A 115,343-nucleotide genomic window follows, 5' to 3' on the forward strand; every position below is an offset into this window, starting at 1 on the left:
GTAAGCTAGAACTCCTAGCTGCTCGAGTAGACTCCTTTTTTCATATAGGGAGTCAGTGCGTAGTAGTCCTAATTGCACGAACAGGAAGAACGATCTTCCATAAATCACCCAAGAAATCCCAGAGTACATGCAGTAGTAGAATTCTTATCCTGAAAATTCTATCATTCCTATTAATTATTCCTTTAATATTTGTCCTGATCTTCAAATGTGTAATCCGATTGATTCTTTACTTTAAATATTCTTTTAAAGAAATACATCCATTCGTTAGCAGTGTAAAATCAATACTAGACGAGCCTCAAACTCAAGAAAGTAAAGAGAAAAGCAAAGAAGAGATATTACCCATATTAAGCGACTTGGTCTATGAAAATATGAAGCCAGTGATGGGCAATTTGGAAGACCGACCAGCAGCACGCGAACAAGTAAATGAAGTGGTTGGCAAAGCGGGGGGATTATTAAGTGACTTTATTGTTAATAGTGCGGGTGCAATAAAACAGGGCGGACCAAAAGGAAAAGAGGCAGTACAACAACTCTTTAGCAATTTAGGATTAGCATTAAGCGACTTTCTCGTTAACGGTGAATCTGAAAGTAGTGTAGGGTCAGGTGATATAGAGTTAGACTAAAGAACTCAATTCATATCAAACTCTATAGGTCGGAGAGTTTAAGAAAAAGTAGGAGTCCAAACTTTCTATAAGAGAGGGTTTCCAGATAATGTTAAAAAAACTGGAACCCTCTCTTATTTTTTAACTTTATTATCAAAGGTATAGGCAAGCATAAAAAGACCTATTCTTGTATTAATTATTTTATTTCTTAGATTATAGCTTTCCCTATGCTCTGAATAAGCTCATGTTCTTCTAACATTAAGTTATTTTACGTTATAGAAAGAAGTAACGTTTATTTAAAATATTGCGCTGATTAAAGTAATAATAATTATATGGATTACGAGTGCTTGTATTCAAAACAACATGGGTTGAAATCGAATGATCTATAGACAGTTAAAAGTATTGTTCTAGTATTACATTCCTTTAATCTAAATTCGGGGTAGCAACAAGAGCTTACTTAGAGTTAACTATCTAAGAGAAGTTTTTTCTATCGCGGATATATCCTTGCTGCGACAATATTGTCCCAGGAAAGCCTTCCCACAAGAGTATAGGAACTCCCTCATAAGAAATCTTTTCCAAAAAAGACACGCCAAGCTTTTCTAGTTCTACGAGGATAAACATGCCGAAATTTCTTTTGATTGCTTCTAATTTTGATTTTTTGGATAACGTACCCTCTTCCCTGGGGAAAAAGACATGAGCCCAGACAAAGTTAGGATCCGTGCTTGTTGCGTGGCCTTTGTCTTTGAAGTAGGTGCCTCTTCCCAAGGATACATTTGGAAAATCTGTTAATCCATGAATGAAGATGTAATCTAACATAAAACGAAGCAGTTGTCTTTTGCCTTCCTCGCTTACCAGTATATCTTTTTCTTGCTCTTGCATACGTTTAAAAAATGCCTCTTCTTCGGGGCTTGAGAACAGTAGGAGAGGAGTTGTAATACGTCTAGTTGGCAGCTCAAACTCTTTTACTGAGATGTCTTTTTCTAATAAATCAAGATTAATGGCAAAAGTAATTTTTGGTGGCTTACTTTCACGACATTCGATTTTTATCTGTTGATATTTTGGTGGCATATGGAAGAAAGCGGTTGCTTTGATGGCTGCTTTTTTGATTGCTTCTGGATTTGCTGCAAGGATGAGTTCTTCTTCTTTAGAAACTGGTGTCGGTATGTAAAAACATTTTCCAAAGAACAATGTTTTATGTAGAAGATAGCGTATTGCAAAAGCAATTAAGACCAGGGGTAGGAGAATAAAGGATAGGATCTTTACAATCTTCTCGATAAGAGAAATATCTTTTTCCTTTTGAGCGGCTAGTTTAAAACCATTTGAGGTTGTAGCTATTATGTGGCTGTAATTACCTCCAAAGAAAAAATATCGATCTAATTTTTCTAATAAAGACGCAGTCCAGTTTTTCTGAAAGCCAGAAGAAAAAATATATGTATCCATAAAACTAAAGGATTTAAGATAATTTCCTGTGAAATTATATCTTTTTGCAAGATTTCTTTGAAAAAAAGATTATAAAGTAATTTTTACTTATAAGTAAATAAAAAGACTGTAAAGATTATTTGTTTTTAGAACTACTTACTTTGAGGCAGCCTGTAGTTCATATTCTTCCGAGGGTTCCATTCCTGTGGAGAGCAGAGAAAATACGGGGATAGCATCAAGAAGTTCTTGTGTGATTATATGTTCTGGATTAGAAAAAATTTTTTCTCTGTAAGCATGTTCAACAAGATTTCCTTTGTCCATCACAGCAATAGTGTCAGCAATATAGTAAGCTGCTGACATATCATGGGTGATGAAAAGGAGGGTATTTTGGTATTCTTTTTTTATTGTTTGAAAAAGATCTAAGATTAAGGATTGATTGAGAGTATCTAGTGAAGAAAGGGGCTCATCGCAGATGAGGAGCTCGGGTTTTGATACAAGAGCTTTCGCAATCGCTATGCGTTGTTTTTGTCCCCCGCTGAGTTTATAGGGCTTAAGGTCAAGAACGGATTTAGGAAGGTTAACAAGGTCAAGAACATTATAAATTTTTTTATTTTGTTCAGCTTTAGAATAAGTTCCGATGATATTTAAAGGCTCGGCAATAATTGCTTTTATAGACATGCAGGGATTTAAACTAGAATCAATATCTTGCCAGATCACTTGGGCTTTACGTACTCTAGGAATGTTAGGATTCATATGGAAAGTGATTGTCCCCGTAGTTGGTTTTAGAAGATCCAGAATAGTAAGCGCTAAGGAAGATTTTCCTGAGCCACTAGGTCCTACAATCGTTAAGCAGCTTCCTTTGGTTAGTTTGAGGTTAATTTGATTAAGAATTTTCTTTCCTCTGATCACTAGGGAAAGATCCTCAATACTCATTAGGGTTGTCATAAACCACCTTGTATACTCATTAGAGATCGGAACTTGTTTTTAAGGATGGGAGAGGTGTTTTTTTTAATAGGAATTTTAGAAACAGCATTGAGAAGCTCTCGAGTGTAGGGGTGTTTAGGAGATAGGAAAATCTCTTCTACGGTTCCTGTTTCTATAAGTTTGCCATCTTTGATAATACAAATATCATCACAGAGTTCTTTGACTAGAGATAGGTTATGGGTAACAAGAAGAATTGTAGCTTGTCGTTGCTTTTGAATATTATAAAGAATTCTAAGAATCTGAGCTTGTGACATAGAATCTAGAGCTGTTGTAGGTTCGTCAGCAAGAATGAGCTTGGGTTGGCTTGCTAGCGCTATGGCGATAACTACGCGTTGGCGCATCCCGCCGCTCAATTCAAAAGGGTATTGTGAGAAGCTATGCTTTGGATTAGGGATGCAAACATCTGTAAGGAGTTCCATAGTTTTATCATAGGCTTCGCCCTTATTTATTTTATGGTGCTGCCTTAAGGTTTCTATGATCTGCGTTCCTATACGCATTGAGGGGGTTAGAGAACCCATAGCGTTTTGTAGTATCGTGGCAATCTTCTGACCACGGATCCTATGGAGTTCTTTAGGTGAGAGTTTAGTAATATCTATGTCTTCAAATAAAATGCTGCCGTTTTTGACCAAACAATTTTCTGGAAGAAAACCTAGGATAGCTTTGGTAATCGTAGTTTTTCCTGAGCCACTCTCTCCGACTAGAGCAAGACTACGATTCTCTCTAAGCTGCAGCGATAGATTTTCAATAAGAGTTTTATTGGGATTCGTAGAAGCTACTATAAGATCCTTGATATTTAGTAAGAAATTATCCATGAGATCCCTCTTCAACACATAATGCTTTAGCTCCTTCCCCGATCAAATTAAAGCTTATAGAGAGGGCAATCATAATTAAAGAAGGGAAAAAAAAGAGCCATGAGTAATAGTCTATGGCATTGATTCCCTCTTTAACTAGGGTTCCGAGGCTTGCTTGAGGAGGTTGTATCCCTAGGCCAAGGAAGCTAATAAAGGCTTCAGTATAGATAGCTCCAGGAATGGTAAAAATCAATGTAGATATGATTGGAGCTAGGGTATTGGGAAGAAGATGTTTCTTTAGAATGTGAAACGTAGATGCGTGCATAGCTTTTGCAGAAAGGACAAAGGGTTTATTTTTCAAGAGTAGAAACTGTCCATAGATAATTCGGGATATAGGAATCCATCCTGTAATTGTCATCGCAAGAATTAGAGGAAGGAGTCCGTGATGAAATATGATTAGGAAAAGAATAATGATCGGGATTCTAGGTAGAGAAAAGAGAATCTCTGTTGTTCGCATCATTAAGAAGTCTATTTTTTTTCCTCCAGATATAGCAACTGTGGCCCACAAAAGTCCCACACAAACGTCAATAAGGGTAGCAACTATTGCTACGAGCAACGAGAGCCGTAAGCCTCTCAGAGTACGAGCGAACATACATCTTCCTAAAGTGTCTGTGCCAAAAGGAAAGCGGGAGCACGGAGAAACAAGAATGTCGTTTAATGAAGTTTGTTCATAATCTTGATAGAACGACGGCAAAAGGATTGCTCCAAGAATTAGAGTACTGAGAATAGTGAAACCCGTAACAAGCATTTTATTTTGGATTATAGATTTCCAAATGTTACGTGGTGGAACTAAGGATAGGTTTTCCATAAGTTTATGTTTTTTCTCTTCTGATTGTTTTTATTTTCTTTTTTTTCCTTTTCCATGGGCATAGCGGATTTGAGGGTCTATGATGGATTGAATCAGGTCAGAAAGTAAGGAAGAGAGCATAAATAAAGTTCCATAAAATACGGATAAGCCAAGGGCTACTGGGTAGTCTCGCTGTTTGATACTACAGATAAACCATTTGCCTAGTCCAGGAATACAGAAGATATTTTCGATAGCAAAGGTTCCTGTAATGACTGTAGTAATTAAGAATGCGGAATAAGAAATAGTTGGGAATATAGCATAGGGTAAAATATGTTTTATAATGACCTTAAGTGGGGAGAGTCCTTTTGCATAGGCTAATAAGACATAGTCTTCGTTTAAGGCCGAAGCAACTGAAGAGTAGGTAAGTTGTATGATGAAGGCCATGGGGGTTACAGCAAGTGCGATAGTCGGGAGTATAGTATGGGCAAAGCTTCCCCAACAAGCAATGGGAAGAAGAGGAATTTTTACAGCGAAGACATGCTGCAAGAGTGTCGCAAATATAAACGCTGGGATCGAAATTTGTAGTATAGAAGCTCCTAGGATATAGCGTCTTTGTTTCTTTTTTTTTAATGCGGCTATGGTGCCAAGAGCAGTACCTCCTCCTATTGAGAGAAGAAGACTTTGCAATCCTAGAATTGCAGATATGGGGAAGGCTGTGGAAATAATATTTATAACTTTGCGATCTTTATAAACTAAGGAGTTTCCAAAATCTAATTTAGCAATTGAATGAAGATATTTTGTGTATTGTTTATAGAGGGGTTTATCTAAACCGTAGCGAGCTTTTAGGGTTTGTAAGACTTCTTCAGAAAGAACATTACAGCCTTCGTCATTGAAAGGATCTCCAGGGATTGTTTTCATAACGAGGAACGTGAGCGTTACAACAATCCAGAGAGAAAGCAAGTTAAAAAGAATACGATTTTTTATGTACGAGAACACGAGAGACAACCCCATTAAGAATTTCTACCTTGAAGTAGACGTCAGCCCTAAAATGTTTAAGTCATTATACTTTCGTTTTTAGTCATCTTCAATACAAAAAATGCATTGGGTGGGAAGACTTATATTTTCTGTATTTTTCGATAAACCAGTTATTTTTTAAACAATTGGGTTTAACATGGATTCAGTAATTGGAGGTAGTCTTATTCTTAGGGGACTTTCAATTTTAATTGTAGTTTAAAATAAAAAAATCTTTAGTTTTTTCCTTTCAGGATTATCTTTGAAAATTTTTAGTTTTTCAACTACTAATCTAACTTAAGATTTCGACATTTTTGAGATCCATATGGCCTAGAAGAGAGCCAAATGTATTTTGAATCTTAGGGTTTATAGCATAAATATGCTTACCATGATACAGAGGAATAATAGGGGTTTCTTCTTCTATCATCATTTCTGCACGTTTTAAATTGTCTTTGTAGGCTTGAGTGAGACGGATTTTGGCTAGAGTCTCTTCATAATCACAGTTTTTCCATTTTGTGAGGTCTTTAGGGTTGCCTAGGATAGATAAAAAGGACATGGGGCTTAAGTATTCCGCAATCCATCCTCCTGTTGCTATGAAGAAATCTCCTTGACGTCGTTTCTTTAGAAAACAGTGGTATTCTGTTCCGTAGATCTTGATTTTCAATCCCAAGACATCTTTAAGCTGTCTTTGAATTTCTTGAACTATAATGGAAGAATTATATGAGTCCACAGGATAGAGGATGCTGAGCTCAACAAGTTCTTTTTCTGAGAGTGTTTGTTTAGCTTCTTGAAAATAAGCTTTGGCTTTTTTAAGACGTTCTTCTGTTGTTATCTCTTCTTCAATGTGGATTTCTGAGAGATCTGGGGGAACTAGAGTTAGGGCTTCTTCTGTTGAAGGCACGAGTCTTGAGATCGCTTTTTTATCAACGGCATAGGCAATCGCTTTGCGTAGCGCTTTATTTTGTATTAGAGGTTTTTGCAGGTTATAGATAAGAAGGGTTGTACTTAATACTGGGTAGGTATGAATCTTTTCTTTAGCCAAGATTTTTTGATCTTCATTAGGTAGGGGAGAGCTCCAGGGTGAGCCAATCCAGTCTATAGACTTATTTTTAAAAAGCTTGCTTGCTGTGGACTGGTCTGGGATAATTTTTAGAGTCACTAAGTTTAAGTGTACCGATCCATGGTCATAGTAGTAAGGATTTTTTTCTAAAATTACGTAGTTTTGGTGTTCACGTTTTTTTAAGATAAAAGGTCCGTTTGAAATATATGTGGATGGGGGTGTTCTCGTCTTATAGTAGTCTCTAAAAGACTTATGAACAGGAGAAAATACTGGGCAAGCCATAAGTGCAAGAAAATACGGGAAAGGTTGTTCTAGAGTGATTTCTAAAGTAAGATCATCTTTTGCATTTATACCAAGAGTTTCCCTAGATTTTTGACCGCTGTTGATTGCTAAAGAGTTTTTAATCACACTTAGTAAGGTGTGTACCGAAGTTGAAACTTCTTCGGAATGGAGTTGTTTCAAAGATTCTTCAAAATCATACGCAGTGAGAGGGGTTCCGTCACTCCATAAAGAAGGTCTAAGTTTGAAAGAATAGACTCTCTGATCTTCAGATAAGGTATAACTTTCTGCAAGAGCCAGTTTGATTCCTTCATGAGTTTCTCTTGTAAGCCCTTCATAAAGTGCTTTTGCCAAGGAAATGTCTCTGCTTAAATAGGCATTGCGAGGATCTAGATCGGCGAGATCATGGCTCATGGCAATGATAAGATTTTTTTCTGAGATTTCTTGTTTTGAGCAACTTAAAAGAGTGGGACATAAGAAGAAAAGAGTAAGGACAAGACTTTTTAAGAGATGTTTAAGTCTGTGTATCTTCATGTGTTACTCGATTTGAGACTTTGACACTTAGTGTTACGTTTATGAGGATTAACCGCATTGAAAAAGTTAAAAATTGCGGTCCATGGGCTGGGGTATTTAGTAAGTGAAAAACTAGCTTCTTTTATTTTTGACGATAGAAAACTTTGGGAGGGGTTATCCTAACATATTTCTATCATTTACTTTTTCTCCATACGAATTTAGACAGAAGAAACTTTTTATAAAGATAGAACCAGTATAGTTGGGAAGAAACGTCTCTTCAATAAAAAAATATTCGATTGCGATAATGAAATTCTTCTTCTGACTAGGGAAAATAGGTGTATTTGAGATCTACAGCTCCAGAGGCATTATGGATTACCCCCTCTATAGGATCTTGAGTGAGGTAATCATAACTCATATAGTAAAGCGGGATAATCTCAAAGTTTTGCAGGAGTTTAGCTTCTTCAGAAATTAGACTAGCTCCTGGGTAGTAAGCAACTCCAGTTTGCGTTGCTATCGAGTAATCTTGGATTTTTCGTTTGTTAACAAAGAGATGATATTCGAGTCCTTCCAGGATTAAATCTATCCCAGCAGCTTTCCATTGTTCTTTCAAAATTTCTGCAATCCGTTGACATCTTAAAATATCCGATGGGTAGGTTAAAACTAGTTTTTCTTGGGGAGTCAGGGGCTTTTGTTTTTTGTATTGATTAGGTTGTGGAGCTCCTCGAGAAAGTGTTTCTGCAGGTTGTTGAACTCCTTGAAGGGCTTCTCGAATGATAGATTGCTTATCAATAGAAGTTGCGAGTCGGTGTCTATTCTGAAGACTATTTAGGTGCTCGGATTTTGGATTTAGACAGAGCCAAAAGGCACCTTCTACAGGATACATGTAGTAGTGATACTGAGTTTGTCCCTGGATTTCCCAAGGAATACCTTGATGCCAAGGTTGCCCTACCCAATCGACTTTTCCTCTATTTAAGAGATGAATGGCTGTATATATATCAGGAATAATGAGGAGTGTTATTGAGTTTATCGAAACACAGTGGTAATCATAATAGTTGGGATTTTTCTTTAAATAAATGTTGTGCCCTGGAAAGTATTCTACAAGAGTATAGGGACCACTAAAGATTTTAGGATTTTTTGGTTTGAAGATAGCAAATGCAGGAAAGGCAAGAAGCTTAGGAAAATCAGGATGCGGTGATTCTAGGGTAACAGTAATAGCATTGGGTGAGGGGGTATAGAAGTTTAGTCCTTGGAAAACTTCCATATGGGGAGAATGTTTTTGGGCATATTCCCACGCATTGCGGATATCTTCAGAGGTGATGGGTGTTCCGTCACTCCATAAGGCACTATCTTTAATAAAGAAGGTATAAGAGCAAAAATCTTCAGAGACTGTATACTGACTCGCAATGGCCAGTTCCAGATCATTCAATCCATTACGAGTTTCCCTAGTCAGACCATCAAAAAGAAGCTGTGCAATGGAAAGGTCCATAGCTCGCTTTGCTTGTTCAGGAGAAAAAGCTATAGGATCGTCGTGAATAGCGATAACTAAAGATTGTTTTTGTCTTGAAGAGTAGTAGGAACATCCAGTAAGGCTTGTGAAAAATAAAGCTAGGGCAATCCATCGTAAAAACATTATAAAAACATATTACTTTATTAAATTTACTATCGAACTTTAACTCTAAACTTTTTCTCCTATAGTTCTTCTATAAAACGAAAGTCCGATGTCCTTCGAGCAAGAAAGTTAAAGTTTTTAATATTTTTATTCAAAGCAATTCGAAGATTCGGATGACACAGTGGTTCAAGAAAATGCAGGTTTTCTAAGTAGTCAAGGGCTTCGATGACAAACTGATCTCGGGGTTTTTTTTTATGTTCTTGTGTGATTTTTGTAAGGAGAGTTTGAAAATACAGGTCTTCGAGAACATAAGGGGAGATTCCTCCCGGATAGGCAAAGATCATAAGATAAGACATCGGATCAATAAATGATCCCGTCCATTGATTTACTGTCAAGGAATAGTTCCCTTCTAGGAGGTTCTTATGTATCATGAAGAACTCTTGGCCTACTATAGGAATAGTAAATCCTAAGACCTTTTTCCATTGTTCTCTTAGGATTTGGCAAATCCTTCCATAAGAAAAAGAAAAGGTTGAAAAAGCTAAGGTTTCTTTTTCTAAATCTTCACGTGTGATTTGGAGTTCGCTCAGAGCTTCTTCAAAAAGTTCTTTAGCTTCAATACTTCTTTTGCTTTGGGTTGCCCGTTGAGGATACGTGCCTGGATACAGTCTTTTATTGAGTATATGATCGGTGGGTTCAGCAAGGCCTTGGTAGACAACTTTGGTTAGGATATCTTTATCTATGGCAAGGCTGAGCGCCTTGCGTAATTTAGAATTGTTCCAGGGACTTTTTTGTATATTAAAGATTAGCCATGTAGTAGAGGTGCCTGGAAGAGCAAAAAGCTGGTCATCTTGATGTAGAGAAGCTGAGATTTCTGGAGGAATGGGTTCTCCCCAAGGAGGGCCTTGCCAATCTAATTTCTTGTGTTTAAATAGAATCGCTGCAGTATTAGGGTCTGAGATAAATTGTATAATAATTTTGTTTAGCCTAACACAGCTTTTATTATGGTACATTGAGTTCTTCTCTAGATAGAGTCGACGACCGTGTTCTAGAGATACAGGACGGAAAACACCACAGGTAATAGCCATCTCTTGAAAAGAGGTACTACGATTTCGAAAAGTTTCATGAACAGGAAAGAAAATCGGGAGGGTCAAAAGATATAGAAAATGAGCACAAGGAGCTTCCAACTGAATTTCAAGATGACGATCGTCTAAAGCTCGGACTCCTAGGTTTTCTGGCAACTCGTTATGATTGAAAATTGCTCTAGCATTTTTGATAGGTAGAAAAGCGTAGGTATATATAGAGGAGATATCTTCCTTGAGAATTTCTTTCCAAGAGGAGACGAAATCTTGAGCTGTTAGAGTGTCGCCGTTACTCCAAAATATATTTTTGATTTTAAATGTGTATAAAGTGCGGTTTTCAGAAATAGTATAACTTTCTGCAAGAGCAGTTTTTATCTCCCCACTTTCAGAGTGTTCTTCGACCAGTCCCTCATATATATGACGGATTAGGGTTTGATCTGCAATGAGACGAGTTTTTCTAGGATCAAAGGAACGTGGCATTTCCTTCATATTTACCACAAAAGTTCCTTTAGAGCGTTGAGATGAAGAGCATCCTAAGGAAACTAGCGAAAGAGCGGTTATATATAAGATCAGAAAGCGGAACATAATAGAAGACCTTTCTTTAGACTGCGATTGCAATTTCAGGAATGCGGTTTCAGGATTTAAAGAAATCATTCCTTAGGGGATGGGCGGAAAAAGGGTGCTAACAAGGGCACCAAGTTTAGTATAAGATTCAGTTCTTGACAAGCTTGCGAAATTTAAGGAGGTATTAATTTTCCTTAGCATAACGGAAATCCACTACTCCTGTTGGTGAAACCCCTAGATTAGAAAGTTTTTTATTCATAGCAAATTGAAATGCATCGTGATAAATGGGTTCAATAATATGAAAGGTTTCTAGATAGAGAGAGGCCTCTGATACTAATTTCGAACGTTTTTGGGGATCTTGCTCATGCTCTATATTTTGCAGAATTTCAAGAAAGTCTTTTTGGTTAATCGCATAGGGAGGAACTCCTGATGGATAAGCAAAAATAGTTAGAAATGCCATAGGGTCTGCAAAATCTGCGAACCACCCTCCTGTGGCTAGTGAGAAGTTCCCTGAGGCTAGGTCCGCTTGAAGAAATGCAAATTCCTTTCCAATAATAGGAATAGAGAATCCTAGAGTTTCTTTCCATTGTTCTCGCACAAGTTGGACTAGCAAAGAACTTGCAGATGAAGAAACCGGAAAAATAAGATTCAGATGCTCTAGGTCTTTAGCGGTAATTTGGAGTTCTTCGAGAGCTTCTTTGAAGAGCTTTTTAGCATAAGCTTTGCAATTTAGTATCTTTTGTTGCTGGGATTCAGGATAGCTATGAATGTTTGTGGGTAGGAGATGATTTGCAGTTTTTGCGCGGCCTAAGAATAAAGTAGAAACCAGAGCTTCTTTATCCAGAGCACATGCCAAGGCTTCCCTAAGTTTCATATTGTTTAGAGGGAATTTATGGATATTGAAGGTAAGCCATGAAGTTCCTGCGACATCAAAAGAGTGTAGATGTCCCTTAGACTCTAAGTTAGATAGGGTTTCTTGGGGAATACGTTCTCCCCAAGGAGGTCCTTGCCAATTGAGCTTTCCCTGATTAAATAGTTTTGCTGCTGTGTTAGCATCAGGAATGAAGTGAATGGTAATCGTTTCCGTTTCAACCTTGCTCTGATTATAGTAGTAAGGGTTTTTTGAAAGTCTTATCCATTGCTTTTGCTTGATTTTTTTTGGATAGAAGGCCCCGCTTGCTACGGGTAGAGATTTGGAAGAAAGGCTTCTTTGAGATTTGTGAACGGGGAAAAAGACAGGAAGAGCTAAAAGTTTTAAGAAATGTGAAGTTGGAGATTCTAGGGTAATGATAAGCGTAGATTCGTTAGGAGCACTGACTCCAAGATGGTCGATCGAGAGTTGTTTTTCTTGAATCTTCCTTAAATTTTTAATCGGATTGAAGGCAAAAGCATAGATTCCTGAGACTTCTTGGGTAGCTACTTGTTTCCAAGATTCTATAAAGTCTTCGGCTTTGAGGGGATCGCCATTGCTCCAAAAAGCTGGTTTCAGTTTAAAAATATAGGTTAGTCCATCTTCAGAAAGAGAGTAGCTTTCTGCAAGAGCGGGCTCTATGTTTCCTGAAAGGATATTTTCTTGAACCAATCCTTCGTATATATGCTTAACAAGGCTGATTTCCGAAAGGAGTCGTACTTGTCTTGGATCTAAAGAACGGGGTTCATCTCTTATATTAATAGCGAGTTCCCCTCGAGATATGGGGGGGCGCCTGAACTCTTTGCAGCTTTGGAGGCCGAGGGAGAGGGTACAGAACAGGGCGATACAGATTCCCATTGACATCTTGCGCATATACGAATTTCCAGAAGATTAGAATTTTTTTGAAAGGATTCTCCTCCAAGACCCGCAATCATAGCGGCATTATCAGAGCATAACTTAGCAGGAGGGAAGTATAAGGGTAGATCACACGCAGCTTGTATTGCCGATCTAAAATATGCATTAATGGCTACGCCCCCTCCAATAAGTACAGATTGGCACGAAAATTCTTTTATAATAGCGGGAAGTTTTTCTGCAATAGTAGTACAGGCAGCTTTTTGAAATGAAGCCGCAATATCTCTTTGTTTTTCTAAAGATATCTTTGGAATAGGAGAGCGGGGGCTGCTATTTTTCCCTTTGATTGCGTAGAGAACAGCCGTTTTAAGACCGCTGAAGGAGAAGTCGTAGTTGGGGACTTTAGCTGGGCTAAAAAGATACCCATTTTCAAACCCTTCTAAGGCAAGTTTTTCAACTAGGGGGCCTCCAGGATACGGCAATCCTAGAAAACGTCCTACTTTATCAAAAGTTTCTCCTATGGCATCATCTCGAGTTTTTCCTATAAGTTTATAGGATGTAGGATTTTCTATAAGAAAGGCTGCAGTATGAGCCCCAGAGGCAACAAGACCGAGAGCAGGGAATTGTACATTTTGCGCTGCCATATAGGCAGCATAAAGATGGGCTTCGACGTGATTGACTCCAATCAAAGGTTTTTTTGCACCTATGGCAATGCCTTTACCAAAATGTACTCCTACTGATAGAGAACCTAGTAACCCTGGAGTTTGTGTCACTGCAATCAGGTCCATATCCTTGATCGAGAGATTTGCCTGTTCTAAGGCTTTATTTATAACTTTTGGAAAGGTAGCGAGATGGGCTCTTGAAGCAAGTTCAGGGACTACACCACCATAGGATGCGTGGATATCTTGAGATGCAATAATATTTGCTAATATCTGCTTATCACCATTAACTATAGCGCAAGCAGTCTCATCGCAAGAGCTTTCTAAGCCTAGGGTAAGCATAATAAACCAAGAAAAGAAAACGTTGCCTTTTATACTATGGGGGACTTCTCAATATGAGCAAGTAAAAGTTACACGGGGTTTTTATGAAAAAAAAAGTAACTATAGATAAAGCTTTAAAAGAAATTTTATCTCTTGAAGGGGCCGCAACTCAAGAAGAGTTGTGTGCAAAACTTTTAGCTCAAGGTTTTGCTACGACCCAGTCTTCGGTATCTCGATGGTTGCGCAAGATTCAGGCTGTAAAAATTCCTGGGGAGCATGGAGCCCGTTATTCTTTGTCGTCCCCCAAAGAGAAAATAAATACCCGCGATTTGGTGCTTTCTATTCGCCATAACGCCTATCTTATTGTTATTCGTACTGTCCCGGGTTCTGCTTCCTGGATCGCAGGGCTATTAGATCAAGGACTTAAGGATGAAATTCTTGGAACTTTGGCAGGAGACGATACCATTTTTGTAACTCCTGTTGAGGAGAGACGACTTCTATTTTTGATGAGTGCGATTGCGAATCTGCTGCAAGTTTGCTTGGATTAATTGCATAAATATGATTTATTATAAATAAATATGCATAAGAGGTCAGAGTGGATCATTGGCTAGCTATAGCAAGACTATTGTTCAGAGGATGCGGCTATACCCTATTTGTTAGCGGGATAGGCATTCTTCTTGGTTCTATTTTAGGACTTTTGATTGGCACGGCGACTTCTCTATACTTTCCTTACAGGTTAACCAAATTTTTAGCTAATAGTTATGTGACTATTATCCGCGGGACTCCTTTATTTATTCAAATCTTGATTGTATATTTTGGTTTGCCAGGCGTTGTCCCGATAGAACCCACACCCTTAGTTGCAGGAATCATTGCCTTAAGTATGAACTCTGCAGCATATCTTGCAGAAAATATCCGAGGAGGAATCAACTCTCTTTCTATAGGACAGTGGGAATCTGCAATGGTCTTAGGGTATAAGAGGTATCAAATTTTTATTTATATTATTTATCCTCAGGTTTTTAAAAATATTTTACCTTCGTTAACAAATGAATTTGTCTCTTTGATTAAGGAAAGTAGTATCTTGATGGTTGTGGGTGTTCCTGAGTTAACTAAAGTAACTAAGGATATCGTTTCAAGGGAGTTAAATCCTATGGAAATGTATCTTATTTGTGCTGGTTTATATTTCTTAATGACAACAGCATTTTCCTGTGTCTCCAGGTTATCGGAAAAGAGGAGAAATTATGACAATTAGAGTCCAAAATCTTGCCTACTCTGTAAATAAAAAGAAGATTTTAGATGGTGTAACTTTTTCTTTGGATCGAGGACACATTACACTGTTTGTTGGGAAAAGTGGTTCAGGAAAAACAACGATCTTACGTGCTTTGGTAGGCTTAGTCCATCCCATCCAGGGAGATATTTTCATCGAAGGGGAGGTTCCAGCCTTGGTTTTTCAACAACCTGAGTTATTTTCTCATATGACAGTATTAGGAAATTGTACACATCCGCAAATTCATATCAAGGGATGTAGCACCGAAGAGGCTAGAGAGAGGGCTTACGATCTTTTGCGTTTGTTAGATATTGAAGAAGTTGCTAAGAGTTATCCTGACCAAATCTCTGGGGGACAAAAACAACGTGTAGCAATTGTACGTTCTTTATGTATGGATAAACATACACTACTTTTTGATGAACCTACATCAGCTTTAGATCCTTTTGCTACGGCATCGTTCAGACATCTTTTAGAAACACTCCGAGACCAGGAGTTAACTATAGGTGTGACCACTCATGATATGCAATTCGTTCACAGTTGTTTGGATCGTATCTATCTTATAGACCAAGGAACTATTACAGGGGTGTATGACAAGCGTGACGGAGATCTCGATTCCGATCATCCGTTATCAAAATATATGCACTCTGCAGAACAGTGACTACAGCTGCTTTAGCAGCTGTAGTGAGGATTTAGAATTCTGACCAGTGACAGGAATGAGCAGCGCGGACAACATAAAAATCCACCGGGGAGTTTTCAAACTGCTCTGTATTTTTCAATTGTAAAGAGAATTGAGAACAGTTAGGGCTAATGATTAGAGTCTTGTTGGTTTGATGTGGCGTGAGCTCTAAAATATCATATTTTTGTCCTGCAAGCATCGTTTGTCCTAGTATAGCCAGTGGTATTGTAACGGGCTCGGATATATTAAAGATATTATCGATAGGAATCCAGTCTTCATAGTAATAGACAACTGAGAGTTGGATCTTTGGATTTTGGATTTGAAAGATAGAAGGAACCAAAGCTTTTAAAGATAACGACCAGGTATAGACTCCTGTTTGATTTCCTGAAAGTGTTGTTGAGGTCATCTGGAAACACTCTGTAGCGGACTCCGTTTCCCTATGTCTTAGAGCGTTGAAGGGGAAGCTTCCATCACTAGATTTGCCTATACTTTTCCAAGTAAATCCAGAGATTCTAGAAGTAAGCAGCCCTAAGGGTAAGGGACTTTCTAGTTTAGGATTAATTCCCTGAGAATAGAGACATTTCCCTTTACTTGTTTTTGGAAGAGGCTTTTCTTCAATTTTTTCTACAGAGAGCTGCGAACTTACATAACGTTCTAAATAATCTTTAGACACAGCATCTTCTTTATTTTTAGGATCTCCTAATCCTAAAATGCGATATCCGTTCATATCAATATGACCACGGAATTTTCCTCCTGCTACTGACATCATATGAAATTCCAATGAAGAAATATTGGTATCATGAAGGGAGACTTTCTCATAGGCCTCTCCGATTCTCTTATTGAGTGGTTCGAGTAGAGCCTGTACGTACCCTATAGAAGCCGCTTCTGATTTTTGAGGATTTTCTTGCGGTGCGAGTCCTTGAATTGTGTTCTGGTTCATATCAAGATTTCCAGAAAGAGTTCCTCCTAAGGAGGGGAGAAACTTGTCTGAGATTTCAATAAGTACAGATTGAATCAGTTGATCCTGTTGCGCTAAGGATTCTTCGATACTTTCTTCTACGAGACGTTTAAGAGAAGCAAGTTCTTCTATAAAACTTCCTATCGAAAGCTTGAGTGATGCTGTAGTATTTTCAAGATTAAAGAGTGTTTCTTGAGAGCAGTATGTTTCTAAAAGGCCTAGTTTTTCTGCTTGTTTTGATAACTTTTGTTTAATTTCTTTGATTTCTTGTAAAATTTCTTCAGTTTCCGATCTAGGGATTTCTAAGTCTAAAGAGGGTTCTGTTGTTTCCATAATCCTGATAATTTTTTGGATAGCTTTAGCAATAGCTTCTTTTTTTGTAGAAGTTTGGTCGCAGGAATGACGTTTTCTCATGAGTTGTAATCCTAATAAATTAATTATTTTTTAATGTTTATAAAAGTAATTAATTAAAAAGAACTACTATTTTTATATGCATTCTATTTATTTTCTATAGAATTAAAATTAGATTTTTCCCATGGGAAGGGATATATTGTGGGTGGAGGTGTGGAGTCGCCAAGAGAAGAAAAGAGCTTATCGGCAAGACTACTAAAAGGATTCCCAAGACTATAGCTTTTTAGTAGGGCAATTCTAGCATAGGCCGAAGACCAGTCTACTTCAGGTGATAAGATGGATCCTCGAATTTTTATCAGAAAGAAATTTTTAGTTTTTAAAGAAGTATTGTGGAAGTACTTCTTGATAACCTCAGGATCGATACCTAAGGTCATAAAAAGACGGTCATTAGCAATATCTGTTTTCCCCCATAGAGCAAGGCGTATTCTATGATCGATAAGGGCATCAAAGCGCTTGCAAATGATAGAGCCTTTTTGTACCGAGAAAAAGATTGGAGTGAACCAAGATTCTACAAATTTTTTCTGCTCAGTAATGTCAAGGAACTGAAAAAGAGCATACATAGTTCCTGTATTTGCTATCGAGATTTTCCCCATATCTAGGGTTGCTGATTGGACATGAAATTCTTCAAAAGAGTACGGACGTATAGGGAGATAGAAGTTCTCCTTGTTGATCTCTAAAGTTACTGGATGTTGCGAATAGGCTCCCCCTGCCAAGAGCGGGTTAAACTCTTGTAGAAAGGCTTTGTTTACATCTTCATTTATGCTGAGATGTGCTTTTAGATTATCTCTAAGTAAGATGGACTTTTCGTTTAGGATCAGCGGAATTTGAGCTTGAAGATTTTCAGAGTCGACGATAATGTCAACAGGTCCTTCACCAACTCGAAGTTCGTTTTTAATTGATACATTCATTCTAGGACCTGCAAGAGAGGATACCTGAGCTTTCAATCCCGGTGACATGGGGATGATTCCAGCAATGAAAGAAGACGGAATACGAATCCAATTTGCAGTTTGTTTAAATTCTCTAGACTCTGGAGAGAATAGACGATTGACCTGTCCTTCTAACGAAAATTCCGCAAGAGTTTTAGAGTCTTGTCTAGGAGTTAGGCAAGAGCCTTTAACATTGTATTCTATTTTAGAATCTAAATTGTTAGCTCGCAAAGAACCTTTAAAGTCATTAATAATAAAGGTCTCCTTAGATACATGATCATAGAAGATTAGTGGTGTTGCTTCTAGAGAACCTTCAAGTCCTCCTGCGGCAAGAAGTGTTAGGCAAGAAAGACCTTTTTTTTCATCTGGGCATGAGAGCTTTGAGATATCCAAGCGTATGCTTGCAGTTCTATGAAGCAAGCAGGTCGGGGAACACGATGCGTTTTTAAAGAAACTTGCGTAACGTTCGGGGCTAACTTCCCATTGGAAAATTCCTTCAGTTCCTAAAGAAAGCTTCATAGAAGAGTCCATGACCAGCTTCAGTTCTCCTAGGAGCGCATCCGACTTGAAGTTGGAAAATAAGGTAAACCTATCCTGATCTTTAGGATTGTAGTTTATTCTAAAGTTCAAATCTCCACAGGAACCAAAATAAGGAGAAAGGAGAACTTTTTTCTCATATATCTTAGTAATAGAGTCCAAAGACAAAGAAAAGATCTCTCCAGAACATTGGATTTTTAGATCTTGTAAACAAGGCGAGGAGGAGGATTCGTCAGGAATAAGGAGAATATCTGGGATTAAGATACGTGTGTCATTCAGGTTGGGGTAGTCTGGATTGTTAATAAGAGCTTGAAGGTTCCCTTTGGTTAGAAACTTCCCTCCATCGGTGTGGAAGGAGAAGTTCAATTTTTTCAGCTGAAAGGGAGAAAGGTGGGGGGAAATTAGGCTGAGGGGAAGAGAAGAAAATTGTCCGTGAATTAGTATGGAAGTAGTTTCAGGCTTGATAGGTTCATGAGGGGAGCCAAATTTTGCATGGATGAAAAGCTCATTTTCTCCTGCAGTAATTTTTCCAGAAAATTTAGGGAAAAAAAGGTTGGCCTCTGTAATTTGTGCTCTTCCTGAGAATCCAGTTTCAGCATAAGAAAGGTGGGGGGAGAGAATCCCTTGCCACTTTTTATTAAAATGGTACGTTCCTTCTCCTTTAAAGAGAAAATTCTTCCATGCTCCAGAGACGGAGCATGACAATTTTAATAAGGGGTTGTCCAGGATAGCATCTGCCTCTAAATGACAGTTTTTGTATGTCCCATCGATATTTAATGAGTAATAAGAAACATCTAGAGGAATATTTATAACGAAAGGCTGAGGAAAAATTGCTCTTAGATAGGTATGGGGTAGTTGTGCTTGCTGTAGACGAAATTTAGTGAGATGCTTTTTATTGTCTACACGTATTAAGCCATTGAGATGAGAAGGAGAAGCTCCCCCTAAAACTGTAGATGCGGAGTAGCGAATGTCTGAAAACTTCTCAGTCTTTTTAATTCCTAGCTGCGTGTCACGTAGCTGTAGTGCTAAGTTGGGGTCTTTGGGATGTATTGTGACTTCAGGTAGTTGTGCTTGAGAGGTAATTTCAATATGTTTCCATTTAGTAATATCTAAGGGAATTTTAGCATACGAGACAGTAGCATGAATCTGTTTACTGGTGATTGGTGTGGATAACGGAATCACTAGGTTACAAAGAGCTGAGGCAAGCTCAGGTTTAAGTTCTATGAACGAAGAACTCCCTTCTATAATATAGAATATAGATTTATGGATGTGACCTTGGAGCTTCATTTGGATTTGATTTCCCTCACCAAAGGCTATCATAGAGATCTTACCATCATTAGTATGTTTTGCTTCTGCAGACAGATTGATTATATCTTCATAAGAAAAAAGGTCGTCCCAGAAGGGGGAGGTTATAAAAATTTTAAAAAATGCAACGGGAACTGAAGAAAACTGTGCGGAGATACTTACAATAGGAGAAAATATACTCTCTATAAAAATGTTCCCAGATTGCTGATCTTCAGTGACTACACATTTAGTTATGAACTTTTCTGATGATTTCTCTAAGTAAAACCCTGATACAGATAATAAAGAGCCTGATCCTGTTTTCATAGTGATAGATCCGTGCTCAGAAATGATCTTGCTGGTATTTAGGTAAGAAAGTAAAGATCCTGGATCTAAGTGACTACTAGCAGAAGGGTGGTCTATAGAGCCAGACTCATTAATTTTTAGAGACCATCCCGATAAAGTAATCCCCTTAGGCTTTTTATAGATCAGAAGACGCAATAAAGATCCGTCGAGTTGAAGTTTTTCTGCAAAAAAGACTTCGTTATCATTTTCTCCCATAAGTTTTATTTTTTTAGCGGTTTGCGGTCCAAACCACGAAATCTTGAGTTCCTCAGCGGAACAGAAGAGGCCTGATTCTTTATGAATTAGGGAAAACATAAGATATTTCCCAGATTCTGTTGAAAGTAATTTGGGGAGGGATATTAACAATCCTAAGACAATGCTAATGCCTAAACAGATTCCTGAAATTTTAAACCATGATCTTTGTTTCATTTGATTCGACTAGCAATCTCGCTAAGAGTAAGGTTATCTTTATTTTTAGAGGCTTGGTTAAACATATTTTGGAAACTGTTTTCTATGAACGTGATCCCCAAATCGGGATTAAATTTAGTGAAAATCTCCCGATGAAGAAGTTTGTCTGCAACATCTTTGATTGTAAATTCAGAGAAGTTAAAGACAGGCTGATACCCATTGTTATAAGGAAAGATAAACCCTTCTTTTTCTAAAATATCTAAGCATTGAGAGACCTCTCCGATAGGAACTTTCGAATGTTTGGCAATGAATTGTGGGGTTAAAGGAGAACGACCTTCATTGAACTGACGCGTTGTCAAAGCTAGAATATATGTCGATGTGATTAGCTGTAAGTAACAGCTAGGCAGGATTTTGTCCCCTAGAAATACGAAAGTGCAGCCTCGATTTTGGATAATAAATGTCAAAGCTCCTCCAAATAGGTAGATAATTGCATAGATATATAGGAGAAGAAGGAATGAAGGAAGAGCTACAAGGGCGCCATAGGTAAAGCTATAGTTAAATAAGGAAACTTGGAGGCTAAAGAAAGCCTTTTGAAAGACTATCCAGAGAGATCCTATGATTAGCGTAGAGATAAGAGCTTTTGTTTTTTGGATGGCAACGCGAGGAAGAAAAGCATAACAGCAAAATAGAGCTAAGTAGAGTAGAAGATAAGGAACGAGTCGTGAAATAAAGTAGAGCGTGGTCATTGAGTGACTTAATGAAAACAACTTAGCGTATTGGATAGGCATAATCTGTGTGATATAAATCCAAGCACCACAGACAATAATGAAGATCATAGGGCTAACTAGGGTGATCACAAAGTAAGAGACTAACCTCTTTAGGGATATGGGAGTCCAGCTTGTGCGGAAAATCTTATTTAGCCCGTCTTCTAAGGATAGGAGCATTAAAATTCCTGCCCAACAGAAAACAAAAAAACTTCCTACCAAGACCAACCCTATGTTGCTTTCTGTAGCATGATAAGCAGCTTCCACAATAGCAACGATTGGCTTTTTATAATCTGGGAATTTGATAATCAGCCATTCTTTCCAATTGAGGTTTGTAAATAGGTGTTGGGAAAGCCTTAGGAAGAATACTATAATAGGAATACAAGTAAGTAATCCATAGTAGCTTAACACGCAGGCTTCCTTAGAAGCTTCGTTATGCAGCAAGACTTTTACTGATTGGATAACGACTTGCAAAAGCCCATTGTTTCGAAGATGTCGCTTCTGACTTGTTTTTTTTTTAGAAAACGGGAAAAGTTTTCGAAACATAATGCAATAATCTAGTGTTTTTTATTTATTCTAATAAAAAACATATTTAAATAATTACAATTTGTTTTTATTTGATCTTAATGCATGAAATCATAAGAAATAATGGAAATTCTTTTCGGCAAAGGTTTTCTGCTTTTGCTCGCTTTCCTGTCGAGGTTTTTGAAGATATCCATTCCTCAAGATTTTTAACCAAAAAGCCATTTGAAGATAGTTCTTTGAACCAATAGCTTAAGGGAAAGTGAAAAGAAAGTGTGGAGGGCGAATCCTTTTGTCCTGGGTGAGCGATAATTGGGATTTTCATTGGTGAGAGATAACGCTCTACATTACGAGAGATAATTTTTTTATTTTCATTGTAGTGCCATGATGAAGCCCTAGGAATCCGAAAACAAGGGTGGTTTAAAACTATAAAGAATTGCCCAAGCGGTTCAAGCAGAGCTCCTGTATTACGGATAACTTCTCCAGGGAATTCCATATTTTGAAGAGAAAGGATTGCTACTGCATGAGAAAATAATGGAAGTTCTACTGATTGTAACGGTTTACTAAGATCGGCAATCTTAAACTCATGGGAACGTTCTGATTGCATTTTCTTTGCTAGATTAATCAATCTAGGGGAGATATCTATACCTAAATAACGACATTTCTTAGGAATCATTCTTTCTAAAAAACCTTGACCACAACCAATATCTAATAAAGAAGTTTTTGAGTTTAAAGCTAGTAGTGGAAGAAGCTGAGGAAGGATAGTTTCCCTATGATAGTAGTGCCCGCTGTTTTGAACCAGTTTGTTATAACTTGATGCTATGGGGTTCCAAGATGTTTCTTGCTTATGAAAAGTATTTTTTTTTCTTTGAGAAGAAAATTTTGAATGCATAGGGGTGGTTTAATATGAAGGGGAAAAATTCCACCTTAAAATCAAAAGCATAAGAGGCGAGGAAATTTGTTGCAATTAGCTTTAACAAGTTGATACCTCTGTAGAAAAAAATAAGGAGTAAAGTTTCATCCCTACTCCTTATTTTTTTTAAGTAAGAGGCCTTCTTAATCCTCTTTTTTCTCTTCAGTTGTTCCAGTTGTACTTGTATCAGCTGTACTTGTTGTTGTAGTTGTTCCAGCTGTACTTGTTTCAATAATAGAGATAAGCCTACTTTGAGCTGCTTCTGCTTTTGTTGTCATTGCTTGAAGCGCCTCAACCTGCTTTTTCAAAGACACTTCTTGTTTTTTCAATTCAAGAATCCTCTGAGAAAGCGCTGCTTCGTTAGCCTTGAGACCATCAGCAGTAAATCTTAAGTTAGATACTTCTTTTTGTAGGCTTAGAATAGCTTGGCTTAAGATGTCTTTCTGTACCTGTAGCTCCTTAATTGCACTTTGTAAAGATTGTATTTGTTCTTTGAGGCTAGCAATTTGTTTTTGTGATTGTTGTACCCACTCTTCACCGATTAATGTTCTCATTGATGAAAGAGTATGCTTGATCTCCGCAGCAAGGTCTATTCCAATAGAACCTTGTATTTCTTTTATTGCAGCCAACATTGATTTACAGTCTCCAGCATTTTCTTCAACCGCTTTGCTGAGATTCTCTATTGCCCCTAATTGTAAATCAAGTCTTTCAACTTGATGCTGTAATTTCTCTATACTCTCTTTTAAACTAGCATTCTCGGATGAAAATTTTGCGATTTCCTCTTTAAGATTCTGATTAGTTAATGCTAGCGTTTTTACTTCATTTTCAAGGACCACTCTTGTGACTTCTAATCGCTTATTTTCATCCGAAAATTTAACAACCTCTTCTTTGAGTTTCCGTGCTTCCCCTCCACTTAGAGAATCTTTAAGGATTAAGCCCAAAATTGCTACAGAAACAAGGAAAACAACAAGAATAGCAATGCCTAAGCCAGGAGTTAACAAGCTACATAGACCAAGAATTGTACCGAGCGCTCCTGTTACTACTACAAGTGCATAAACTATATATTTAGCTACGGCTATAATCTTTTCAGTTAAAGAAGACGATGATCGTGCTGCTGCTGCAGTAGTAGTAGTTGTTGTTGTTCCTGTTGTTCCTGTTTCTACAGGTATAACAACAGCAGCTGCAGCTGCTGCGGATTCGTTTTTTGGGGTAATTGCCATAAGAATTCCATCCTTAATGAGTTAACATGGCCAAGGATTATTGCTTTCCTGGTCTAAAAAATCAAGAAATTTATATGCCCTTATTTTTTATTAAGCGCTCCAAATGAGTTGGTTGCGCATCCTTCAGGTTTCTATAATGAATGGGTTGGATTCCTATCTCTTCGTTGTCATAAATAAACTATACTTTTTAGTATAAACTTTGAGGAGCCCTGAAAAATACTTTTTCAAAGCTATTTATTAAACGTTTTCCTGTTTTGGTACAGGTGAGAATCGCGATATATTTGCTCTATCCAAATCCCTAATTTGAATTTCATTAATTAGAACAACAGAAAGAGTAGTCTTAGGATCTTTGTATAAAAAGAAAAGAATTTTTAATAAGAAATCCTCGATGGTTCTTTGAAATATATTCGTTCTGTATTATGGTGGTGGTCCGTATTCATTTTCTATTCATACAACTGGTAGGAGTTCGTGGATACATCAACCAGTAAATATAAATAGTAGACAGTTAAGGCTAACTCTACTTTAAATAGCGTAGTGAAGTTAAGATAGGCTGAGGTGAAGAAACAGGAATCCGTATTAGTTGGCCCTTCAATTATGGGGGCAGATCTTGCCTGTTTAGGTGCAGAAGCAAAAAAGCTAGAGCACGCTGGAAGTGATTTCATCCATATAGACATCATGGATGGTCACTTTGTTCCGAACCTTACTTTTGGTCCTGGGATTATTGATGCGATTAATAGGTCTACAGATCTATTTTTAGAAGTCCACGCTATGATTTACAATCCTTTTGAATTTATAGAAAGTTTCGTTCATTCTGGTGCTGATAGAATTATAGTTCATTTTGAAGCTTCAGAGGATATAAAAGAGCTTTTATCTTATATAAAAAAATATGGAGTTCAAGCAGGCCTAGCTTTTTCTCCTGATACTTCAATGGAGTTCCTTTCTTCTTTCCTTCCGTTTTGTGATGTTGTTTTGTTAATGTCGGTTTATCCAGGATTTGTAGGACAAAGCTTTTTACCAAATACTGTAGACAAAATTATTTTCGCACGTCATATGATAAAGACTTTAGGTTTAAAGGATTCTTGTTTAATAGAGGTAGACGGAGGTATAGATCAACAATCCGCGCCGCTATGTCGAGAGGCAGGAGCTGATATTTTAGTAACAGCTTCTTACTTGTTTGAAACAGGTTCATTGGCAATGAAAGATAAAATTTTATTGCTGCGAGGAGAAAATTATGGTGTTAAGTAGCCAATTATCCGTAGGGATGTTTATTTCCACAAAGGACGGTCTTTATAAAGTAACCTCAGTTTCTAAGGTGGCAGGACCCAAGGGAGAATCCTTCATTAAAGTTGCTTTACAAGGTGCGGATTCTGATGTTGTTGTTGAAAGAAATTTCAAAGCAACTCAGGAGGTGAAAGAGGCGCAATTTGAAACCCGCACTTTAGAATATTTATATCTTGAAGATGAAAGTTATCTTTTTTTAGATTTAGGAAATTACGAAAAGTTATACATTCCAAAAGAAATCATGAAAGATAACTTTTTGTTTCTAAAGGCAGGTGTGACTGTCTCTGCAATGGTCTATGATAATGTAGTTTTTTCTGTAGAGCTGCCCCACTTCTTAGAGCTGATGGTATCAAAAACAGACTTTCCTGGAGATTCCCTTTCCCTTTCTGGAGGGGTTAAAAAGGCTTTGCTAGAAACGGGAATTGAAGTTATGGTCCCGCCTTTTGTAGAAATTGGTGATGTTATAAAAATAGATACGCGGACTTGTGAGTATATTCAACGCGTCTAATTTCAATTAAAGAAGACTTGGTATGGATTTAAAACAAATAGAAAAGCTCATGATTGCTATGGGACGCAATGGTATGAAGCGTTTTGCTATAAAACGTGAAGGGCTTGAATTGGAGTTAGAAAGAGATACTGGGGAAGGAAATAGACAAGATCCTGTATTTTATGACAGCAGGTTATTTAGTGGATTTTCTCAAGAACGTCCTATTCCAATGGACCCTAAGAAGGATACGATTAAAGAGACCTCTACAGAAAATTCAGAAATTTCTCAAACTACAAGTTCTGGAGAATTTATAAGTTCTCCTTTAGTGGGAACTTTCTATGGTTCTCCTGCCCCAGATTCTCCTCCTTTTGTAAAACCTGGGGACACAGTCTCTGAAGATACTATTGTTTGTATCGTTGAGGCTATGAAAGTAATGAATGAAGTTAAGGCTGGGATGAGTGGACGTGTTCTTGAGGTATTGATTACCAGTGGCGATGCTGTCCAATTTGGGTCTAAGTTGTTTCGTATAGCTAAAGATGAATCATGAAAAAAGTCTTAATCGCTAATAGAGGAGAGATTGCTGTTAGAATTATACGTGCCTGTCATGATTTAGGATTGTCGACAGTAGCAGTATATTCTTTAGCAGATCAAGAAGCTCTCCATGTACTTCTTGCTGATGAGGCTGTCTGTATTGGAGAGCCTCAAGCAGCAAAGTCGTATTTAAAGATATCTAATATCTTGGCTGCCTGTGAGATTACAGGAGCTGATGCTGTTCATCCTGGCTACGGTTTTTTAAGTGAAAATGCAAATTTTGCTTCTATATGTGAGAGTTGTGGTCTAACTTTTATAGGACCTAGTTCAGAGTCTATTGCCACAATGGGAGATAAGATTGCTGCAAAATTGCTTGCTAAAAAGATAAAGTGTCCTGTGATTCCAGGTTCTGAAGGGATTATTGAAAACGAAAGCGAGGGTTTAAAAATAGCTGAGAAGATAGGTTTTCCTATCGTTATCAAAGCCGTTGCTGGAGGTGGGGGGCGAGGAATCCGTATTGTTAAAGAAAAGGATGAATTTTTTAGAGCTTTTTCTGCCGCACGCGCAGAAGCTGAAGCTGGTTTTAATAACCCCAATGTTTATATTGAAAAATTTATAGAAAATCCAAGGCATTTAGAGATTCAAGTCATTGGAGATACACATGGGAATTATGTCCATTTAGGAGAGCGAGACTGCACGATCCAACGACGACGTCAGAAGTTGATTGAAGAGACTCCTAGTCCGATTTTGAATGAGGAAATCCGGGCTAGAGTAGGGAAAGTCGCTGTAGATTTAGCAAGAAGCGCTGGATACTTTTCTGTCGGAACAGTTGAGTTCCTATTAGATAAAGACAAAAAATTCTACTTTATGGAGATGAATACCCGAATACAGGTCGAGCATACGATTACTGAGGAAGTGACAGGCATAGATCTTGTAAAAGAACAAATTCATATAGCCATGGGGAATAAGCTACCTTGGAAACAAAAAAATATAAAATTCTCGGGTCATATCATTCAGTGTCGCATTAATGCTGAGGACCCTACAAATAACTTTGCTCCATCTCCAGGCCGTTTGGATTATTATCTTCCTCCTGCAGGTCCATCGGTTCGTCTAGATGGGGCTTGCTATAGTGGCTACGCAATTCCTCCCTACTATGATTCTATGATAGCTAAGGTGATTACTAAAGGTAGAAATCGAGAAGAGGCCATAGCTATCATGAAACGGGCCTTGAAAGAGTTTCATATCGGCGGTGTGCAGTCTACAATACCATTTCATCAATTTATGCTGAATAATCCAAAGTTTCTCGATTCTAATTATGACATTAACTATATTGACAACCTTCTTGCAGAGGGAAATTCTTTTTTTAAAGAATTTTAAATAATCTAAGAAGCCCATCGTATAATTCTTGAAATAAGAACCCTTTTCTATTCAAATCAATTTCGTTTTTAAAAAATCCTAAGAACCATTTTTATCTAAATATTTTCTTTATAAAAGACGTCCTATTAAATAATTATTTAATTTTAAAAATTTTTAACAAATAAAATTAAAAAGAGCTTCTCATTAATTAGATGAATTATTTAAAATAGAATGCTTTTTAATTTTTTTTAAATTTTTTATGAAAGTACTATATAGCAGTTATTCTTTGAATTCTCATTATGAAAAACCTAGCTGTTTAGAAAAAGCTGTCGAAACCCTAGACTCTTATTTCTATTGGGGAGAGGATACGACTGATGTTCTAGCTAGGGACGATATCTCTGGGGAGCTTTACTGTGTTAGACGTCCTGGAAGAGAACTAAGCACAGCAGAGAAAATTACAAAGATACTATCTTGTATCTTGTTCCCTGTAGTCCTTATTGCTTTAGTTCTTCGATTTATTTTACATAAAATACTCGACTATAAATACAAGACTGTCTTTATCGAGCAAACAGTAGCTAATGAAACTTATCCTGCCGCAATATTAAAATTTCAGAGGAAAGTAAGAGAAACCTATTTTCATGAAGCAGGGTGTGATCCCGCAAAGGCAAATCAGATTCTAAATGCTCAAGGAATCTGTTTATTAGATATTTATCACAAAGATCGTCATTCCGTATTTACTTTTAGTGTTACTAACTACCCAACTCTCCGCTTTACATTTGTATCTTCTAAACACAATGAAATTAATGGCTTATCTAAAACTCTAGATAATATTCTCGTAGAGGCCATGGTACGCAGAACAAATGCAAGAAACTTACTTACAGCTTGTAAAATTCAAAAATTTCAAGTTCCGAAGGTTGTTGGACTCAGTCTAAAATCCGGTTTATTGATCTCAAAATTGGATTTTAAGAAAGCAAATTTCCAAGAATTAACTGAGGACTTTCTAAATAATCCTGAAAATAAGGAAGGGCCTTGTACTGATCCAAAGCATATCAAGTCAATTAAAACATGTGTTCATAGTTTCTTTAATTTTGCTTTTCAAGCAGGGCGTTCTGGAATAATTCCAGGGAAAAAAACATTAACCTTAAATGTAAATGACGCAAAAACTAGCGACTATTCCTGTGTATTTGAGTCTATCGGGTTCTTTAATGAACAAAGCCTTGCTGAAAAGCATAAACAGCAAACCGTATTAATACGAAAGATTTTGAAGACAGTACCCCCAAGTTTCTTAAAGGGATTGATAATGAAGTTGCCAAAATCTCTAAAGTGCGACAGGGGGTTCATGTCGTCTTTAATTTTTGATAGACTGAGCTATGCTTTAGATCTGTCAGCTCCTATTCATACTCAGGGAAAACAAAACTTTCTCTATGAGGAAAAGTTAGATTTAATCAAAGAATACTTAAGTTTTCTAGCTAAACGCTATATTGAACGAGATCCTAAAACAAGACGTTATTGTAAAGTCTCTCAAAAATTTGGCGGCGAGACTATAGATGCTGAAACAATTACTGGTGAACTTTTCCATAAACCTGACAAATCTGAACCTGGGGATGGCAAGCTCTGTTTAGGTGAAAGTATTTTAAAGCAGCTAGTTGCTCTTGGTATCATCACAGGCTATGAAAACAAAAAAAGAGAGGTGTGGATTTACTTGGACTAAATTGTTCGAGGAATCCAGCATAGCAGAACAAAGAATTCTTCAAGAAAGACAGTTGGATTAGTATTCTTTTTTTAGTATATTTCTTGACAGTTTGTAAAATATAGTAGAGGGTTGGGATACTCCGTAGTGACAACTGTGTGTTATTCTAACCATGGCATCAAAATTATACTGAAACGTTGTTAAAAAGCTTCTTTAAGTAGGATAAAGGAAAGCCAACTACCACATAAATTAATTTTCTTGATCTACTTATGAAACAGCCAGTTTATTTTATCCGCCCCATTATATTTTTAGGGTTAGGTATTTTATTTCTTTCCTCCTGTAATCAAAAGCTCTCCTTAACTTATCACAATAGTTCAAAGAGCGAAGAATTTTTTGTCGGTGGAAATAGGAGTATTTCGCAATTGCCTCATTATTCTTCTGCATTTCGTGCGGCTCAAGTATTTTCTCAAGAGCATAATGATCCTCATATAATAGCCAAGACTGATGAGGAGTCTCGTAGAATTTGGAGAGAAATCCATAAGAATCTTAAAATCAAAGGTTCTTATATTCCTATATCTACTTATGGAAGTCTAATGCACCCAAAATCAGCAGCTCTTACATTGAAAACCTATCGCCCCTCTCCCATTTGGATAAACGGATATGAGCGCTCTTTTAATATTGATACAGGAAAGTATTTAAAAAATGGAAGCCGCCGTAGAACCCCTCAAGATGGGCCTGAAAACCGAGCTGTCCTCAATCTTATTAAATCTCCTGGACAACGTTGTAATGCTGTAGGTCTTGAAATGACAGAAGAAGACTTTATAGTAGCTAGAAAGCGAGAAGGTATCTACAGCCTTTATCCCGTTGAAGTTTGCTCTTATCCTGAGGGCAGCCCCTGCGGCATTGCCTATGCCTGGATTGCGGATGCGAGTATCTATTCAAAAGAGATCTTACCTATAAAAGGATACTATTCTTTAGTCTGGGAAAGCGTTTCCTCCCCAGATTCTCTAAATACTTTTGGAGATGCCTTTGGTGAAGATTATCTCCGAAGCACATTTTTAGCAAACGGCACTTCTATACTATGTGTTCATGAAAGCTATAAGAAGATTTCTCCTCAACCCTAAGAAAAAAATTCTTTTCAGTTTTCTAGGAAGGCAAGGTCATTATAAAAACAGCGTCGCTCATCTTGTTTGTCCGAGTTAGTGTCTGATAGCCATCAGACATGCTCGTGGTGGCAAGATATTCTCCAGAGGCATTGTGTTTTAAACGTATCTCATCTCCAAAACGAATGAAAAGATCACCAGTTGTATTGAGCTTTTCTAACGTCCAAGTACACCTGTCTGTATATCCAGACCAGTCAAAATATGCCTGAGGCCAACTTCCATAAAAGGATAGGGCATCATAATCCCTATAGGAATTTCCGAAATATCCTAAAGTCACCGACATTGAAGCTAAAATATAGGAAGTATTGTGGACTAGATTTTGTTTCTGATACATATCATTAAACCTTAAATACAACTCTAAAGGCTGAGCACCAGAAGTTTCTTTAAGAGTAGGAAAAAGATACGGAATTGTAGACCAATAATCGACATAGGGAAGAGCAACTGTCTCAGGAGAATTTGCTGCTGTAAGAGTAAATATTGAGGAGGATAAAAATCCAGAAGTAATCATGCTTGGTTTAGGGCCTTCCTCTTTAGGCTTGTGACTGTCTAAATACTTAAGGATTACTTTTCCAAGAGCTAATTTCTTCTGCGACAGGACTTCTGCATCTTCAGAAGGAAACAGCTCTGGAACAAGGAGATCGGTGATTGGAGAGACATTAACAGCTAAAGGAATAGGCTCATTAGGAACACTTTCAGACCACTCTTTCAAATCCAACTTGTCTTGTTGAAGATCAGGTAATACTGTTCCACCTAGAAATACTGTTTGAGCTGACAAGTCAGACTGGTAGGAAGAATAACCTTTTTCCGTTTCGTTTGATGTCTTACTTTTTAATAAAGAACTTGCTGCAGCTACTGACACCGAGATTTTCTCTTTCTCTAAATCCTCCACTTGGAGATAGGACATCTTTAATACTTGAAAACCCACACCACCATAAGTCACAGACGTTGTATAGTGTGTTCCGATTTCTTTAATAAAAGCAGTTAAGGAATCTGGATCATTGGCGTCCAATTTTTTTTCTACCCAATAACGAAATTCATCATCTACTTTGAGTAGGCTCAGATCGTAAGAACAATCCTGCCTTAAAGTATATAAAGTATGGGAGGCTGTTGAGTGGGTGACTGTATTTTTAGACTCTCGAGTATTTGATTTTACAAACTCATAAGAGAAACTAGCTGAAAAAGCTGATTCTTTAGAAGCTTCTTCTCCCTCAGCTCCGTCCATAGGATCGTCATCCTCTTCTTCTACACTATTTAAAGAGCTCGAGTCTTCAGAACTACCTAGAGATTGATTAGACTTAAAACCTACATGATAAATGTGACAGTCATCCAAACTTTGTTGAAACCCTGATTTGATCTTCCGAATCGCATAGGCCTGCTCAGAAGAAATCTTGATATCTGCAATTGGTCGATCAATTAGCACCGAAGAAATTGTATGGGCCCCTACTTGAATCTGATAATTAAATTTACTGCTATCAAATCCTTGTAAATCTAAGCGCACATCCCCCTCAGTAAGAATCTGACTCTTAGGTTGGTTACGCCAAATATTTCCAAAGTTTATTTTGTTGATTAAGATTTTTGCTGATCTTTTGTGTTTCTTTACTAAATCTGCTAGTTTTGGGACATAACTAGAGAAAAGTTGACGTCTCAAGACTGCAATTTCTTTCGAGTTTGCACCTGAAAACCCGACTTTACATTGAGAACTCGTTGCACCATAGGGGACGTTAACAGTTACTGTTGTAGAAAACGTATTAGAAAATGAGGTCTTCTCCTCAAAGACTGATGTAGTTACATTTACCTCTGCCATATACTTTGGAACAAGTCGAGTTCCTGGAGGCAATCCAAGTCTACCATCAGAACTAGGAATCGCTGTTTCTTCATTAAAAGAATAGTCCAAAGCAGAGTAGGTTCCCAAACTATTAAGAATATTTACTGGGTCTATTGTAACAATATCCAGAGCTCTTCCTAAGAATTCGGTGTTCTTCACAAGTTCAAAAGAATTCGAGCCTGTTAAAAGGTTCTCAGAATTTTCTGACCCTATCAAATAGCGCATTCCAGTTTGAGCGCTTCTTATTAACGCTTCCTTAACTTCGCTAAGGAGCTCCTGACTCATAGAATTGTTGAGAAGGGAATTTTGTATAACACAAGCAGCGACTGTATTTAAAAACACTCCATCTAAAACTTCGTAATGAACTCCTGTATCATCTCTATTTTTAAACAATAGATAAAACTTTGGGTGGTACCCTGGAATTACTGGAATTGCAATTTCCTCTAAAGGAAAGCTACTTGTATCCAAACTTTCAATAAATTCTGCGATCGCATTTTCTGCTTGAAGAGGAGCTTGTTTCCCAAGCGTATTTATAGTGTCACTTAATCTTGGGTCAAAGCTATTTAAAGCGTACAAAACAGTTCTAGTATCCTGAACCACACAAGTAGGTTGATCCATATCGCGCCTCCTCAATAAAATTGGAAGGAGGTTAATAGAAGCTAACATGTTTTACAAGCTTTTTGTTGTAACGATTTTAATTATAAGTTTTAAAAAGAATACTTACAAAAATTCAAAAATTGATATTTCCTCTTGAGAGGTATTTAGTCCAAACATCTGCTATTGAATCACGACCAGCAGCTACTAGAACCCTCTCCTTTTAAATCTTCAATTTCATTGATATATATTTCTTCTCTTGCTTCGGCTTCAGAAAGTTGCTTTTGCAAAAGGCCTACAAGACCTTGATCCAAACTAGTGATCATGAAATACAATCCCATAATTAAGAAGAGGAACCCAATAAGAATTAAACATGATGAAGAGATAATGGATGGTGTTGAGAGAAGGTCAAGCCCATTTAAAAAGAAAATAACCATAAAGGTAGAAATGATTGTAGCTAAACCAAGGATAATGATGAATATATCTAATAGGATACGTAGCGTGGATCTACGTCCTCTTGCTGGGACCGTATAAGCCAGAGATGTTTGCGTGGCTGAGGATACATGTGTTATCTCAGGAATAGTAGAAACTTCGGGATTGGATTCGGGGGAAAGTGAGTTCGATATAGTAGTCATGATGATTGGCATTATAAAAAATTTTTTAACTCAAAGAGTATATAATTTTTTTTAAAAAATGCAAGAATTGCCTCCTATTATGAACACTCTCTCTGATTTTTGCTCGATGGAACCATCGAATATTTCCCTAAATAGCTATAGAAACAGATGCCCTCATCAATTGTTTTTGTGATTCAAGACAAATAAATTAGCGATACGAATCAGATAATCAGTTAACTTTTCACGTCAAATCTAGAAAAGAGATCCTTGCAGATACCCAAAATGTTTTTTATGGATTCAGATACCTTTATCTGATCGATTTGTTCGCTCACATAGTCCCTCTCTTCTGATTCATATAAATCCAGAAACTTTTATGTCACATTGTGGACATCATTGGTTTTGCAATGCTCGTTGATTAATAAAAGGTTGCTCTTTTATTCCATACATCTCTTCTAAGCTGTAGGTGCTTTAGAAGCAGTTCAGTAGGGACAGAGAATGAAAATCTGTTTCATTTGATAAACAATTAAAAAGGTGTTGACAGCATAGCTAGAAAACGTTGAGAATGCTTTAAAGTGTCTTGTGTAAAGTAAATGGAAGAAGCTTTAACTTTTGATGATGTTCTTTTAATTCCTCAATATTCTGAAATACTTCCTTCAGAAGTCTCCTTAAACACGGCCATCTCAAAAACTCTCTCTCTACGTATACCTATTCTTTCAGCTGCTATGGATTCTGTTACAGAAACAAGCATGGCAATTGCTTTAGCTAAAGAAGGTGGTTTAGGAATTCTACATAAAAATATGAGCGAAGTAGAGCAAAGCTCATGCATTAAAAAAATTAAAGAAAATTGTCCTCAAGCTCCTATAGGAGCAGCTGTAGGCACTGGTTCTCTAGGGATTTCAAGAGCGAACCACTTAGTAGAAGCTGGAGTAGACGTTTTAGTCATTGACACTGCTCATGCACACTCTAAAGCAGTGTTTCAAACTGCCTTAGAAATAAAATCTCAATTCCCAAAAATCTCTTTAGTTGTGGGGAATCTTGTTACGGCTGAAGCTGCATTATTCTTAGCAGAGATTGGAGTTGACGCTGTGAAGGTTGGCATTGGTCCAGGATCGATCTGCACAACTAGAATAATTTCAGGAATCGGTTATCCACAAATTACAGCCATTACAAACGTAGCAAAAGCTCTTAAACACTCTCCAGTCACCATAATTGCTGATGGGGGAATTCGTTATTCTGGGGATATCATTAAAGCCTTAGCAGCTGGAGCAGACAGTGTCATGCTAGGTAGTTTGCTTGCAGGGACTGATGAAGCTCCTGGAGAGATTATTTATATCAATGAAAAGCCTTTTAAAAGGTATCAGGGTATGGGATCTTTAGGCGCTATGGAAAAAGGAAGTGCTGACCGCTATTTTCAGAAGCAGGAACAAAAAAAGTTTGTTCCTGAAGGAGTCGAAGGATTGCTTCCTTTTAAAGGATCTGTCCATGATGTCCTATATCAACTTTTAGGAGGAATACGCTCGGGTATGGGATATATTGGGGCTAAAACTCTCAAAGATCTAAAAAATAGGGCTGCCTTTGTTCGAATTACTGAGTCTGGAAGAGCCGAAAGTCATGTTCATAATATTTATCAAGTTAAGCCCACTTCAAACTATTTAAATCCAGAATAGAGAAAACATTTGAGTACAATATTTATTATCGATTTTGGATCTCAGTATACTTATATATTAGCGAAGCAAGTGCGTAAGTTATCTGTATACTGCGAAGTTATTCCCTGGAATGCCGCTGGACAATCTTTAAAAGAAAGACTTCCTTTAGGGATTATTCTTTCTGGAGGCCCCCACTCTGTCTATGAAAACAATCCTCCAAGTTTGGATCCTGAAATCTATAAACTTGGTATACCGATTCTCGGTATTTGCTACGGCATGCAACTTATGGCTAAAGATTTTGGGGGGACAGTAAGCCCTGGTGTTGGAGAATTTGGATATACACCAATCAATCTGTATCGTTGCGAGCTATTCCAAGAGCTAGTTGATGGCGAATCTTTAGATACAGAGATTCGGATGAGCCATTGCGATCATGTCACGACAATTCCTGAAGGATTTAACATAATCGCATCCACTTCACAGTGCTTAATCTCAGGCATAGAAAATACCAAGCAAAGGTTGTATGGGTTGCAATTTCATCCAGAGGTTTCTGACTCTACCCCAGTGGGAAATAAGATTTTAGAAACTTTTCTACAAGACATTTGCTGTGCTCCAACACTATGGAATACCTCTTATATCCAAGAAGACCTTGTAAGTAAAATTCAAGATACTGTAGGAGAAACTGATAGGGTGATTTTAGGCCTTTCTGGAGGTGTGGATTCTTCAGTTACCGCAGCATTGCTGCATCAGGCTATTGGGAATAGGTTAGTCTGTGTATTCGTAGACACTGGGCTCTTAAGAGAATATGAAGTGGAGGAAGTTAGAAAGCAGTTTGCTAAACTTGGCCCTAACTTAATTATAAAAGACGCTGCGAAATATTTTTATCAAAAGCTCGCACATGTCATAGATCCTGAAGAAAAAAGAAAAATTCTAGGATCTACATTTATTGAAGTGTTTGATGAGGTGGCTCATTCATTAGACGTACAATGGCTAGCTCAAGGAACAATCTACTCAGATGTTATTGAGTCTTCACGCTCTGGACATGCTTCGGAAGTCATAAAATCGCACCATAATGTAGGGGGTCTTCCAGAAAATCTTAAGCTTAAGTTGGTCGAGCCTTTACGCTATTTATTTAAAGATGAGGTCCGGATTTTGGGAGAAGCCTTAGGACTTCCTAGCTACCTCTTGAATAGGCATCCCTTTCCTGGACCAGGGTTAGCAATTCGTGTGATAGGAGAGATCTTGCCTCAATATCTGAGCATTTTAAGACAGGCTGATCTGATCTTTATAGAAGAACTAAGAAAATCGAAGCTTTATGATAAAGTAAGCCAAGCCTTTGCTCTCTTTCTCCCTGTAAAATCAGTCTCTGTAAAAGGAGATTGTAGAAGCTATGGTTATACTATAGCATTGCGTGCTGTAGAATCGATTGACTTCATGACAGCAAGATGGGCGTACCTTCCCTTTGACTTTCTGAGTTCTTGTTCATCGAGAATTATTAATGAAATACCTGAGGTTAGCAGGGTGGTCTATGATATTTCTGACAAGCCACCAGGAACTATAGAATGGGAATAGTGATCTTATGCCCAATGGAAGAGATCCTATTTATTTTATTAAAAAATACAGAACATTAATAGAAATTACATGATTAGATAGGAGGAAATTATAAAACTTGAATAGTTTTAATAACATTCATTTTAATAGAGTTACTCAACATACTTTTTATGTTTTATGATAAGTCGCTAAAAGGTCCTGACAACGAAGATTCTATAAATATAAATAAGATACTCAATGATATCTTTGTATTATTACCACGACTAAATACAATCTCCTGCACTGAAGCCATCATTAAAAGCCTGCCCAAGGCAGATATCCATGTACATCTTCCTGGGACGATAACACCCCAACTGGCTTGGATTTTAGGTTTGAAAAATAGATTCTTAAAGTGGTCTCATAATTTTTGGACTGATGATCGACTGCTTTCTCCTAAGAATCCCCATAAAAAATACTCGAATATTTTCCGAAACTTTCAAGATATCCGTCACGAGAAGGAGCCAAATCTAAGTTTATTGGAATTTAATATCATAGATTACGATTTTAATAGCTTTGATAGGGTGATGGCTACAGTACAAGGTCATCGCTTTCCTCCTGGAGGCATTCAAAATGAAGAAGACCTTCTTCTTATTCTGAATAACTATCTGCAGCAATGCTTGAACGATAATATTATCTATACAGAAGTTCAACAAAATATCCGTCTTGCCCATGTTTTGTATTCTAGCCTTTCTGAAAAGCAGGCTCGTATGAATTTTTATAAAGTATTGTTTAGTGCTTCACAAATGTTTTACAAACATGGGATTACCTTGCGCTTTTTAAACTGCTTCAACAAAACATTCTCTCCAAAAATAAATTCCAAAGAACCTGCTCAAGAAGCTGTTGAATGGCTTAAAGAGGTTCATTCCGAGTTTCCTGGGCTATTTGTAGGAATACAATCTGCAGGGGCAGAATCTTCGCCTGGAGCATGTCCTAAACTACTAGCTTCTGGGTATAAAAATGCTTATGAATCAGGATTTGGCTGTGAAGCTCATGCTGGAGAGGGGATAGGGTTTCGTTATCTTCAAAATACAATCAACGCGTTGCCGTTACATCGTATCGCTCATGGATTTCAGGCAATCGAAAATCCCGATACCATAGAAGATATCCGTGATCGTAAGCTCACATTAGTCATGGCTCCTATAATTAACTTAATCTTAGGAGCAACTGTTCATAGATACGAGAACAATATCAAGATAAATAAAAGACGAATCACAACTCTGCACGAGCATCCGTTTTTTGATCTCTTTAGAAAACATGGCTTAAAGATAGCTTTAAGCTCTGACAATCCTCAAATGGGAGGGATTTCGCTCAAGATACCATGATGATTCTTTCTGGGCTTATACCGTCAAACTGCAAGCTATCCCTCCAATTAGGATCTCCGTACGCATCTCCGCTAAAACTTGGAGAACTTGTAGAGCTTACGATAAATAGCGTTGTTGTAGCTTTTACTGACAAAGAAACTAAAGCTCGTATCCTAAAGCGAATTAAAGCATTCGTTACTTCCATAATAGATGAAAAATTTTCTCTAAATTCTAATTCTCATCTTCCCACTGCTTTGAAAGATTCTTATACCAGCGATGCCATTCTTTAAAAAATATGTTATTTCACTCCTCCTATACTCAATCTGGCCTTAAGAGCAGTTCTTCTTAATTCAAGATAAGCAAGGGGATAACAAGTTATACTTTTTAATGTGGAATTGAAATAAAAATTAATGTAGAATAGTTACATTTTAAATTAGTAAGGTAGTTGTTATAATGAATATATATAGTTTTTCTCACGGAACCTGCCCTAATTTGCAAGCTTCTTTAATGAGTAAACTGGACTCCTATTTTTGTTTCGGAGGAGAGGCTGTTACTCGGATTGTTGCGATCAGTCCCTCTGGGTTTACCTTGGCTGCCCAAGAAACAGCGAGGGTCTCTACAATAGTAAAAATCTTAAAGATCCTCTCCTTTATCTTCCTTCCAATTATTTTAATAGCTCTGGCAATACGCTACTTCTTACATAAAAAATTTGATAGAAAATGCTTTTATATACCGACAGCAATGACCAAACAAGAAGAGCTTCTTCTTGCTGCAAATTCTCAGTTAATTGAAAAAGCAGCTCTAGAAGTCTGCCCCTCCTTTTTTGCCTTGCCTACAAAATACCAAATTATGAAAGTCGAGACCCTCGATAGAACTCCTAAAATTACTTTCTCAGTTAATATAGATTTGCTTTTAGAAGACTTGGATACAGATTCTATAGAGTGGCCTAAGTGGCCTTTAAAACATGGCTTTGATTTTGTCTATTGTTCCGAAGAGAGATTTTCTTATTGTTCCCAAGACAAAGCTCTAATTGATCAAGTTCTTAAAATTGAAGAAAATAATACTACTGATTTCCTGGGTTCAGAAAGCAAGAAACTTTTGACTCGTTATTTCTTAGAACAACTCTTTATTTTTAGCACTACAAATACTTTTTCTCCATATCCCCCTAAGAACGGTAGAGACACGTTTCTTCCTTACCAAGGGAAGCAGAAGCTGAACGTCATGACGATATGGAAATATCTTTATTTTTATTTGCCTATTCTTGATAGCGAAGTCTCTGAAGCTATCAAACAGGCGGGATTTGAAATCTATTCCAGGCTCCTAAGACTTGGCTTAAATCACATAAAACAATATGGGCGTAAAACAGACCAGTATTCAACGGGTGGTCCGTATATGGCTACGGGATTTCTTATAAAATGGGAAGAAGAGCCTCAATCTGTTTTGCGGGATTATGGATTTATTAGCTGATGATCTTAAAGTATTATTTTTTATTTAGAGAAGATCTCATCATCAACTAAACTTTTTTATTGATATCTAAAGTTGAATCGAGCTTAAGCTTTTGTTCGAAGATCTATTGAATAATAAAGTAGCTCTGTGTTCTATAAATAAAGAGAGAGCTAAGAGCCTCTCTATAGAAGAAATGGCATTATTCAATATACTTTTATTTTGATAGATCGCTGAGAAGTCCTACTAAGATACTCAAAGATATCTTTGTATTATCACGACAACTAAATATAATCTCCTGCATGAAGCCATTCTTAAAAGCCTGCTCAAGCCAAATATTCTTTAAAAACTGTTCTCCAGAAAGAACTAGGTTCAAAAAGTTTGGGAATTTTTTGAATCTCACCTCCTTGGGCACGAGAAGCTTCAAAAGAAGTTGCACCGTGCTTTAATAGTTCAAATCCTAATTCGGGGACTAAAAAGACTTTTTTCTTAACATTGATCTTCTCACTAGGCTTTGATTAGTCTAAGTACTGCTGCTATGACTATTGCCCCTAACTCCAGTCACTAAGCCAAAATTTAAAAGAATTGTGGAGGCTAAGCCTGAAATAGAAACGGCTAAAAAAAGCCCTACTAAAGGGCTATGAAAACTAGGACTACTAAGCACATTGCCAAAGCAAAAGAAAGCTTAGAGGAGAGGCATCGGATTATATTTTTAATAAAATGATTTTTTATTGCTTTTTAACACTGATTATTTTATCATGTTTTAGCTTTTTTTAATCGAATCCAAACATAGAGGGACAGTCGGGTCTATCTAGTATAAGAAAATACTCAGACTAGCATCCTATGTATAGGGCTGCAAATAAAAGTAAATAGGAGTGAATTTTTACTTCTAACAATTATTTAAAAATACATTTTTTTAAAGAATCAATCAAGAGTGAAAATAATATGAGAAATGCTGCTCCACAACACCCAAAACCATAAAAATATATAAAGGTATTCTATATGACTGGAAGTACTATCAGAAGCATTGCCCCAGAGTCTTCAAAACCATCTATTGAAAAATTAAATAGACAATCCTCTGAAGAATTATCTAAAAATAAGGTTGTTAGGGTTGCTTCTTTGGTCATTGCTTTGCCAGCTTTAGTTGGGGGAATCACTCTCATAGTTTTAGCTGGAGTAGGAGTCCTTCCCTTACTTCCTGGACTATTATCAGGAATCGTCCTAGCTTTGCTTTCTCTTTTTTTCTTAGTCTCTTGGTATAAGTCCTATCCTAGGATAGAACGCGATAATAAAAATGAATCCAAAATCAATGGATGGTTCCAAAAACAACGAAAGAAAGACCTAGCAAAGGCAAAAAAAAATCCCGCGCTCTTTGGAGAAAATATAAAAGATGCAAGCGGTCATTCAGCAAAAAGCCAAACAGAAAATATTTTAAAAGAGACGAAAGACTCTTATTTAGAGGAGATCTTTGAAGCAAATCAAGAGTTGCTTTTATTTATGAATTGGGTTCCAAAAACAATGGACTATGTAGACCAAAGTTCTGAATCATGTATACGTAGAGTAATCTCTTCCTATAAGCTGATCAAGGCATGCAAACCCAAATTGGAATCTCTTATAAATGATACAGTAGCCTTTGGAAGCACTAGAATATTAGAACTCTCCTCTCAGTATCAAGAGCAGGGTAAAAGCGAATGCCGTACAAAGACGGCTCTTGTCTCTTTTACTCTTTGTTTTTCTAGAGACGCTTACCCCATACTACTGCGAGCAGGACCTCGTTCTGCTCTAAATTGTTATCTATACTTGCGTCGAAAAGAGAGGGCCGAGAACTTTTTTAATCCACAGCATCCCTGTTACTATGCTCGGTTAGCCTTCAATGAAGCAATTGGTGTCTATAGAAAACTCTTTAAAATTTCCGCTCTTAAAAAAATGTATCATAAAAATCAATACGATCGGTCAAACAACGAGAACCTACAGGCTATTCTTAGTTTTGTGAAAACAATAGATGAGGGAGATAATTTTCTTATTGAGCATAGAAATACAGAGTATATCGAGAGAGGAAATAAGGTAGCAATCTTCTGCTCCTAAACACGGGGAAAATAGTCAAACCAATTGAAGCGATCCCGCAAAATATATAAAGGTATCCTTATAACCGAAAAGTATTATCAGAAGCTCTGCTCCAAAATGCTCAAACATCGGTTAGATTAAATAGACAATCCCCAGAAGAATTATCTAACAAGAGGTTATTTAACATAACTTGTTTTATTATTGCTTTGCTGGCTTTAGTTGGGGGAATCACTCTCATAGCTTTGCTTTAGCTGGATTGGGAATTCTTCCTCCGCTTCCTGTACTCATCTCAGGAATTATTTTAGTTATAAATGCTTCCTTCTTTTTAGCATCGCAAGCCTGCTTAGGAAAAAAATCTATCGAAGAGAAACTAATTAATGAATGGCTTCATAAGCAAAGAGAAACCGATATCTTAAAAGCTCAAGCCAACCCCTTGGAATTCGGATCTACAGTTAAAAATATATTTCGCCTCTCCTCAAAAGAAAAAGTTAAGCTCACTATAGATAGGGCAGTTAGTCCAGTTTTAAAAGAAATTTATAATCAAAATAAAGAAACACTCTTATTTATGCACTGGATTCCGCATACTATTGATAACATATCAGATTTTCATGAACACTGTCTTCGTTCCGTATTGGGTTGTTATAAACTAGTAAACGAATGCCAATACAGGTTCAAACAACTTATAGATTGTTTGTTCGAAGATCTATTGAATGATAAAGTAGCTCTATGCTCTATAAATAAAGAGCTAAGAGCCTGTCTATAGAAGATAGGCCTCTTTTTTGCTTAACACAGTCATATTACCGAGATGGTTATCTCACACCATTGTGAGCAGGGGCATGTTCTATGCTTACCTTTTATTTATATTTACGTGAAGGTTTAAAGGAGGAAGTCTTTTTTACAGAGGGTCATCCTTGTTACTATGCTCGAATAGCTTTCAATGAGACTATCACAATGTATCGAAAGCTATTCGATATTCCTAAGCTTCAACAAATATACCGCTTAGGGGACTATGCTAGTCAACAAAAGGGGTATCTAAAAGCTATTCTGAATTTAGTACTAGCCAAGGACATAGATAATGATTTCCTAAAGCAACATAAGACAACTATAACGCTCTCTGCAAATCCATTAGATACGTTTTATGATGGATGAAAGAGTTACATAAATTCTCAGAAATTCAAAAAAGAGAGGCAATCCTTAATCAAAATTTCCTTTTTTATCGAAATCCATATCCATTCCTCATTCCTGGCAATTTAACAAATTGAGAATTTACGCTTCGACTTGATATCTTACTGGCTGATCTCTTATTGGTTAATGATTTCACACCAGAAACAAAAGTCTTCTTTAGACCTTTGACACCCTGTTTAAAGTCGCGCATAATTTCCTTTGCACCAGTTATTATATCATCATCAGAAGGAACGGGAACGTATTTCTCAAAACGATACATAAAGTGTAGGATCAAGTGGACTACGCATTTGAATATGAGAGCAATCAATAGAGGAACTACAAGTAGGTAAGATATGATCTTTAAGGTACACTCCAGAGATCCAGGACGATGCATTCTAAATCTACTAGAGCGTTTTAGATAAAAAATCGTATTCTTCTCTTTTGTAATAAAAACTGTTTGCCCCTGTCCCAGATCAAAATAGGAATCTATTTTTTCGGCCAACCATTCCACTAAGTCGCAGCTGGACTGATTAAATAAAGGGTAGGTTCTAGCAAGGGAAATAGAAGAAAACAAAGAGACCACAGTAATTCCTCCAAAAAATGAGAACCGCTAATTTTATACCAACGGTTAAATTAAAACAATTTTAAATTAAAATTTTTCATAATACATTCGTATTGGATTGTCTAAACTTAGCACGCATGTCAATATGGATTCGAATAACTTTAATTAGTTAGTTAGTTACATTATAAATTACGTTAAAGATTAAATTAAAGTAATTTAAAAACTTCAAAAAATCTTTAATGCAACATAATAACAATTATCAGACTTTTATGGGTCGGGATTTTCCAAATCATATTCTGTAAGACTAGGAAGAGAAAAAAGGCACAGCATTGATACCTGCAACGAAGTAAGGAAAAAAAGCAACCCTAAAAACCTTTTATCTATTTATCTATCCCGCTTAATAAGTTCCCGTTTATAGTAGTGATCTTATGTAGTAGAGACCGGAGGAAGAGAAAATCCATGATCTTTTAGAAAGGATATTACTGCTTGAAAACGATCTGCTACAGGAGAATCATAAATAGATCCAAACCAAATGGCCCAGTTATCGTTATCAGAGGGCGAGTTAGCTTGATAACTTCTTAAAGACAAAATATAGGTGGAAGAATCAGCAAACTTAATGATATAAGTCGCTCCAATCAGATCCTTAGGGATTGCATCACATTCAAGTTCAATTGGATGTAGTTGACTAGAATAGGTTTGTACTAAATCATCTAAAATTCTTAACTGTTCTTGAGAACGGAAACTCCGCCCTTTCTTAGGGTATATGGCAAAAAGGTGGCCGCCTGCTCGGAAATAATCACGGATGATATCAGGCCTTTTTTTTATTGTAAGCAGTCGTTCTAAATCATTCTGAATTAAAGGATCTATAAGACCTACGGAAATCTCCCCTTCCGTACAAAGAGGCGTCGCAGGTGTGGGAGTATGAATGATGCAGACACAGTTTGTAATTTGTTTAAACTTAAGCCAGAGAACAATCGCCCTCTCAAAATCTATCTGAGCATTCACAAAGAGGGGCCTTTGGCCTGCGTCACTCCCCTGACGAGCAAAAAAAGAAGTGGTCGCTAATTCATCAAATAGTTTAGAAACAGAGCTTTGAAATGAGTAATTCCCTGCCAGGGTAAAAGCTTTCGCTGTTTCTATTAACGAGCGTGAATCCATGATATGAGTTGCGAAATGTTTTTGTATAATAAAAAAACCAGTTGTTCCGATTAACAAAGCAAACAAAAAAATGATTAGGGTTTTAGTTTTTTTCATTCAGCAGTTTCTTACTTTAATTCAAATTTCGATATATAATTAAAATTTTAAATAGTCTATTAACATATTTGAGTTAGAAAAAGGTAATCCAAAGCACTGAATCCGTCAGGTATTCCTTTCCCAAGTGACTGAATTCTTTGCTTTTTTTTCTTTTATGTTTCGGGTACTTAAATCAAAATCATACCAACTTCTAACACAAAACAAGCTTAGGACTTGTCAATTGAGGGGGAAAAAGCCTAACTCACCTAAAATCTCTTGTTTATTTTCACTATTGAATTCTATACCATAACGGTTAACCCACAAAGCACCAGAACAAGACCCTTTCAACGCAAATATTCTTCCTAAGGAAAATCCTAACTCTAAGATCCTATCAGAAAGACATGCTCCAGGTGAATATTTTTGAAGACCCTGCATAGCAAAGTAGATTTCATGCCAGATGGTTTTCTCTATTCCATATGTATTATGATCATATGTATACAGAAGTAGGGGGACACTGTTTTTTTCTAGATGAAGCGTATTGCAGAAACATTCTAGGAAATGACGTGTTAAGAGTCTTTTGCTCAATAAACTCATCTGCTTACTATCTCTTCCTTCAATACCACGAATTTTTTCAATTAAAGCTCTCTCTTGTGGATGACCCGTGAAGTCTAGGTCTTCATATAGATGTAGTGTAGGCCAATTGACGGATTCTACATTTAAGTCTTCTAAGAGCAGCTCTATATTTATAGAGAAAGTAATTTTAGGAAGCTGCCCTTCGGGTGCTTCAATTTTTACCACTTGATATTTCCTAGGGAAGCCGTAGAATAAAGGAGATGCAGCTAAGGCAGCACTGCTAACTAATTTAGGGTTGGCAGCAAGGATAAGCTCTTCTTCTTTAGTCATCTCTATTGGTAGATAGAGGCATTTTCTATCAACTTTTATATCATATTTTTTGTGTAAAAAATAGTTTATAACGAAAGCAATTAAAATAACAGGGAAGAGAATAAAGGCAAGGATCCTTAAAATTTTTGCTGCCATAGAAGTTAGGAGTTTTACTTCTTTAATTAAAATAAATCCCTCGGGGTCATAAGAAACAATTTTGGTAGTCCCGAAAAGATAGGAGTCTAGCCTCCTCATCAGAGAAACTCCAAAAGTACTAGAAGAATAGTCTGCGTAACCGCGTATGTTGCTCATAAAAACTCCTTTGTCACCTGTTAAAGACAGCACATGGGAATAAAAGTTTAACACAAATGTCTTTTAATCAAAACTTTAATGATAGTTTTTTCTAATTAAGGAGCATTGGGATCATAGGCATATCTCCAACTAAAGAATAAATATTTGAAGATAGTTTGAACCAAATTGGAATGATTTATAAATAATTCTTATTATAAAACAACCTAATAGAAATTTATAGAAAATTGAACTTGTTTTAATTACAGCGATATCTCATACTATTTTGATGTAGTCATTAATAAATATTGATTGTTCCTTTATTGATTGCTCTGATCTTCAAATGCGTAATCCGTTTGATCCTTCACTATAAATATCATTTTGAGAAGGCATCTTCCGATCCAAAAAAGGTATCTCCCGATCCAAAATCATTGCAAAAAACAATTGATAATTTAGGGTCAAAAGCAGATCAACTCGCTGGTAGTTTAGGGTCAGCACTAGGAGGACTTTTTAACTAGAAAAACTCAATATAAAAGGTGGTCTTAAGACCGCCTTTTTATAATATTGATAACTTCCAGTTGTAGTTATTCTGTTCAACGAATTTTCTCGACTAATTTTTCTTTAAAAACTACATTAGCATAGGTCAAGCATATAGAAGGTAGGAGCACCCTTTGATTACAGGCGCGGTATTGAAAAAGCATGAACAGCGCACTATGTTTTCACTGACTCTACTTAATAACTTCACCACTTTTGGCATTTTACATACCCCCCTCCATTTTAATCCTCCTTATCCTACAGTTATACTTCTCCACGGTTTAGCTTCAGATAAAACAGGTTCAAAACGCTCCCACGTAAGTCTAGCTTATGAACTAACTCGGTTGGGTATAGCAGCTCTCAGAGTTGATCTTCTTGGTCACGGAGACTGTGAGGGTCGCCTTACTGACTTCTCTCTTGAAAATTATAAGCAGAACATTCGGGAGGTCATTGACTACTTTTATTCCCTGCCTCATCTAGATCCAGAAAAGCTTGCTATTTTTGGTTCTTCAATAGGAGGAACCCTTGCTCTCCTGGCTCTTCTTTCTTGTAAGAAAATCAAAGCCTTAGCTTTATGGGCACCTACAATTTCAGGCAAACTAATGTCTATGGAAGCAAAAAAAAATTCTCCCGAAGCTATCACAATTAATGAAAAAGGCGAGGTTACTTATGCTGGTCTTACTCTAAATTCCGATTTCTATTCGCAATTCCTAAAAATAGATATCCTTAAGGAGCTTGTTCCCTATGCTCGCAATCTCCCTAGAATTCTTTACATGCAGGGTGAGAAAGACTCTTTAGTTTCTATAAACCACCAAAAACTTTTTCTCCAAGCGTTTGGAAATAAAGACAAACAACTCACTATTCTTACGTATCCTGATGTCGATCATGCCTTTCCTCTTTCTGAATCTTCGGCCCTCTTAGATCTCACTCAATGGTTAAAAAAAGAACTAACTTTTAGGGAATAAACTGTGGAACTTCTCTCGTTAAATAAAAGTTATTTTGAAATCCAACGTCTTCGCTACCGCCCAGAGACTCTCTCCCTGCTAGAGACTATACATTCACAGCATATCCAAGAATCCTGTTCTCCATCTTCTCCCCCCCCAGAATTACAAAAACACATTCCTAATCTATGTCAAATCCCCGAAGTTTCTATTTATACTCGAGAGGCAACTCCATCAAAACCATTAAAGATTGGGGTTTTGCTCTCAGGAGGACAAGCTCCTGGAGGACATAATGTCGTTATCGGTCTTTTTGATGCTTTACGAGTATTCAATCCTAAAACTCGGTTATTTGGATTTATCAAAGGACCCTTAGGACTTACTCGTGGACTCTATAAAGATCTAGATATTTCTGTAATCTATGACTACTATAACATGGGGGGATTCGATATGCTCTCCTCTAGTCGAGAAAAAATTAAAACTGAAGAACAAAAAAAAACCATCCTCAATACAGTAAAGAAACTAAAATTAGACGGGTTGCTCATTATAGGAGGAAATAATTCCAACACAGACACTGCAATGCTTGCGGAATATTTTCTTGCTCATAACTGCAAAACACCTGTAATTGGAGTTCCTAAAACTATAGACGGTGATCTCAAAAACTGCTGGATTGAAACCTCTTTGGGCTTTCATACTTCTTGTCGCACGTACTCAGAAATAATTGGAAATCTTGCTAAAGACGCTCTTTCTGCAAAAAAATATCACCACTTCATCCGTCTCATGGGACAACAAGCCTCCTATACCACTTTAGAATGCGGATTGCAGACACTTCCTAATATAGCCTTAATTAGCGAGCATATCGCTACTAGAAACATCTCTTTAAAGAAACTTAGCAAACATCTTGCTTTAGGTTTGGTACACCGCTATCGATCGGGTAAAAACTATAGTACTGTGTTAATTCCAGAGGGGCTTATCGAGCATATTTTCGATACACGCAAGCTTATAGATGAACTGAACGTTTTGCTCGCTAACGGAGATTCTGCTATTGAGAAAATTATTACTAGGCTCTCCCCAGAAGCCTTAAAAACTTTTCATTCCCTTCCTCAAGACATTGCAAACCAACTTCTTTTGGCTCGCGATTCTTACGGAAATGTTAGAGTTTCAAAAATTGCTACGGAAGAGCTTCTTGCGATAATCGTAAAGAAAGAAATTGAAAAGATAGAACCCCAGATGGAATTTCATTCCGTATCGCATTTTTTTGGTTATGAAGCAAGAGCTGGATTCCCATCCAATTTCGATTGTAATTATGGAATAGCTTTAGGAATTATTTCTGCATTATTTCTGGTGCGACAAAAGACTGGATATATGATTACAATAAATAATCTTGCTCAAGCTTATACTGAATGGCGGGGAGGAGCCACTCCCCTGTATAAGATGATGCACATAGAAAATCGTTGTGGGACGGAAACTTCGGTTATTAAAACAGACTCGGTAGACCCGAAATCACCTGCTGTTCAATATTTACTTCAACAAAGCGATTCTTGTTTGGTTAAAGATTTGTATCGTTTTCCAGGTCCTTTGCAGTACTTTGGAAAAGAGGAACTCATAGATCAGAGACCCTTAACCTTAATCTGGGAAAATCAAGCCCACTCACCTCCATTCTAACAACAAGCCCACTATGAGAGTGTTCCAGGCTTAATGCAAAGGAATCGATCCCTAATGATTTTATCCTTAGTTTTTTTGTTAAGATTTCTTTATTTTTATAAACTATATTTAGAAAAATTAAAATTCTTCTACTATTGTTGAAAATAAATGCTATTCTAAACTAGAATAATTAAGTTAAAAAATCTTATCTTTGAGCAAAATGAGTTTTTTCTCTTCCCAAGTTTGTCCTAACTGGCAAGTTTCTCATGAAGAGTTTAGACTCTTATTTTCTTCTTGATGCCCGAATTATTTCCACGTCACCCTATGGACTTAATCTAGCTAAGGAAGAACATGGAATACTTACTACAGCAGTAAAGATTTTAAAGATCCTCTCCTTTATCCTCCTGTTCCCTATTTTTTAATCGCTTTAACATTAAGGTACTTCTTAAATCAAAAATTTTATCAAGAAACCAAGAAAAACTACGTCTATCTACCAACAGATATGACCAGAGAAGAAGAGCTTATCCTTGCTGCCAACCCCAAATTAGTTCAAGCCGCCGCCGAAGCTGCTTTTCCAGTTCTCGGTCTTCCTAAAAAATATTATAGTATAAAAGTTGAAACTCTCGAAGGGGTGTCTCCTAAAATTACTATCTCTGCAAATATGCAACTACTCTTACAAGACCTAGATATCGAATCGATTAATTGGCCTAAACTACATTTACATAAAGACCTAGACTTCACGGGTCATCCAGAAGAGAAAGCTCTAATTGAGCAAATTCGCGATATTGAAAAAAATAATACCACTGAGTTTTTCTGTTCTAAAAGCAAGAAACTCCTAACACTTCATTTCCTGAAATGTCTCTTTGAAAATCCTGAGTCAAACAATATAACCCTGGACTTTACATATGATGAAAGTACATATGGAAAAAATCAAACGATGTGGTATCAAATCTACTTCTGTATAAAGAGTTGTTGTATAATTCAGTCCTCCTCCTTCGAAGAACCTGGAGACGCTCTCTACTGTAATGGGCTTTTAAAAAAGTTGGGATTTTCCCTTGGAAGACTGACGTTGTCATCAGGTGTTGGTCCAAGCTCCTTCTCCCTTCAATGGGATCCATTAAGGAAAAGAAGTCTAGAAACGCTTGGCTTTTTTCCTCGTTGCTCCTACAAAAAAGAAGAAAAATAGAATTTGTGGAATGGATTAGCTAAGAAAACATTTTTAGAAGTATCTGCTTAGAAAAATAGTAACCTAATAATCTTATAGCAAAGATAGCGGTAGTCGGATTTGAACCAACGACACGCAGATTATGATTCTGCTGCTCTAACCACCTGAGCTATACCGCCATGCAAAAATGGTAATTAGCGGGAGAAGGATTCGAACCTCCGACCTTTGGGTTATGAGCCCAACGAGATGACCTCTACTCTATCCCGCGATATGCCAATAAATTTATCAAACTTAACTATTTTTGTACAAGGGAATATAATGTTTTAATGCTCTCCATGTGCAATCAAAGGCTGCTCCTTCTGCTTCTATAAAAGCTTTTCCTTTCTGTACATAGGCCTCGCGAACTTCTGAATTATTTATTAAGAAAGAAACAGTATCAATTAGAGGCTCAGTTCCGTCTAAACAAAGTCCTGCACCAGAAAGAAGTAGACGTTGCGCAAGTTCTGATTGCGATGTAATATACGGACCAAAGATTAAAGGGACTTCACTTTGGAGAGGTTCCAATAAATTATGTCCTCCGATTTTAGGATCGAATGTGCCTCCAACAAAAGCTAAATCACCAGCAAGATAAAGTTGTTTCAATAAGCCAATCTTATCAACAACAACAACGGGAACAGAAGAAAAATTGGCACCACGGCTCCATAATCCATAAGGAATACGAAACCGATTTAAAGATTCTTCAACATCCTTGATCTTTTCAACATGTCTAGGCACCCATAAAACAAAGACCCCCTCTTTTATCAATTTCTGCACCGCAGGAAGCCATTTTTCTGCATCACTTGTATGCATAGAGCCTAAGACTACCAATCTTGAGTCTCGGAGCAAGCCCAAGCGATCTCTCCAAGTTTCTCTTTCTACATCAAGCCCAGTCTGTGCTTTTAAATAGGTCTTGATATTTCCCGTAACCTGCAACTTACTTTCAGGTATCCCTAAAGAAAGAAAACGTTGTTTTTGGACTTCGTCCTGCAATAAAAATCCATCTACTGGAGAAAAGTAGTTTCTACCTAGACGCTTTAAAAATTTAAAACGCTTGGAAGAATCAATAGAAATTTTACCGTTGATGACTACAGCAGTCGCTCCTATACGCTTTGCTTCCTCAATAAAATTTAACCAGCAGTCCCCTTCAGAAAAGACGACAAGAGAAGGGCGCAGTTTACGGACAACAGACTTGATAATTATGCTAAAATCGAGAGGCAGTATCGAAACGGTGACTCCCATAGGAGTAAATACTTGTCTTGCAACTTGCTCTCCAAGTTCTGTACATGACGTCACTAAACAACGCCAACCAGGAAATTCTTCAAAAAACTTTTTAATTACAGGTAAGAGCAAACGAACTTCACCAACGGATGCTCCATGAAACCATACCAAAGGACCTTCTCCAGGAACATGCGGCTTTTTTATACCGAAACGAATCGCCAAAAACTTCTTATATTTGCCATAAACTAACATCTTATAAAGAATTTTAGGCAGGGCAACTACAAATGCGCAAACTAAAGCAATATTATAGAAGCACTTAAAAATACGATTACTTTGTAGCATCATAAGACAAAATTCACTAGTTTATTAGGAACATAAATTTCTTTTCGTATTTGACTATTCTTTAGATACTTTGCAACTAAGTCTCTAGACAGGGCTAAAATCTTCTCTTTAGGAGCTTCTTTTGCAATCTCGAGACGTCCTCGCAACTTCCCATTAACCTGAACAATAAAAACCACTGTTTCAGCAACTAAGTAATTTTCGTCTATTTGAGGCCATTCTGCTTGATTAATCCCAGGAGGATTCCCTAAGAACACCCACAACTCCTCGCTGATATGTGGAGCTATCGGCTCCAACACACGAACAGCCATCGACAAAGCACCTTTAGAATAGACCGAAAGCTTTGAAAAGTCGTTTAGAAATTCCATAAATGAAGACGGTATAGTATTTAAAGACATTTTTTCAATATGTTCTGTAATCTGAAACACTAATTTATGAGCAAGAACTAGCCCCTCACGGTCTTCTATATCTTGAACATCCGACGAAGTAACCAAATCATAAAAACGATTTAGGAAACGACGACATCCCCCAACACCTTCATTGGACCAGATTTTATTTTTACCCAAAGGTCCTGAAAACATTGCATACATACGTAAGGCATCTGCACCATACTCTTCAATCAAAACCTGAGGGTCAACACCATTGAGTTTGGATTTAGACATTTTCTCTTGCCGCACTTCGACAATCTCTCCAGAAGTTGAGACCCACTGTCCATTTTCTTCCCTTACCTCTTCTAAACTTAGGTATCCTTTACCAGGAATTCGATATGAGGACGCAAGCACGAGTCCTTGGTTAATAAGTTTCTTAAAAGGCTCTGGTGTTGAGACAAGACCGGCATCATAAAAGACGCGATGCCAAAATCTAGAGTAAAGGAGATGGAGAACCGCGTGTTCTGCACCTCCAATGTAAAGATCTACTGGCATCCAATATTTTTCCTTTTCCTTACTCCAGGGAACCTGAGAATTATGCGCATCACAAAAACGGAGATAATACCAGCAAGATCCTGCCCATTGTGGCATAGTATAGGTCTCTCTATAGCCTGGTCTGCCTGTCTTCTTATCCTGGACATCCACCCAATCTCGAGCTTTTGCTAAGGGACCCTGACCGAATCCTTCAGGACGATAGTCATCAATATCGGGAGGGAGGAGAGGCAACTCATCATCTTCTAAAGGACGGTGGGTACCATCCTGAAAATGAATGATAGGGATAGGCTCTCCCCAGTATCTCTGTCTAGAAAAGAGCCAATCTCGCAGCTTGTACATAGTTTTAGCTCTTACGAGAGAACATTTCTTTAGGTATTCTAGTGCGTAATCTTTAGCTTCCTTACCAGACAAACCATTTAGACAAAATTCGTTATGATTACTATTAATACAAATACCGTTAACATCAATAACCTGATGAATGGGAAGAGAAAACTCTTCTGCAAATGCTCGATCTCTCTCGTCATGAGCTGGAACTCCCATCACAATTCCTGTTCCATATCCTAAGACAACATAATCTGAAATCCAAACAGGTAAAAGTTTTCCTGTAATAGGATGCTGCACATAGTTTCCTGTAAAGACCCCTGTTTTTACCTTAACAGAGCTAATACGATCTCGTTCACTTTTCCTGAGGCTCTCTTGGACATAAGTTGCGACTTCCTCTCTTTGTTCTTCGCTTACTATAAAATCTAGATCTGGATGCTCTGGAGCAATGACTAGGAAGCTCACGCCTAATAAAGTGTCTAAATGGGTAGTAAAAGCTTCTAAACTTCCTTCTTTCGTTAAATTAAATGTTACGAGAGCACCTTCTGATTTGCCTATCCAATTTTTCTGTAACTGCTTAATATTTTCAGGCCAATCAAGCTCATCAAGCCCTTCTAATAACTTGTCAGCGTATGCTGTGATCTTAAGGATCCACTGACGAAGCATTCTCCGTTCTACAGGATATCCTCCTTCTATAGAAAATTCATTTTCAACTTCTTCATTGGATAAAACGGTACCAAGTTCTGGGCAGTAGTTTACTGCCATGTCTGCCATATAAGCTAGTCCTTGATCATAAAGAAAAAGAAAAAGTTTCTGGGTCCAACGATAGTAGTCAGGATCACTAGTAGCAAATTCTCGTTCTTCATCATAGGAAAATCCCATAGCAGAAAGCTGTTTTTTAAAATTAGCGATATTCTTCTGGGTCGTCACTTTAGGGTGCGTCCCTGTCCGAATCGCATATTGTTCTGCTGGCAAACCAAAGCTATCCCAGCCCATAGGATGAAGAACTGCAAATCCCCGAGCTCTTTTATATCTCGCCACAATATCTGTAGCCGTATAACCAATAAGATGGCCTACATGCAAACCTGCTCCTGAAGGATATGGGAACATATCTAAAACATAATATTTTATCTTATCTTTGCATTCGTTTGCTTGAAAGCTCTGGTGCTCTTTCCAAAATTTTTGCCATTTTTTTTCTATTAAGCAGGGGTCATATCGCATAAGAGGCTCAAAAATCTTATATATACATATAAATTAAAAAGGTTTAGTGTACGTTTCCTTAAAGGAAAAAACAAGAGTCTTGTCTATTTTTCCATTAGATCTTCGATTAGATCCTCCACGACATTGACAAAAACACAAGCTCCCCTCTACTCTAGTCTAGATGTGTTGTTTTTTAATTAATTAATAAGATGCGTAAAGTTACTTTTTTAGTTTCTTGCCTACTTTCAATAGCTACAGCAGGAGTTTCGGCAGCTCCGATACAGATTCCAGGATTCCCTCAAATTCCAGAAGAGCTTGCTCAAATTAACACAGAAGTGCGTCCGAAACAGGAAGTGTGCTTGGCAGTTAATATACCAACCCGCAATTGCAATCTTATCGGTGTTCTACACCTTCCCAATACGTTGGTCCCAGAAGGAGGCTTCCCTACAGTTATGTTGTTTCACGGTTTCCGAGGAACAAAATTCGGAGGTTTAGCTGGGGCCTATCGAAAACTAGGGCGAAAGTTAGCTGCTGCTGGTATTGCGACTTTACGTGTTGACATGGCTGGGTGCGGAGATAGTGAAGGATTTGCTGACGAAGTTTCTGTAGCCACCTATTTACGCGATGCACAAACAATACTTGAAACTGTCAAGCAACACCCCGATCTCAATGAATATCGGCTAGGAGTTGCGGGTTTTTCTTTAGGGTGTCATACAGCTTTTGAACTGGCTAAAATCTATACCCCGAGCACTTCAAATATTAAAGCCCTAAGTTTATGGGCTCCGGTTGCGGATGGCGGTATCTTATTAAAAGAGCTTTATGAGAGCTTCTGTAAACATGGTCAAGGAGATATTGTCTCCATCGGAAAGGACTTTGGTTTTGGTCCTCCTCCTTTAATTCTTTGCCCTGGAGATGCCGAACTCTTCATACGCATCCAGGATCATGTTACAGCAAATTCTCTACCAACAAAACTGTATATTCTTCATCAGCAGGGCGCTAATGATGGCCTTGTTTCTTTTACTCATCAGATGCTATTTAAAAATACGGCTCCTGGAAGAATGACTTTTACCATTTATCCTAATACAGGGCACAACCTAGCAACCTCTCCTAATTTAGATATTATCCTGGACGAAATTGTGAATCACTTTCAACAAATACTCTGAGTTATTATGCTCTTCTAGAATAAGACAGTTTTAAACACGAGTTTTGAATGAAAGACCTAGTACTAGCTCTTAGAATTCGTTCCTTGATTCCTTCTAATCTTTTGTCTTATAATCTTATGAAAACCTTTTCCGCTATCCGAGGGCAATTATGGTAGGCATTTTAGTCATAGGTGCTAATCCTACAGGTCTTATTTTAGCAAACATGCTAATACAACATGGGATCTCTGTAAAAGTTATCGATAATAGAGCTTCTCCCGAAGATCCCAGTTTCTTGGATTGTCGTAAGCTTCCTATAATCTTGTCCTGTTCTTCCTTGGAGCTTCTTCACAATAGTGAAATGCTGGGTGATTTTGTTCAAGCCCATCACAAGATCTTTGGTGCGCGTTACCACTGGAAAAAGAGAACCTTATTATTTAAGTTCAGTCAGGCTACAGATTCTCCAGTTCCTTTCTCTCTATCAACAACATACCAAAATTTAGAAAAACATCTTATTAATGAATTTCTAAAACGAGGAGGAGTCATCGATTGGTCGACACGCCCAGTGACTCTAGTTGATAATAGTATCTTTATCGAAAGTACCAAAGTATCGCAAAGTTTTGAAAATCGTGAAATCTATAATCCAAAGTGGATTATAGCTTGTGAGGCGGATAACAACCTAGACATCAAGGATCTTGTTAAAAGCCATTTGAGAGCACGTAAAATAAATCGAGAGGTTGTTTTTATCAATTGCGATGAAGGCGAGCCCTTTGAAGAGGATCACATCCATCTCCTTCCTATCACCAAAAACTTTTTAAACTTTGTTTTCTATAATCCCCAAGAAAGAACTAAGCAACTCTGTTTGCCCCAAGGAACTCATTTTATATCCCCGAAGCTTAAGCAAAAGCTATTGTATACCTATAATCTGGTCATTTCTGATGAAAAATTCCATATAAAAACCAGTCATCTAACGTTCCCACTTGAATACGGAAATTTATTATTTCTAGGCAGCCTTTCGAATACTCTACTTCTTTCTTATCTTAACGGTATTAATACTAATATTCATGCAGCCTTTAACCTCGCCTGGAAGCTACTTCCTGTATTAAAAAAGGCTGCTTTAAAACATTTGGTTATTACGAAGGAACACGAAGACGGCAATATCCTGCCCTACATTAGTTCCACTACAGAAAAGCGTGCGAAGAAACTACCGTTTTCTCGCCTTTATACACCTGCTTTAATGTATTACTTTTTAAAGGGATGCCGCAAGTTCAATACTACAGGAGAAGAGTACTACTATCCACCTCATCAAGCGTTACGATACCGTTCTAGCGATATTATTAAAATGTCTCCCCTGGACAAGGAAATTAACGGTCCTGGTCCAGGAATGAGAGCTATAGACGCTTGCCTAGAAAACGGTTCTTTTCTCCTAGATCCTTTAAAAAGTAGTAAGCATCTTCTGATTTTTTTCAAAGATATTCCCGATCTGAAAGAAGCTCTCCAAGAAGAATATGGCGAATGGATAGAGGTTAGCATTGTTAAGGAATCTCGAATCCTCACACTCTATCATGCTAATCCAAATTCATTATTTATTATCCGCCCCGATCGTTACATTGGGTATAGAACACATACTTTCAAACTACATGAGTTGATCTCTTATCTACTTAGAATTTTTGCGAGTGAGAAGACGAACTAGCTTCTTTTTAGGACTATATTCTGTTCAGGCACCCGCCTCCCTTTAATTTAGATTTTAGGAAGACAACAGAGAGCCTTGTTTTCTATTCAAAATCTCTTTGCCTTTAATAAGAAGAAGCACTTGTTGTAATAAAGCGGATCTCTAAACTCAATGATCTTTGATCTTTCCTAAGATTATACTTCTCCGTTTAAGAGACGCATCAATTGTTCCTGTTGGTTTATATACAATTCTGTTTCTTCATTAATTTGTAACAACCTTTCTTCGAGCATTTCAAGTTCCTGTTTTGAGTCTTCTAGCTGTTGTTTCGCTTCTTCTATTTGCTGTTGACTTTCATTATCTTGAGGATCAAGTCTAGTTTCCATTAATGGAATGAGTTCTTGTAGTTTTTGGATTGCAATTGCTAAAGCTTCTTTTTCTGCTGAAACCTCGGCTTGTAAACTTATCTGATTAAAGATACTTATTTTTAAATTCACCAACTGAATTTCCCGTTCTAGCATCATTTCTTGATTCTTGAAGCCATTTAATTGGACAGCAATTTCTTCCAATCGTTTCTTGGATTCCTCCCAATATGGCTCGAAAACCTTACCTTTCTCCTCAACATATCTTAAAGCTTCTTCCTGAGATGTCCTTGTCGCCCTGATAGTGTTTAATTCTGCGAAATTAAGTAAATAGTGATTTTGGGCATTCTTAAATGCACCATACAATATACTGACAGGGAATTCAAGAAGTTGCCTTATATACTGTTGGCATTCTGGATCATTAGGATTTTGCTCATTAAGCTTCTCTAGTAGTTCAATAACATTGTTATCTAAAAGCTCGCTTTGCAATACAGAACCCATGCGATGAAGGATCTGATCACTTCGATTAAGACGGGAAGATTCTAACCCCATCGCAATAAGTTCTTCTAGAGAATACAAATCTCGCATCATATTGGTTACTTTAGAGCTAATTTCTCCTTCTTGAGAACTCAATCCATACGTAGAGACAATTAGCGATTCGTGTTTGCGCACATATGATGACAAGGCAGCTCGCGCAGCAGAATAATCCTCAGGGTTAACAGTCTCTTGATTCTGCAAGCTTCCCGAAATAGAGGAGAGCAACTCATAAGCTTTTAAAATTTGGCTATACCCAGACTGAGCACTGTTAGGAGACGCAAACCTTACAAAAGGAACCAGATGGGAAAGTCCTAGAGTCTTCAATACCTCTTCCCTAGAAGCATTTATCCTCTCTTTTTCTCCCTCTTTTGCAGCTTTTGGGTTTAGCAAAATTCTTTCCCTAAATGAAGCCTGCATTTGCGTGCGACACAATCCCTGAGAGGCAGAGATATGCAAATAGCTCTCTAAAAGTTCTAACTGACCGATGCCTGCTATGGATAAAATCTTCTCTTTAAACCGTTTCTTTGCGTCTTGTTTATCAAGTTTTGCACTGTTATTGCTGTAAATTACTCCTACCAGCTTATGTAATTCCTCAGCCTCTTTGACTATGTCTATCTCTTGAACTTTTTCGTGCAATAGTTTTTCCTCAATCACACTTCTAAGGTAGTTTTGGATCAATACATAATGTGCGTTCTCCTTTTCAAGCTCCTCTAAGGTTTTTAATTTTCCAACTTTTTCAGTCAAAGTAGCGGCATGAGCTTTTTCATTATTATACTTAGATTTTTCTAAGCAAAGGTCCATGCACTCTTGAACCAATGCATCTTGCTGTATATTAATCTCTTCTTTTCTCTTTTGAAAGCGCTCTAATTCCCGATTTAACTCTAGAAAAGCCTCTGCTGCAGGACGTTTATGAGGGACAGTAGGACCACCAACAGGTTCCTCTCCTCTTAATTGCCCTTTAAAACGCCTTTTTATACGCTTGTCTAAGTTTTTAGCATCCTTAAGGAATTCCTTAGTAATATCCTTTAAGCTCTTTTCTTTAGTTTTGACCCCCTCTAGATCGTGCACAATACTGCGGGCCCATGCTGGACCAAAACCTTCAAGATCTAAATTATCTTGGAGCTTAGCTAAACGATTGAGATCCTTATTGTTGAATTCTGAGGGAAGAATTTTAGTGGCAGGAACCAGGGACTGTGCTGTCTCAATCACCCGCTTTTCGAACTCTTTGTTCTTGGACATATGATCAAAGAACAAAGGACATACCTGGGTACAAAGTAAACCTACACAGGAGATCACTAATAAAGACACAATGTTGTGTCCAATAAAGATAGCGCTAAGAACACAAAGGATCACTGCTATGATTCCTGTAATAATACCCTTAGCCAAACCCCATTTATTTACAGACTTCTGTAATTGGTTAACCGTATTTTCTAAATCAGCACAGCGTCTCTTTAAAATGTCTTGGTGTTGCCTTTGAGTTGCAGAAATATGGTCCACAACATGGTCCACAACCCCGTTATGTACCTCTTCGGGAATATTTCCAAGAGGTTCGGGACTCTCAATAGGAGAACGACTCGTATTTTGTATTTCTAGCACATCTAGCAAATTCGTATAGGTATTGTAATCAAAATTCTGCATAGAAGCAAACATCTTAGAGGAAGCTGCTATTAACGTTTCAGTATCTAGAGCATGAATATCGCTCATACTGTTGTCAAAGAGACGCATATTATCCAGGATATCTAAAAGGCACGTTGTATTCCTTTCGATCAAAGGAAGGAGTCCCACGTTCTGTAAACTCCTAGCATCCATACGTGCTTGTTTCGCTTTAGCTACTAATTTCTGCTTACTGCTTTCTATTTTTTTGTCTATCTTGTCATCTTTATTCAATAAAGAATTAAGCAACATGCTTCCTGAAGAGACGCCTTCACTAGAGATTTCTTTTTGCATTCTCTCATATTCTTGAACTATGAGAGGAAGTTCATTCATTAGATCTTGGTATTCCCTAGCCAACAGAGAGATCTCTTCGGGATTGGTCGGAGGCAAATTACCATTAATTTCAGTGATTACTGCTTTTAGTTCTGTTGATATTCTATCAACATGTCGTACGAAGCTCTCTGCCGAATTCTCTGCATGTAGTTCGCTTAAAGAATTTAGAAGCTTAGGATAAGAACTTGTGAAATCGCAAAATAAGACTTTAGCAAGCTTATTTTTCTTAAACTCGTGATATTTCCCTTCCCAGCTATTTAGCAGTTCCCTAAATCCTTGCAGCTGGATTTGCATCTTATTTTTTAACTCAAAGACAAGAGTTTCACATTCTGATTTTTGTGAGACTGCTCCCCAATCATCACGATTCAACATTCCTTGGAGTTTCTCTATGCCACACCGAAGCGATAGGATTCGCTTTTCAGGGTGTTGCGCAATGATTCCTTCCACATTCTTTTGAATAGACTTTCCTGCAGAGATTGCTTTATGCATCCTAGTCAGGAACGGTCCTTTATTCCCAATCTGCAATAAATAACTTGCTAGTCTTTTCTCGGCCTTTTTCGAATGCTCTGGGATGGTTTTATGGTTTCCAAGGATGTTCTGTTTACTTTTTTGCAGCTCCTTTCTAAGAGCTCCTACTCTTAATAAAAATTCCTCTTCTGATAGCTTGCCCTCTTCCTTCTCTCTCAGAGAAGTTGAAAACACCTTGTATACATTAGACCACTTCTCTAAATAGCTTTGATCACAGGAATCTTGCATTGCCAGTTTGAGATGCTTCTCATGAATCAATGCTATTGTATTTTTACTAGCATCCTGAGCTTCAACCAACTGACCATAACAACGAATTAAACTATCTAAATCTTCGAGAGCCTGTGCTGTACCGTAAGCTGCTGTCAACGCCACAAGATCCTGGAAAATCTTAGAAGCATAATCTAAATTTCGTTCTTGACTTGTTAAATAGCCCTGTGCAACGGAAGATAGCGGCTGGTTCCAACTCATAAATGTCTGGCTATTGAAAAACCACTTCCTATACTGGTCGATAGATTTTCTCGCTTCAACGCCGACATTCATACCATAACCACAAATCGTTAGAAGATCTCTAGCAATGTCCAAAATACTTCCGTTATGGATCCTCTTTCCAATACCTTCACCACCAACTTCTAAAGCAGATTTCTGGACTTTATCAATTGGCTCTGCTTCTCCTTTATCATTTAAGATGTCGTTCTTAATATTCAAAATCTGGGTAGCAATTTGTCGCCATTCTGCACTATTTACACCAGAAGGTCCAATTAGGGCATCTACCTGATAATGTTTCGCTCCGAATCCAGCAAAATCTAATTTGGAGTCTGCAGAAGCACCTCCATCGTCCTTACTTTTATGTAAATCAGGCCGTAGATTATCTAGGAGTCTACCCATAAATCCCTTTTTAGGTTTGGCATGGGTAATATTATACTTATAGAGAGTAGACTTTCTTAAGTCGGGGTACTGATTGAACAACTGCTGGCGAGAAAGCTGGTACGCTCGGTATCTTAACTGGATCTCCTTACACTTGGATCGAAGACGCTGAGCAAGGATAGTAGAAGCAAGACCAGCCCCAAATAAAATAAGACAGGGCACCCACATCGGTAGCCCAAACACCATAGACAGAGGAACAATACAGGCTATCGCAAGAGTTATCAATGTGGTGATAATGATAATAATTTTATACCTTGAGTATTTCTTGAGGTCGTTGCGCTCCATGTGCTCTATGTTAGCGTCTAAGACTTCAAGAAAATGCCTGCGCTCTGCGAGCCAGCCACGTGAGGTTTGAGCTTCTAGAGTTAAAGAGTCTCCTTTAACATTCAAATTTGATGCTCGATTCCAGGGGACCTTTTGATCCACCCAGGATGGAACAAGATTCTGCTGAGCTGAATTATTTGAAGAAGAGGCCACGTTTACTCCTAAAAGAACAAAAGAATTTATAAAATCCCAGAGTAATTATAATCAAAAAAGAGTTTATAATAAATGATTTTAACTGAAATTTTACAAAAAAGAACTAATTACAATATGAAAAATTTTAAATAAAGAATTTGTAAAAATAAATTATTTTGACTGCATTAAATTTGTAAAGGCCTCTTGATCTAAAATAGAGACTCCCAATTCCCTAGCTTTTTCTAATTTAGATCCAGGATTCGCACCCACAACTAAATAGTCAGTCTGTTTCGAAACAGAGGCACCTACTTTACCCCCACGATTCCGTATAGCAGTTTCTGCTTCCAATCGAGAGATTCCTGATAATGTCCCCGTGATTACAAAAGCCTTGCCAAAACAAGTAGATCCTGACTTACAATAAGGAGCCACGCAAACCCCCAAATCCTGCATGCGCTTAATTTCCTTAAGATGATTTGAGTCTGAAAAATAATCAATAACAGAGCGAGCAACCTTCTCTCCAATACCCTCAAGGGAAAGAAGCTCTTCAAAAGTTGCCGAAATCACCTGATCTAAAGTCTTGAAGTGCTGTGCAAGTACAGTAGCAACACCGATTCCAGTGTAAGGAATCCCCAGAGCAACAAGAAAACGATCAAGATCCACATTTCTAGCCTGCTCTATACTCTTTAGAATATTTCTTGCGGAACGTTCTCGAATCCCTGGAATTTGCATTAAATCTTCGGTAGTAAGCTGAAAAAGGTCTGCAAACGTTTGAATTAACCCTAATTCAAAAAGCTTCGTGATTACCTTGCCCCCTAAATGATCTATATTTAGAGCCCCCCGGCTAACAAAAAAACGGATTTTCTCAATCGCTCCTGCAACACAGTGAGGATTTACACAACGCACAGACACTTTATCCTCTTCTCGCACCACCTGACTATGACAAACAGGACAGAACTGCGGCATATTCCAAACTTCAGAATTCTCAAGGCGCTTTTCCTTGCAAACCCTAACTACTTTTGGAATCACCTCTCCACCTTTAGCAACACAAACAGTATCACCAATACGGATGTCTTTTCTATGAATCTCATCCTCGTTGTATAGAGAAGCTCTGGATACTAAAGATCCTGATAACAATACGGGCGTGAGTTTAGCCACAGGAGTAAGAACCCCCGTTCTTCCTACTTGAATTAAAATATCTTCAACAAGAGTCTCTGCTTCCTCAGGAGCATATTTATAAGCTAGTGCCCACCGATAGTGCTTTCCTGTTGTTCCAAGAAATCTTTGGCTCGACAAACTATCTACTTTTATGACAACACCGTCAATTTCCATAGGTAGTGAATCCCTTTCAGTTTCTATAGTCTTTAAAACTGAGATCACTTCATCTGGGTTGGAACATAATCTTGGTTGACCTAATACAGGAAATCCCCATTGAACGCATTGGTGAAGATTTTGATAATGAGAATCACTATTTCCTACAGCAATGAGATTATAGATGGAAATTTCCAATTTACGTTTTGCCACTTCTTGAGGAGAAAGCAACTTTAAGGTCCCTCCTGCAGCATTTCTTGGATTCGCAAAAACAGCTTTTTTTAGCTGTTGCTGCTTATCGTTGATCGCTTGGAACGTAGAATAAGAAAAGAATACTTCGCCCCGTAGTTCGACAAACTCTGGAGCATCTTTCGGAAGTCTCAGAGGCAAGGAGCGTATTGTACGAATATTTGCTGTGATATCTTCGCCCTCTTTCCCATTTCCTCGGCTAAGGGCCTGAACTAACACACGATCTTCATAACGTATTGCTACTGCAATCCCATCAATTTTAAGTTCTATGGTATAACGTGGACTCATCCCTAGAGATCTTTCTATCCTAGAGAAAAATTCAGCCAGTTCTTCTAGAGAATAGCTATTGGCTATCGAAAGCATCGGTTCTTTATGGGAAACTAAAGAAAAATTTCCAGAGGGACGATCTCCAAGACGCGTTGAGGGAGACCACAATACTTTCCATTCGGGATGACTTTTCTCTATTTCAAGAAGCCGCCGCATTTTCATATCGTATTCATAATCAGAGATTTTAGGGCAATGAAGCACATAATAAGAATAGTCATGTTCTTCTAATTCATGACATAAAGCTAGATAGTGTGCTTGTGAACTCTCTTCCTCCATGAACCTCTCTTAATTGATATTCTTAGCACATCTAAAACCGTATGTACTATTTACTGCCCCAGGATTATTGCGATGACGATGAGCACAGCGAAGATCATCTTTTAAGCTTTTCCAACATCCTCCTCGTAGTACACGATAAACTCCCTGAGCAGGCCCCTGAGGACTTTCTGGTTCTTGAGCAGAAATTTCATAGAAATCATACCCATACCAATCTTGGCACCACTCATACACATTACCCGCCATATCGTATAAGCCATAAGGATTTGGCGGATAGCTCATGACTGTTGTTGTATCCGCAGTAAAAAAATTTGCTCTACTTTTCTCTATTTCCTCACCACAGGGATAACGCAGCGCGGCCATACCTCCAGATGCAGCAATTTCCCACTCTGCTTCTGTAGGCAAGCGTTTCCCGATCCATTCTGCATACCCCGAAGCTCCATACCAAGTGACTCCGACGACAGGGTGCTTACCATACCCTGGCTCTATAACAAGCTTGCCAGAGCGACGCTGTATACGAGAATCTCGCAAACGAATTAACTCGTTATAGTACCTATCCTGTTCACTACCACAACATTCTAAATAACGAATAAATTGCTCATTCGTCACAGGATGAATATCTAAGAAAAAGCTATTTAAGATCACTTTATGCACAGGAAGCTCATCACGTTGGCCTTCTACACTCCCTCGAGAAAATTCTCCTCCCTCTATTAAAACCATTTCTGTAGGTAGGGGCTGTGGCTTGGGTTCTTCTTTCTCTGCCTCTACATAACGACTAACCACTGGTTCTCGAACTAATAAAGACTGTAGAGCTTGAGAATAGCCCTCTTCCTCTATTCCAGCACTACCTTCGGATTCTATCGCGGTATCCATAGCTTTATCTATGGAACATGCTTCGACTAAAACAAATTCTAAATGTTCTGAAGACTTCTCATTTTGATGAATTGCCTGCGCCTCTCCTATTTCGAGGACAGCTTTTGGAAGATTCTGAGAAGCTTCCAAAAAACCAGAGACCTCCCTTAAAGAGCTATCTATACAATTAGAAACAACACTCTGCAGCTCTTCTCCTAAAGTTTTTTTTCTTATTAAGGGCAAAAGTTCTTTTGCCCTCTCCTCCATAAAATAACTCAGACACGAGGTAATTAAAAAATCCCAGTCATAGATATGCTGAGGAAAAACTTTTGAGGGCATAGGAAAGATGCCTTGAGGAAGAAAACCAAAAAGTAGGTAATAAGTTATAGCGCCAAAAGCATATGCATCTTCGCCCCCCCGTTTTCCTTCTGTGGCTTGAATTAATATCCTTTCCTTTATTCTAGCTTCTCGATCCCCTTCATCCGAAAAAAGCGCTTCTAAAACACGTTCTTTTAGCAATCCAGCAAACCCTAGATCAGGGAGAACTACTTTAGGAGCACCGTTCAAAACACGAATATAGATAGAATCAAGATTCCATTCTTCTTGAGCCAGTCCTTCTGAATGTGCATAGTCTAAAAGAGCGGCAAGCTGACTTACAATATCTATAATTTCTATTTCTGTAAGTTTGCGGGAAATACTTTTCAAATATTGTGTTAGCGAAAGGACAGGCATGTCCTGTTCTTGCGTCACCAAGAAATATCTGCCTGCAGATTCGGAAACATTTTCTATAGTGAGAATGCCTGGATAGTCCAATTTTGCTAGTTTAACAACAACGTCATGAAAAGCTTTCATGAATGTTTCAGAATTTCCTAGATCGGGAAGGAGAAGTCGAATAAAGTAACGTTTTTTTATAAATCGATGTTCGGCTAAAACATCTTCGCTCCATAGGCTCTGCCCCTTGCGATAAAGAATCCTATAGTCACCTAAAAACTCAGCTCCTATATCTTTTTCGCTTTCCATAGAGCTAACTCTCCACTATTTGTCTTATATTTGTATAAGCTAACTATAGATCGCAAAAACGAAGATTGCAATAAACAAACAAGAACCTCGTTTTATTCTTGAGGTTCTTTTAAAACAACAGTAGGAAAATCCTAATCTGCAGCTAATGAGCTATTATTTTTTTCCAGTTGTTTCTGAACTTTCACTTGTTTCTGAACTTTCACTTGTTTCTGAAACTATATCTAGATCTTTACTTTTAGTCTTATCTTCAACTGCCTTTTCCTCTCCCAAAGATTTTGGCTTGGGTATGTTAAGCAGCCTTAAGGTAATCATAATAGCCCATACTAATAACGCTAGGCCCATCAGCATTGTTAAAGCACCTGCAGCCATTCCTAAAGGACAGCAACCAACAAGAACTATAAGACCTAGTCCGAGTAAGCCGATAGCTAGAACAGCAATTATACCTGTTAAAATGCATCTAGCAATACTCTTTGTTTTATTTTTTGTATCAAATGGTGGAATAGCTTCTCTAGAGCAGTTTAGACTTCCTACTTCTGATAAAATTTGTTTTACAGGTTGAATACCAAACATTTTGGACCCCCTTACTTTTTTGTTTTTTATTAATTATTTTTAAATGCTTTTAACTTAATACTTCTTGATTCTTATTATCCACGCTCTGTGAAACTGCACTTTGTTTGCAACATTTGGAAAATAAATTAAAAATCCAAAACACACTTAAAACTAAAGAGACTATACCTAAAACTATAGCGCAAATTCCCCCTATTAAAATAACTCCAGGGACACACCAACAAGTAATTGCAATACCACAAACAAGCGCCCCTAACCCTAAAAGTAAAACCAGAACAGAACAAACAATACGCGGCACATCAGACCAACTTTTCTTAAAAGGAGTAACATTTTTTGAAGAAAAGCCACCAAAGCCCAGACCTTGAACTGTTGAGGAAACAACTTGCGAACAGCTCATAGTAATTTCCAGTTACTATTAAAAAAATATGAATTCATCTGAAATGCTCTAGTTCACTAAAAGCTTCGGAAACAATAATTACTTTGGTTTAAATCTGCTACTACATCCTTAAAGTTGGGATAAAAAAAAGAGCTTTACTCTCTTAAAAACATATTGTGACACATAAAAAATATCGTCACGCACAACAGGAATTATGATATAAAACTTTAGAAATAAGTGCAATACAGAAACACAGAGTCATTTTTTAGACCTTATTGAAGGCAAAATACTAGCTTTTTGAGGAGCTACTATGGACATAATTTTTTTTACTTCATAAAACAGGGCAAACGAACGACTATCTTTTTCAAAAAATCCCTGATCCTCCATAAGTCTTTCAGCAATTAAAAAGTATTTCAAGGCCTTTCTATAGTCGTGTCTATCGCACAGGATTTTACATAGCCTTAGATGAAGAGAAAAATCGTCAGGAATATCCTCAGCACATACTTCTAAAAGAGAAACCCCTTCAGCCATCTTTCCCAAATGAAGTGCTACTGAAGCAAGACGCCGTTGACCTTCACAACATACCATCGAGCTTTTCATAGCCTTTTTGAGTTCTTCTCCATAAGAAGCTACCTCTTCATAATTAGATCCTGGATAACAAAATAAAAGAGCTAGTGTCGGCATGTTTATTCTACCTTTAAGGTAATCATAAGCCACTGATCCTTTTTGAGTAGCACGGTGACTGTTTTTAATCAAAGACCTCCCTTCTTTTTCCTTCCCTCCAAGGATTTGAACAAAACCCAAAAGCTCTTGAAGCTCTGCATCTTGCAAATATTCTTGCGCTTTCTTATAAGCTTCTTCAGCTTCCTTATACTTTTTCTTCTGCAAAGCGAAAGAGCCCTGGTTCATAAAAGTAAGCCCTATCATTTCTTTAGGAGTGCGTACTTGAAGATCTTCTAAAGCTAAGCAATCACAGTAACTTTCTGTAGAAAGATGGCGCCCTCCTGCTGTAGTCTCAATGTTCACTTCACCACCCCGATAGCGCAAGTAGATATGCCCAGGAGGTGTTACCACTTCCAGGGGTAAATCTAAGCGCTGTGATAAAGAAAAATAGAGTGAGGAAACTCCTAGGCATACGCCGAATTTCCTATCTGTAACAGAGGAAAGAAAAGAAAATTCATCAGAAAACATTTCTTTCTTTGAGGGATAACGAACAGCTTCTTCATAAAAGAGAATCGTATTGATAGCCTCTATAGTTGCCTTATGAAACTTCGGGGTTCCAGGAACACAAGGAGACGCATCTAAATAACGTTGGCGTTCTGCATGAATACGCAACGCCAATATATCTAAACAATTACTATAGTAATTGGCTCGACTCTTTCCAAGATCTCCAGGGAATTCCAGCAATACCAAAGCACGTGCCAGATCTTTTTCTGGGTCTATTTCCATAGACTCTCTGAAAGAAGCTAATGAGAGACCTGGGCAAGAAACCTTTTGTATCAATAAGATTTCTTCTTTAGAAAAATTGTGATCTGTTTTCCCTAAAGCAAGAATCGTTGTTGCAAATAAAGGGACTTCATTTTTTTTTACTTGAGGGAAAAGCTGGCGTATTCTCTGAGAGCTATAGTCATCATGATAAAGCGCCTGGTAAGCACAAAGACTTTCTAATTTATACGGATCAAGATTCCAAAACTTCTGACACTCTTCCTGTAACTTAAGATCTTTGGATATAGCCAGGGCCTTATTATCATAAGATTTTTTTAAATGCGCACCATCCAAGTAGAACATAGGAAGCAAGAATAGGACTGCAAACATATACCTTGCCATAAGGTTCTTGAACATACTACTTCCTGGGCTAACTTTGTTAGGGTTTCTTTGACTATTCTTCCTTCTCAATAGCTAAATAAAGCTTGCCTGATTCTAGTCGTATACACATTTTATAGTTCTAGGTTTTTTCGTGGCTTCTACGAATCACAAAACTTTCCAATAACACTTATAGTCTACAAAAAACCTATAAATTTTCTTATTAATAAACACCTGTTCCTATTATCTAAAATTTAGCATCAATACAAAATGCTTTAGATTTAGGCAGCGGCAGCAGCTTTTTTAAATACCAGTACATCTTTTGCCATGGTGAGCTCAATCGCTGTATCAGGTTTAATATCTCCTTTAAGTAAAGCTTTAGAAAGCAAGATAACCACCTTTTGTTGGATCAAACGTTTTAAAGGGCGAGCTCCAAAAGCACTGTCATAACCCTGTTCACTAAGAAATAATGTTACAGAATCATCCCAAGACAAATTGATCCGACGTAGCTTTAACCTCTGTGCAATCCTTCGCATTTGAATGCCAACTATTTTCACAATATCTTCTTTTGTTAACGGAACAAAAGGAAGAATCTCGTCAATTCGGTTCATAAATTCAGGACTCAAGTATCTTTTCAAGACTGGAGATACTACAGAAAGGATAGCTTCCTTGGTAATCTCATTTCCCTTTTCTGAACAATAGTCTGCAAGTTCTGGAGAACCTATATTTGATGTCATGATAAACAAAGCGTTTTTACAGTTTACCTTTCGTTTTTTTCCATCCGTAAGAACACCATCGTCGAATACTTGCAGGAGAATGTTAAGGACTTCCTTATCTGCCTTCTCTATCTCATCAAAGAGAACTACTGAATAAGGACGCCTTCGAAGAGCCTCGGAAAGACTCCCTCCTTCTTCGTAGCCGACGTATCCTGGAGAAGATCCTATAAGTTTAGAAATGGAATGCTTTTCCATGTATTCTGACATATCGAAGCGAACCATAGCCTCCTCTTTATTGAAGAGAAGATCGGCAAGAGCTTTTGCAAGCTCGGTTTTTCCTACTCCTGTTGGCCCTAAAAATAAAAAGACCCCTAACGGTCGCTGAGGATCATTCAAACCAACACGCGCAGCACGAATAGAATCACTAACTGCAGAGACTGCAAAAGGCTGACCTACCACACGTTCCTCTAAGGATTCTTCAAGAACTAAGAGTTTCTCAGCTTCTCCTTCTAGCATTTTTTGCACAGGAATCCCTGTCCAATTAGCTACAACCTGAGCAATAAGTCTCTCGTCAACTTCTTCTTCAAGAAGACGGTTATCTCTTTCATTTAAAGAGGCTTCATCGCGTTTTATTTCTTCTTCAAGTTGCGGAATTAAGCTATACCTGAGCTCGGCTACACGATTATAGTCTGCAACACGTTCCGCTTCCTCTTCAGAAAATTTCATACTTTCTAAAGAATTCTTTTTTTCCTTAAGTCCTGAAATCAGCTTCTTTTCTTCATCCCAACCCAGACGTAGAAAAGCTAATTCTTCTCTCAAAGCATCTATAGACTTCTGAATGGCGTCCGCCTCCTCTTGATACGAAGGAGACTTCTCGCATTTTATAGCCTCTTGTTTGACGATCAAAGCAGCAAGCTCTCTTTCCTTTTCATCAATAGGAAGAGGAAGGCTACCAATTTGCATACGAATTAAGCTTGCCGCTTCATCTATCAAATCAATAGCCTTGTCTGGCAAAAAACGATCTGGAATATAACGATAGGAAAGTAAGACTGCTGCATTTAAAGCCCCCTCGGTAATTCTTACGCCATGGAAAATTTCATATTTTTCTCGTAGCCCACGAAGAATAAAGACAGCATTCTCCAATGAAGGTTCTGTGACAAAAATAGGCTGAAATCGCCGTTCTAAAGCAGCATCTTTTTCAATATACTTCTGATACTCATTAAGAGTGGTTGCACCAATGCAATGTAGCGTTCCTCTTGCTAGTGCAGGCTTTAAAAGATTCGCAGCATCCATGGCTCCGTCAGTAGCTCCTGCCCCAACAAGAGTATGCACCTCATCAATAAAGATAATGTGCTCTCCCTCTCCAGATTCTACATCTTTTAAAACGCTTTTTAATCTTTCTTCAAACTCGCCTCGATACTTCGCTCCTGCAATCAAAGCTCCCATATCTAAGACATAAAGTTGTTTGCCTTTGAGAGATTCAGGAACATCCCCTTGAACAAGTCTAAGAGCTAACCCTTCTGCTATAGCAGTTTTTCCTACACCAGGCTCACCAATAAGCATCGGGTTATTTTTAGTTCTACGAGAAAGTACTTGGATTGTCCTACGAATTTCTTCATCTCTTCCAATAACGGGATCAAGTTTACCTTGACGGGCTAATGCTGTTAGGTTTTTACAATACTTTTCTAAACCCTGAAAATTGTTTTCAGCGCTTGGTGAATCCATACGATTTCCTCTTCGTATTTTAGTAATCAGATTTTTAAGATCTTTAAAAGTGACTTTTGTTGTTTGCTTCCAGGAATTAAAAGGCTCTTTATTTGAAAGCCAAAAAGCAAGCAACAGATGATCTCCAGAAAGGTATTCATCTCCTAATGCCTTTGCCTCCTGTTTTGCATCCCTAAGAAGGGTTTGTAAACCTGGAGCAGGTTTAGGATCAATGTCTCCTTCAACTACAGTAGGCTCTCGAGATAAAGTATCTTTAACCGCCGTATTGAGCAAACTAGGATTTCCATGAATGTCCTTAATAACCAAATAAAAGAGAGATTCTGTATTTTCTAGTAGGGCAAGCAATAAATGATTTTCTGTGACATAGGTATGTTTTGAAGATTTAGCAAGTTCAAAAGCCTTCTCCAAAGCTTCCGAAACGGCATCGGAAAATTTTTCCATACAATTCACCCTAGATACTTTTTAAAATGGTTTTGTTTATTACATAGGAATAATAAAAAATCTATAAACTTTCCTCTGAGAACCTATAGGAGAAAACTCTGTTTAATGATCGTATGAAAGTATTGCCAAACAGATGATTCTGAGACAGGGGAATAGAATAATACCCAATTCTAATGTGCGAGTCCTTTACAATAAATCATTTGTAGCAAAATATATCATTCTATCTATAACAGGTCGTGCTATTTAGAACAGATAAAAGAAAAATTAGATCAATCTACGAACAATAGTAGTTCTAGGTTTTATTTACACCTGCTCAAGATCTTCTCTTACCTATGGTTCTAATTTTCAAATTTGTAATTCAATGAATTTTGCATTGTAAATATCGTAAGCTTTACCACCCTAAAATATACAACCTAAAGGAAATAATGACAGCATTAGATAGGATGACTAGAGAAGGAACTCAAAGCATTAGTAGCAAATGAGCATGAATAAAGGTAGTCAAATTATAATAATTCAACTTATTAGAAAAAATCTCCATAAAATTCGAAGATAATTTAATTTGTTTCAAAACAAATTATTAATAGATAAAAACCTATTGATTAATATAAATTATCAATAGGTTTTCGTCTAAAATCTGATATATCGATATGGTTAGCCTTAAAGGCTCGTCCAAAAAGCTCCTATTTTTGTATAGTGTTGAAAGAATCCCTTATGCATAAGCTGTGGGAGTATTTGGAAAGATAATAGTAGCACTGTGGAAAAAGATCTTTATCTTGACGAGAAAAAATGCCTTGCTCATGAGGCTGCTACACAAGTAACTTCGGGCATGACCCTTGGCTTGGGAAGTGGATCTACAGCTAGGGAATTTATCTTTGCTCTTGCCAATAAAATTCAAAAAGAATCTTTAGAAATTTATGCTGTAGCTTCTTCTCAAAATTCCTATTCTCTAGCAAAGCACCTTGCAATCCCCCTCTTAAATCCAGAAGAATTTTCTACCCTAGATCTAGCCATAGACGGTGCTGATGAAGTAGACCCTCGATTGCGGATGATCAAGGGAGGTGGGGGAGCAATCTTCAGAGAAAAAATTCTTTTGAAAGCAGCAAAACGTAGCATTATCCTTGTTGATGAAAGTAAACTGGTTCCTATCTTAGGAAAGTTTCGGGTTCCTTTAGAAATCAGTCGATTTGGCCGGTCAGCAATTATTGAAGAAATCCGCCATCTCGGGTATGAAGGAGTTTGGCGCTTACAAGCTAATGGAGACTTATTTATTACAGACAGCGGCAATTACATTTATGATATTTACTCCCCTAATCTCTACCCAAATCCTGAAGAGGATTTATTAAGGTTAATACAAATTCATGGTGTTATTGAAGTCGGGTTTGTTATAGAGAAAGTCGAAGTATGGTCTAGCAATAGCCAAGGTCTAATTAGCAAAAAATATTCTGTATGAGCTTAGAAAAAGAACTTCTAGAAAAAACTCCGTTAATCCTCCTTAATTTTTACAAACTTGTCAGTTTCTGTAATTACGCTGGTATGATCTTAGGTACGGAAGAAAAAAAATTCGCTATCTATGGGCATGTTTCGATAGGACAGGCATTTCAAGGCGCCGATACTAAAGACAATCCTCCGCGAAGGCCTTTTACCCACGATCTATTGAACTTTGTCTTTTCAGGATTTGATATCCAAGTTTTACGTGTTGTAATTAATGACTATAAAGATAATGTCTTCTACACAAGGCTATTCTTAGAACAAAAAGATCGGGAATTTCTATATGTTGTCGATGTGGATGCCCGTCCTAGCGATAGCATCCCACTCGCCTTAACTCACAAAGTTCCCATATTATGTGTTAAAGCGGTATTCGATGCTGTAGTCCCCTACGAAGAATAAACTCAGAGATGTTATGAAAATTCCTTATGCACGCTTAGAAAAAGGATCCTTGTTGGTCGCTTCTCCTGATATGAATCAAGGGGTCTTTGCTCGTAGTGTCATTTTACTTTGCGAACACAGCCTTAACGGTTCCTTTGGTCTAATCTTAAATAAAACCCTAGGATTTGAAATCTCAGATGACATCTTTACCTTTGAAAAAGTTTCAAATCAAAATATCCGCTTTTGTATGGGGGGCCCCCTACAAGCAAATCAAATGATGTTGCTTCACTCATGCTCTGAAATTCCTGAGCAAACTTTAGAAATTTGTCCTTCAGTATACTTAGGAGGCGATCTCTCCTTCCTCCAAGAAGTGGCTTCTAGCGAATCTGGTCCAGAGATAAACCTATGCTTTGGCTATAGCGGATGGCAAGCAGAGCAACTAGAAAAAGAATTCTTAAGCAACGACTGGTTTCTGGCGCCAGGAAACAAAGACTATGTTTTTTACTCGGAACCAGAACATCTCTGGGCAGAGGTTCTTAAAGATCTAGGAGGAAAATACGCCTCACTTTCTACGGTTCCAGACAACCTATTACTAAACTAGCTAACCGCTTTTTCTAGCCATTAAAGATCCGCTTCTCCAAAATATATGGAAACTCATTGAGAGGAACTCCATGTTCAACTGCTCCGTTCAAGAGACTGCTTTCACTTTTGAAGAGGCATGCCAGGTCTTTCCTGGCGGAGTTAATTCTCCCGTTCGCGCATGTCGTTCTGTAGGAGTGACACCCCCCATAGTTAGCTCAGCACAAGGAGATAGTTTCTTAGATAGCCAAGGACGAGAGTTTATTGATTTTTGTGGAGGCTGGGGAGCTTTAATTCATGGTCACAGTCATCCCAAAATTGTCGAGGCCATCCATAAAGCAGCTCTAAAAGGAACTTCATACGGCTTAACCTCTGAAGAAGAAATTCTCTTTGCCAAAACGCTTCTTTCTTCACTCAAACTCGAAGAACATAAAATTCGTTTCGTATCCTCAGGAACTGAAGCAACAATGACAGCAGTACGTCTAGCTCGAGGAATCACAAACCGACCTATAATCATCAAATTTATAGGGGGATATCACGGTCATGCAGATACCCTTCTTGAAGGCATCTCAATAACCGAAAAAAATATAGAGAATCTCTCTTTATTAATAAATACGCCCTGCCCAAGTCATTTATTATTATCCCTACCTTACAATAATACCGAAATACTAAACCATGTTATGGAATCTCTAGGATCTGAGGTGGCAGGAATTATTTTTGAACCTGTATGTGCAAATATGGGAGTCATCCTCCCTCAACTCAAATTCTTAGATTGTATTATAGAGCTCTCTAAGCATTTCGGAAGCCTTTCTATTATGGATGAAGTCGTTACAGGATTTCGACTAGCGTTCGATGGAGCTAAAGCCATTTTCAAGCTTTCCCCTGACATTACCATTTATGGAAAAATCTTAGGAGGAGGCATGCCTGCCGCTGCCGTTGTAGCACACCGCTTAATTCTTGACCAACTCATGCCTGAAGGAACAATATTCCAAGCGGGCACAATGTCAGGAAACCTCCTAGCAATGGCTGCAGGATATGCTGCCACTCAGCTATGTCAATCCGAAGGATTCTATCACGATCTAAGTCAATTAGAAGCTCTGTTTTATTCTCCAATTGAAGAAGAAATCCGATCTCAAGGATTTCCAGTATTTCTAGCACACCAAGGAACTATGTTCAGCCTATTTTTTAACGAATCCGCACCCAGAAATTTTGATGAAGCAAAGAGCTCGGATTTGAAGAAATTTCAAACTTTCTACCGTGAAGTATTCGCTAATGGAATTTACCTTTCACCGTCTCCTTTCGAAGCTAATTTTATTTCTTCTGCCCACACTGAAGAAAACTTAACCTATGCACAAAACATCGTCATCGATAGTCTTATTAAAATTTTTGATTCTTCGACTAAAAGATATTTCTAATAATCGTCGTTTTTTAAATACCAACTCCAATCTCTTTACTGTTCCTAAAAAGACATAGATCGACATGCTGAAACTAAATAAAAGAGCAAAAAGTATGCTATACTAATTATAGTCATAAGAAACTAAAAATTTCCAAAAACTTACACGGTTTAGAATAATCTGCCCAAGTTTTATATAATGTGAGATCGTAATCTTCACCCTCTTCACTAGAGATAGATTCAACCAATGCTTCCACTCCCCCCCGCTTAGAGAGTTCTTTAAGACTAGAAGCACGGATAGTTCCTAAATAAGACAATAACTCCTTAGTTTCATTACACAACGCCACAACACTAAAACTCTCATAAAGCCAAAAAGCAAAAGCTTCTTTTTGCTTAAGAGAAAGCTTCCCTCCCTGACCTATAAAAGCACTATAGGCCCTATTTAATAGAGTCTGAACTTTACCCATAGACTTCCAACAGGAAAAGTTTTTACACTCCTCTCTTAAGTCAAGTAAAGCAGTATAATCCTTAAACTCTAGGAACGCTAAAATAGGGAGGTGATCTTTATGAACAAACCCTAAAAATGTAGGATGACCCAATCCTAAAAATTCGGATAAGCTTAAAGCATGTTTTCGATAAGCAACATCTCTAAGATTACTAAACCAGTACAAAGGACTTTCCTTAGATAACATCTCCTCTAAATCCAATCCCTCAGTGACTAGGCTTGCTAAAGCGTTACGATCTTTTGAACAAAGGGCCTTATAGATATTTAGAGCTTCAGAATCTTGGGGAAAATCCCCGTAGGGAGCTCCTCCACAGAAAAAGGCAACCTGATATAGGTCTGAAAGCGTTGGGTTGTGATCTTCAAAAAGAACTTTAAAGAAATCAGAAGATACCTTTTGGCCCTTTTCAAATCTGTTAAGTAGTTCATTCTGAAGGGTTACACGCAAACTAAAAGGAAGCTTTTTGTCTTTATCCAAACGAGATTGGACAATCTCAGGACTCTTAAAAGCAGCAAGGAAGGCTACCCCAATAATGCCAAAAAGTACCCCAGAAATAATAAAGCCAAGATATAGTCCAGGGGACAAAACTAAACAAGCGCAGGCCAACGCAACAGATACAAATATAAGATGAAGAATTAAAAAAAATAAACCTAGGACGCCACAGAGATTCTGAGTCGCATCTCCTTTCTCTAGAAGACTTATATATGATGATTTTAAAGGATTTGAAATTCCAGAATTAAAAGAAGACTCTAAACTCATATACAATTACTAAAAAGTGAACTAATTGCCACACTACATACACCATAGTTTCTTATATTTGATGATTAAAAATATAGAAGTTTAATTTATCTTAAAAAATCTTTACAATAAAGAGTAACCGTGCAGTAATAGTTTTTACTACATAAGTCTAGCCTATGAATGTTGCCGATCTCCTTTCTCATCTTGACTCCCTTCTTTCGTCAAAAACATTTCAAGATTATGGGCCCAACGGCCTTCAAGTTGGAAATCTCCAAGCTCCAATAAAAACAATCGCTGTTGCTGTTACCGCAGACCTACAAACCATAAAACAAGCCGTTGCAGCTAGCGCTAACACCCTCATTGTACATCACGGTATTTTTTGGAAAGGCATGCCCTATCCTATTACCGACATGATCTACAAACGCATTGAGTTACTCATCAAACACAATATCCAACTCATCGCCTACCATCTTCCTCTCGATGCCCACCCTACCCTAGGAAATAACTGGAGAGTTGCCCTGGATCTAAACTGGAACGACCTCCAGCCTTTCGGTTCTTCGATCCCCTACCTAGGAGTACAAGGATCTTTTCCCCCGCTCCATATAGATACCTTCATCGATCTGTTATCTCAGTACTACCAAAGCCCCCTAAAAGCATCGGCCTTAGGTGGGCCTTCTATAATCTCCTCAGCAGCTCTGGTCTCAGGAGGAGCCTACAGAGAACTCTCTTTAGCAGCAGCTTGCCAGCTTGATTGCTTCATCACAGGAAATTTCGATGAACCCGCATGGTCAATAGCTCTAGAAAACAATATCAATTTCCTAGCATTTGGACATACAGCAACAGAAAAAGTAGGCCCCAAGTCCCTTGTAAGCTATCTAAAGAGCCAATTCTCAATCCCCACAATTTTTATAGATACAGCTAACCCTTTCTAACATTTAAACAAAGATTCGTTCTTGGCTTTTTCTTAAAGATTGCCCTATAATAAGGCTCTCTCATCTATCTTGACTCATAAAAAGGAGCTCACTTCTTTATGACTACCACACTGAAAGCCGAAACGCCTCCAACAAGAGATCAAATAAATCCAGCGAATTGTTGGGATACAACTCCAATGTATAGAAATAGAGAGGAGTGGAAAAAAGATTTTGATCTTTGCAGCTCAGGGAAAGATCGTTCTCCCATATGGCCCGAACTCTCTCTATCCCAGTATCAAATCGATACCCCTCAATCTTTACACGAACTCTTATCAAAACAATTCTTTGTAGAACGAAAATTAAATAAACTTTACGTATACGCTCACTTGATCCATGATCAAGATATTACTAATCCCGAAGGAGAGGGTGACTACCAATCCATTGTCTATCTCTATACTCTCTTCTCACAGGAAATTGCCTGGATACAACCAGCTTTAATTGCCCTTTCTCAAGAAAAAATAGATCTCTTGTTATCAAGCCCAGTTCTTGCTCCCTATAGATTCTACCTAGAAAAAATTTTCCGTCTTTCGCCACACACAGGAACAGCAGGCGAGGAAAAGATCTTAGCCTCCTCATTTGCAGCACTTAGCGTCTCTAACAAAGCCTTCTCTTCGTTAAGCGATTCCGAAATTCCTTTTGGGGAAGCCAAAGATTCTAACGGGGAACAGCATCCCCTCTCCCACGCTCTCGCCTCTCTGTATATGCAATCCCCAGATCGAGAATTACGTCGGACTGCTTACTTAGCTCAATGCCAACGTTACCATAATTACCGTAACACTTTCGCTAATCTTCTGAATGGAAAGATCCAAGCTCACCTTTTTGAAGCAAAAGCAAGAAAGTATCCCTCCTGCTTAGAAGCCTCTCTATTTCAACACAACATCCCCACAACTGTTTACACCAATCTTATAAAAGAAACAAAAAAACACACTTCTCTCATCAATAAGTATTTCAACCTAAAGAAAGAAGCTCTAAAGCTAAAAGAATTCCACTTTTATGATGTTTATGCTCCCATTGTCCAAACTGCAGAGAAGAAATATAGTTATGAAGAAGGTGTTGATCTTGTTTGTAATAGCCTTCTTCCTTTAGGGACGACTTATGTCGAGATTCTAAGAAATGGTCTTCTTTCAGATGGTTGGGTAGACAGATACGAAAATAAAAATAAACGGTCAGGAGCCTACTCCTCAGGATGCTATGACAGCCCTCCCTACATTCTTTTAAATTACACTGACACACTTTATGACGTTTCAGTAATTGCTCATGAAGGAGGGCATAGCATGCACTCCTACTTAAGCAGAGAAACACAACCCTATCATGATTCTCAATACCCTCTGTTTCTTGCTGAAATTGCCTCAACGTTCAATGAGATGCTCCTTATGGATGCTCTTAGCAAATCCGATCAATCTAAAGAGGAAAAAATCGTAATTATCACTAGAACTTTAGATACGATATTTGCAACTCTATTCCGTCAAACATTTTTCGCAGCCTTCGAATACGAAATTCATTCTGCAGCAGAGCAAGGCGTTCCTCTTACTGAGGAATTTCTTTCAACAACTTACGGTAATTTACAACAAGAATTTTACGGAGGCATTGTAACTACAGATCCTCTATCTGTATTAGAGTGGGCTAGAATTCCTCATTTCTACTACAATTTCTACGTTTATCAATATGCTACTGGTATCGTAGCTTCCCTGTCCTTTGCTGAAAAAATTCTTACACAGGAATCAGATGCTCTCGAGCTCTATTTGAACTTTTTAAAAAGCGGGGGGTCCGACTTCCCCCTCAATATCCTAAAGAAATCAGGATTAGATATGACTACGACTACCCCACTAGATGAAGCCTTTGCATTCATTACAAAGAAGATCGATCTACTCTCTTTTCTGCTTTCAGGAGATTAAGCTTTTTTAGCACTTAATATTATTGAGTGCTAAAATTATTGCACAAAAAAAAACGCTTTGTTATCTTGATGCGAGAAATAGCAAAGTCTCTTAGAACGTAAAACATAAGGAGCATATAAATGTCTGATCAAGCAACGACTCTCCGAATCAAGCCTTTGGGCGACAGAATCTTAGTAAAAAGAGAAGAGGAAGAAGCCACCGCTCGTGGAGGAATCATATTACCTGACACAGCAAAAAAGAAACAAGATCGTGCCGAAGTTCTTGTTTTAGGCACAGGCAAACGAACTGATGATGGTACACTGCTTCCTTTCGAAGTTCAAGTTGGCGATATCATTTTAATGGATAAGTATGCAGGTCAAGAAATCACGATCGATGACGAAGAATATGTCATTTTACAATCCAATGAAATCATGGCCGTCCTAAAATAAAATAATAATTTGCAGATTATAGAAAGTTAAGGAGAACAACGATGGCAGCGAAAAATATTAAATACAATGAAGAAGCCAGAAAAAAAATACACAAAGGGGTAAAAACACTTGCAGAAGCAGTAAAAGTCACTCTAGGTCCTAAAGGACGCCACGTAGTGATAGATAAAAGCTTCGGCTCTCCCCAAGTCACCAAAGACGGTGTTACTGTCGCTAAAGAAATCGAGCTTGAAGACAAGCACGAAAATATGGGCGCTCAAATGGTAAAAGAAGTCGCTAGCAAAACTGCAGACAAAGCGGGTGATGGAACCACAACAGCAACAGTTCTTGCAGAAGCAATCTACAGCGAAGGTCTAAGAAATGTAACCGCAGGTGCAAATCCTATGGATCTTAAAAGAGGTATTGACAAAGCTGTAAAAGTTGTTGTTGATGAACTCAAAAAAATTAGTAAGCCTGTTCAACATCATAAAGAAATTGCCCAAGTAGCAACCATTTCAGCAAATAACGATTCTGAAATTGGTAATCTTATTGCAGAGGCTATGGAAAAAGTTGGTAAAAATGGATCCATTACTGTTGAAGAAGCTAAAGGATTCGAAACTGTTCTCGATGTTGTAGAGGGAATGAATTTCAACCGCGGCTATCTCTCCAGCTACTTCTCTACAAACCCAGAAACTCAAGAATGTGTTTTAGAAGACGCTCTTATTCTAATCTACGATAAGAAAATCTCTGGAATTAAAGACTTCCTTCCAGTCCTACAGCAAGTAGCAGAATCTGGACGTCCTCTTTTAATCATTGCAGAAGAGATCGAAGGAGAAGCTTTAGCAACTCTGGTCGTCAATAGACTCCGCGCAGGATTCAGAGTATGTGCAGTGAAAGCTCCTGGTTTCGGTGACAGAAGAAAAGCTATGCTAGAAGACATTGCTATCCTCACTGGTGGCCAATTGGTTAGCGAAGAACTTGGTATGAAATTAGAGAATACTGCTCTATCAATGTTAGGTAAAGCTAAGAAAGTTATCGTAACTAAAGAAGATACCACAATAGTCGAAGGTTTAGGAAATAAGGTCGATATCCAAGCTCGATGCGACAACATCAAAAAGCAAATCGAAGATAGTACTTCAGATTACGACAAAGAAAAACTCCAAGAACGTTTAGCTAAACTCTCTGGGGGTGTTGCTGTAATCCGAGTAGGAGCTGCTACTGAAATAGAGATGAAAGAGAAAAAAGACAGAGTAGATGATGCTCAACACGCAACCATCGCGGCTGTCGAAGAAGGAATCCTCCCTGGTGGTGGAACTGCCTTAGTTCGCTGTATCCCTACATTAGAAGCTTTCCTTCCTATGCTAGCGAACGAAGACGAAGCTATTGGTGCTCGTATTATCCTAAAAGCATTAACAGCCCCATTAAAGCAAATTGCAACTAATGCTGGTAAAGAAGGTGCTATTATTTGTCAGCAAGTTCTAGCAAGATCTGCAAATGAAGGATATGATGCTTTACGTGACGCCTATACAGATATGATCGATGCAGGAATTTTAGATCCAACTAAAGTTACCCGCTCGGCTCTAGAAAGCGCAGCTTCTATAGCAGGATTACTCCTGACAACAGAGGCCTTAATAGCAGACATTCCTGAAGAGAAATCTTCATCAGCCCCAGCAATGCCTGGCGCAGGAATGGACTACTAGTCTCTTAAGCTAATATTAACAATTTTCCACAAGGTCTCTTTTCTTTACCTAAAAGAAAAGAGACCTTTTTCTTTGGGAATATTTATTTCTTAATCTATCTTAATTATTAAGATACAAAACTTCTCTGCCTGTATGTTTAAGCTTCTAAAAAATTTATTTCTTATAGGATGTTGCTTCATTGGATATTTCTGGATGCGCAAAGAAAGTATCATAGAACAATGGCTATCTAATCGTCTCCATACCCAAGTCACTATAGGAAGAGTTTCTATAAGAACTTCAGGCCTTAAAATCCGCCACATCTGCATTTATAACCCTTTAGCTTCAGAACGTTTTCCTTACGCTGCTGAGATCGAATATGCTGATGTACGATTTTCCTTCGTATCTATGCTGCTAACTAAAAAAGTAGAAATCTCTGATCTCATTATCCAAGGCGCAAATTTCACTATATTCCCCTACGACAATCACGGAACAAAAACAAACTGGTCTTTAGTATGGAAAAACTTTCATCCCCCCAAAAAAATCTCTTCTAATCTATGGGTAGATCGTGCTCCTGTGATCATCCGAAGATGTCTATTTCTAAACACACGACTTTACGGACTTCGTGCTAACCATAAAGACATTCCCCATCTCTCTGTACCATCTTTGGAATTTCATAGCCATCCGAGCTCTTCGGAAGAGCTCCCCAAACTTTCAGTAGCCCTCTCCTCTCTGCTCTACCTAGCTCTAGAAGAAAGCCTCTACCACCTGAAACTTCCTGGAGACATTGTTAAACCTCTATCCCAACAAGCTCATAAGCACTTCTACTCATCATATCCAGGATTTCAAGACCATCTTAACGATATAAACACTCCCGCAACACCTACAGAAGAAATTATAGGTTTCGTCCGTGGACTCTTTTTTCATTAAAGAGAGACTACATCTTCTAAGGAGATTTTCCAATTAGGACCATGTCTCCTGTTCTGCAAGAGAGCAGGCATATTTTCCATAAACATATTCCAAGTAAGATCTTTAGGAGTTGCAGGAAAACCGCACGCTTGCAAAGATTTCTGCCCTAAACCTAGAATCATTGCTGGAAGTTCTCCAGAGAAATAACTGATCGTATTTAACAACCTCTGATAGTGCAAATCATGCTCAGCTGGAAGCAAAAATTGAGAACAACTCCGATAGATATAACGACTCCAAGAACTTCTCTTAGGTAAGCTAATTTCTGGATAAGCCTTCCTTATCCAAGTGATGATTTTCTTCTCTAAATTTTTTAAATTGAAATGACTCTCTAAAAGCATCAAGAAACTCTCAGGAGTCATATTAGGATCCTTCAACCATGGAAAAATCTTTTCTACACAATCCTTCCAGGTGATCTCCCCCAATAAAATAAAAAAAGCCTCTCGAGATAAACGATCTTCTCTATTCATAGAGTGATTCGCTATCCAAGATGAAAAGTAAGGAAACTCTAAGAAAAAAGCATCGGGATGCAACAAAGAAGAAAAGATAGGGAAAATCATCTTATCTTGTAAAATGTCATCAATAGCATCTTGAGAAAGATATTTATACGAACTCAAAGTAGAAACAATAGCTGTTTTAGGCAAGAAACGAAACTCTTGAGAAGAAGAATATTTAAGTTCCTGAGAAGAAGAATAAAAGAAATAAAGCAGAGAAACACATGCTATCAAAGAAAGCACAAGGAAAACAATTCCTATAATAAATGCATATCCCTCAAATATTCCAGAAATGGATAAAATCGCAATCATAGCCAAAACAGAAATAATTAATACAAAAAGACTTGCTATTGCTAAAATAGACAACTTATTCATGCGCGAGGCAATGCGATCCTCAACCCTTTCGGTTGTAATTGCAGAGGTATGAGGGAGAAAAGCGAACTCAATCATATATTACCTCACCAAAAATTGCTTTAAATTATTAACAGAAATTCCTTTCGGATTCTTTAAAAGAGCAGCCTCACATGCTTCAATAAATTGCCCCCATTCCACCTCCCTGCAGAGATCTAAAAATTCAGGATCTGCTAAATCTTGAGGATTCTCAAATGAAGCTAAATAATAAGCTAGATCTCCTTTGAAGCAACTTAACAAATGTAAGTATTTTAATTCCGAACTAGGTAAATCACCGCGCTTCAAATAACGATATACAGAAAACATCGCTTGTGAAACTTTAAAACTAATTTCGGGTTCTAATTGAGAATTTGTTTTCATTAACCAAGACATAATTTCCTGTTTTAGATCCTTAACCCCATGCTCACGTGCTTTCTTATTTATAAAAGAGAGAAACTGAAGGTCATTCATTATAGGGTTGATGTTACTCTGATTTAAATCTTCCAAAGTAAATACACCCAAAAAAACTACAAGAGATACTCTTTCTATTTTAGAAAACTTAGAGAACACTGGATCTATATACCTCCCTTCTTTTTCTTGAGGACTCGGCAATAAAGCCCCTAAATCCACCGATGAAAAAAAAGTCCAAGGAGAAAGTAACATAACTGCAGCTTGCGAAGGATCCTCGGGAATATCCTTAGTCCATAAAGCCCTTGATTTAATATAGGGTGATGTTTGAAGAATTTGCCGCACAAATTTTACATCCAAAAAAGGCCCGTTCTCATCTTGATTAAGAGCATATCCCTTCTCGGAACACCATAAACGATCACTCATTGAAGAGCGTAGACCACATATTAAGAAAAACAATACCAAGCTTATGGTGAGCATAAGCAAGGCTGTAATCAAAACAAAAATAATCAGATATTCAGGAAATATTAAGGCACAAGTTCCAAGACCTGTAAAAAGTATTACTGAAGCAACTAATAAAACATGAATCGCCTTATTATGTTCTTTAAATACCTCTTGTGCCACTGATGTTTTTAAAATCCAAGAAGGCCCGCTGTAAGCAGGTGATGATAACATAGAATCCGCCACGAATAACCCAGGAAAGCTTATGATGGGCAAGAACATAAGTGGTTTTGAAAAAAAGATTAAGAAAATTCCAAAATTTAAAGAGAATTTTTTCTTTTATCAGAGATGAAAATCGTTGACTTTTTACCTTTTGGTCATAAAATATATAGGGAATAAATGCTGTTCCGGAGTAGCTCAGCGGTAGAGCAGTGGACTGTTAATCCATTGGTCGTTGGTTCGAACCCATCCTCCGGAGGATTTTTCGTTTCGATTTTATCTCCCTATGATTTCCTAATGTTAGACGCATCTAGCCTTTTGTTTCCTTGAGTAGTATTCTATGGTCAAATGTTGCCCTCTTCCACATCAATGTAAAGAACCTCCATCACCCCCCTTACAAAAGTCGCGATCCCTTACCATAGCGACACTTTGCCTCACAATACTTGCTCTATTCTTGGCTATTGGAGTATGCGTGATCATTCCCCTAACAGGACTTCTTCCGAACACTCTGTTGATAATAGGATTATGCTTTCTCGGTATAATCGTTCTAGCTACAGGAATCTCCCTTCTATGCGAAATACAGTGGTTCAAAAGTCCCCCAAAAATCAAAGAAAAATTAAAACCGATTCTTCCTACAGAAACACCCTCTTTAAGCCCCTGGCTTCTAAACGTTCTTAAGAGTGAAATACAACCAGCTCAATCATCATCCATAAAATTAAAAAAAGAAATGTTCTTTTCCTCTTTCGAAAGATGGAGAGAAGTCTTTCTTAAAGATCCAGATTTCCTAATTAAAAGTGCTCTTACAAACTGGAAAATATCAGAATCAGAAGAAAGTCAACGGTATATCCTTTCTCATATTCATATGGATCCAAGAATCCTTATAACCCCTGATTCCTTAGAAAAGTTGTATGAGGGATTAAGCAAAAAACATACAAATAACTTAGGCATAGCTTCTCAAGTCTCATTTACTGACCTGGACAACAAAATCCAGTATGCAGATAACCTTATCCAAACCGCAATTAATGAAATAACCTACTACTTTCCTGTCGTAAATAATGCGGCCATCCTAAAGGCTGAACAAGACAATGTCTGCAACCAACTCTATCTAGTTTTTAAATTATTCTTTACCCACTACCACAATCTATTTTCAACAGCTTTGGAAGAAAATCAAGTTCTGCTTATCAACAGCCTAACAACAGGAAGTGAAAATCCCATAGCAAGGAAAATTGAAATACTAGCCCTCCTATGTGTATTTGAGCAACTAAACTACAGCGAAGACGAGTACATAATAGAACCTGGTGACTATTTCAGTCGCTTTGTACATAAAAAAAGTTATACAGCACCAAAAACTCGATCATTTGGATTACTCCAAAGCTACCAAGAATCATTTGGATTACCACAAAGTCAGGAAGAGATGTCTTTCGCCTCGAATAATATTCGAAATGTCCTTACCCATTCTATAATTCTTTCCAGCCCATTCTTTTATCAGCTTATAGCTGAGTTTGACATTGGAAGAACAAATCCCAATGACTCCGATTAAGCTACCTTACCTAGATCTTTTAGGAATCCAATTCAGAAAATACAGGCAGAAGCAAACGCCGCATAAGATTCTCACAATAGCGGTTCAAAGTTAGAGACTCTCTTTCAAGAAATTCACGTGTCTGTTGGACGTTCTCCTCCACCATAGAACAGTGGTGGGGTAGGTATTCTATATGAGGTCCCGAAAGAACTGCTAACCCCTCACCGAAAACTCTAGAAACTATGCTGGCAGGTTGTCCTGGAAGATCTGCGTAACGAGATTCGATATTGACTTCGGGATATCCCTCAGAACCCTCGAAAATACACCCTCCATTAAACATAGCATATCCCAAACCAAAATCTGAAAATAGCTGTGGGGAGACCCTTACTCCAGAAGGACGAACATAGGAAAATTCCCCGCTATAAGCAGGCCCTTTGGCAGTCCCTGGGAAAAACCCTAAATCTCGAGTCCCTTGCCACGGCGCTCCATTAGGTTCATAAAAATAGATCATCTTAGAACCAAAATAAGCCCCAGCACAAATACCTAGAAAATTTCCTCCCTCATAAACATATTCAGAAATACGAGCAGTCCCCAAACCGTGAAGTACGCGATGATACGGGCGGTCTGCCCCTCCTGGGAATACTAGTAAGGCAGTCGATTCTTCCCAAAAAGGATTTTTAATCAAAAAATTCCCATCGACTCTAAGAATGTCCAAAGCACTTCCTTGAGGACTATAGTGCTTAAGAAAACGTATAGTATGGCGTAAATAATAGGGAGAAACACCCTCACTACAGTAAACAAGTACTTGATTCCTTAGCATCTTTTTCTTATTTTCCTCTCGCATAGAAAATCAATTCGTATTATTTGAAGTCTCAATATCCACAAAAATCCCCGTCATGTTAAAATTATACGCAATTTTATTGCTCATATCTTTTGAGAGAGCCCTATGTTCCCTAGTACAAATCAAGAATCCAAAGCCCGTAATTTGCCCCTGGGTATATTCCACGGCCTCATTGCCTGTCTATATTGGGGTATTGTCTTTGTTGTCCCAAATTTCCTTGATTCTTTTGGCAATCTTGATATTGTTCTTACTCGTTATACCATTTTCGGTATTTTCTCTCTGATTGCCTGCGCTATAAAAAACCCCTCCGTAATTAAAAAAACTCCTTTACATATTTGGGGGAAAAGCCTCCTTTGGACCCTGCTCATTAACCCAGTTTACTATTTTGGAATCACCCTAGGCATCCGTTATGTCGGATCTGCGATTACAGTAGTGATTGCTGGCCTAGCTCCCATAGCTGTACTCTATCACTCAAATGCAAAACAAAAAGAACTATCCTACCCTCTACTCTTTGCTATAAGCAGTGTCATTATCATAGGAGTGATTCTAACTCATCTTGCTGTACTCGATCTGCCAACAGCTGCCTCTCCCCTCTATTGTATCTTGGGAGTCGGTATGGTTATCATCTCAACAAGTCTTTGGGTAATCTATGTGATCTGTAATCAATCTCTACTTCAGAAGCACCCCGAGCTCACCCCCGACACTTGGAGCTACCTCATTGGAATCAGTGCCCTAATTATCTGTCTCCCTCTGATTATTATTTTTGATCTCTGTGGAGTTACCCACGTGACACAAATAATAGTCTCGCATACATCAATCTCTGAATGCCTACTTTTCTTTTCACTATGTGGTATTATGGGGGTATTTTCCTCAGCAAAAGCTTTAACAGCTTGGAATAAAGCCAGTTTGAATCTCTCTCCAGCATTATTAGGAGCTATATTAATTTTCGAGCCCATTTTTGGCATTGTACTGACGTATCTCTATTCAAAGAGCCTTCCTTCTATACAGGAAGGTATAGGAATCTTTTTGATGTTGGGAGGAAGCCTACTCTGCCTAGTCCTCTTTGGAAAAAAGGTCCAAAAAAACTTAGCAAACTCCCAAATTTCATCTTCTCCTGAATAACCAACGCAAAAAACTTCGAAAAGAAGATCGTTTTAATTCCTATTCTTGAGGTTGCTTTGATTCTAATTCAGACAAATGATCTTCAGCCACTTGCAACTTCTTAAGCAATAGCTCCGCCTCTTTTGATTCCCGTTCCTCTTGTCTTTTTTCATGTTCCTCTGGTTTATAGAGTTCTTCCTTTAAAAGAACTTCACTATCAAATTTTAGGCAATTCAAATTCCTTTGAAAGTTTTGATACCTCTCTGTCATATTAAAGAGCCTTTTTCGCACTATAGTTTCCTTATCTTCATAATAATTGTAATACAGCTGCATACAAGGCACGCCAACGGGTATATGCTCCCTAGCACCTGCCTTTTTATAAAGATCATAAGCAGTACTAAGAAGCTCGTCCTTTAGAAAGTCTAATCCCTCGAGTTGAAACCTTTGCACTTCCCCTTTAAGGAGACATTTGTGTCCTGTGACACGATCTTCAAGTGTTGTGAACTCCTGTTTCTTCTCTTTATATCTTTCACTTACTTGTTGTAACTGGTAACGCATATCTCGCAGCATTGCATCCGAATGTATAAACCGCTCATCTTCTGCAAAAAAGAGCTCTGCATCTAATAACATTTCGGAACATTTATTATATTGGATGTATGCCTTTTCTAAATTTGTCCTAATAGAAAAAATACAATGCTCTTCATACGATATCAACTCTTCCATATCTGCAACTTTAGGAAAAATATCGTTGATTTCTTCTTCTAAAAGCTCCAGCCTTGCCTGAGCATGACGTAACTCGATTTTGCTTATCTCCTGATCAAAATCAATGGCTGCATCTTCAATGTGTGCTTCGACAGTGCGTATATCCTTCGTCCACTGAAGTAACAAGCCTTTTAAGCGTCTCGCATAACACTCAGCAGAATAAACTCTTCTGCTCTGATTTAGTGAATGAGACTCCCCTTCGAGTTCTTTTCTAACCCCTTCTTCCTCACTCCCTATTTTTTGCCAATAAAGCCTTTGCTTATTTTCATATTCGATGTGTTCTTTATCTATCTCTTCTAAAACATCCTCCGAATGATTCGGGATTTCGGGACTTCTAGACCTAACTTCCCTTATGTTCGTAGCGATTTCAAGATTGGGAAAGGATGTTTTAAGTACTTTAACTCTCGTTTCTGCTTCTGCATACTCTTTTCTATAAAACTTTTTACTCTCATATTCAAAGGCTCTTCGAGCTTGTTCCAAATCTCTTTTATGCTCTTTAGTCCGCTCCTTTTCTAAGAGAGCCTTAGCATAGTTACGGGCCCTGTTCTTTAATGCAATTTTCCTAATCGATATAGCATCACGATCTACTCTTAACATTTTATGCTCAATAGACTCATTTAGAAAATCCCAACGATCCGTATAGGAAATAGTACTCTCGTCATCCAACCAAAAAAAAGTCTTCTCAAACTCTTCTAAACATCGAGATCTCTCTTCAAACTCTTTCTTAGCTTGAGTATACTTCTGCTGGTCTTGTTCCCAAGGGAAAAGAGGATTGTCGTGAATGATCCTTACTTTCTCGCATAATAATCCCGCTTTATTATAACTTCTTTCCAAACTCTTATAAATAAGAGCTTCTATTAATGCGTGACTCCTTTCTAACATCTTCTTTATCTGAGCATGTTTGTTGTTCTTAAAAAGAATCTGTGCTTTCTTAAAAGCAACAGTCGCATTCATAAACTGATTCACAACGTCTTGAGATTTCTCTGTAATCTCTAGTAATTTAGGATTACTTACAGCTAAGTAAGGACGTATTTCAGATAGATGATTTAAATTTAAAAAAGACTCCATGTCTACAGCGGTATTAAATATACCTCGACTCACAAATGCTAGATATTCCTCAGCCAAAGCTATGTTTTGTTCTTCTTCCTCAAGAATATGCCTAATTTCACAGAATTCAGAAATGACATAGTCGTGAGCAGACCCTAAACTCTTTAGTTTTTGTTTAAACTTATCGATGAGTCTTTCATCTTCATTCGACCAATTCTTAATATTATTTAGACCCTTTTCTACCGAACGTATGTAGTTCTTTAGCTGACAGATTTCCTTTGGAAGCCTTGTTAAAGAGTCTTTAGCCTTTACTCTACCTGGTTCACTTGTATCTTCTATTTCTATTACATGAGGAGCTCTAGGAACCTCTTGGATCACCTCTTGCAATTTAAAAAGCAAAAGACCCCCTAAAACAAATACAAGTAATCCTAAAACACTAGTTCCTAGACCTAACCCTAGAGAAACTAGTAAACCGCAACCAGGAATGGCTTGAGAGAAAAAAATTATTCCGCACACTAATATGAGAATACCAACAACTAATAATCCCTTAGCGAAAATTCGAGCCTTAAACTGAGAATCAGGAATTTGTATTAAAGTATGAGGGGGAACAAAATTTAAAGTACGCGTAGCATCCAAACCTAAAACCATAAAACAACACCGTTATCGTGAACCAACTACAGCACAAGTCACTTTAATCAAAAATTATATAATTCCTGAACAACTATGGGAGATTGAAAACATAGAATCATTCTATCATCAGACTTTTGTTCTTTTTTTAAAATAGCTGTCATTGAAAATGACTCTGCGACATAAAATGTCCTTTCACATAACATAACAGCTTTCTTTTAGCTCCTTTGCCAGTTCCGATAAACAACCCTAGGTTTCACAATTGTTGAGTAACATCTAATACCAGATGCCTTTCTTAGTAACAAAACAAGAGCTAGTATTTGCAAAAGATACCGAGTGTCGATAAAGTGGATCTTTCCTATGCAATCTGGTATTGTAAAAATTGTTGTAATAACAAAGGTTCTTCGGTAGGATTGATTTTGCATCCTAGGGCAAAAAATAATATACGAGGAAATAATTACTATATAAAATAATTCTTTGATAAGTTTATCCCAAAATTAAAGTCTTGGGGTTTCTCGTTTTTATCTGAAAAAGTTTATAATCCTTGCTTTTTAGAAGCTTTTTATAAAGATTCCCTGAGCTATTTTATCTTCCAGAAAACAAGATTTTAGAATTCTATGGAGAAAATTTGCGGATACTTAGAGCAAATACTTGTTGAAAACAAGGACTCTGGGGAAATTACTGCTTACATCAAAATACCCAATAAAAATACTCCCATTCTGATTAAAGGCAAACTTCCTGAACCTTTGGTCCCAGGCTCTCCAATCCAAATCTATGGTGCCTGGAGTCAATCTTTTTCGAATACTAAGTATTTCCAAATCCATAGTTATGACTCCCCTCTTCTTTATGAATATCGTGGCGTATTCCATTATCTCACTTCAAAACTCATAAAGGGAATCGGTCCTAAAATTGCAGAAAAGATCATTGAGAAGTTTCAAGAAAAAACTTGCTATATCTTAGATATTACCCCAGAGCGATTAAGTGAAGTTTGTGGCATTAGCGAAAAACGATGTGCGAATATCTGCAAGCAACTCTATGAGCAGAAAATTTTAAGAAAAACTCTTCTCTTTCTACAAGAATACAATATTCCGATTCATTATGGGGTGAGAATTTTCAAAAAATACCAAGAGAAATCGATAGAGAAAATCTGCGAAGATCCTTTCCTTCTAGCAAGAGAAATGGAGGGCATCGGATTTAAAACCGCTGATTTCATAGCTATGAAACTAGGAGTTCCCAGAAATTCTGAAAGTCGCTTATGTGCTGGTATCCAGCATTCCTTAGAAGAACTTCAGGAAGAAGGTCACACCTGTTATCCCATAGAGCTCCTTATAGATCTCGTTGCCAAACTTCTAAATCAAGATGTCTTTGAGTCTCCAATTACCCTGGAAGAAATCCATACACAAATTCTAAATATGCAAAAGCGTAAACTTCTACATATTCAGGAAATTTCAGGAACACTCCATGTCTGGACACGCTGTCTTTATCTTGCAGAAAAAACTATCGTTTCCGATCTAAAGCGTGTTTTATTTTCTTCAAGGAGAATCCGTTCTATAGATGGAGAAAAAGCGATTGCTTGGGTTGAAGAAAATCTCAGTATAGATCTAGCAGAACAACAACGAGAAGCGATTAAAGCATGTTTCTTTGAAAAATTTCTTATCATTACAGGGGGCCCTGGAACTGGAAAAAGCACCATCACCCAAGCAATACTCAAGATCTTTGAACAGGTAACTCATAAAATTATCCTGGCAGCTCCTACTGGGAAAGCCGCTAAACGCATGACGGAAATTACACAAAAACACTCTGTTACCATTCACGCTCTTTTGCAGTACGATTTTAAAACCAAATCTTTCCGAAAGAACCACGATAATCCCATAGACTGTGATTTGATCATTGTTGACGAATCTGGAATGATTGACACTCACCTACTCAACCATTTCCTAAAAGCACTCCCTGATTATACAACTCTTGTCTTTATCGGAGACATTCACCAGCTGCCAAGTGTTGGCCCAGGAAATATCCTTAAAGACTTGATTACCTCAAATAAAATGACAATCATCAGATTAAATAAGATCTTTCGCCAAGTTCATGACTCGGGAATCGTGACGAATGCTCATAGGGTAAATGAAGGAGAATTGCCGATTTTATATTCAGAAACAGGCCGTCGGGATTTCCTATTTTCCCAAAAGGATGATCAAGAAGAAGCTCTCAATCACATTGTTCATCTTGTAACAAAATTTGTGCCACAAAAATATCATATCTATCCTCAGGACATCCAAGTGCTAGCTCCAATGAAAAAGGGGACCCTAGGGATCTATAACCTAAATAAAGCACTAAAACATGCGCTAAATCCTAAAAAAGCAAATCTCCACGGAAGATTTCAGTCCTATGCGGTTGGCGATAAAGTCATGCAAATCCGCAATAACTATAACAAAGAAGTCTTTAATGGAGATATAGGCTATGTGTCTAGCATCAACTTCGAAGATAAAGCTATTGTTGTCCGTATGGAAGGAAGGCATATAGGTTATTCTTTCTCAGAGCTTGACGATCTAGTATTAGCCTATGCTACCTCCGTACATAAGTATCAAGGTAGCGAAAGCCCTTGTATTATCATGCCTGTTCATACATCGCACTTTATGATGCTCTATAGAAATCTTCTCTATACCGCCATTACTCGGGGAAAAAAATTAGTAATTCTTGTTGGAACAAAAAAAGCTATTGCCATTGCAACAAGAAATAATCGAGTACAACACCGGTGTACAGGACTAGCAGAAGCTCTTAAGGAGCTAGACTCTAAGAAAAATTATGCTGATCGATAACTTCATAGACTCTACAAATCAGGATTCTAAAAAGAAGAGTTATGGTCTAATCTACAGTTGTAAATAATAACCAGGGAGACTTTAGGTGAAATTCTTCGCCTATAATATCTAAAGTTTCTTCTTTCCATAGATCTCTAGCATACATCTTATCGAAATTATGATTTTCTAAAGACTTTGGTGAAATCATCTCCCAAATAGCCACAGCACTTTCAGGAATAATGGGATAGGAAATTAAAGCTAGTAGCTTTTGACAATAACATGCACAGAATAAAATTGCCCCCACACGCTCGCGAGCCCCTTCTTTCAATAGCCTCCAAGGTGCTTTGTGGTTAACATAGACGTTTCCTAAAGCTGCGAGCGCCATAATGACATTTGTTGCCTTACGTAAACTATACTCTCGGTAACACTTTTCAGCATCCCGAACAAGTTGGCGAGCTTCTTCAAGAAATACTTTATCACTATCTTCTAAAAGGCCTGGATTATAAGAAAGCTTGTCATAGTGATTCTTTTCAGCAAAAGCCAGAACTCGGTTTATAAAATTCCCAAACTTTCCTACCAACTCAGAATTGCAGCGCGTCTTAAAATCAAGGAAAGTGAATTCACTATCTGAAGTTTCGGGAGCCGTGGCTGCTAACACATATCGCAATTTGTCTAAAGAATACGAATTCAAAAACGCATCCATATCAACGTAATTGCCTTCCGATTTACTGAATTGCCGTCCTTCTAAAAGATAGAACTCTGAAACTACCAAGTCGTTAACTTTCTTATAGCCAAGTTTCTGACCTAGTTCCATAGCTGGGAAAATTACAGCATGGAAAGGAAGATTGTCCTTACCTATAAATTGAACATACTCAACACCTTCTTCAAGCCAGAAACGTCTCCACTCGTCAGGAGTTCCTTGAGAGGCTGCCCATTCCATAGTTCCGCTGATATATCCTATAGGGGCGTCAAACCATACATAAAACACCTTTCCAGGAAAGTCTGGAACAGGAATCCCCCAAGATAGATCTCGAGTAATCGCCCGGGGCCTGGCATTTTCTATGTAGTCGACAACAAATTTACGGACATGATCAGGTAAATAGCAGCCTTTAATAAAAGAAAGTAGAGGATCTCTCATACGTTCCAAAAGAAAATATGAGTGCTCTGTCTCCTTTTTTATTAACCTAACTCCAGAAATCTTAGACTTAGGATCGATTAAATCTGTTGCCTCATAGTCCGCACCGCAATGCTGACACTCATCTCCTCGAGCATGATCAAAACCACACTGAGGACACGTCCCCTCTACATAACGATCCGCCAGAAAACGTTCTTCTTTTTCAGAATAAAGTTGTTCAGAAAGGCGATTTTCAATCAATCCAGATGCTCTAAGCTCGAGATAAAAATTTTGGACCAGCTCTGAGTGAAAGGGGTTTGTAGTCCTAGAAAAGAAATCCAAGGCAAACCCTAATTTTTCAAAAGTATCTTTATGTAACTTATGATACATATCAACGTACTCTTGATACCCCAACCTCTCACGATCTGCATTTAGCGTGATTGCTATACCAAATTCATCGGAACCACAAATATAAAGGACATCGTCTCCTAATAATCTACGAAATCTTGCATAAACATCTGCAGGAAGATAGACTCCCGCAATATGTCCAAAATGTAGTGGGCCATTAGCGTATGGTAAAGCTGAGGTAATCAGGATTCTTTCTGGCATTACTTTACATCACTCCAAGTATATGCTGAGGGATCTTTTTTCCTAGAATTTGTATGCTCAGATCTTTTTCTTTCTACAGTGGGGCTAGCAGTCACTACAACCTCTTCATTAAATTCGGGCTGTATACCTTCTCTATCTAACAATAAGAGTGTTTCGATCGCAACATTAGAGGAGCGAACATCGCCTTTTGCAATCTTAATCTTTGCTTGTTTAATCGCGTAGTTCACCAGGCTAAAAGGACTATCGAAAAGCTTATTTAACTTTTCATTAGTGAAACGATCTTTTTTGGTCATAATATATTCCTATGTTCTTCAGCTATAAAAATGCTTTTTAAAACCTTGTAAGCTTGATTTAATTCGTCATTAATAATGACGTAATCAAACTGATTTGCAGCTGCTAGCTCAATAAGACTGTGCTCCAACCGTTCTTTTCTTTGGGTTCCCTCTTCAGATCCTCGTAAAGCTAACCTTCTCTCTAATTCCTCTTGTGAGGGTGGAGCAATAAAAATAGATACGCTCAGCATTTGAGAGCGAATAAACAAGGCCCCTTGGATATCAATAACAGCAACGGCATGTTTTCCAAGATTCCAAATTCTTTCAATCTCCAACATACTTGTGCCATAATACTCTCCGAACAAGAAAACCGATTCTAAAAGAGACTGACGATCCAAAAGTCTTTGAAATTCTTCGTGGGAAACAAAATGATAATCTTTACCAGGGACTTCACCCTCTCGAGGTTTTCTTGTCGTTAGCGATATAGTCTCAGCAAAAGCAGAGGGAAACTCTTTCTCTAACAGACGGACAAGTGTTGTCTTTCCCACTCCAGCAGGAGCACTAATTGTAAACAGCTTTGGGAAGCACTTCTGACAATCTGGAGAAAAAGGAGAGTCAACTATGATCTTATTCATATAGTAGCACACATTTGCTTTATCGGAGAAAAACTCTTCCTATGACAAGGACTCGGGCCATAACGTCGTATTGCTTCTAAATGCAGGGCAGTTCCGTATCCCTTATGTCTATCAAATCCATAATCAGGATAGAGCTTGTGTAATTCTAACATCAAATCATCACGATGCTCTTTTGCTAAAATAGAGGCAGCAGCTATGGATGCGGATTTAGCATCTCCTTGAATAATTTTCTTACAAGGAATTTCATGGGATAAATACAGGCCATCCACAAGAAGAAGGTCTGGGGATATCGGCAAAGAAGATATCGCTTGAACCATAGCCTCTTTAGTGGCTTCTAAAATATTGACTTGGTCTATCCTCTCTACAGAAATGACACCTATACCAAAAAAGACCTCAGAATCTTGCATCAAAGTATCACGAATTTGAGCCCGTTCTCTGGCAGTTAGCTTCTTACTATCATTTACTCCAGGAAATATCTTTCCTTTAGGTAAAATACAGGCACTAGCAACTACGGGGCCTGCCAGTGGCCCTCTTCCAGCTTCATCTATTCCAGCGACAACACTAAAATCTTCAGAGGCAACCTCTTTGTCAAAAGCGGTCATAGAAAGAAAACGCTGAATTTCAGAAGTAGAAGTATTCATAAGCTACTGTATGACGTCTTGCTACAGGCTATTTCTTTGGAGATCTAGGCCCTACAAATTCTTTAACCTTAGCAGCCTTACCAGTTTTTCCTCTCAAATAGTACAAACGAGCTCGAGCAACTTTACCACGCTTAACAACTTCAATACTTACAATCCTAGGACTATTAAGCAAGAAACTCTTTTCCATACCTTCGCCATAAGCCACACGATGTAAGGATACCGTCTCTCCAGAACCGCCCCCTCGACGAGCCATGACAGTGCCTTGGAATACCTGAACACGCTCTTTACCTCCTTCAGAAATCTTTGTAGCCAACCGAATGGTATCGCCAACATGAAAATCAGGAAGATCATTCCTACATTGTTCTTGTTCTAATTCTTTGAGTAAATTCACCATAATATATCACCTAAAATTCTCTTCCTTTATTTTATCCTATGCCATGAGAACATCCATGCGTGCCCCTCTAAATCTTGTGCTAGGGCAACTACAGCATGCTCATTAGTTTCCTTCTCTAATAATTTTCCACCAAATAATTCCCATCTTCTAAGAAGATCAAAAAAGTCCTCTTTACAATTAAAGGAAAGGGACAGCGTGATTATATTTTTTTTCTCGGTTCTAACTTCTCGTAACCAGAATAGGGTTTTGCCTTCATCAGGAAGGGAAAATTTATTCTCGCAGCTCATGGCATTCAAACTTAATCTAAATACCTTACAGTAAAAATGTTTTGCCTGCTTTAACCTATGTACTTCTAGCGCTATGGCAGTCTTGCCACACTTGGGTTGATCTCTACTTGTTATACTCTCTTCGCGACATTCCTGACGAGTCGATTGGCTATAGAGATAGTTCAGATATAAATCAGGACGTCTCTCATAGGTTCTATATTCACTTTGCTCCAACCTCCACTGAGAAATAGCCTTATGATCCCCTTGCAGCAATACTTCTGGGACTTCTTTGCCTTCAAACACTCTGGGGCGTGTATACTGAGGTCCTTCTAGTAAGCCATTTTCTAAGGAATCTCTCTCAGCACTTTCTTGATTCCCTAATACACCAGGAATAAAGCGAGAAACCGCATCGATAAGGACAAGAGCAGCAACTCCACCATTAGTCAAGACATAGTCCCCTATGCTAATCTCTTCGTCCACTTCGCTCTCAATAGCGCGCTCATCAATACCTTCATAGTAACCGCAGAGTAATACCAAATGCGAGCTAGAGGCTAGCTCTCGGCTCTTTTCAGCTGTTAATAGGGCTCCTTGAGGAGAAAGGTATATTACCTTAGAGTGTTCCTTCCTTACACTTCTAATAGCCGAAGTGACGGGTTCCGCCATTAATAGCATCCCGCCACCACTAAAAGGAACATCGTCAACCTGCTTCCACTTTCCAAGTCCAAAATCGCGAAGATTTATAAGTTGGACATCTAAGAGTCCCTGCTTTACAGCCCTACCCAGGATACTTGTTTGTAATGGACCCTCAAAATAACCTGGGAATAAAGAAAGTATGTCGATCTTCATCCCAGTTCACTGCCTACTTAGTTGTAACTTTAGCAGCTTCTTCTCTCTGTGCAGACCGACGCTGTCTATAAGTACGACGCTTCTTACGCACAACCAACTTACGAGCTTCTTGTTTAGACAGGAGCGCACTGTACACTCCTGGAGCACCTTGCTTTACTAAAGCTTCCGCTTTTGAAGAAAGTTGTGCCCCCTGCTCTAACCAATAAAAAATTCGTTCACTTTTCAGCTGATAATTTACAGAGCTATGTGGGTCATACCAACCCAATAATTCTATGTATTTACCATCACGAGGAGACTCAGCATCCGCGAGTACTAATCTATAAACAACATGATTTCTACGTCCTTGTTGTCTTAAACGAATTTTTAACGCCACTGATTTCCTCCTGACATTTTTTTTCTAACCTGTTCCATCTTGCCTTTAGACATTCCTTTAAAAAATTTCTTGGATTGCAACATCTGTTTTCGAAACTGGTTCACATCACCTAAAGTTAAACCACAACCAGAAGCAATCCTCTTCATACGGCTCATATCCAATTCCACCTGCTCTGTTCTTTCCTCAGGAGTCATGGAAAGGATAATTGCCTCTGTTCTTTTCATATGTTTCTCAGAGTTTTCTAATTCCTTTTCGCTAGGCTTAGCATTATTAAAACCTGGCATCATGCCTAAAAGTTTTTTTAAAGGTCCCATGCGACGAAACGCTTTCATCTGCTTATAATAGTCTTCATAAGTAAAAGCTGCAGCAACAAATTTTTTACCTAACTCCGCATCTTCTTCCTCGGATATACACTGCCGCATTTCCTTAACAAAATTTACGGTATCTCCCATTCCAAGAATACGTTCCGCCATAGATTGAGGATCGAATGAACGAAGATCTTGAATACGTTCACCACACCCCTCAAATTTAATGGGCTTACCAAGGATATGCTTAATTGAAAAAACAGCACCCGCTCGAGCGTCTCCATCGGTCATGGAGAGAATCACTCCTGTAAGATCCAAAGACTGATCAAAAGCTTGAGCCACTGCGATAATATCTTGCCCCATAGCTAAATTCATAACAAAAAGACGTTCATTAGCTTGAGAAACTTTTTGTATAGTCGCTAACTCTTCCATCAGCTCGTTATCTACATTGAGACGCCCTGCAGTATCAAGAATCACAAGATCATGACCTTTCTTTTTAGCATAAGCAAGTGCCTCAATAATAAGATCAGTGAGCGTCTTTTCTTGACTTTCGTAAAGTTCAGCTTGCGTTTGAGAAATTAAAATTTTTAATTGTTCTAAAGCTGCAAATCTTTTTAGATCGCAAGGAACCACAAGAACTTTCTTAGCTTTGCGATTGCTAATTACATAATCAGCAAGTTTAGCAGCTGTTGTTGTTTTCCCTGCCCCTTGAAGTCCACAAAGAAGGATTACCCAAGGCCTTCCCTGAATCGTGAGCTCCTCCCTTCCATCGCTTAAAAATGAAACTAATTCCTCATGCAAACAACGTATAAACTGCTGGCCAGGGGAAACATGTTTCCAGATCTCTTCTCCAAGGACTTTTTCCTTGACTTTAGAAATAAAGTCCTTAACTACATGATAATTTACATCGGCATCTAAAAGAGCCAAACGGACTTCCCTAATAGATTCGGAAATATTTTCTTCATTAATTCTATGAGAAGAAACCAAGGAAGAAAAAATAGAAGATAGCTTTTGCGATAAAGAATTAATCATTTATCCAGAAAAAATCAAGAATAAACTGCTGAGGATACAGGATCCCTCCCATCCATTTCAAGAAAAAAAATTCTATCGCGACCAGAGAAGTCTTGATAGAGACGGCCACAAATTCCGTTCTTCAAAAAAATATTTTTTACACTCTTGCCTTGACTAGATCCTATCTCTAGCCACCCTAATCCTGTAGGAGTTAAAATCCTAGGCAACTCTTGAGCTATACGCTCGTAAAACTCCAATCCCGTAGCACCTCCAATAAGAGCCTTCCAAGGCTCATAACAACGCACTTCGGGATCTGTATGAATAATTTCATTAAAAGACAAATAGGGGGGATTGCAAACAAAAGCATCCGCAGGACTAACGTAGGGGGATGACAAATCGCCAAGAAGGATCTTTACATCCAATCCATTACGTTTAGCATTATCATTCGCAACGGCAACTGCTTGTGGACAAATATCTGAAAGCACCACGTCTATGTAAGGACAGCGTTTCTTTATAGCCAGCCCTAAACATCCACTACCACAACAAATATCATAAAAAGTTTGAATCTTAGAATGAGATGAAAGATAGTCGATGATATGTTCAGCAAGTAGTTCGGTCTCTGTTCTAGGAATTAAAACTCTAGAATCTACTTGCAATCTTAATCCCAGGAAACTCACCGTACCGTGGACATATGCTGTAGGACACCGTTGTCCCCTTAAAGAAAGTCGCTTCCGATACTCCTCAAGCATAGTCTGATCAATTTCAGCAAGATCGAGTAACTTTGCTTTTGAACTTACTCCTAACAGATCCATGAGCATATAGAGGGCTTCGCAATCAGAAAGAGGCACTCCATAATAATTTAAGTAGGCGGCGCCCTCTTCAAGAGCCTTTTTAATTTCCATGTTCGAGTAACTGATGGTATGCATGACTGACCATGGCCGTTGTAATTGGATCTAGGTCCCCTTCCATAACTTTATCCAAACTATATAAAGTTAAGCCAATTCTATGATCAGTGACGCGATTTTGAGAAAAATTATAAGTACGAATTCTTTCTGAACGATCCCCACTTCCTACCTGAGCGGAACGCATAGCAGACGCCTCATTATGGCGTTTTTGCATTTCTGCATCACGAATCCGGGCTTTAAGAATCCGCATGGCTTTATCTTTATTTTTATGTTGACTTCGTTCATCCTGGCATGTAACTACTACACCCGTAGGTAAATGAGTGATTCTCACTGCAGAGTCGGTGACGTTTACGTGCTGTCCTCCAGCTCCAGATGCTCTGAACGTATCAATCTTTAAGTCCTTTTCATTAATAAAAAGCTCTGTATCTTCTTCTGAAGGTTCTGGGAGGACTGCTATTGTAATTGCAGATGTGTGTACGCGCCCTTGAGTTTCTGTTTCAGGAACTCGCTGAACTCGATGTGTGCCCGCCTCGTACTGGAGCAGACGCTTCACCCCAGTTCCTGAGATACCCATGACATATTCCTTATACCCTTTAAGATCGGATTCGGATGCAGAGAGCACTTCGTATTTCCATCCCTTAGATGAAGCGTAAAGGTGATACATCCGGACACAATCTCCAACAAAGAGAGCCGCCTCCTCACCTCCTGTACCTGCTCGCAACTCCATAATTACATTTAAATCATCGTCAGGATCTGGAGGAACAAGTAGACTTTCTAATATTTTATTTAACTTCTCTAACTCTACTTTATTTTCATTAATTCCCTCTTCAAGCATAGCGATCATTTCTTGATCTTTTTCAACAGCTAAAGCTTGCTTATCATCAGCAAGCACCTTTTCTAAATTCAAGATTTTATCGTATGCATTTTTCAATTCCAGAAGATAGGAATGTTCCTTGCTAAGAGCACTGTATTCTTTAGAATTAGAAAAAATTTCAGGATTTGAAATTTTTATTTCGATTTCTGCTAAACGGTTTAAATACTCGGCAACTTTTTTCTTCATGAATCCCTAAAAGAGTGGTAAAAAATCAGTACTCAATGGAATCCAAGACAAAAAATTCTCTAAGACTGATACACGCATCTAACGCTATCTATTTAAAATTATCGTGACCTATGAAACCATAACCTATTATACAAGCTATTGCAAGAGAGAAAGCCCAGAAAAGAAAACCCATTCTAAGGTCCTAAAGGCATTAGAATGGGTTCCATAAAATCGAAATTTAAAACAAATCTTATTTCTTTTTCTTGGTTACAACTTTTTTCTTTTCTTTAACAGCAGGTAGGGACTCCTCTTCAGCTTGAGATTGCTGCGCAGGCTGTCTTACATTGCTATAACGTTTTAAAAACTTATCTACCCTGCCTTCGGCATCAACAAACTTCTTGCTTCCAGTGAAAAAAGGATGTGAAGAAGAAGAGACGCTCACGTAACATACAGGATACTCTTTACCTTCAAAAACTTCAGTTTTTTCACTTTGATACGTAGATCCACAAACAAATTTATACCCGGTGGAGGAATCTACAAACAAAATCTGTCTGTATTCAGGGTGGGTATTTTTTTTCATATTGACAACTCCAAAATCGCTATCCTACTATAGAAAATGATAGCTCGACATACTTCAAGAGGATTCTACAGAAATATCTTATGAAAAAGCAAGGAAAAATACTCTTCTTATTTCTCTTTCTATCTTTCCTCTTTGCCCGCCCTTTTTCTTTTCTTTTTGCCTCTCAAATCAATTCTTTGCGAACAATTCAAGAAAATATTTTTCTTGCCAAGCCTGGAGACTATACTGTTTTAAGTAGAGGCTCTCAAAGAACCTTTATTTTAATCAAATTAATGACCTCTGAAACTGTTTGGATGGAGATCATCCATTTTCCCTGTATAGCTTATAAAGAACGCTCTTCTCTAGAACAAGCTTCTTGGAAAACCCTCATTCATCAATTAAAATCGCCCTCAAAAGTCTTTGTTGTTTCGGTATCTTCCCAAGGTTCTCGTTGTTTTTCTCTAAATACTGAAAAGAAGAAACTAGAGCCCCTATTAAACTCTGATGCAGTTCCTTTCTTATTTCGAATCTTTGATCTTCCTTTAGCTCCAGCTCCCCGAAACTTAATCAAAAGTAAAGAAAAAGGTGCTACACCTTGGTCTCCGAAAGTTTCTTTTGAAGGAGCGCCACTCACACCAGTCTCTACGAATGCATGGCATGGACTCTGGCCTAAAGATCGTAGCCCCTTATCAGAAACAGGAATACTTATGTATTTCACCGAACCTAATATTTCTGTGTTTCCTTTATGGGTGAGTATTGATACTCCTAAAGGAACTTCTGTAGTAAGAGCAGTAGATATAGGACACGGGGCAACCTCTCCCTATCTATATTCTCTTCCTGATTCTAAGACAGAATGAAAAGATTTAATGACATAGCAAAATAATTTTGGATCGAAAAATCTAATGCGCTAGAATGTACTTACGAATTTAGTTTAGCATCAGGATTGTTTTGCTTTCTCATTTAGATCTTCAGTCTCTATTAAATCTAAAATATCCAAAGCAGCCGCTCTATAATAATCAATCCCAAAAGATAGAATCAGACTTTCTTAACCCAGTATCTCTATGAAACAACATTATTCTTTAAATAAAAGTCGTCATATCCTCCACAGTACTTATAAGCTTTTAAAAAGTAAAAAACTTGCCCATTCTCCTGAAGCTAAAAAGCAACTTCAAGAACTACTAGAACAGCTAGAAAAGGCTATCTTTGAACACGATCAAGAAACTGCGAATGACTTAGCTAAGGAAACTTTAGCCTTTTGTAATCGTTATCCTAGTTCCTTAGGACGCAAAATCTATGAGCTTACCAAGGCCCTTCTTTTTGCTGGTGTTGTAGCATTCTTAGTTCGGCAATTTTGGTTTGAACTTTATGAAGTCCCTACAGGGTCAATGAGACCTACAATTTTGGAACAAGATCGGATTCTTGTATCTAAAACAACATTCGGCCTCCATTATCCTTTTGGTAAGAAGCCTTTTGCATTCAATCCTGAATCAGTGACTCGAGGAGGCCTTGTTGTTTTTACTGTAGGCGACCTCCCTATCCCAGATGCTGATACAAAGTATTTCGGATTTATTCCTGGAAAGAAACGTTACATTAAGCGTTGCATGGGAAGACCTGGAGACCTCTTATACTTCTATGGGGGAAAAATTTACGGTCTTGATAGTGCAGGTAAGCGCATAGACTTTCCTTTTGTTGATGGTTTAGAAAACTTGTATCATGTTCCCTATATATCTTTTGAAGGCACCACAAGCATCAAGCGAATAGAACAAACAACTACCATAGATTTTAAGCAGTTCAACCAAAATTATGGCAGATTAGTTTTTCCTCAAACCTCGCCTTATGGACAATTCTTTCATAATAAAGAATGGCATCAAGATGAGCCTAATAAATTAAAAGGTCCTCATACTTCCCCAGTAAGCTATGCGGACCTTTTGGGTATGGGTAACTATGCTATGGTGCGTATCTTGACGGAACATCAGGCGCGCACAACCCATCTACTTCCTAATCCTGGGAGTTCAAGTAAAGTCTACTTAGAAATTTGCCATACAGCAAATCTTTCCTACCCAAAGCCGCTATTACGTCAATATGAAAATCAGCTGGCACCTATGATTCAACCTATGAAAACTCTACTTCCTTTACGTAAGGAACATTTACACTTAATTCGGAATAATCTTACAACATCTCGTTTTATTATTGCTCAAGGACTTGCTTATAAATACCACCCATTCAAGATTAACACTTCAGGAATTGCCAAAGCCTATGCGATTCCCTTCCCGACCGTCCCTGACGGTTGTTATGAATATTCTAAAGGCCAGGCATATCAAATTGGTTTTGGCGGCATTCGTTATAAGCTAAAATCTTCTCACCCTCTCACTCAGCTCGATGACAAACAGGTTATTGAACTCTTTAACTGCGGTATCAATTTCAGTTCTATTTATAATCCAGTCAATCCCCTGCAAGCACCTTTACCTAACCGTTATGCATTCTTCAACCAAGGAAATCTCTATATCATGGATTCTCCTGTATTCATAAAGAATGATCCCACCCTGCAAAAATTTGTTGCTTCTGAAAAAGAAAAACAAGAAAAGTCTTCAGACACACAACCTTATATAGCTTTTGTTGAAAAGGGACTCCCTCCAGAAAATTTTAAAGAGTTCTTTGAATTTATGCATAATTTTGGCATTGAAGTTCCTAAAGGTCATGTTCTAGTCTTAGGGGATAACTACCCTATGAGCGCAGATAGTAGAGAATTTGGCTTTGTTCCTATTGAAAACCTCTTAGGATCCCCTCTATGTACTTTCTGGCCTATTGGACGTATGGGACGATTAACTGGAGTTTATGCTCCAACAACACTCTCAGGTTATCTTGTTAGTGGTTTAGCATTAACCACAGGACTCTGCCTCATTGGATACATCTATTATCAAAAACGACGCAGGCTATTTCCTGAGAAAGACAAAAAAAACCACAAAGACTAGAGAAGCTATTCCTGTGGTTTTCTTAATCTAAAAGATCCCTAAGAATCTATAGAACTGATTGTAATTTCAATTTGCGTTGCATGTCCATTAACATCCCATGTTTCTCCTTGAAAATCAGAGTCCTGAGAAAAGTCATACGCTATAATTAAAGTTTCTTCGCAAATATAGTCTTGATATTCAAAAAAAGCTCGACGAACAGCTTCCGTTGCTTTTATTTTTAATGCTATGCGGTCAGAAACATGAAGTTGTTGATTCCGACGCATAGTATTAATCTTATTCACTAGCTCCCTTGCTATACCTTCGACTACAAGAGGTTCTGTTAACTGACAATCTAGAATTACACTGAATAGAGATGAACTACGAGCAATATATCCAGGATCCGTATGGCGGCAAATCACAACGTCATCAGAATCCAGGGCTATCTCTCTACCATCAATCGTTAAAACCCATGTTTCTCCCTGAATAAGCTTGCCTATAGCAATGTCTGACAGTTCACTGAGAGCTTTTTGGACTTCTTTCATCTTCGGTCCAACTTTTTTCCCAAGCATACGAAAATTAGGTTTTACCGTAGTATAAACAAAACTTGGAGCTTCTTGATAAAAAATCACATTCTTCACATTCAGTTCTTCAGCAATCAATTCTTTAAATGTTTGTAAAAGACCCAATCTATCTTTAGACCCAACAACATAAAAGTTTGCTAAAGGCTGACGAACTTTTAGCTTGTGTTCTTTTCTTAAAGAATGGCCTAAACCTACAATTTCCCGAATATCATGCATATGCTTTTCTAAATTGGGGAGCACTTTATCCATCTCTACTTCTGGAAAATCACAGAGATGAACTGATTCAGGTCCTTCTTCTAACTTTAATTTTTGATAGATATCTTCGGCAATAAAAGGAACGAAAGGAGCAATTAACTTACAAAAAACAGTGAGCACTTCATATAGAGTAGAAAATGCAGCCCTGCGGTCAGGAGTATCTTCAGCTTCCCAAAAACGTCTACGACAGCGACGTATGTACCAGTTAGTCAGATCATCAATAAAGGTGACAAAAGGTTCTACAGCAAAGTTTAAATGATACTGACTCATGCTCTCGCGAACTTTACCCACAACACTATATAAATTGGATAAAATCCACTTATCAATCTCTGCGTAAGCTGGTTCTATATCTTGCGACGTTACATCAAAAGCATACAGCTCTGCATACGTCTTAAAAAAGGAAAGAACGCTTGTGAGAGGAAGAAGTATTTGCTTCAAAACACCCTCGATTCCTTTATCACAAAAGCGAAGATCTTCAGCCTTTACAACAACACTGTGGAGCAAATATAAGCGGAGAGCATCAGCTCCATAGGTATCCAAAACATATTTAGGACTAGGATAATTATTTAGACGTTTCGACATTTTATTGCCGTCTTCTGCAAGAATAATTCCATTCACAATAGCATTACGAAATGCAGGACGATCAAATAAAGCTGCAGCAATAACTGTCAGAGTATAGAACCATCCTCGAGTCTGGTCTAACCCTTCGGCAATAAAGTCCGCAGGAAATCCCTCTTCTGTTTCCTTTTGATTTTCAAAAGGATAGTGATTTTGGGCATAAGGCATAGCTCCTGAGTCAAACCAACAGTCAAAAACATAGGGAACTCGATAAAAGGATTTGCCATCTTTAACAATTTTTAAATCATCAATAAAATGCCTATGAATGTCCTCAATCTGGGTTCCTGTAAGCTCTTCTAGCTCTTGGATAGACCCTAAAACAAGAGTGTCACCATCAGCACTTTTCCAAATGGGAATTGGCGTTCCCCAATAACGATTTCTACTAATTGCCCAATCACGAGCACCTTCCAACCACTTCCCGAAACGTCCTTCTTGGATATGCTCAGGGACCCAATGGATAGACTTGTTCGCACGAAGCATCTTATCTTTTATCTTTTCTACAGAGACGAACCAGGAATTAACAGCTTTATAAATCAAAGGCGTATCGGTTCTCCAACAGAATGGATAACGGTGTTTTAATGTTCCATGATAAAAAATCTTTCCCTCTTTCTTCAAAAACTTAATGATTCCCTTGTCAGCGTGTTTAATGTATTGTTCTTGATACTCAGGTATTTCTTCTGTGAAACTTCCGTGAGAGTCTATAGGACAGACCAAAGGAATATTGTTCTCTTTACAAACTAAAAAGTCTGCTTCGCCAAATGCTGGAGCCATATGCACGACCCCTGTTCCCTCGCTCTCTTCAATAAAGGAGGCTGCAACTACACGAAAAGCCCCTTCTTCTCGTTTAGATTCGAAAATAGCAAAGGGAGGTTCGTAAGTTTTACCAATAAGATTTTTTCCAGAAAAGTTTTCTAAAATTGTAAATTCTTCTGGATTAGAAAACCAACGAGCAAGACATCCCTGACTTAGGATCCACTGCTCCCCATGTTTTTTATCTTCAATACGGACATAAACCAGATCTTCCCCTACAGCTATAGCCATATTAGAAGGCAACGTCCACGGAGTCGTTGTCCATACAAGCAAAGAGGCTGGATCATTATGAAGAGGCATTCGAACCACAATAGAGGGGTCATCGACTTCTTTGTAATTTTGGCTTGCTTCAAAATTAGATAGAGGTGTTCCTAACGCTGTTGAAAAAGGAACAACTTTTGTGCCTTCATAAACTAAATCTTGGTTATATAAAGATTGGAAAACCCACCAGACACTTTCCATAAAAGAGGCATCCATAGTTTTCCAAGTAGAAGAAAAATCTACCCAACGTCCTATACGATTAATGTAGCTTTCCCATTCATTAACGTATCTAAAGACGATTTTACGACATTCTTCGTTAAAGGCTGCTATACCAAAATCTTCGATAGATCCAGGTGCTGTTAAACTAAGGGACTTTTCCACTTCGTATTCCACAGGAACACCGTGGCAATCCCAGCCAAAACGTCGCGGTACATAGTAGCCGTCCATGGTAGCATAGCGTCCAACAACATCCTTAATTGTACTTGCTAATAAGTGACCGTAATGCGGAAGACCTGTAGCAAAAGGAGGGCCGTCATAAAAAGAATACAGGGTTTTCCCCTGTCGATTTTGCAAAGACTTCTCAAAAATGCGATTGTCTTTCCAAAACTTTAAAACTTGTTCTTCTTTTTCTACAAAGCTACTTTTTCCCACCTCATCTGCAGTCATGTTTTGTCCTTAAGAACATTCTGATATGAAAACATATGTACAATAGAGGTTTTTTAGGTTTTCGTCCATAGCCAGCCTCTCGAGAAATCATAAAAGAGTTCTTAGAAATTGACCAAAATACGATGATTGAATAAAAACTAGCAAGCTTCTAAAATAGTTTCTGGGGGTGTATAGGTTTCGACTTGAAAATGAAGTGTTAATTGCATGCGGAGGGCGTTGGCTGGCCTCCTAAAAAGCCAACAAAACAATAAATGCCGAACCTAAGGCTGAATGCGAAATTATTAGCTTGTTTGACTCTTTAGAGGAAAAACTTGCTGCTTAATTAGCAAAAGTTGTTATTTAGATAATCTCTAGGTAACCCGGTATCTGCGAGCTCCACCAGAGGTTTGCAAAATACCGTCATTTATCTGGTTGGAACATACTTTCTCTAATTCTCAAGGAAGTTTGTTCGAGATTTGTGAGAGTCATTGGCTGCTATAGAGGCTTCTAGCTAAGGGAGTTCAATGTAAAAATTCTAGAAGATAAGCATGTAGAGGTTAGCAGGGAGTTTATCAAGGACGAGAGTTCGAGTCTCTCCACCTCCATTATTTTAGAAACGTGTCTTCATATACGACTCATCCTTCTTTTCATTCGGGAGAGAAAATGCCTTTCCCATAAAATTAGATTGCATATCCTTAAAATCTTTAAGGGCTTATCAAAAGTAAAATATTTGTTAGAAATAGTTCTAAAAACCCCTCGATTTCATAAAAATAGAAACAAAAGCTAGGTTATTTTATAATGCTCACAGCAAAAAAATAATTCCTTTACAAGGCGATTCGTATGAGCATTACTAATAAAGAGATCTTTATAGTTAACCATGGGCATTCATCCTCGGGTCAAGCCTCAGTAACACTAAGAAAAACTCCTTTGGTGAATCCGCTATATCGCTCATATTTCGAACGTATTGCAAGCTACATTCCGATAATTAGTACGTTTATAGGTATCCGAACCTTAAAAGGAGTCCGCTCTCTTCAATACTCTATGATTCTAATGACTGGGAATTTCTCTCCATTGTGTAGAACATTACCCTGTCTTGAAATTCATGATGAACTTCCTAAAATTAAGAAAGAAGCCTGGCTAGAAATTTTTGGAGTTAAAGGACTATATTACCTAATCCTAGAAATTATTAAGATTGTAAAGCTCATCATTCGATACCTTTGTCCCTCCTGTTGTCCTCCAGAGATGAAAGAACCTATAAAGCCCTTAATCCCTGAGCCATTAGACATCGGACAGCAGATAGATGCAATATTTTCTACTCCTACTCCCCCTAAAGATTTCAAAGGTGAGTTGGTAGACCAGCCATCCCAAGAGGATGAACGAAAAAAAACACCCGTATATCCAAAGCCGAAGCCCTCTATACCTAAGGCAGTTGTACCTGGAAAGATACAAACATCCCCCACCCCAGGCAAAAAACCATCTCCAACTTCTCTTATTTATCCTCAACCTAGATTCCATACTATGCTGTTAAAGAATTGGGCTCCTGTGGATACACCTTTCCCCTGGCCTCCAGCAGAAGAGAATCAAAAGACCTTTGCTTGGCAACTTAGTGATTCAAAGCTGGTTTTCATCTCCACAACAGGGAGTATTGCGCAACCTCGTTTTATTACCGACAGCACGTCTTTAATGATTGTAAACGCAGCTAATAGGAAAATGTATCGAGATGGAGGGGGGACAAATCAAGTTCTATCAGCAGCAGTCAGTCCCGAGTCTTGGGAGTCATCGAAGCAACCTGAAAATCCTGGACGCAAGGGAATGCCTCTCGATGAATGTGAATGTCGTGCAGGGGTCTGGCGCAATCCCGATGGATCAAGCCATACAGGTAGACAGGGCCTACCGCATTATCTAGCACAACTTCTTGGCCCTAAAGCTGGAGATCACAATAGCGATCCTAAAGCAGCCTTTGATCTCTGCAAAAAAGCATACTTAAATTGCTTTAAGTTGGCTCAAACATTACGTGTAGATTTCCTACAAATTCCTCTTATCTCCTCTAGAATCTTCGCTCCTTCTGGAAACACAAAGAATGCCCGTACGAACTGGATAAATGCTGTGAAATCTGCTCTTGTTTCCGCTATGCAAGAATTTGGAAGCACACCTGAAAATAAAGATAAAAGAATGCTGATTGTTCTTACAAACGTCCCGACCCCCCACATCGAATCCCCAAAACTGAACAATTAAAAGCTTTGCTATAAAAAACCCTGGTCCCTCTCTTCCTCTTGAGCATGTTATAGAATAGTGGCAGCTGCGGCAGCAAGTTCAGAACGCTCTGTACGGGTCATAAACATGTGTCCATACAATGCCAAGTGATGAAACTTCCCAACGAGATATGTTAATCCGTTAGAATTTTCATCAAAATATAAACTATCGATTTGTGTAGGGTCTCCTGTAAGAACAATCTTAGTCCCCTTCCCAGCTCTTGAGATAATTGTCTTTATTTCATGAGGAGTGAGATTTTGAGCTTCATCAATAATTATAAAAGCTTTTGGTAAAGAGCGTCCTCGGATATAAGTAAGAGCCTCCATTTCCAACTTTTTAGCGTCCATAAGAGCTTGCAAAGCCTCTGAAAAACTCCCCATCTGGTTTATGCTAAATAAAAATTCCATATTATCGTATATAGGCTGCATCCAATGCATGAGTTTATCTTCCTTTAATCCAGGAAGATAACCTATGTCTCTGCCCATAGGAACTATAGGACGACTTACCAAAACTTTATTATATGTTTCCTTATCAAAAACTTTATGCATAGCTGCTGCTAAAGCCAGAATTGTCTTTCCAGACCCAGCTTGTCCGATAAGAGTGACTAACTTAACATCATCTCTAAGAAGCAAATCCAAAGCGCACCGCTGTTCTGTATTTAAAGGCTTGACTCCCCAAACACTCTTAGGAAGTGCCTTTAATGCTACAATCTTTCCCTCACTTACGTAGTATCTACCTAAGGCAAAATGATTCTCTCCTGCTGACATGAAAAAATACTCGTTTGGCGAAGGCATCACGTCTAAAGGGAGATCTAAGTAACCATTCTTATAGAAATTTTCAATATCACTTTCGGCAACCTGAAGCTCTCTAAATCCCCGGTATAAAGAGCGAAAGGAAAAGCGTTTACTTTCATAGTCTCGAGATTCGATTTGCAGTGCTTCAGCACGCACTCTGCGTCCCAAGCTCTTACTAACAAAAACCATGGGTTCTCGTTTAGCAATTATCTTAAGCAACTCCAAAGTGAGGAGTTTGCCTCGTCTATCATCATTAGAAAGAGGAGCAACTTCTATACGCAACTCACTCCCATTAGGCAATAGCACACCTTCTGTTACTTTGGTTTTTGAGTTTTCTAAAAGCAAACGAATATTACTTAATGCTCGAGAAGCATTTTTAGCAGCCTCATCTCGATCTCGAAATTTTCCAAAAGCTTCTAGCTCTTCAATTACTGGAAAAGGAATGATAATTCGGGTATTTTCAAAAGAAAAAAGGGCTTCTGGATCATAGATGAACACACTTGTATCAATGGCCATTGTTTTCTTCATTCGATCCCTTGCCTTCTTTTATAGAATCTTTTGTTCTTTTATAAAATTTTTTTTCTTAAAACAACTCTAACATAAATTCGAAAGAAAACCTTTTTTCATTAGAGAGTAGATACTGTCTCATTAGGTTCCAACTACCATACTTACGCTTTTCTATGAGAAACTATTGCAAAAAATATATTCCTAATAAAAAAATTCATTTACATAATGAAGATTTTGTGGAAAGATTTAGCAATCGAGAGCCTGCTCTGCTAATTTATTGTCAAAAAAAGGAGATATATTTACACTAACCTCAAACCCCTAAGTAGATTCACCCCTTTAAGATGAAACCGCTATGAAAGTCAAAATCAACGATCAGCTTATTTGTATTCCCCCATTCATCTCTGCAAGATGGAGTCAAATTGCATTTATTGAATCCCAGGAAGAGGAAAACAAAGATCAGGGAACACTAAGACTCCATCTTGTGGATGGTAAAGTCATTTCCATTCCCAATCTGGATCAATCGATTATTGACATTGCTTTCCAAGAGCACCTTCTATACCTAGAAACTTCTCAAGCAGGGAAAGAGGATAGCCGTGATGACGACAAATTAGGTGCAGGGGTCCTTATGAACGTATTACAACAAATAACTAAAGGGAATGATATTCAAGTATTGCCTAAACATCTGATTTCCCCTCTCTTTTCTGGAACTAACCCCATCGAAGCAATACTACAACACACCCCTGAACATAAAGATCATCCAGATGCTCCTGCTGACGTCTTAGAGAAAATGGCAGATGTAATTCGGATGCTTTCAGGAAATAACGTAACACTTTTACCCAAACCAGAGCCCCATTGCAATTGTATGCATTGTCAAATTGGAAGAGTCATCCATGAAGAAGACAATTTTGCTGTTTCTGATAAAGACCTTTCTTTCCGTACCTGGGATATCATGCAAAATGGTGATAAACTCTATGTCGTAACTAATCCCTTAGATCCTACTGAGCAGTTTAGCGTCTACTTAGGATCACCCATAGGATGTACTTGTGGAGAACCTAACTGCGAACATATAAAAGCAGTTTTATATACTTAACATAGCAACATTGGTATTAAGCTTTTGGTAAGCCGATTGACTTTTTCCTCCAAGTCAATATAATTCTTTTTCTAGGGGTTCATCTCCTTTTTGCCGTAAGCGATGTTTTCAACCAACGGTTAGCCGAAATATATTTGTAGGAGAAAAGCATGAGAATGCTCCAGGTTTCTATGCTTCTTTTAGCTTTAGGAACTGCAACACACTCACCAGCCATCTACGCTGCCGATTCCCAATCTATCTCATTTTCAGAACAACCTCTATCTTCATTTACTGGAGAAATCAAGGGAAACCACGTACGGATGCGCTTAGCGCCCCATACTGACGGGACTATTATTAGAGAGTTCTCCAAAGGAGATCTTGTTGCTGTTATTGGAGAAAGCAAAGACTATTATGTCATTTCTGCACCTCCAGGAATTACAGGTTACGTGTTCCGCTCATTTGTTATAGACAATGTGATCGAAGGTGAACAAGTCAACGTTCGCTTAGAACCTTCAACATCGGCTCCAGTGCTTGTGCGACTCTCCCGAGGTACTCAAATACAGACAACATCGAATGAACCACATGGTAAATGGCTAGAAATTGTCTTACCATCTCAGTGCATATTCTATGTTGCAAAAAACTTTGTTACTAACAAAGGACCTATCGAATTATATACTCAGCGCGAGGGACAAAAAAAAATTGCCCTAGACCTTATTCATTCTGCTTTAAACTTTGCTCATACAGAGCTTGAGAAAAACCTTAATGAAGTTGATCTTGAAGCCATTTATAAAAAGGTAAACCTTGTTCAAGCTGAAGAGTTTAAAGATGTTCCAGGAATCCAAGGGCTTATACAAAAAGCTTTAGAAGAAATCCAAGACGCCTATCTTTCTAAATCTCTGGAGTCTCAAAATTCTTCAACTGTAAGCTCTCAAAGTTCTCAGCCTACGGCGCCGACTTCTTCTCCAGGGGTTACGACCTCATTACTTTCGCGTCATATCCGTAAGCAAACTGCATTAAAAACAGCTCCTCTTACGCAAGGAAGAGAGAATCTAGAGTATTCTCTCTTTAAGATCTGGGCTAGTATGCAGCAAGGCAACGATCACTCTGAAGCACTCACACAAGAAGCATTTTATCGTGCTCAACAGAAGAAAAAACAAGTACTTACTGGTGTATTAGAAGTTTATCCTCATGTAGTAAAGAACAATCCTGGTGACTACCTATTAAAAGATCACGAAAATACCATAGCTTTTCTTTACGGTACAAATATCAACCTAGAGCAGTGGTTAGGAAAGCGTGTCACTGTCGAATGTCTCCCACGTCCTAACAATCATTTTGCTTTTCCTGCCTACTATGTGATGGGAATTAAAGAAGTTTCACAATAAAATATAATTTTTGCACTTTCATAATTATATATTTGCAAACTCTTTAATTTCTAAATTCTCTATTTTCTATCCGCTTTTAGATCTAAAAAGCCCTTACCTTAGTGTAGCTAAAGGCTTTCTAAGCTAAACAAATAAAACTTAATAGATAGAAGGAAAATTTGTTTTACCTCTAAACACGCGATAAATATAGCATGCATAAGCGATGATGAAAGGAAGACCAATAAGCACTATAATCAAGAGACTTTTTAAGGTTTTAGCTTCAACAGCACTATTATAGATAGTATAACTATACTGTGAATCTACGGTAGAGAGAAGAATGTTAGGAAAAGTTAGCGTAGCTGCTGATAAAATTAGCGCCAACAAATTCAATGCAGAATAAATAAATGCATAGCCATAATATTTTTTAGATACGCTAGTCTTAGCAGCAACACAGCAGCAGCTCGTTAAACCAATAAGCAAAATCAATAATGGATAGGTAGGGAAAGCATCAAAGCGCTTGGGTATAGAAATTAAACTAGCACCTAAAAGTAGAACATAAAAAACGAGAAAGGACGAAAGAACATAAGGAAATTGCTCAGCAATCCTAGTATTTAAAGAATCCGAAGTCTTCATTAATGCAAAGCAAGCACCGTGAACAGCAAAAGCACTTGTAACTACAGCACCACATAAAGCTGCATAAGGACGAAAAAATAAAATCCAGGATAATGAAGCATAAGAAGTGTCTGGAGATAAAGGCAATCCTAGGATGAGATTCCCTACAATAATGCCTAAGAAAAAGCCGATAGCAAGCCCAGAACAAGTAAAGATGATATCCCAAAATGTTTTCCAAGACTCAGATTCCGACTTACTTCGGAACTCTAAAGAACATCCCCTAAAAATATAAAGAAGTACCAGAGTCCAAATAGGCATATAAAAGATAGAAAGAAGTGTGCCATAACATGCAGGGAACCCTGCAAATAACCCACCAATAATGATAACTAACCAGACCTCATTGCCATCCCATACAGGCCCTATTGAATTGAGGAGAATCCGACGTTCTTTATCCTCTTTTGCTTTAAGATAAATAGCTCCAAGCCCGAGGTCAAAGCCATCACCAAAAGAATAAGCAAAGACAGCAACTCCAAGAATTACGTACCACGCGAGTGGTAAAAGGTTAGTTAGAGAAAGTTCCATAAAATTACCTCTATTTCACTGTGAATTCTGTGAGAGATTTTTCTTCTTCAGGACCGTGTTTTATTTTTTTACAAAGTACAGTAATAAAGAGAACGAGCAGAGCAATGAATACTAAGCTAAACATTGTCAAAGATTGTATAATTTGATTTGACTGTACTATGGGAGAAATCGCATCTTTGGTTTTTAATAATCCTCGAACTACCCAAGGCTGTCTTCCCATCTCAGTAGCACACCAACCACACTCATTACAAATTTCTGGGAGAAGTACAGAAAAGGTTAAAATTACTAAGAAAAAAGGTTTTAAAGCCCATCGCCATCCCTTATAGACAGACCAGGAAAGCAAAGTTAAGACTACCATAGCCCCCCAGAACATGACCATAAGATGATAAAGTTGAAAGACTGCCTGTACGTTAGGCCATTCGTCCTTA

At 38.0% G+C, this 115,343-nt stretch carries 89 protein-coding genes, 3 tRNA genes, 1 other RNA gene and 2 pseudogenes (1 of these 95 running past the window's edge); 44 read left to right on the top strand and 51 right to left on the bottom strand.

Translation table 11 applies throughout. From position 1 onward, the window contains the following. Positions 1-620, top strand: a pseudogene (locus CMV32_RS05510) (hypothetical protein); the annotation flags it as partial. Between the two features lie 450 nt (positions 621-1,070). On the opposite strand, the gene CMV32_RS00050 reads toward CMV32_RS05510, so the two are convergent. The 10 genes and pseudogenes from CMV32_RS00050 to tsaD all read right to left on the bottom strand — a co-directional run. Continuing rightward, the gene (locus tag CMV32_RS00050) at positions 1,071-2,039 is read right to left on the bottom strand and encodes a DUF648 domain-containing protein (protein WP_100933927.1); all 969 of its coding nucleotides are present in this window, start codon (positions 2,037-2,039) and stop codon (positions 1,071-1,073) included. Between the two features lie 135 nt (positions 2,040-2,174). After that, positions 2,175-2,963, bottom strand: a complete 789-nt coding sequence (locus tag CMV32_RS00055; RefSeq protein WP_100933928.1) for an ABC transporter ATP-binding protein — start codon at positions 2,961-2,963, stop codon at positions 2,175-2,177. Beyond that, positions 2,960-3,814 carry an ABC transporter ATP-binding protein gene (locus tag CMV32_RS00060; RefSeq protein WP_100933929.1) on the bottom strand — a complete coding sequence of 285 codons (855 nt, stop codon included), beginning with the start codon at positions 3,812-3,814 and terminating at the stop codon, positions 2,960-2,962. The genes CMV32_RS00055 and CMV32_RS00060 overlap by 4 nt, the downstream gene beginning before the upstream one ends. After that, on the bottom strand, positions 3,807-4,661 hold the full coding sequence (locus tag CMV32_RS00065) for an ABC transporter permease (protein WP_100933930.1): 855 nt from the start codon (positions 4,659-4,661) through the stop codon (positions 3,807-3,809). The genes CMV32_RS00060 and CMV32_RS00065 overlap by 8 nt, the downstream gene beginning before the upstream one ends. A gap of 30 nt (positions 4,662-4,691) precedes the next feature. After that, positions 4,692-5,636, bottom strand: a complete 945-nt coding sequence (locus tag CMV32_RS00070; protein ID WP_100934322.1) for an ABC transporter permease — start codon at positions 5,634-5,636, stop codon at positions 4,692-4,694. 307 nt (positions 5,637-5,943) lie between these two features. Beyond that, complete coding sequence (locus CMV32_RS00075; protein WP_192940624.1) at positions 5,944-7,524, bottom strand: peptide ABC transporter substrate-binding protein; 1,581 nt, start codon at positions 7,522-7,524, stop codon at positions 5,944-5,946. 301 nt (positions 7,525-7,825) lie between these two features. Beyond that, complete coding sequence (locus tag CMV32_RS00080; RefSeq protein ID WP_100933931.1) at positions 7,826-9,133, bottom strand: ABC transporter substrate-binding protein; 1,308 nt, start codon at positions 9,131-9,133, stop codon at positions 7,826-7,828. A 59-nt stretch (positions 9,134-9,192) separates the two neighbouring features. Beyond that, on the bottom strand, positions 9,193-10,776 hold the full coding sequence (locus tag CMV32_RS00085; protein ID WP_100933932.1) for a peptide ABC transporter substrate-binding protein: 1,584 nt from the start codon (positions 10,774-10,776) through the stop codon (positions 9,193-9,195). 163 nt (positions 10,777-10,939) lie between these two features. Beyond that, entirely contained in the window at positions 10,940-12,538 is a 1,599-nt protein-coding gene (locus CMV32_RS00090; RefSeq protein WP_239923113.1) for a peptide ABC transporter substrate-binding protein, read from the bottom strand. Next, positions 12,487-13,518, bottom strand: a pseudogene (gene tsaD, locus CMV32_RS00095) (tRNA (adenosine(37)-N6)-threonylcarbamoyltransferase complex transferase subunit TsaD); the annotation flags it as partial. The gene CMV32_RS00090 and the pseudogene tsaD, both read right to left, overlap by 52 nt. Positions 13,519-13,601: 83 nt before the next feature. Between tsaD and argR the strand changes: the two are divergent. The 3 genes from argR to CMV32_RS00110 are packed head-to-tail and all read left to right on the top strand — an operon-like array spanning position 13,602 to position 15,419. Then, positions 13,602-14,045, top strand: a complete 444-nt coding sequence (argR, locus tag CMV32_RS00100; protein WP_100933934.1) for an arginine repressor — start codon at positions 13,602-13,604, stop codon at positions 14,043-14,045. A gap of 47 nt (positions 14,046-14,092) precedes the next feature. Beyond that, entirely contained in the window at positions 14,093-14,746 is a 654-nt protein-coding gene (locus CMV32_RS00105; protein ID WP_100933935.1) for an amino acid ABC transporter permease, read from the top strand. Next, the gene (locus CMV32_RS00110; RefSeq protein WP_100933936.1) at positions 14,736-15,419 is read left to right on the top strand and encodes an ATP-binding cassette domain-containing protein; all 684 of its coding nucleotides are present in this window, start codon (positions 14,736-14,738) and stop codon (positions 15,417-15,419) included. Before CMV32_RS00105 ends, CMV32_RS00110 begins: the two co-directional genes overlap by 11 nt. A gap of 31 nt (positions 15,420-15,450) precedes the next feature. Here CMV32_RS00110 and CMV32_RS00115 read toward each other — a convergent pair whose 3' ends face one another. The 5 genes from CMV32_RS00115 to CMV32_RS00135 all read right to left on the bottom strand — a co-directional run bounded on the left by CMV32_RS00115 (position 15,451) and on the right by CMV32_RS00135 (position 23,722). Next, positions 15,451-16,809 carry a hypothetical protein gene (locus CMV32_RS00115; protein ID WP_100933937.1) on the bottom strand — a complete coding sequence of 453 codons (1,359 nt, stop codon included), beginning with the start codon at positions 16,807-16,809 and terminating at the stop codon, positions 15,451-15,453. A gap of 83 nt (positions 16,810-16,892) precedes the next feature. Then, the gene (locus tag CMV32_RS00120; RefSeq protein ID WP_100933938.1) at positions 16,893-20,324 is read right to left on the bottom strand and encodes a hypothetical protein; all 3,432 of its coding nucleotides are present in this window, start codon (positions 20,322-20,324) and stop codon (positions 16,893-16,895) included. Continuing rightward, positions 20,321-21,613, bottom strand: coding sequence for a YihY/virulence factor BrkB family protein (locus tag CMV32_RS00125; protein ID WP_100933939.1), 1,293 nt, complete (start codon positions 21,611-21,613; stop codon positions 20,321-20,323). The genes CMV32_RS00120 and CMV32_RS00125 overlap by 4 nt, the downstream gene beginning before the upstream one ends. Positions 21,614-21,680: 67 nt before the next feature. After that, positions 21,681-22,481 carry a class I SAM-dependent methyltransferase gene (locus CMV32_RS00130; RefSeq protein ID WP_100933940.1) on the bottom strand — a complete coding sequence of 267 codons (801 nt, stop codon included), beginning with the start codon at positions 22,479-22,481 and terminating at the stop codon, positions 21,681-21,683. A gap of 164 nt (positions 22,482-22,645) precedes the next feature. After that, a complete protein-coding gene (locus tag CMV32_RS00135) occupies positions 22,646-23,722 on the bottom strand; it encodes an IncA family protein (RefSeq protein ID WP_100933941.1) in 1,077 nt (358 codons plus the stop codon). Positions 23,723-24,277: 555 nt separating this feature from the next. Here CMV32_RS00135 and rpe point away from each other — a divergent pair. The 6 genes from rpe (at position 24,278) to CMV32_RS00180 (ending at position 30,191) form a co-directional block, all read left to right on the top strand. Then, complete coding sequence (gene rpe, locus CMV32_RS00140; protein WP_100933942.1) at positions 24,278-24,967, top strand: ribulose-phosphate 3-epimerase; 690 nt, start codon at positions 24,278-24,280, stop codon at positions 24,965-24,967. Beyond that, complete coding sequence (locus CMV32_RS00145; protein ID WP_100933943.1) at positions 24,954-25,511, top strand: elongation factor P; 558 nt, start codon at positions 24,954-24,956, stop codon at positions 25,509-25,511. Before rpe ends, CMV32_RS00145 begins: the two co-directional genes overlap by 14 nt. Before the next feature lie 22 nt (positions 25,512-25,533). Then, a complete protein-coding gene (gene accB / locus CMV32_RS00150) occupies positions 25,534-26,037 on the top strand; it encodes an acetyl-CoA carboxylase biotin carboxyl carrier protein (protein WP_100933944.1) in 504 nt (167 codons plus the stop codon). Next, positions 26,034-27,398, top strand: a complete 1,365-nt coding sequence (gene accC, locus CMV32_RS00155) for an acetyl-CoA carboxylase biotin carboxylase subunit (protein ID WP_100933945.1) — start codon at positions 26,034-26,036, stop codon at positions 27,396-27,398. Before accB ends, accC begins: the two co-directional genes overlap by 4 nt. Before the next feature lie 238 nt (positions 27,399-27,636). Further along, on the top strand, positions 27,637-29,088 hold the full coding sequence (locus tag CMV32_RS05515) for a DUF648 domain-containing protein (protein WP_239923114.1): 1,452 nt from the start codon (positions 27,637-27,639) through the stop codon (positions 29,086-29,088). Between the two features lie 248 nt (positions 29,089-29,336). Further along, positions 29,337-30,191 (top strand): gamma-glutamylcyclotransferase family protein, encoded by an 855-nt coding sequence (locus CMV32_RS00180; RefSeq protein ID WP_100933946.1) that lies wholly within the window; start codon positions 29,337-29,339, stop codon positions 30,189-30,191. Positions 30,192-30,213: 22 nt separating this feature from the next. On the opposite strand, the gene CMV32_RS00185 is transcribed toward CMV32_RS00180, so the two are convergent. Together CMV32_RS00185 and CMV32_RS00190 are read right to left on the bottom strand one after the other, a co-directional pair. Further along, entirely contained in the window at positions 30,214-32,673 is a 2,460-nt protein-coding gene (locus tag CMV32_RS00185; RefSeq protein ID WP_100933947.1) for an MAC/perforin domain-containing protein, read from the bottom strand. Positions 32,674-32,840: 167 nt separating this feature from the next. Continuing rightward, on the bottom strand, positions 32,841-33,284 hold the full coding sequence (locus tag CMV32_RS00190; protein ID WP_192940625.1) for a hypothetical protein: 444 nt from the start codon (positions 33,282-33,284) through the stop codon (positions 32,841-32,843). Between the two features lie 569 nt (positions 33,285-33,853). Between CMV32_RS00190 and guaB the strand changes: the two genes are divergently transcribed. From guaB to CMV32_RS00235, 8 genes are all read left to right on the top strand, one after another. Continuing rightward, complete coding sequence (gene guaB, locus CMV32_RS00195) at positions 33,854-34,930, top strand: IMP dehydrogenase (RefSeq protein WP_100933948.1); 1,077 nt, start codon at positions 33,854-33,856, stop codon at positions 34,928-34,930. Between the two features lie 9 nt (positions 34,931-34,939). Further along, positions 34,940-36,478 carry a glutamine-hydrolyzing GMP synthase gene (gene guaA, locus CMV32_RS00200; protein ID WP_100933949.1) on the top strand — a complete coding sequence of 513 codons (1,539 nt, stop codon included), beginning with the start codon at positions 34,940-34,942 and terminating at the stop codon, positions 36,476-36,478. 149 nt (positions 36,479-36,627) lie between these two features. Continuing rightward, complete coding sequence (locus CMV32_RS00205) at positions 36,628-37,818, top strand: amidohydrolase family protein (RefSeq protein ID WP_100933950.1); 1,191 nt, start codon at positions 36,628-36,630, stop codon at positions 37,816-37,818. Next, the gene (locus CMV32_RS00210; protein WP_151899108.1) at positions 37,815-38,087 is read left to right on the top strand and encodes a hypothetical protein; all 273 of its coding nucleotides are present in this window, start codon (positions 37,815-37,817) and stop codon (positions 38,085-38,087) included. Before CMV32_RS00205 ends, CMV32_RS00210 begins: the two co-directional genes overlap by 4 nt. 163 nt (positions 38,088-38,250) lie before the next feature. Next, a complete protein-coding gene (locus CMV32_RS00215; RefSeq protein WP_100933952.1) occupies positions 38,251-39,264 on the top strand; it encodes a DUF648 domain-containing protein in 1,014 nt (337 codons plus the stop codon). A 978-nt stretch (positions 39,265-40,242) separates the two neighbouring features. After that, on the top strand, positions 40,243-41,325 hold the full coding sequence (locus tag CMV32_RS05520; protein WP_239923115.1) for a hypothetical protein: 1,083 nt from the start codon (positions 40,243-40,245) through the stop codon (positions 41,323-41,325). 169 nt (positions 41,326-41,494) lie between these two features. Next, a complete protein-coding gene (locus CMV32_RS00230; RefSeq protein WP_100933954.1) occupies positions 41,495-42,067 on the top strand; it encodes a hypothetical protein in 573 nt (190 codons plus the stop codon). Positions 42,068-42,147: 80 nt separating this feature from the next. Beyond that, complete coding sequence (locus CMV32_RS00235; protein ID WP_239923116.1) at positions 42,148-42,453, top strand: hypothetical protein; 306 nt, start codon at positions 42,148-42,150, stop codon at positions 42,451-42,453. Between the two features lie 64 nt (positions 42,454-42,517). Here CMV32_RS00235 and CMV32_RS05705 read toward each other — a convergent pair whose 3' ends face one another. The 3 genes from CMV32_RS05705 to CMV32_RS00250 form a co-directional block, all read right to left on the bottom strand. After that, entirely contained in the window at positions 42,518-43,051 is a 534-nt protein-coding gene (locus CMV32_RS05705) for a DUF648 domain-containing protein (protein WP_100933955.1), read from the bottom strand. A 405-nt stretch (positions 43,052-43,456) separates the two neighbouring features. Then, the gene (locus tag CMV32_RS05525; protein ID WP_239923117.1) at positions 43,457-44,284 is read right to left on the bottom strand and encodes a hypothetical protein; all 828 of its coding nucleotides are present in this window, start codon (positions 44,282-44,284) and stop codon (positions 43,457-43,459) included. Positions 44,285-44,500: 216 nt separating this feature from the next. Further along, positions 44,501-45,457, bottom strand: coding sequence for a DUF648 domain-containing protein (locus CMV32_RS00250; protein WP_100934330.1), 957 nt, complete (start codon positions 45,455-45,457; stop codon positions 44,501-44,503). 284 nt (positions 45,458-45,741) lie between these two features. On the opposite strand from CMV32_RS00250, the gene CMV32_RS00255 reads away from it, so the two are divergent. The 5 genes from CMV32_RS00255 to CMV32_RS00270 all read left to right on the top strand — a co-directional run bounded on the left by CMV32_RS00255 (position 45,742) and on the right by CMV32_RS00270 (position 49,735). Further along, on the top strand, positions 45,742-45,951 hold the full coding sequence (locus CMV32_RS00255; protein WP_100933956.1) for a hypothetical protein: 210 nt from the start codon (positions 45,742-45,744) through the stop codon (positions 45,949-45,951). Positions 45,952-46,104: 153 nt separating this feature from the next. Continuing rightward, positions 46,105-46,932, top strand: coding sequence for an alpha/beta hydrolase (locus CMV32_RS00260; RefSeq protein WP_100933957.1), 828 nt, complete (start codon positions 46,105-46,107; stop codon positions 46,930-46,932). A 3-nt stretch (positions 46,933-46,935) separates the two neighbouring features. Continuing rightward, the gene (locus CMV32_RS00265) at positions 46,936-48,570 is read left to right on the top strand and encodes a diphosphate--fructose-6-phosphate 1-phosphotransferase (protein WP_100933958.1); all 1,635 of its coding nucleotides are present in this window, start codon (positions 46,936-46,938) and stop codon (positions 48,568-48,570) included. 245 nt (positions 48,571-48,815) lie between these two features. Further along, positions 48,816-48,971 (top strand): DUF648 domain-containing protein, encoded by a 156-nt coding sequence (locus CMV32_RS05530; protein WP_239923118.1) that lies wholly within the window; start codon positions 48,816-48,818, stop codon positions 48,969-48,971. A gap of 80 nt (positions 48,972-49,051) precedes the next feature. Then, the gene (locus CMV32_RS00270) at positions 49,052-49,735 is read left to right on the top strand and encodes a hypothetical protein (protein ID WP_100933959.1); all 684 of its coding nucleotides are present in this window, start codon (positions 49,052-49,054) and stop codon (positions 49,733-49,735) included. 84 nt (positions 49,736-49,819) lie between these two features. Here the strand turns inward: CMV32_RS00270 and CMV32_RS00275 are convergent. The 4 genes from CMV32_RS00275 to leuS form a co-directional block, all read right to left on the bottom strand. Next, positions 49,820-49,893, bottom strand: a tRNA-Met gene (locus CMV32_RS00275). A gap of 16 nt (positions 49,894-49,909) precedes the next feature. Next, positions 49,910-49,982, bottom strand: a tRNA-Met gene (locus CMV32_RS00280). 23 nt (positions 49,983-50,005) lie between these two features. Beyond that, on the bottom strand, positions 50,006-51,316 hold the full coding sequence (gene waaA, locus CMV32_RS00285) for a lipid IV(A) 3-deoxy-D-manno-octulosonic acid transferase (protein WP_100933960.1): 1,311 nt from the start codon (positions 51,314-51,316) through the stop codon (positions 50,006-50,008). Further along, positions 51,313-53,775: a leucine--tRNA ligase gene (gene leuS / locus CMV32_RS00290; RefSeq protein ID WP_100933961.1), complete on the bottom strand. Its 2,463-nt coding sequence runs from the start codon at positions 53,773-53,775 to the stop codon at positions 51,313-51,315. The genes waaA and leuS overlap by 4 nt, the downstream gene beginning before the upstream one ends. A gap of 188 nt (positions 53,776-53,963) precedes the next feature. Between leuS and CMV32_RS00295 the strand changes: the two genes are divergently transcribed. Both CMV32_RS00295 and CMV32_RS00300 read left to right on the top strand, forming a co-directional pair. After that, entirely contained in the window at positions 53,964-54,917 is a 954-nt protein-coding gene (locus CMV32_RS00295; protein ID WP_100933962.1) for an alpha/beta hydrolase, read from the top strand. Between the two features lie 148 nt (positions 54,918-55,065). Continuing rightward, positions 55,066-56,586, top strand: coding sequence for an FAD-dependent monooxygenase (locus CMV32_RS00300; RefSeq protein ID WP_100933963.1), 1,521 nt, complete (start codon positions 55,066-55,068; stop codon positions 56,584-56,586). 173 nt (positions 56,587-56,759) lie between these two features. Here the strand turns inward: CMV32_RS00300 and CMV32_RS00305 are convergent, their stop codons facing one another. From CMV32_RS00305 to CMV32_RS00335, 7 genes are all read right to left on the bottom strand, one after another. Then, positions 56,760-61,376 (bottom strand): hypothetical protein, encoded by a 4,617-nt coding sequence (locus CMV32_RS00305; protein WP_100933964.1) that lies wholly within the window; start codon positions 61,374-61,376, stop codon positions 56,760-56,762. Between the two features lie 150 nt (positions 61,377-61,526). Next, the gene (gene ligA / locus CMV32_RS00310; protein WP_100933965.1) at positions 61,527-63,515 is read right to left on the bottom strand and encodes an NAD-dependent DNA ligase LigA; all 1,989 of its coding nucleotides are present in this window, start codon (positions 63,513-63,515) and stop codon (positions 61,527-61,529) included. 9 nt (positions 63,516-63,524) lie between these two features. Next, positions 63,525-65,384 carry an SUMF1/EgtB/PvdO family nonheme iron enzyme gene (locus CMV32_RS00315; protein WP_100933966.1) on the bottom strand — a complete coding sequence of 620 codons (1,860 nt, stop codon included), beginning with the start codon at positions 65,382-65,384 and terminating at the stop codon, positions 63,525-63,527. A 153-nt stretch (positions 65,385-65,537) separates the two neighbouring features. Continuing rightward, entirely contained in the window at positions 65,538-65,954 is a 417-nt protein-coding gene (locus tag CMV32_RS00320) for a hypothetical protein (protein WP_100933967.1), read from the bottom strand. A 49-nt stretch (positions 65,955-66,003) separates the two neighbouring features. After that, positions 66,004-66,348, bottom strand: coding sequence for a hypothetical protein (locus tag CMV32_RS00325; protein WP_239923119.1), 345 nt, complete (start codon positions 66,346-66,348; stop codon positions 66,004-66,006). 237 nt (positions 66,349-66,585) lie between these two features. Next, on the bottom strand, positions 66,586-68,169 hold the full coding sequence (locus CMV32_RS00330; protein ID WP_100933968.1) for a transglutaminase family protein: 1,584 nt from the start codon (positions 68,167-68,169) through the stop codon (positions 66,586-66,588). Between the two features lie 242 nt (positions 68,170-68,411). Next, complete coding sequence (locus tag CMV32_RS00335; RefSeq protein ID WP_100933969.1) at positions 68,412-71,012, bottom strand: ATP-dependent Clp protease ATP-binding subunit; 2,601 nt, start codon at positions 71,010-71,012, stop codon at positions 68,412-68,414. Positions 71,013-71,766: 754 nt separating this feature from the next. Here CMV32_RS00335 and rpiA point away from each other — a divergent pair. From rpiA to hemL, 4 genes are all read left to right on the top strand, one after another. After that, entirely contained in the window at positions 71,767-72,462 is a 696-nt protein-coding gene (gene rpiA, locus CMV32_RS00340; RefSeq protein WP_100933970.1) for a ribose 5-phosphate isomerase A, read from the top strand. After that, the gene (locus CMV32_RS00345) at positions 72,459-72,899 is read left to right on the top strand and encodes a bifunctional nuclease family protein (RefSeq protein WP_100933971.1); all 441 of its coding nucleotides are present in this window, start codon (positions 72,459-72,461) and stop codon (positions 72,897-72,899) included. The genes rpiA and CMV32_RS00345 overlap by 4 nt, the downstream gene beginning before the upstream one ends. Positions 72,900-72,912: 13 nt before the next feature. Then, a complete protein-coding gene (locus CMV32_RS00350; protein WP_100933972.1) occupies positions 72,913-73,479 on the top strand; it encodes a YqgE/AlgH family protein in 567 nt (188 codons plus the stop codon). A 70-nt stretch (positions 73,480-73,549) separates the two neighbouring features. Next, positions 73,550-74,872, top strand: coding sequence for a glutamate-1-semialdehyde 2,1-aminomutase (hemL, locus tag CMV32_RS00355; RefSeq protein WP_100933973.1), 1,323 nt, complete (start codon positions 73,550-73,552; stop codon positions 74,870-74,872). 112 nt (positions 74,873-74,984) lie between these two features. Here hemL and CMV32_RS00360 read toward each other — a convergent pair whose 3' ends face one another. Further along, on the bottom strand, positions 74,985-76,112 hold the full coding sequence (locus CMV32_RS00360) for a hypothetical protein (protein ID WP_100933974.1): 1,128 nt from the start codon (positions 76,110-76,112) through the stop codon (positions 74,985-74,987). 155 nt (positions 76,113-76,267) lie between these two features. Here CMV32_RS00360 and CMV32_RS00365 point away from each other — a divergent pair, with 155 nt between their 5' ends. The 5 genes from CMV32_RS00365 (at position 76,268) to CMV32_RS00385 (ending at position 81,967) form a co-directional block, all read left to right on the top strand. After that, a complete protein-coding gene (locus tag CMV32_RS00365) occupies positions 76,268-77,023 on the top strand; it encodes a Nif3-like dinuclear metal center hexameric protein (RefSeq protein ID WP_100933975.1) in 756 nt (251 codons plus the stop codon). Positions 77,024-77,121: 98 nt separating this feature from the next. Then, positions 77,122-78,957 carry an oligoendopeptidase F gene (pepF, locus tag CMV32_RS00370; protein WP_100933976.1) on the top strand — a complete coding sequence of 612 codons (1,836 nt, stop codon included), beginning with the start codon at positions 77,122-77,124 and terminating at the stop codon, positions 78,955-78,957. Positions 78,958-79,076: 119 nt separating this feature from the next. After that, positions 79,077-79,385: a co-chaperone GroES gene (locus CMV32_RS00375; protein WP_100933977.1), complete on the top strand. Its 309-nt coding sequence runs from the start codon at positions 79,077-79,079 to the stop codon at positions 79,383-79,385. Between the two features lie 41 nt (positions 79,386-79,426). Further along, positions 79,427-81,061: a chaperonin GroEL gene (gene groL, locus CMV32_RS00380; protein ID WP_100933978.1), complete on the top strand. Its 1,635-nt coding sequence runs from the start codon at positions 79,427-79,429 to the stop codon at positions 81,059-81,061. 132 nt (positions 81,062-81,193) lie between these two features. Beyond that, entirely contained in the window at positions 81,194-81,967 is a 774-nt protein-coding gene (locus tag CMV32_RS00385; protein WP_100933979.1) for a hypothetical protein, read from the top strand. Here CMV32_RS00385 and CMV32_RS00390 read toward each other — a convergent pair. Both CMV32_RS00390 and CMV32_RS00395 read right to left on the bottom strand, forming a co-directional pair. Further along, entirely contained in the window at positions 81,964-82,947 is a 984-nt protein-coding gene (locus CMV32_RS00390) for a hypothetical protein (RefSeq protein WP_100933980.1), read from the bottom strand. The two genes, CMV32_RS00385 and CMV32_RS00390, sit on opposite strands and share 4 nt — an antisense overlap. Positions 82,948-82,950: 3 nt before the next feature. Continuing rightward, positions 82,951-83,982, bottom strand: coding sequence for a hypothetical protein (locus CMV32_RS00395; protein ID WP_100933981.1), 1,032 nt, complete (start codon positions 83,980-83,982; stop codon positions 82,951-82,953). Positions 83,983-84,142: 160 nt separating this feature from the next. Here CMV32_RS00395 and CMV32_RS00400 point away from each other — a divergent pair. Together CMV32_RS00400 and CMV32_RS00405 are read left to right on the top strand one after the other, a co-directional pair. Beyond that, positions 84,143-84,214, top strand: a tRNA-Asn gene (locus CMV32_RS00400). Positions 84,215-84,295: 81 nt separating this feature from the next. Next, a complete protein-coding gene (locus CMV32_RS00405) occupies positions 84,296-85,495 on the top strand; it encodes a hypothetical protein (RefSeq protein WP_100933982.1) in 1,200 nt (399 codons plus the stop codon). 19 nt (positions 85,496-85,514) lie between these two features. On the opposite strand, the gene CMV32_RS00410 is transcribed toward CMV32_RS00405, so the two are convergent. Then, positions 85,515-86,294 carry a BPL-N domain-containing protein gene (locus CMV32_RS00410; RefSeq protein WP_100934331.1) on the bottom strand — a complete coding sequence of 260 codons (780 nt, stop codon included), beginning with the start codon at positions 86,292-86,294 and terminating at the stop codon, positions 85,515-85,517. A gap of 126 nt (positions 86,295-86,420) precedes the next feature. On the opposite strand from CMV32_RS00410, the gene CMV32_RS00415 reads away from it, so the two are divergent. Beyond that, positions 86,421-87,437, top strand: a complete 1,017-nt coding sequence (locus CMV32_RS00415) for a DMT family transporter (protein WP_100933983.1) — start codon at positions 86,421-86,423, stop codon at positions 87,435-87,437. Between the two features lie 39 nt (positions 87,438-87,476). Here the strand turns inward: CMV32_RS00415 and CMV32_RS00420 are convergent, their stop codons facing one another. Beyond that, complete coding sequence (locus tag CMV32_RS00420) at positions 87,477-89,873, bottom strand: DUF1978 domain-containing protein (RefSeq protein WP_100933984.1); 2,397 nt, start codon at positions 89,871-89,873, stop codon at positions 87,477-87,479. A gap of 596 nt (positions 89,874-90,469) precedes the next feature. On the opposite strand from CMV32_RS00420, the gene recD2 reads away from it, so the two are divergent. Next, entirely contained in the window at positions 90,470-92,668 is a 2,199-nt protein-coding gene (gene recD2 / locus CMV32_RS00425; RefSeq protein ID WP_100933985.1) for an SF1B family DNA helicase RecD2, read from the top strand. A gap of 46 nt (positions 92,669-92,714) precedes the next feature. Here the strand turns inward: recD2 and metG are convergent, their stop codons facing one another. The 11 genes from metG to CMV32_RS00480 all read right to left on the bottom strand — a co-directional run bounded on the left by metG (position 92,715) and on the right by CMV32_RS00480 (position 101,637). Further along, positions 92,715-94,370: a methionine--tRNA ligase gene (metG, locus tag CMV32_RS00430; protein WP_100933986.1), complete on the bottom strand. Its 1,656-nt coding sequence runs from the start codon at positions 94,368-94,370 to the stop codon at positions 92,715-92,717. Beyond that, positions 94,370-94,663 (bottom strand): hypothetical protein, encoded by a 294-nt coding sequence (locus CMV32_RS00435; protein ID WP_100933987.1) that lies wholly within the window; start codon positions 94,661-94,663, stop codon positions 94,370-94,372. The genes metG and CMV32_RS00435 overlap by 1 nt, the downstream gene beginning before the upstream one ends. Beyond that, positions 94,660-95,277, bottom strand: coding sequence for a guanylate kinase (gmk, locus tag CMV32_RS00440; protein WP_100933988.1), 618 nt, complete (start codon positions 95,275-95,277; stop codon positions 94,660-94,662). Before gmk ends, CMV32_RS00435 begins: the two co-directional genes overlap by 4 nt. Further along, a complete protein-coding gene (locus CMV32_RS00445) occupies positions 95,274-95,918 on the bottom strand; it encodes a ribonuclease HII (RefSeq protein WP_100933989.1) in 645 nt (214 codons plus the stop codon). The genes gmk and CMV32_RS00445 overlap by 4 nt, the downstream gene beginning before the upstream one ends. Positions 95,919-95,946: 28 nt before the next feature. After that, entirely contained in the window at positions 95,947-96,312 is a 366-nt protein-coding gene (gene rplS, locus CMV32_RS00450) for a 50S ribosomal protein L19 (RefSeq protein ID WP_100933990.1), read from the bottom strand. Positions 96,313-96,338: 26 nt separating this feature from the next. After that, positions 96,339-97,424 carry a tRNA (guanosine(37)-N1)-methyltransferase TrmD gene (gene trmD / locus CMV32_RS00455; RefSeq protein WP_100933991.1) on the bottom strand — a complete coding sequence of 362 codons (1,086 nt, stop codon included), beginning with the start codon at positions 97,422-97,424 and terminating at the stop codon, positions 96,339-96,341. 13 nt (positions 97,425-97,437) lie between these two features. Further along, the gene (locus CMV32_RS00460; protein WP_100933992.1) at positions 97,438-97,797 is read right to left on the bottom strand and encodes a 30S ribosomal protein S16; all 360 of its coding nucleotides are present in this window, start codon (positions 97,795-97,797) and stop codon (positions 97,438-97,440) included. After that, positions 97,788-99,134 (bottom strand): signal recognition particle protein, encoded by a 1,347-nt coding sequence (gene ffh / locus CMV32_RS00465; RefSeq protein WP_100933993.1) that lies wholly within the window; start codon positions 99,132-99,134, stop codon positions 97,788-97,790. Before ffh ends, CMV32_RS00460 begins: the two co-directional genes overlap by 10 nt. A gap of 14 nt (positions 99,135-99,148) precedes the next feature. Then, complete coding sequence (gene prmC, locus CMV32_RS00470; protein ID WP_100933994.1) at positions 99,149-100,015, bottom strand: peptide chain release factor N(5)-glutamine methyltransferase; 867 nt, start codon at positions 100,013-100,015, stop codon at positions 99,149-99,151. Beyond that, a complete protein-coding gene (prfA, locus tag CMV32_RS00475; RefSeq protein ID WP_100933995.1) occupies positions 100,005-101,078 on the bottom strand; it encodes a peptide chain release factor 1 in 1,074 nt (357 codons plus the stop codon). The genes prmC and prfA overlap by 11 nt, the downstream gene beginning before the upstream one ends. Before the next feature lie 229 nt (positions 101,079-101,307). Continuing rightward, positions 101,308-101,637 carry a type B 50S ribosomal protein L31 gene (locus tag CMV32_RS00480; RefSeq protein WP_100933996.1) on the bottom strand — a complete coding sequence of 110 codons (330 nt, stop codon included), beginning with the start codon at positions 101,635-101,637 and terminating at the stop codon, positions 101,308-101,310. A gap of 80 nt (positions 101,638-101,717) precedes the next feature. On the opposite strand from CMV32_RS00480, the gene CMV32_RS00485 reads away from it, so the two are divergent. Both CMV32_RS00485 and lepB read left to right on the top strand, forming a co-directional pair. Beyond that, on the top strand, positions 101,718-102,473 hold the full coding sequence (locus CMV32_RS00485; protein ID WP_100933997.1) for a hypothetical protein: 756 nt from the start codon (positions 101,718-101,720) through the stop codon (positions 102,471-102,473). A 204-nt stretch (positions 102,474-102,677) separates the two neighbouring features. Beyond that, the gene (lepB, locus tag CMV32_RS00490; protein ID WP_100933998.1) at positions 102,678-104,588 is read left to right on the top strand and encodes a signal peptidase I; all 1,911 of its coding nucleotides are present in this window, start codon (positions 102,678-102,680) and stop codon (positions 104,586-104,588) included. A gap of 38 nt (positions 104,589-104,626) precedes the next feature. On the opposite strand, the gene ileS is transcribed toward lepB, so the two are convergent. Continuing rightward, on the bottom strand, positions 104,627-107,758 hold the full coding sequence (gene ileS, locus CMV32_RS00495) for an isoleucine--tRNA ligase (RefSeq protein WP_100933999.1): 3,132 nt from the start codon (positions 107,756-107,758) through the stop codon (positions 104,627-104,629). A gap of 162 nt (positions 107,759-107,920) precedes the next feature. On the opposite strand from ileS, the gene ssrA reads away from it, so the two are divergent. Together ssrA and CMV32_RS05535 are read left to right on the top strand one after the other, a co-directional pair. Next, positions 107,921-108,345, top strand: a transfer-messenger RNA (tmRNA) gene (gene ssrA, locus CMV32_RS00500). A gap of 232 nt (positions 108,346-108,577) precedes the next feature. Then, on the top strand, positions 108,578-109,972 hold the full coding sequence (locus tag CMV32_RS05535) for a macro domain-containing protein (protein WP_239923120.1): 1,395 nt from the start codon (positions 108,578-108,580) through the stop codon (positions 109,970-109,972). A gap of 47 nt (positions 109,973-110,019) precedes the next feature. On the opposite strand, the gene CMV32_RS00515 is transcribed toward CMV32_RS05535, so the two are convergent. Beyond that, positions 110,020-111,312, bottom strand: coding sequence for a PhoH family protein (locus CMV32_RS00515; RefSeq protein ID WP_100934000.1), 1,293 nt, complete (start codon positions 111,310-111,312; stop codon positions 110,020-110,022). A gap of 331 nt (positions 111,313-111,643) precedes the next feature. On the opposite strand from CMV32_RS00515, the gene CMV32_RS00520 reads away from it, so the two are divergent. Continuing rightward, entirely contained in the window at positions 111,644-112,381 is a 738-nt protein-coding gene (locus CMV32_RS00520) for a hypothetical protein (RefSeq protein ID WP_100934001.1), read from the top strand. 149 nt (positions 112,382-112,530) lie between these two features. After that, positions 112,531-113,742 (top strand): SH3 domain-containing protein, encoded by a 1,212-nt coding sequence (locus tag CMV32_RS00525; protein ID WP_100934002.1) that lies wholly within the window; start codon positions 112,531-112,533, stop codon positions 113,740-113,742. A 138-nt stretch (positions 113,743-113,880) separates the two neighbouring features. Here the strand turns inward: CMV32_RS00525 and cydB are convergent, their stop codons facing one another. Beyond that, complete coding sequence (gene cydB, locus CMV32_RS00530; protein WP_100934003.1) at positions 113,881-114,915, bottom strand: cytochrome d ubiquinol oxidase subunit II; 1,035 nt, start codon at positions 114,913-114,915, stop codon at positions 113,881-113,883. Positions 114,916-114,925: 10 nt separating this feature from the next. Further along, positions 114,926-115,343, bottom strand: partial view of a cytochrome ubiquinol oxidase subunit I gene (locus CMV32_RS00535; RefSeq protein WP_100934004.1) — the end only. It continues 929 nt past the right edge of the window; the window shows 418 of its 1,347 coding nt (coding positions 930-1,347); its start codon lies beyond the right edge, outside the window — the gene reads right to left on this strand; its stop codon occupies positions 114,926-114,928.

The organism is Candidatus Chlamydia corallus (assembly GCF_002817655.1).
GTDB classification, from domain to species: domain Bacteria; phylum Chlamydiota; class Chlamydiia; order Chlamydiales; family Chlamydiaceae; genus Chlamydia; species Chlamydia corallus.

What these genes read in the sequence shown, in the direction of transcription:
- CMV32_RS00295 (WP_100933962.1), top strand. Translation starts at nt 53,964, where the DNA reads ATGCGTAAAGTTACTTTTTTAGTTTCTTGCCTACTTTCAATAGCTACA.
- trmD (WP_100933991.1), bottom strand. Translation starts at nt 97,424, where the DNA reads ATGAAGATCGACATACTTTCTTTATTCCCAGGTTATTTTGAGGGTCCA.
- recD2 (WP_100933985.1), top strand. Translation starts at nt 90,470, where the DNA reads ATGGAGAAAATTTGCGGATACTTAGAGCAAATACTTGTTGAAAACAAG.
- ffh (WP_100933993.1), bottom strand. Translation starts at nt 99,134, where the DNA reads ATGATTAATTCTTTATCGCAAAAGCTATCTTCTATTTTTTCTTCCTTG.
- argR (WP_100933934.1), top strand. Translation starts at nt 13,602, where the DNA reads ATGAAAAAAAAAGTAACTATAGATAAAGCTTTAAAAGAAATTTTATCT.
- CMV32_RS00270 (WP_100933959.1), top strand. Translation starts at nt 49,052, where the DNA reads ATGACCAGAGAAGAAGAGCTTATCCTTGCTGCCAACCCCAAATTAGTT.
- CMV32_RS00390 (WP_100933980.1), bottom strand. Translation starts at nt 82,947, where the DNA reads ATGATTGAGTTCGCTTTTCTCCCTCATACCTCTGCAATTACAACCGAA.
- CMV32_RS00085 (WP_100933932.1), bottom strand. Translation starts at nt 10,776, where the DNA reads ATGTTCCGCTTTCTGATCTTATATATAACCGCTCTTTCGCTAGTTTCC.
- CMV32_RS00365 (WP_100933975.1), top strand. Translation starts at nt 76,268, where the DNA reads ATGAATGTTGCCGATCTCCTTTCTCATCTTGACTCCCTTCTTTCGTCA.
- CMV32_RS00205 (WP_100933950.1), top strand. Translation starts at nt 36,628, where the DNA reads ATGTTTTATGATAAGTCGCTAAAAGGTCCTGACAACGAAGATTCTATA.
- CMV32_RS00210 (WP_151899108.1), top strand. Translation starts at nt 37,815, where the DNA reads ATGATGATTCTTTCTGGGCTTATACCGTCAAACTGCAAGCTATCCCTC.
- CMV32_RS05520 (WP_239923115.1), top strand. Translation starts at nt 40,243, where the DNA reads ATGACTGGAAGTACTATCAGAAGCATTGCCCCAGAGTCTTCAAAACCA.
- CMV32_RS00330 (WP_100933968.1), bottom strand. Translation starts at nt 68,169, where the DNA reads ATGTTCAAGAACCTTATGGCAAGGTATATGTTTGCAGTCCTATTCTTG.
- CMV32_RS00420 (WP_100933984.1), bottom strand. Translation starts at nt 89,873, where the DNA reads ATGGTTTTAGGTTTGGATGCTACGCGTACTTTAAATTTTGTTCCCCCT.
- CMV32_RS00435 (WP_100933987.1), bottom strand. Translation starts at nt 94,663, where the DNA reads ATGACCAAAAAAGATCGTTTCACTAATGAAAAGTTAAATAAGCTTTTC.
- CMV32_RS00345 (WP_100933971.1), top strand. Translation starts at nt 72,459, where the DNA reads ATGAGCTTAGAAAAAGAACTTCTAGAAAAAACTCCGTTAATCCTCCTT.
- CMV32_RS00385 (WP_100933979.1), top strand. Translation starts at nt 81,194, where the DNA reads ATGTTTAAGCTTCTAAAAAATTTATTTCTTATAGGATGTTGCTTCATT.
- prmC (WP_100933994.1), bottom strand. Translation starts at nt 100,015, where the DNA reads ATGGAAATTAAAAAGGCTCTTGAAGAGGGCGCCGCCTACTTAAATTAT.
- guaB (WP_100933948.1), top strand. Translation starts at nt 33,854, where the DNA reads ATGGAAGAAGCTTTAACTTTTGATGATGTTCTTTTAATTCCTCAATAT.
- CMV32_RS00410 (WP_100934331.1), bottom strand. Translation starts at nt 86,294, where the DNA reads ATGCTAAGGAATCAAGTACTTGTTTACTGTAGTGAGGGTGTTTCTCCC.
- CMV32_RS00075 (WP_192940624.1), bottom strand. Translation starts at nt 7,524, where the DNA reads ATGAAGATACACAGACTTAAACATCTCTTAAAAAGTCTTGTCCTTACT.
- CMV32_RS00055 (WP_100933928.1), bottom strand. Translation starts at nt 2,963, where the DNA reads ATGACAACCCTAATGAGTATTGAGGATCTTTCCCTAGTGATCAGAGGA.
- CMV32_RS00485 (WP_100933997.1), top strand. Translation starts at nt 101,718, where the DNA reads ATGAAAAAGCAAGGAAAAATACTCTTCTTATTTCTCTTTCTATCTTTC.
- CMV32_RS00050 (WP_100933927.1), bottom strand. Translation starts at nt 2,039, where the DNA reads ATGGATACATATATTTTTTCTTCTGGCTTTCAGAAAAACTGGACTGCG.
- CMV32_RS00080 (WP_100933931.1), bottom strand. Translation starts at nt 9,133, where the DNA reads ATGTTTTTACGATGGATTGCCCTAGCTTTATTTTTCACAAGCCTTACT.
- ileS (WP_100933999.1), bottom strand. Translation starts at nt 107,758, where the DNA reads ATGACTGCAGATGAGGTGGGAAAAAGTAGCTTTGTAGAAAAAGAAGAA.
- CMV32_RS00300 (WP_100933963.1), top strand. Translation starts at nt 55,066, where the DNA reads ATGGTAGGCATTTTAGTCATAGGTGCTAATCCTACAGGTCTTATTTTA.
- CMV32_RS00360 (WP_100933974.1), bottom strand. Translation starts at nt 76,112, where the DNA reads ATGAGTTTAGAGTCTTCTTTTAATTCTGGAATTTCAAATCCTTTAAAA.
- CMV32_RS00515 (WP_100934000.1), bottom strand. Translation starts at nt 111,312, where the DNA reads ATGAAGAAAACAATGGCCATTGATACAAGTGTGTTCATCTATGATCCA.
- CMV32_RS00145 (WP_100933943.1), top strand. Translation starts at nt 24,954, where the DNA reads ATGGTGTTAAGTAGCCAATTATCCGTAGGGATGTTTATTTCCACAAAG.
- CMV32_RS00215 (WP_100933952.1), top strand. Translation starts at nt 38,251, where the DNA reads ATGAATATATATAGTTTTTCTCACGGAACCTGCCCTAATTTGCAAGCT.
- cydB (WP_100934003.1), bottom strand. Translation starts at nt 114,915, where the DNA reads ATGGAACTTTCTCTAACTAACCTTTTACCACTCGCGTGGTACGTAATT.
- metG (WP_100933986.1), bottom strand. Translation starts at nt 94,370, where the DNA reads ATGCCAGAAAGAATCCTGATTACCTCAGCTTTACCATACGCTAATGGC.
- waaA (WP_100933960.1), bottom strand. Translation starts at nt 51,316, where the DNA reads ATGATGCTACAAAGTAATCGTATTTTTAAGTGCTTCTATAATATTGCT.
- lepB (WP_100933998.1), top strand. Translation starts at nt 102,678, where the DNA reads ATGAAACAACATTATTCTTTAAATAAAAGTCGTCATATCCTCCACAGT.
- CMV32_RS00250 (WP_100934330.1), bottom strand. Translation starts at nt 45,457, where the DNA reads ATGAGCAACATACGCGGTTACGCAGACTATTCTTCTAGTACTTTTGGA.
- CMV32_RS00130 (WP_100933940.1), bottom strand. Translation starts at nt 22,481, where the DNA reads ATGCATTCAAAATTTTCTTCTCAAAGAAAAAAAAATACTTTTCATAAG.
- ligA (WP_100933965.1), bottom strand. Translation starts at nt 63,515, where the DNA reads ATGGAGGAAGAGAGTTCACAAGCACACTATCTAGCTTTATGTCATGAA.
- CMV32_RS00125 (WP_100933939.1), bottom strand. Translation starts at nt 21,613, where the DNA reads ATGTTTCGAAAACTTTTCCCGTTTTCTAAAAAAAAAACAAGTCAGAAG.
- CMV32_RS05530 (WP_239923118.1), top strand. Translation starts at nt 48,816, where the DNA reads ATGAAGAGTTTAGACTCTTATTTTCTTCTTGATGCCCGAATTATTTCC.
- CMV32_RS00135 (WP_100933941.1), bottom strand. Translation starts at nt 23,722, where the DNA reads ATGGCAATTACCCCAAAAAACGAATCCGCAGCAGCTGCAGCTGCTGTT.
- CMV32_RS00315 (WP_100933966.1), bottom strand. Translation starts at nt 65,384, where the DNA reads ATGGAAAGCGAAAAAGATATAGGAGCTGAGTTTTTAGGTGACTATAGG.
- leuS (WP_100933961.1), bottom strand. Translation starts at nt 53,775, where the DNA reads ATGCGATATGACCCCTGCTTAATAGAAAAAAAATGGCAAAAATTTTGG.
- CMV32_RS00525 (WP_100934002.1), top strand. Translation starts at nt 112,531, where the DNA reads ATGAGAATGCTCCAGGTTTCTATGCTTCTTTTAGCTTTAGGAACTGCA.
- CMV32_RS00190 (WP_192940625.1), bottom strand. Translation starts at nt 33,284, where the DNA reads ATGACTACTATATCGAACTCACTTTCCCCCGAATCCAATCCCGAAGTT.
- CMV32_RS00445 (WP_100933989.1), bottom strand. Translation starts at nt 95,918, where the DNA reads ATGAATACTTCTACTTCTGAAATTCAGCGTTTTCTTTCTATGACCGCT.
- CMV32_RS00320 (WP_100933967.1), bottom strand. Translation starts at nt 65,954, where the DNA reads ATGTTTGGTATTCAACCTGTAAAACAAATTTTATCAGAAGTAGGAAGT.
- CMV32_RS05535 (WP_239923120.1), top strand. Translation starts at nt 108,578, where the DNA reads ATGAGCATTACTAATAAAGAGATCTTTATAGTTAACCATGGGCATTCA.
- pepF (WP_100933976.1), top strand. Translation starts at nt 77,122, where the DNA reads ATGACTACCACACTGAAAGCCGAAACGCCTCCAACAAGAGATCAAATA.
- CMV32_RS00415 (WP_100933983.1), top strand. Translation starts at nt 86,421, where the DNA reads ATGTTCCCTAGTACAAATCAAGAATCCAAAGCCCGTAATTTGCCCCTG.
- CMV32_RS00520 (WP_100934001.1), top strand. Translation starts at nt 111,644, where the DNA reads ATGAAAGTCAAAATCAACGATCAGCTTATTTGTATTCCCCCATTCATC.
- prfA (WP_100933995.1), bottom strand. Translation starts at nt 101,078, where the DNA reads ATGAAGAAAAAAGTTGCCGAGTATTTAAACCGTTTAGCAGAAATCGAA.
- rplS (WP_100933990.1), bottom strand. Translation starts at nt 96,312, where the DNA reads ATGGTGAATTTACTCAAAGAATTAGAACAAGAACAATGTAGGAATGAT.
- CMV32_RS05515 (WP_239923114.1), top strand. Translation starts at nt 27,637, where the DNA reads ATGAAAGTACTATATAGCAGTTATTCTTTGAATTCTCATTATGAAAAA.
- CMV32_RS00235 (WP_239923116.1), top strand. Translation starts at nt 42,148, where the DNA reads ATGCTTACCTTTTATTTATATTTACGTGAAGGTTTAAAGGAGGAAGTC.
- hemL (WP_100933973.1), top strand. Translation starts at nt 73,550, where the DNA reads ATGTTCAACTGCTCCGTTCAAGAGACTGCTTTCACTTTTGAAGAGGCA.
- CMV32_RS00335 (WP_100933969.1), bottom strand. Translation starts at nt 71,012, where the DNA reads ATGGAAAAATTTTCCGATGCCGTTTCGGAAGCTTTGGAGAAGGCTTTT.
- CMV32_RS00115 (WP_100933937.1), bottom strand. Translation starts at nt 16,809, where the DNA reads ATGAGAAAACGTCATTCCTGCGACCAAACTTCTACAAAAAAAGAAGCT.
- CMV32_RS00185 (WP_100933947.1), bottom strand. Translation starts at nt 32,673, where the DNA reads ATGGATCAACCTACTTGTGTGGTTCAGGATACTAGAACTGTTTTGTAC.
- CMV32_RS00180 (WP_100933946.1), top strand. Translation starts at nt 29,337, where the DNA reads ATGAAACAGCCAGTTTATTTTATCCGCCCCATTATATTTTTAGGGTTA.
- CMV32_RS00375 (WP_100933977.1), top strand. Translation starts at nt 79,077, where the DNA reads ATGTCTGATCAAGCAACGACTCTCCGAATCAAGCCTTTGGGCGACAGA.
- CMV32_RS00065 (WP_100933930.1), bottom strand. Translation starts at nt 4,661, where the DNA reads ATGGAAAACCTATCCTTAGTTCCACCACGTAACATTTGGAAATCTATA.
- CMV32_RS05525 (WP_239923117.1), bottom strand. Translation starts at nt 44,284, where the DNA reads ATGAAAAAAACTAAAACCCTAATCATTTTTTTGTTTGCTTTGTTAATC.
- CMV32_RS00350 (WP_100933972.1), top strand. Translation starts at nt 72,913, where the DNA reads ATGAAAATTCCTTATGCACGCTTAGAAAAAGGATCCTTGTTGGTCGCT.
- accB (WP_100933944.1), top strand. Translation starts at nt 25,534, where the DNA reads ATGGATTTAAAACAAATAGAAAAGCTCATGATTGCTATGGGACGCAAT.
- CMV32_RS00090 (WP_239923113.1), bottom strand. Translation starts at nt 12,538, where the DNA reads ATGCGCAAGATGTCAATGGGAATCTGTATCGCCCTGTTCTGTACCCTC.
- CMV32_RS00060 (WP_100933929.1), bottom strand. Translation starts at nt 3,814, where the DNA reads ATGGATAATTTCTTACTAAATATCAAGGATCTTATAGTAGCTTCTACG.
- CMV32_RS00325 (WP_239923119.1), bottom strand. Translation starts at nt 66,348, where the DNA reads ATGAGCTGTTCGCAAGTTGTTTCCTCAACAGTTCAAGGTCTGGGCTTT.
- accC (WP_100933945.1), top strand. Translation starts at nt 26,034, where the DNA reads ATGAAAAAAGTCTTAATCGCTAATAGAGGAGAGATTGCTGTTAGAATT.
- CMV32_RS00405 (WP_100933982.1), top strand. Translation starts at nt 84,296, where the DNA reads ATGGTCAAATGTTGCCCTCTTCCACATCAATGTAAAGAACCTCCATCA.
- CMV32_RS00480 (WP_100933996.1), bottom strand. Translation starts at nt 101,637, where the DNA reads ATGAAAAAAAATACCCACCCTGAATACAGACAGATTTTGTTTGTAGAT.
- CMV32_RS00110 (WP_100933936.1), top strand. Translation starts at nt 14,736, where the DNA reads ATGACAATTAGAGTCCAAAATCTTGCCTACTCTGTAAATAAAAAGAAG.
- groL (WP_100933978.1), top strand. Translation starts at nt 79,427, where the DNA reads ATGGCAGCGAAAAATATTAAATACAATGAAGAAGCCAGAAAAAAAATA.
- gmk (WP_100933988.1), bottom strand. Translation starts at nt 95,277, where the DNA reads ATGAATAAGATCATAGTTGACTCTCCTTTTTCTCCAGATTGTCAGAAG.
- CMV32_RS00120 (WP_100933938.1), bottom strand. Translation starts at nt 20,324, where the DNA reads ATGAAACAAAGATCATGGTTTAAAATTTCAGGAATCTGTTTAGGCATT.